Genomic DNA, 83844 nt, shown 5'->3' on the forward strand with positions numbered 1-83844 from the left:
TATCAAAGAAGTGGAAGTGTATGATGCAAGTGGAAGACTTGTGGTAAAACTTTCATCTGATGATAAAGAAGTTAGAATCCAGTCACATGTATTGGTAAATGGTATGTACGTTATAAAAACAAAACTTTCCGGTGATGTAGTTGTTACCAAGAAAGTAAGAAAATAATTGATCATTTATTAATAAAAAAAGAGGGGGACATTTTAAAATGTTCCTCTTTTTTATTTGCAGTTTAATGGATGTTATTATTGATTTGCTATAATTGTGGATAACTAAATATTTTTATAGTTTAAAGAATATAATCCCAATACAAATAATGAATTTTGCTTAGATGGGATAAGAAATATAAGTGTTAATAAATCTTGACATTAGGATTAATGAAAAAATTGTAATTTTACCATCTAAAAATTGCAGAAAAAAAATGGAAAAAAATTTATATTCAAAATATATGAAAAATTGCCTTCAGAAATATGCAATAGTATTTGTTTTATTGATAAGCATAAGTGTCTTTGGGCAGGTCAGTATTGCTAGTTTACCATACAGTAAATCGGATAATTTTGATACTTATAATCCTACTAATGCAACTACTGCTGTATCCAGTTTACCTTCTGGTTGGAGTTTAATAGTTCCAAGTTCTCCAGCATACAATGGAAAGGGAACGGGAACAGGTAATTCTAACGGTTTTTGGGGCTTCGATCCTGGCGGAACAGTAGGGACAGATTCTTCTTTGGGAACAATTTGTGGAGGGAAAGTTTATGGTTACTCTGTAAGTTTTACAAATAATAGTGGTTCTACAATAACGTCTTTAACTTTTTCTTGGAATTATGAACAATGGAGATATGTCAATGCTGCTGGATGGAATTGTACAGGAACAGGTCAACTAGCAAGCAACACAACTTTAAATTCTAAAGATTTTACGGCAGCAAGTTCAGGAACTAATGGCTCGGGAACTACTACGGCAGTAACTACTTTTACATTGACAGGATTGTCAATTGCTAACGGTCAATCTTTTGGGATAAAATGGGAAGCTGTAGATGCTTCTGGTGCTGATAGTGGGATTTCTATTGATGATTTTTCAATAACTGCAACTGCAACTGCGTCTACTTATACAGTAACTTATAACGGAAATGGAAACACTGGTGGAACTGCTCCAACAGATTCTAGCAGTCCATATACTTCTGGTTCTACAGTCACTGTCTTGGGTAATACAGGAAGTTTGGTGAAAACTGGATATAGTTTCCTTGGTTGGAATACTGCTGCTGATGGATCAGGAACTGATTATACTCCGAGTAGTACTTTTACAATTTCTAATAATACCACTTTATATGCAAAATGGGGTACTTCATACTCAGGAGTAACTTCGGGAGCAGGAACAGAGCCGACAACAATTTCATCTTTAGTTAATACTCAAGGAGCTTCTTCTTTGAATTTTGATTTTACCGTTACGGATGATGCTAATATATCAAGTGGTAATGATGCACTACCAACATTAATTAGCCAAATTGTAATTCCACAAGGAACAGGAAATGATATTTCAAACTGGACTCAGGCAATTGCAGGAGCGGAACTTTCTGATGGCACCAATTCAATTACGGGAACAGTAAATTCCGCTAATATCACATTCAGCGGAATTAATACCGCAACATTAGGAAATGTTTCGGATGGAGGTACTAAAACATATACTCTTAAAGTCTGGCTAAATACAACTTTAGGAGGAACTTTACCAACGACAGTTGATGGATTGAATTTAGCATTCAAAATAGACAGGACTAATTTTACAACTGCTGCTGTAGGAACATCCACACAATTTGAAAGCGGAGCTGGAACGGCTGTAGAATCTGGTTCTACCAATAATGCAGTGAGCGTTGTTGCTACCAAGCTATCTTATGTACAACAGCCTTCTAATACTGCAGTCAATACAAGTATGACACCTGCAGTCACTATTTCTGCAAATGATGCAAACGGAAATAGGGATTTAAATTATACATCTTCAGTATCTGTGATATCTACAGGTACTTTATCGGGCTCACCAGTAAGTGTTGCAGCTTCTTCAGGATTGGCAACTTTTTCTACTCTTACACATACAGCAGCAGGAACTGGGCTTAAACTTACCGCTAGTGCAACCTCTTTTGCAAATGTAGATTCTAATACTTTTGATATTATAATTGTTACATCAGCAACTGATTATTTTAGAAGTAATACTACTAGCGGCACTTGGTCTACTGCTTCTAACTGGCAATCTTCTTCCGATAATACCAATTGGATTACCGCAACCAGCGCACCAACTTCTTCTGCTACAGGAATTACTATTAGAAATAACAGTACGATTACAATCAGTTCCACAGCGACTGCAAAAAATTTGACAATTGATTCAGGTAGTACATTAACAGTAAACGCAAGTTTAACTTTAGTGGGAACAACAAATGTAAACGGAACTTGGAATCAATCAACAGGTACTGCAATCAGCAATAGCGGAACAATTAACTTTAATGCTAATAGTATTTACAATCATAATCCAAATGGTGGTACAATTCCAACGGCGAATTGGAATAGTACAAGTACATGTAATATAAAAGGAATGACAACTACAGCGCCAAGTGGTTTGGGACAAACTTTTGGTATTGTAAACTGGAATTGTACAGGTCAAACTACATTTGCAATTATGGGTGCTTCAGGAGCATTTAATCCTAAAGGTTTATTCACTGTAGTATCAACAGGTACTGATGTAATTGAACTAGAGAGTGCTGGTAGTGGAGCAACTTATAATTTTGATGGGGGACTGACTGTTTCAGGTGGAACTTTTGTGCCAAATTATGATAATACTGGAGCTGTAAATGAAGTTACCCTTAATGTTAATGGGGATCTAAATATATCTGGAACAGGGGTATTGGATATGCATCAAGGAAATGGTAATAGTACCACTAGTGGATATGGTTCTACTATATATTTGACAGGAAATTTAAACATTTCATCGTCTTCAAGTTATGCCTTAACAGCTACAGGAAATAATAATGCGGGCTTTATGTTTTTTGTTGGTTCTAGTCCACAAAGTTATACAACTTCGGTTAGCACACCTTCAAGATATGTTGATTTTGAGGTTTATGGATCAAGTACTTTAAATTTATTATCTGATGTGCCAATTTTTTCAAGTTCTGCATCTTTATATGATGAATTTTTTGTGTCAGGAATATTGAATATGGGTACTTATGCCATTAAGCAATCATCTGGGACTAATGCAAGATTTACAACAGTCTCCGGATCAATAGTGACCACAAGTAACACAGGAGGTTTGGTATCTGCAATCACAGTAGGTGGAACAAAAACCTTTGTAGCAGGAACTAATTATACTTTTAATGCAAGTACGACTACACCTTTTCCTACAGGAACTTTTGGAAATCCTGCAAGTCTTACATTTAACAATTCGAACGTTACATCCAATAGATCAGGTAATTTGATAGTTACAGGAGCAGTAAACATTAATGGAACATCCAAATTTTCTTTGAATCCTTCAGCTACTAATAATCTTGACCTTGGCGGAGTGATGACTATCGCTACTAATGCATCTTTTGATAATAACGGAGAAAATCAGATCACTCAGGCTTCCGGTTATACTCCTTCAATTGTAGTGAACGGTACTTTCATTACGAAAGATACAGAAGGATTTACAGGAACTGGCGCAGCAATTCCGGGAATTACAAACATTACTTTGAATTCGGGATCTACGGTACATTTTGCGAAAGGAGGAAATCAAACTATAAATACAAGAAGTGATTATAAAAATCTTTTATTTACAGGAAGCGGTACCAAATCTTCAACAGGCAGCATTACACCAATTACTGGTACAGTTACTATTGCAGATGCTAATACGATAGTAGATGTATCTAACAATACTTTTGGTGATTCTAATACCAATCTTACGATGACTGCAGGTTTATTCCGTTTAGCGGGTTCTGGTGTAAAACCAGACATCAGCGGAACTTATAATTTGTCATCAGGAACTACTATAGAATTTACCGGATCTTCAGCTACACAAATACGTTTAGCTCCTTCTTATGCGAATGTAGTGGTATCAGGAACTAATGTTGTTGCAGGTACTACAACTAACGGTGGATTAACCTTCCAAAGTGGTGGAAACTTCACAGTGAAAAATGGAGCAAAATTTAAGGTAAATAATGATAATGGATTTAGTGGTGGTACAACTACAGCCATTAAAAATACCAATACTCCTACCATTACTTTAGAGACTAACTCTACTATTGATTACACAGGAACCAACCAAACAATTACTGTTGCTGTACCTTATGAAAATTTAAATGTTTCTGCTACTGGTACAAAATCTCCAGCAACAAACCTTACAGTGAATAATCTTACCACAGTAAGTGCTGGTACTTTAAAAATTCTTGAAACCACAGATGCTGCAACCCCAAATGTGTTCTATGCAAAAAAAGGGATCAGTAATACAGGAGGTACAGTAATTTTCGAAAATAATGCTAATTTAATTCAGGACACAGATGCAGTAAACAGCGGAAATATCCAATCCAATAGAAAAGCTAAACTTCCTAAAATGGGTTATAACTATTGGAGTTCTCCGGTAAGTGGACAAAATCTGTACGCTTTTTCAGACGGTGGAACAGCTACTGGAACTCCTAAAAATAGATTCTTTGTTTATGATGAAGCAACCGATTTGTTTAAAAATACTGGTGCATTCTTATTAAATGATGCTACAGTTTTTGAGACAGGAAGAGGATATGCAATTCGTGGACAAAATCAGTTTACAACAACAATGCCTACAACTTCTCATGAGTTTAGCTTTACAGGAACTCCTCGCAACGGAAATGTTTCATTTACTCCTTTGAAGTGGACTAACTCAAGCCGTGGGTATAATATGGTAGGAAATCCATATCCGTCTAATATTGATTTTGATTTATTATATGCTGCAAACAGTACAAAAATTTATGGAACAGCTTATTTCTGGACCAATAATGATATGAGCATCACTACTCAGCAAGGTTCAGGGTATTCAGGAAATAATTATGCTATTTATAATCTTACGGGTGGTACTCCTGCTACAGATTTGGATCCTAATCAGCCGACTTCTAATAATAGTGTTACTCCAACTAATATTATAAAAGTAGGTCAAGGTTTTATTATCCGAACCAGAAACAGTTCGGCAAATAATGCCACATTAGATTTCACAAATAGTATGCGTGTGACAAGTTCAGCACCATTCTTTAATAATAAATTGATGAATAAAGATCGTTTCTGGCTGAATTTAACATCACCAACAAAAGTCCTTAACAAAATATTGATTGGATATGTGAATGGAGCGTCCAATGATTTTGAAATTGACTATGATGCCGAGCTTCTTACTATTCCTTCAGACGCTTTTTATTCAAAATTATCAGGACTTAAATTAGCAATACAAGGAAGAGCGTATCCTTTGCAAGTTTCGGATAGAATAAATTTAGGTACTAAATATTTTAGCAGTGGAACATATAAAATCTCGTTAGGAAATGTGGAAGGGGTTTTTGCGGAATCTCAGAATATCTATTTAAAAGATAATTTATTGGGAATTGTTACTAACCTTAAAGAAACAGATTATAGTTTTACAGCAAATGCCGGAACAGATGAAAACCGTTTTGAAATTATTTATAAAAATGAAAGTACTTTAGCTGTCAATGATAGTTCTAAGAATCAAATTCAAGTATATCGAATTGGAGAGAACTTTATCGTTAAATCTTTAATTAAGAAAATTGATGAAGTAGAAGTATATGATATGTCAGGTAGATTATATCAAAAAATAAATGGTAATGCGAATGAAATAACTATAGATGGGACATTATTTTCTTCTGAAATGTATATTCTGAAAATTAGAAGAGGAGAAGAAGTATTGAGTAAGAAAATAATAAAATAAATAAACGATAAAATGTTTCGTTTTATAAAAAAGCCTTTATTGCTTAGATTTTGAAAAAAATATTTTATACTAATTGAATGAAAAGCTATTTTAGTCAGAATTATATTAAAGATATTTCATTTTTATTGTATAATTAGAAAAAGAAGGTATATTTGTATCCTCAAATATAATTTAAGTGATGATTGTTTTTGACAATCAATAAAAAATAATTAATAAAATAATACTATACATGAAAAGACTTTTTATAGTTGTTTTGATAAATCTTTTCGCGTTCACATATGCACAGGGTGGAGACAATCGTTTTGCAGAATCTGAACAAGCTCAACAACAAACAACAGTTCCTGATGGTGGAGAACAGGAAGAGGGACCTGGAAATCCGGGAGATCCACTGCCAATAGATAACTATATTCCATTTTTGTTTCTTATAGGAATTGGTATAGCCACTTTTCAGGTTTACAGCAATAGAAAAAAAGCATATTAATTTTTGTATGAAGAATAGCTTCTTGCATATATTTTATTAATAATATTATATGAAGAAGAAAAGCTTTAATTTCTTTGTGTTTTAGAGTTTTAGTGACTTGATTGTAACTCTTATCTTCATACTGAATTTAGATTAAAAATTAGTATCTGTGTACATTTAATTAAGAATGGCAACATATCTAATTAGGATTTTTTAAATAGATATGAAAACATGAGTATAGCCTTATAAAAAATGTATTTTCCAAAATTAATATCATAAACATAAAAAAGTAATACAGTTTAATAATTTCTGATTTATAATACTAAACTTTAATTTAAAATTTCGGTTTTTTTTACCAGAATTAAAGTATTTTGAATAAAAAAATATTATGAATAGAAATTTATAATTTTTCTACATTTGCTAACCGCGAAATTGGAAATTTTTTATCCATATTTATTATATGTATTTAAAGATCTTTAAACCCTTATTTGATATTACTTTATCTGCAGTTATATTATTGATCCTATCTCCTTTATTTCTGTTGATTACTATTTTATTATTTTTATCCAATCAAGGAAAGCCATTCTTTTTTCAGAAGAGACCAGGTAAAAATGGTAAAATCTTTACTATAATTAAATTTAAAACCATGAATGATAGAAAGGATAAAAATGGTAAATTGCTACCAGACTATCATAGATTGACATGGTTTGGGAAAATAGTTCGGAAAACTTCATTAGATGAAATTCCACAACTAATTAATGTGTTAAAAGGAGATATGAGCTTGATTGGGCCAAGACCTCTTCTTCCGGAATATTTATCCCTTTACAATGATTTCCAGAGACGCCGACATGAAGTAAAACCCGGAATTACAGGATGGGCTCAAGTTAATGGAAGAAATGCATTGTCTTGGGAAGAAAAATTTGTATATGATGTAGAATATGTAGAAAATATGTCTGTCACCTTGGATTTGAAAATTATTGGGATAACTGTAGATAAAGTGATTCGACGACATGGTGTGAATGCCAACAATTATATGACTATGGAGGCTTTTAAAGGGAACAGTCTATGATTTTGTACGGAGCAAGAGGACAGGCAAAGGTAATTTATGATCTGATTCTTTCTAATAATCAGCTGTTGGAATACTTGGTAGATGATAATCCACCTCAAAGTTTTCCACACCACCTCGAAATTTATAAACCCGAGGAAAAATTATTGAAAGGGAAAAAGGTAATTATTGCAATAGGCAATAATCAAGTTAGAGAACAAATAGCAAACAAAATAAAATCTACTTGCGATTTTGAAATAATGATTCATAGAAGTGCCTACATTTCACGTTTCACGGATATTGGAGAAGGTACAGTAATTATGCCCAAAGTATGTATCAATGCAGAAGTAAAAATTGGAAAGCATTGTATTATTAACACTGGAGCCATTATTGAGCATGAGTGTGAGATTGATGATTTTGTACATATCTCTCCAAATGCTTCACTTGCAGGAAATATTAAAATAAAAAAAGGAGCACATATAGGGTTGGGATCACAGATTATCCAAGGAGTAACGATAGGAAAATATGCTGTGATTGGAGTGGGAGCTGTCGTTTTGAAGGATGTTCCGGATTATGCAGTTATGGTAGGTAATCCTGCAAGAATTTTAAAATATAACAACCAAGAAAGGGATGAATAAAAAAATATGGCTTTCTTCTCCACACATGGGAGGTGGAGAAATGAGATATATTCAGGAAGCGTTTGAGGAAAACTGGGTTGCTCCTTTGGGTCCTAACGTAAATGGCTTGGAAGAGGATTTAGAGACTTTTCTTGGAGGAAATATACATGTAGCAGCAGTAAGCTCAGGATCGGCTGCTTTGCATCTTGCTCTTATTCTTTTAGGAGTAAAATCGGGAGACGAAGTTCTTTGTCAATCTCTTACATTTTCTGCATCTGCAAATTGTATTATGTATTTGGGAGCAAAGCCAGTATTTATAGATAGTGAAGAAGAAACATGGAATCTTTCACCTGAAGTATTAGAATTGGCAATTCAGGATAGAATAAAATATGGCAAAAAGCCTAAAGCTATTATTACTGTTTGCTTGTATGGTATGCCTTATAAAGTAGATGAAATTACTGCAATTTCACAAAAATATGATATTCCAGTAATTGAAGATAGTGCTGAAGCTTTGGGAAGTTCATATAAAGGAAAAAGAATGGGAACCTTTGGTGATATTTCTGTGATCAGTTTTAATGGAAACAAAATTATTACTACTTCAGGAGGTGGTGCATTAATCGTTAAAGATTTTAATTTTAAAAAGAAAGCCATTTATCTTTCTACACAAGCTAAAGATGATGCTGTTCATTATGAACATACGACCTTAGGCTACAATTATAGGATGAGTAATATATGTGCAGGTATTGGAAGAGGCCAAATGGAAGTACTTGAAGAAAGAATCCTACAAAGAAGACAGAATCATCAGTTTTATTCTGAAATTTTCAAAAATATTGAAGGGGTTACTGTTTTTAGTGAGCCATCTGAAGATTTTTATTCTAATCACTGGCTTACTGCCGTTCTTTTAGATTCAGAAAAACTTGATGGAATAGATCGTGAAGTTTTAAGAAAGTTATTCTTAAAAGATAATATAGAATCTAGACCTTTATGGAAACCTATGCATTTGCAACCGGTATTCAAGAAAGAAGCTCATTATGGAAATGGAATTTCAGATTCTCTTTTTGAGAGAGGTCTATGTTTACCTTCGGGCTCTAATTTGTCGAATGAAGATAAAGATAGAATATATAAAGTGATTCGAACTTTATTTCTTTAATAAAAAAGATATTTATTAGCATAGGTTTTAGAAATTTTATTGAAAGATTAATTAAATAATACGTAATTTTAACGTTTGGACTGAAAGTTGCTATTGAGTGAATTTGTTTTCAAAATTTATTGAGTTTGATGGGCTATATTAACAATCTTAAAAAAAGAATTTATGAAGGGGATAATCTGGTGAATATTACCGATATTCGGTATTTGCCTCGCTGGGTAATCTTGATGATTGATGTCCTGATACTGATATTTTCTATTTTTTTATCTTTTATTATTTATAAAAAAATTGTAATTAATGGGCAGTACCATTTTACAATCTATGAAATTGCAGCTTTGATTATTGTTGTAAATATTCTATATATGTTTGCCTTTCGCACTTATGCAGGAATTATAAGGCATTCTACTTTTATCGACTTGTTCAAGCTTTTATTAGCAAGTATTTGTACGATTCTCACCGTTTTTTCGATTAATATTCTGGTGCTTTGGACTACAGGATATAAGCTATTACCATCAGTACTTTTAATAGTCTTTTTTACCATCTCTTTTATGTTAATGTTTGTTTTCAGATTTTTAGTAAAAGAGTTTTTTCATGTTTTAAGAGAGTTTAGAAGAAGTACACTGAAAAAGAGAATTTTAGTTTTAGGAATTGATGAGCAAGCAGTAGCTATTGCAAGAGTTATACTTGACAATCCTAACTTACCGTATCATGTGGTAGGCTTTATTACTCAGAGAAAAGACTCCAAGAGAGCTAAAATTTTAGGCAAATCTATCTACTACAAAGAAAAACTCGAAGAAAATACAAAAGAAGCTTTGGCACTTGATGGCGTTATTATTAACAAAGACACTTTGACACGAGAAGAAATGGACTACTGGGTGAATCTTTTTCTAGAAAAAGACTTACAAATATATAAGACACCTTCTGTTCAAAAACTTAGAAATTCTGATATAGGTACAAATATAAAATCTCTTCAGATAGAAGATTTGCTGAATCGTAAGCCAATTAAAATTGAAAATGAAGAAGTAAGAAAAAGACATTTTGGAAAAAATATTTTGGTTACAGGAGGAGCTGGTTCTATTGGAAGTGAGATCGTACGTCAGATAGCTAAACTCAACCCTTCATTGATTGTAGTTCTTGATCAGGCAGAAACACCATTATATGAAGTAGAGCTTGAAATGAAGGAAAAGTATTCTAATATCAATTTTAAATTTGTAATGATTGATATTTCAAACTCTGACAGATTGGAGCAAATTTTTGAAAAATATAACTTCTCAATGGTGTACCATGCTGCTGCCTATAAGCATGTACCTTTGGTAGAGGAAAACCCCCATGAAGCTATTCATACTAATGTTATAGGAAGTAAGAATTTAGCTCTTCTTTCAAGTAAATATAAAGTGAACCGTTTTGTAATGATTTCTACAGATAAGGCGGTAAATCCTACCAATGTAATGGGAGCCACCAAAAGAACGGCAGAATTATATGTACAATCATTACAAAATCTTGAAGACAACACAACAAAATTTATTACAACTCGTTTTGGAAATGTATTAGGCTCTAATGGATCAGTTATTCCTCTTTTTAAAAGGCAAATTGAAAGCGGGGGTCCTCTTACGATTACACATCCAGATATTGTACGCTATTTTATGACTATTCAAGAAGCTTGTGAATTGGTTTTGCAAGCAGGAACAATGGGAGTTGGAGGAGAAGTGTTTGTTTTTGATATGGGAGAACCAGTGAAGATACTTGATTTGGCAAAAAGAATGATTAAACTTTCAGGTTTTGAACCAGAGACAGACATCAAAATTATATTTTCCGGATTGCGTCCTGGTGAAAAATTATATGAAGAATTGCTTACTGATAATGCTAAAAACCTACCCACTCATAGTGAAAAAATTATGATTTCGAAAGATCGAGCTATGCAGTATGAAGATATAAATCAACTTGTAGATGAGTTGATTGGAACTCTTTCTGAAAATGAAAAATTTGAAGTAGTGAAAGTTCTCAAAAAAATAGTTCCTGAATTCAAAAGCAATAATTCAGTATATCAAATGCTGGATTGAATTATGGCGAGAATATTTATTTACCTTATGTTATATTGAAATATGTATACTTTCTTATAAGAAATTTATAAATTGTATATTTGCAAAAATTTGATTTTATTATGAATTTTAGACCCTTTTTAATTCTCATAGTTATAATTTTTATAACATCTTGTAATTCAAGAAAAAAAGTTAATGATAGTGATTTGAATTTTATGCAAAACATCCAACAGGTTGCAACAGAAACTTCGATTAAAAATTCTAATTCTACACTTCAACCAAGTGATCGTTTAGAAATTTTTATTACTGCAAAAGATATGGATGTGGTGAAACCATTCAATCAAAATTATTCCTCTTCCCAATATATTAATTCTTCTGCTGGAAATGTTTCTAACAATAGTAGTAGTACTGCAAATCCATCAACTTATGTAATAGATGCTAATGGAAATATTAATTTTCCGATTCTTGGAAGTTTGAATACTACAGGTAAGACATTAATGGAATTTAAAGAAGAAATGAAAAATATGTTAAAAAAATATATACATGATCCTTTTGTTAATATAAAACTTCTTAATTTTAAAGTGACTGTTTTGGGTGAAGTCAACAGACAAGGAGACTATGTTCTTCCAAATGGTGAAGGTACAATTATAAATGCCCTTGGAATGGCAGGGGATCTTACTATGTATGGAAAAAGAGATGATGTTTTAATTGTAAGAACGGAAGATGGTAAAGTTACTCATGGAACAATTAACCTTATGGATGCAAATTTTATTAATTCCCCATTTTATAACTTAAAACAAGGTGATGCTATTATTGTAAATTCAAATAAAAATAAAGATAGGATATCAAGACAGAACCCTAACACTGGTTTAGTTTTATCAGCTGTTTCAATTTCTGTGACAGCTATAGCCGTAATAGTTAGTTTGATAAAATAACTTATTAATGAAAAAAATGCAGCAGATCATTTCGTCAGAATCTAATCAGAAAAATGAAAATTTAAACATTCAAGAAATTTTGCAACCTTATACAAAAAAATGGTGGTGGTTTATACTCGGTGCTATATTTTTTACTTTTTTGGCCTACTTATTAATAAAATTTACTAATCCTGTATATAAAGTTCAGACTACTGTTCTTATTAAAGATGCTAAAAATTCTTCGGGTGGTTCTGATATAGGTGGTGTCCTTCAAGAATTGTCTGGGTTTGGTGGTTTGAAAACTAGTAGTGTTGATAATGAACTGGAAATATTTCAATCCAAAAAATTAATGAAGGATGTAGTTAAGACATTAAATCTTCAAGTGGATATTTATGCTAAGGATAAGTTTAAAAATGTTGAGCTTTACAAAATATCTTCTCCAATTATTGTAAATGTTATAACAGAGAAATCTTTTCAAAAACAACCGAAAAAACCTTTAATACTAGAAATCAAAAATAATATTCTTACTCTCTCTTCTGACGAATTAAAAAAAGATATTAAAAGTGAATTTGGAAAAACTATTAATTTACCATATGCTAATATTATAATTACAAAAAACCCTAATTATAATTACCTTACTACTAAAGATATTAATGTAAATAATTTAAAACTTTATATTTCTTCTCTGGATGGAAAGGTCTCTGCATTACAAAAAGCGTTGAATGCAGATCTTGCTAATAAGGATGTTACTGTTATTAAACTAGATATGGATTATCCACAGATTGACAAAGCTAAAGACATACTAAATAGCCTTGTTCAAGCTTATAATAATGATGCAATAGTGGATAAAAATACAGAATCTCAGAAAACTTTAGAGTTTATTGATGGAAGAATTAATAAAATCTCTGTTGAATTAGGAGATGTAGAAAATAAAAAAGAAGCATTTAAAACTAAAAATAAAATCACAGATATTTACACAGAAGCTAAAATAAATCTTGAAACATCCGCTTCAGCCAAGGAAAAAGAATTGGAACTTAACTCTCAATTAGAAATTACAAACTCTTTACTAAATTATGTTTCTAAACAAGGAAATTATCAATTGCTTCCTATAAATGTTGGTTTGAGTAATGGTGAAGCTTCTAATAATATACAATTATATAATCAACTTATATTACAAAGAAGTCGTTTATTAGAATCTGGGACTTCTGAAAACCCAACAATAATAGATGTTACTAATCAAATTAATTCTTTACGATCTACTATAGTTCAAAGTCTTGTAAAGAGTAAACAAGGTATAGAGTTGGCGAAAAATGAATATACTGGTGCACAAGATGAAATTTCTGGTAAAATATCGCAAGTTCCCTCTTTAGAAAAAATATATAGGGATATAGAAAGACAACAAAATCTTAAAGAGGGTCTTTATTTATTATTACTCAAGAAAAGAGAAGAAACAGCAATATCACAGTCTATTACAGTTCCCAAGGCAAGGATTATAGATATGGCATACGCATCTGATCGTCCTGTTGCACCCAAAAAGCTCTTTATATTAGCTGGTGGTTTGTTTTTAGGATTCCTATTTCCTTTCTCTTATATATATTTGAAAGAATTATTGAATAATAAGTTTAGAACAAAACAGGAACTTGAGGAATATGTACAAGGACCAGTAATTGCAGAAATACCAAGTGTAACCAAGAATCAAATAGATATAATTCAACATAATGATCTTACTCCAATGGCAGAAACTTTTAGAATACTTATAACTAATCTAAAGTTTATGCTTCCTAAGAAAAGTGGTGCAAAAGTTATTTTTGTCACTTCTACCGTAAAAGGTGAAGGAAAGACTTTTATCTCCATGAATCTTGCTCTTACTATGGCGGCTTCAAATAGTAAAGTGATTCTTATTGGTTCTGATATTAGAAATCCTCAACTTCAGCGATATGATACTACTAAAAAAGGAAAAAAAGGATTGTCTGAATTTTTACATGATAACAGTACTGATATTAATGAAATTATTTATAAAAATCAGTTTAATTCTACGTGTGATATCATTTATTCAGGATCCATCCCACCAAATCCAGTAGAGCTTTTGTCCAATGGAAGATATGGAGAACTTCTTGACAATTTGAAGAATAATTATGATTATATTATTTTAGATACTGCACCATTGCTTTTAGTAACCGATACACTTTTAATCTCACATCTTGCAGATGGATTTGTATATGTTGTACGTTCAAGATATACAGAAAAGTCTCTAATAGATTTTGCAAATAGCAATATTGAAAACAAAAAAATTAATAATGTGGTCTTTGTTCTTAATGATGTAAGAAAAGATTCTTTCGGATATGGAAACAAATATGGATATGGTTATGATAATAGAAGCAAATCATTACTTCAGAAATTTAAGGATTTATTCTAATTAATATTATCTTAGTTGATATTAAAATGATTTCATACATAAGTAGTAAAATAATAAATAATGAAAATTAGGAGTGTAAAGACAAATTATATTCTAAACATGATAAGAGCAATCTCCTATGCTTTGATAACTATTATTACAATGCCTTATGTAAATAAAATATTAGGTCCAGTAAATATTGGTAAAGTAGAATATGTAAATACTATCATTAACTATTTTGTACTTTTTTCTGGCCTTGGTATTCCTATTTACGGAATTAGAGAAATAGCTAAAGTAAGAGATACAAAATATGAAAAAGATAAAACAATTATTGAACTTCTTCTAATTCTAATTTGTACATCTTTAATTTCTTATATAATTCTTTTTGGAATTTTTTATCATCTTAATTTTTTTCGCAATTACAAACAGCTTATTTTATTAATGAGTGTTATGATAATTCTTACTAATATAGGGGCAGAATGGTATTTTCAAGGAATGGAAGATCAAATGTACATTACTGTTCGTTATGTTGGAGTTAGAATTGTAGCAGCACTGATGATTTTTCTGATGATCAATTCACATGATGATTATTATATTTATGCTATTACATTGGTTCTAACCGTTTGTGGTTCTAATATTTTCAATTTATATTTTCTTGCTAAAGAAATTGATATAAAAGATATATATTTTAGTGATTTGAACTTGAAAAAACACTTTAAACCACTGACTACGATTTTTATAGCTTCTATATCTATCAACATTTACCTACAATTGGACAATTTTTTAATCAGTTCCATATGTGGTGATCGTTATCTTGGATATTATACTGTTTCCAATAAACTTATCCGATTTTTAATAACATTTATTACAATCATTGGAATGGTATTGTTACCGCGTTTATCACATCTTTATAATGACAATAAAGAGGAATATTATAATTATCTGAGAAAAGCATTTTATTTTATTTTATTGATGGCAGTCCCTTCAAGTATTGTATTTATGGTATTTTCAAAAATTATTACATTATTGTTTGCCGGCTCGGAATTTCTTCCCTCTGTGATTACAATGAAAATTTTATCTCCATTGTGTATAATTGTAGGGATTGCATATTTTTTAGGATATTTAGTGTTATATACACAAGGAGACGAAAAAATATATACAAGAGCTGTAATTATTTCTGCGCTTTTTAGTCTTGTTGTTAATATTTTTTCAATCCGGTTTTATCAACAAAATGGAGCAGCAGTAGTAGCAGTACTTGCAGAACTTTTTGCAATTTTAATCATGATATATTATACCAAAGATAAATTAAAAAAGCTAGGGTTGATTAATAAAAATTTATATAAAATTTTTATTATAGGAGTTGTTGTTTCTTTTTTGTCTGCTATAATCTATTTTATATTTAGCTCGAATAATATTTATTTTAATATACTTATAATAATATTTCCCTATGCATTATTTTATCTTTTATCTTTTATTTTTAGAGAAGAGATTAGTATGGAAGTGATGAGTGCTATTAAACAAAAAATAAAAAGATAGCATGATTGAAGTAATATGTCTCGTATTTTGCATTGTATTACTTTTTGTTGTTTTTCCGACTCGGATAAAGGCTATAAATAATTTTTTTTTAATTTTTATTAGCGTAATATTAATACTGCTTGCTGCTTTCAGAGTACCGGGGAGTGATAGAGATTATTTTATTTATAAAAAATATTATTGGGGAGATTCACATTTTTATGCAGTAGAATATTCTTTTATTTTATTAAGAACTTTCTTAAAAGACTATTTAAATTTTTCCATTCTCTCCTTATTTATCGTTTATGCATTTTTAGGAGTTATTTTGAAGATGAAAGCTATCCAACTTTTGTCTTCAACTGTTCTACTTTCTATATTGGTTTATATAAGCAATTTTTATTTATTACATGAACTTACTCAGATAAGAGCTGGGGTTGCAATTGGCCTTTTTCTCATATCAATTAAATATATTTATAATAAAAATGCGAAGAAATTTCTGTTATTAACAATTTTAGCAGGTTTTTTTCATTATTCCGCATTTATGGCATTACCTTTATGGTTTATTAATCCTACAGAAAAACGAATTAAAAATTATTCTATATTCATTTTTATCGGTTTTGTTTTACTTTTACTAAATATAGATATAATAGCAAATATACCTATTCCATATGTTCAAAATAGAATACATGATTATACTATTCTCTCAAAAATTGCTTCAGATGAAGAAGAAATACAACTAATTAATCCGCGTTTTTTGTTAAAACTTGGAATTTTTATTATACTTATATTATTTCGCAAGAAAATTGCTATACATAATAAGTACTTTTATGTTTTACTCAAGATTTATGCAATATCTCTTTTTGCTTTTATGGCCTTATCCAAAATACCTGCATTTTCATACAGAATGCAATCTTTATATGGAATTGTTGATATTATTCTAATTCCTTTAATGATCTATATATTCAATAATAAAATTGTAGGCTATATTTTTGTTATATTGATAGCAATTAGCTTCTTAGCGTATAATTTATTTGTTGGGAAGCTTATTATTAATCCTTAATTTTTTTTTCATATAAAAAATATAAGAAAGTACTTATTATAAATATTATTATAAGATTCTCAATCATTTTTTTTTTTTTATATATACAATTTTCATATTTTATATTTTGAGAATCTTTTGTAAAACAAAATTCACTTTTTAAATGATAATTAATAAATTTACAATTCTCAAACCAAATATTTTTTCCCTTGTTATCGCAAATAGGATAACCAAAAGGATCACTATTATTGAATTCAATATTACTGTAATTGATATTATAAGCTTGTCTAAAATCTACAAATCTTTTGAAATTAAAAATTTTGGAATTTTTAAAAACAACATTCTTTTCAATATCTGGTTGTTTTATATAAGTATCATTTCCAATTACAGCAAGGGCAGTGCGTATATTTTTGAAATCACAATTTTCAATAATATATCCGTAACTGTGTTTTAATGAGATTTCATTGCTCGGTTTCATTAAAAAAAGTACAATAGCGCCTACTCCTCCTATATTCTCAAATGAACAGTTTCTGATTTTACCATTTCTAGAAACTTGCCAATTATCCATAGGTTCTACATCAATTGCTCCTGGCATATCATCTCGTGTTGTATTTTTAAAAGTGCAGTTTTCTACAATAAACCCATCACAATAATAGAAACTGATGCCTTGTCGATTCTCTTTTGTTACTCCATCAAATTTACAATTAGTAATGCTTACATTTTTATTATAAGCACCATAATTTTTTCTAAAATCCGTTCCTGCATTGATAGATATTCCATCACCAAGAAATCCTGTAAAAGAACAGTTGTTTATTTTAAATCCTGAAATACCGTGGGCAGAAATTTGATGTGAAAGTTCATCGAAGCCATATTTTTTATTGTCGGTCCAAAAATTAAGATCGGAAATGCTAATGTTTTTTAAGCTTTGAGAATCATCAAATTGTTTTGACACTTGGGCATCAAAAATGAAGCATCCATCCGCAGCATTTCTCATAGAATAGGTATTCCATCTTTCGATTACATGTCTTTGAGTTGTAAAAATCTGCTCAATAATGGAGTTGTTACCGGAAATGGTAATATTATTATATCTCTTTCCAAAAAAAGTAACATGGGAAATATGGTATCTTCCAAAAGGAATGACCATTTCACCTCCTCCCAGACTTATAAGTTTATCAACACATTTTTGAAAAGCTGTACTGTCTTCTTTTCCATCATCAGGAATGGCCCCAAAATCTTTTACATTTAAATTGACATTAGCGTTCATGATTGAGAAAAACATTAACAACAAAAAACTTACATTTTTTTTCATATCTTTTTTAATTGGCTTGCACTAAATTTATAATTATATTTGCAAAAATCAAATTTGAACAGAAATTTTCTGATAAAAATGACAAAAAGTATCTGTATTGCAACATACAATGGAAATAAATATATAAAAAAGCAGCTTCAGTCCATACTTGCTCAGCTTAATTCTGATGATGAGATAATTATAATAGATGATGCATCAAAAGATAATACTATTGAGATTATAAAAGAGTTTAATGATGACCGAATAAAAATTTTAAAAAATAAGAATAACCTCAAGCATGTAAAGACCTTTGAAAAAGCGATAGAACTTGCCCAAAACGATATCATATTTTTATCCGACCAAGATGATATATGGATTGAAGGAAGATGTAACATTTTTCTGAAAAAGTTCTATGAAAACCCTCAAGTATCCGTTATAACAAGTAATTGTTTTTGTATTGATGAAAATGATGTTAAAATAATAAACAGTTTGAGAAAAGTAGATGGAAATGATTCTGAAAAATATAAAAAAAATATTTCTCAAATAATAAAAGGAAATATAGGATATTATGGATGTGTTATGGCTTTTCGTAAAAATCTTAAAGAAGTTGTTCTTCCAATCCCTAATTATATTGAAGCCCATGATTTATGGATTGCAATGGCAGGAAATTTAGCAAAAAGCAATTTGCATATTGAACAAGAAACTTTGTATCATAGAATTCATAATAATAATGCTAGTAATCTTAATAGAAGTTTATTCAAAAAAATAATGGCGAGAATCAATTTTTTGAAATCAATTTTTGAATTAAAAAATAGATTAAGAAAAGTTAACAAATAATTCGAACAAGAATTTTGAAATTAAAAAAAATATATATTGCAGGACATAGTGGAATGGTCGGAAGTGCCATACATAGAACTCTTTTGAAAAGTGGCTACCAAAATATTATTACAAAAACAAGTAGTGAGTTGGATCTTAGGAATCAAGAAAATGTTAGGGATTTTTTTCTTACCGAAAAACCTGAAGTTGTGATAGATGCAGCAGCCAGAGTAGGTGGTATTCTTGCGAATACCAATTTTCCATATCAATTCTTGATGGAGAATCTTCAGATTCAGAATAATCTTATTGATGAGGCACATAAAAACAATGTGGAGAAATTTATTTTTTTAGGAAGCTCGTGTATATATCCGAAAATGGCTCCTCAACCTTTAAAGGAAGAATATCTATTGACGGATACATTAGAGCCAACTAATGAATGGTATGCAATAGCAAAAATTACAGGAGTTAAAGCTTGTGAAGCAATTCATAAACAGTTTGGTAAGGATTTTGTAAGCCTGATGCCGACTAATCTTTATGGTTCCTTTGATAATTTTGATTTAGATACTTCTCATGTTCTTCCTGCGATGATTCGTAAATTTGAAAATGCTAAAAATAATGGAAATACACCTGTTACTTTGTGGGGAAGTGGAGCACCAATGAGAGAATTTCTTTTTGTGGATGATATGGCTGATGCTGTAAAATTTGCCTTAGAAAATGTTTTGGAAGAAAATCTTTATAATGTTGGGACTGGGAGAGATTTAACCATAAAAGAACTGGCCGGAGTTATACAGAGAATTACTGGGCATACTGGAGAAATTATTTGGGATTCTTCAAAACCGGATGGTACTCCAAGAAAGTTAATGGATATTTCTAAATTAAAAAATAAGGGGTGGTCATATTCAACAGATTTAGAAGAAGGAATAAGAAAAACATATGATTGGTTTATTAAAAATAAAAATAATTATAGAGAAGTAATCATCTCTTAATAAAATCTATAGAATATATTTACTAAAAAATAAAATTTAAAAATAATGAAAAAAGTTATCGTACTTGGAGGAGGAGGTTTCATTGGAGGGCATCTTGCAAAAAGATTAAAAAATGAAGGATGTCATGTAAGAATTTGTGATATCAAAAAACATGAATATTTTGATCAAGATGAAATCTGTCACGAATTTATATTAGGAGATCTTACAGATCCAAAAGTTGTTGATTTAGTAATTGAAGAAGGAATAGATGAAGTTTATCAATTGGCTGCTGATATGGGAGGAGCTCTATATATTTTCACTGGAGAAAACGATGCAAACCTTATGCATAATTCAGCGATGATAAATTTAAACGTGTCAAGAGAATGTGTTAAGAAAAGCGTAAAGAAGGTATTTTATTCTTCGTCTGCGTGTATGTACCCGGAACACAATCAGTTGGATCCTAACAATCCGAATTGCGAAGAATCTTCTGCATATCCTGCAAATCCGGATTCTGAATATGGATGGGAAAAATTATTTTCTGAAAGAGTATTTTTGGCATATCATAGAAATTATAATCTAAATGTAAGAATAGCCCGTTTTCATAATATATTTGGCCCTCAAGGAACTTGGAAAGGAGGTCGTGAAAAATCTCCAGCGGCTATGTGCCGTAAAGTATCTGAAAGTCAAAATGGTGATAAAATTGAAGTTTGGGGAAATGGTCAACAAACACGATCATTTCTTTATGTTGACGAATGCGTAGAAGCGGTTTTAAGACTCATGAATTCTGATTTTACTGGTCCTGTAAATATTGGAAGTGAAGAAATGGTAACAATTAATCAGCTTGCAGAGATGGCAATTCAAATTTCAGGTAAAGATTTGAGTGTATACAATATTGAAGGAGAAGAATTTTTTAATAAATATGGATTTAAATGTCCATTAGGAGTAAAAGGAAGGAACTCTGATAATAGATTATATAGAGAAAAAGTAGGTTGGGAAGTAAATATGCCGTTAGTTGAAGGAATGAAGAAAACCTTTACATGGATTGATGAGCAGAACCATAAAAAATCTGTAGTCTCTTAAAATATTATTAAAAAAAAATAAAAATGGATTCTTCTCATAACTGAAGAATCCTCTATTTTGTAAAATGAAATACAAATTAATTATTTCGTGTGTGTTTCCACCAGAAACAACGGTTTCGGGACATATAGTTTCCGACCTTGCGACATATTTGGTCAAAGATCATAATGTAGTTGTGGTGACACCCAAACCTACTCGTCCGCTCAATTTCGATTTTGATAGTATTGAAAAAGTAAAAGAACCTTTCAAGCATATTATTACTAATTCTTATACTCATCCAGAAATGGGAGTAATAGGAAGGTATAAAGAAAATAAAAGTTTTGGGAAATGGTGTAAAAAATATATAATAGAAAATCATACTAATATAGAATCAATCTATCTTAATGCTTGGCCTCTTTTTTCACAATATGCAATTGTAAAAACAGCAAAAAAATACAATATTCCATGTATTACACATATACAAGATATTTACCCGGATTCTTTAGTAAATAAGTTGCCTATTGGAAAGGGTCTATTAAAGAGCCTTTTGCTTCCTATGGACAAATTTGTTCTGAAAAATTCTAAAAAAGTAATTTGTATTTCGGATAATATGAAGAATATTCTATCCAAAACAAGAAATATAAATCCATCTCATTTTGAGGTAGTTGTAAATTGGCAAAATGAAGAAAATTTTATTAAATACAGAGAGGAATCTAATAAAGAATCTGAAATAGAAAAACCATTTACTTTTATGTATTTGGGAAATAATGGGCCTGTTGCCGGTGTGGAATTTTTAATAGAATCTTTTGTGAAAGCAAATATAGATAATTCAAAACTTGTTATAGCAGGAGGTGGATCTAAAACGGAAGATTGTAAAAGTCTTGCAAAAAAACTTAATGCAAATAATGTTGAATTTATACCGGTTCCGGAAGGTAAAGTTCCTCATACTCAAGATTTGGCGGATGTTATGTTGTTACCGGTTAAGAAATACGGTGCTTATAGCTCTATTCCATCTAAATTACCAGCATATATGTTTTCTGAAAAAGCAATATTAGGAAGTCTGGACATAGATAGTGATACTGCAAAAGCCATAATAGATGCGGATGCAGGATTGGTGGTTGAACCTGAAGATGAAGAGAAATTGATTGCAGCTATGAAAGCTATGGCTTCATGGAGTAAGGAAAGATTAAATGAGAAGGGAAGAAATGCATTTGATTATTCAATGAAGAATTTTTCTAAAAAGCATAATTTAAAAAAGATAGCAGATATTATTTTGAATGTCAAATAGTTAAAAATTAAAATGATATCTGTAAGAAAAGCTCAAAAAAAGGACATTTCTAAAGTAGTAGATGTCCATATACAAAGATTTTCCTCGTTTTTTCTTACTAGTTTAGGGAAAAGTTTTTTATGTACATTTTATAAAGGATTTCTTAAATATCCTGGCATTTTATTAGTTTTAGAGGATGAAGGAAATATTCAAGGCTTTGCTGCAGGAAACTATGAAAATAAAGGCTTTTTTAAAAACCTTTTGAGGAATAATTTGTTTGGTTTTATAATCTCTGGGATAAAAATCTTTTTTACAAATCCTTTAGCTTTGAAAAGAATGGCAACGAATGTTGGTAAATCTGAAAAAAATAATCTTATTTTTGCAGAGCTTTTAAGCATTTCAACTTTGAGAAATAAAAAAGGATATGGAAAAATCCTTTTAAATGAGTTTGAAAAAGAAATTGAAAAAAAGAATAATAACGGCTTTCCTATTTCGCTGACAACAGATTTTGAAAATAATGAAAAAGCAGTACAATTTTATAAAGATTGTGGATACGAAGTATTAGAGATTTTTGAAAGCTATCAAGGAAGAAAAATGTACCGTTTTATTAAAAGAAAAATTAATTAATCATGAAAATACCATTTTCACCTCCTTATATTGACGAAGATATTATAAATGAAATAACGGATACTTTACAATCAGGCTGGATTACTACTGGCCCGAGAGTGAAAGCTTTAGAGCAGGAGGTTGCAAAACTTGCCAAAGTTCCTAATGTTCTTTGTGTAAATTCGTGGACTTCAGGAGCTATTTTAGTTATGAAATGGTTCGGAATAGGAGAGGGTGATGAGGTTATAATACCTGCTTATACATATAGTGCGACTGCTCTTGCGGTTTTGCATTGTGGAGCAACACCTGTTATGGTAGATGTTAAGGAAGATTTTACTATTGATCCTGAAAAAATAAAAGCTGCTATTACAGATAAAACTAAGATAATTATGCCTGTTGATTTTGCAGGTCTTACTTGTGATTATGATGCTGTTAATGATTTGGTAGCAGATACAGAAATAAGAAAACTTTTTAAACCGAATTCCGAAAATCAAAAAAAACTAGAAAGAATTTTGGTGATTTCTGATGCTGCACATTCAATAGGTGCAGAATATAAAGGTAAGCAAGCGGGTAATTTGACAGACGTTACAATATTTTCTTTTCATGCAGTAAAGAATATAACTACTGGTGAAGGGGGTTCTATTTGTATTAATCTTCCAAAACCTTTTGATAATGCTGAAGAATATAAAACTATGCGTTTGTGGACATTAAATGGACAAACAAAAGATGCGTTTACTAAATCTCAAGGTGGAGGAAATAGTTGGAAATATGATATAGTTTTCCAAGGTTTAAAAGTTAATATGCCTGATGTATGTGCTGCAATTGGGTTGGCTCAAATGAGAAAATATTCTGATTTGCTCAAAGAAAGACAAAGAGTAGCGGAAAAATACCATCAATTTTTTGAAAATAAAGATTGGGCTCAGGTTCCTGTAATTTATGATAATGAAAGAACCTCTTGTTTTCATTTATACGCTTTAAGAATCAAAAATATTTCTGAGGAACAGCGTGATATGATAATGGAAGAGATCGCAACTCAGGAAGTGTCTGTTAATGTTCATTTTATTCCAATGCCAATGTTAACTTTATTTAAAAATCTTGGATATAGGATAGAAAACTATCCTATTACTTATGATAATTATTCAAGAGAAATTTCTTTGCCTATTTATCCACAACTTACAGATGAACAGGTACAAATAATTTGTAATGCGATAGAAAATTCATATAATAAGATAATTGGATAAATATAGTGAAGAGACTTTTTGATATATTTTTCTCCTTAGCAGGAATACTTATTTTATTACCTGTTTATATTATTATTTCAATTCTTGTTGTCTTAGACAGTAAAGGAGGAGTATTGTATAAACAAGAGCGCGTTGGAAAAAACGGAAAAATTTTTAGAGTATTAAAGTTTCGTACCATGCGTCCTGATGCATTCTCTAAAGGAGCACTTACAGTAGGAAGTAGAGATCCGAGAATTACTAATATAGGGTATTATTTAAGGAAATACAAGTTGGATGAACTTCCACAGCTATTTAATGTACTTTTTGGAGAAATGTCGTTTGTAGGACCAAGACCGGAAGTAAAAAAATATACAGATATGTATAATTCAGAGCAAAAAGAAATACTTTCTGTAAAGCCGGGAATTACGGATTACGCATCCATTAAATACAGAAATGAAAACGATTTGTTGTCTGTAAGTGATAATCCGGAACAATTGTACATAGACGAAATCATGCCCGATAAAATAAAACTTAATATGATCTATATCAATGATAAGAATGTTTTTAAGGACGTGAAAATCATACTTCAAACATTTCAAGCCATTATCAATCATTAAAAAATAAGAAAGGATTATAATGAAAATTACCGAAACTCCTTTGAAAGACTGTTACATCATTGAGCCCACTATTTTCAATGATGAAAGGGGATATTTTTATGAAAAATATAATGAAAAAAAATTTGAAGAACTTACTGGCTTAAAAGGTCATTTTGTTCAGGATAATATTTCCAAATCTTCTTATGGAGTTTTAAGGGGGATTCATTTTCAAAAAGGAGAACATGCACAAGCTAAACTAGTCTCCTGTTTAGAAGGGAAAGTTTTTGATGTAGCTGTTGATTTGCGTCCAAATTCTCCAACTTTTGGAAAATGGTATGGTTTGGAACTTAGTGATGAAAACAAACTGCAATTTTATATTCCACGTGGTTTCGGGCACGGTTTTTCCGTATTGAGTGAAACAGCAGTTTTTGCATATAAATGTGACAATTTTTATAATAAGGAATCCGAAGGTGGTATTTTTTGGAATGATCCCCAACTAAATATAGACTGGAGATTACCTTTAGAAGATAGTATACTATCTGAAAAAGATAAAATTCTTCCTTTTTTTTCGAAAGAAAATTTTTAAAAGAAAATATAAGAAACTGAAAATCTTCAGTTTCTTTTTTTATTCTTAAATTTGCACCCGCAAAAATATTTAACTATCATTTAGATGCGTACAAAGTCCACCGGAAAAAAGAAAATTAATATTGTCACACTTGGATGTTCTAAGAATGTTTATGATTCAGAAGTTTTAATGGGACAATTGGAAGCTAATGGAAAGCACGTAGTTCATGAAGAACGTGGTGATATTGTGGTAATTAACACTTGTGGATTTATTGATAATGCTAAAGAAGAATCCATCAATACTATTTTGGACTTTGTTGAAGCTAAAAATAGAGGAGAGGTAGAAAAAGTTTTTGTTACAGGTTGTCTTTCAGAAAGGTATAAACCAGATTTAATAAAAGAAATTCCGGATGTAGATCAATATTTTGGAACACGCGATTTGCCCATTTTGCTGAAACATTTAGGAGCTGATTACAAGCATGAATTGGTAGGAGAACGTTTGACAACCACTCCGAAGCATTATGCATATCTTAAAATTTCTGAAGGTTGCGATCGTCCTTGTTCTTTTTGTGCTATTCCATTAATGAGAGGAGGTCATGTTTCTACACCTATTGAAAAATTAGTTTTAGAAACACAGAAATTGGCTAAAAAAGGAACAAAGGAACTGATTCTTATTGCTCAGGATTTAACATATTATGGTCTTGATATTTACAAAAAACGTGCACTTGCAGATCTTTTGAAAGAACTTATAAAAGTAGAAGGGATAGAATGGATTCGTTTGCATTATGCATTTCCAACCGGTTTTCCTGAGGATGTTCTTGATATAATCAAAAGCGAACCAAAAGTTTGTAATTATATTGATATTCCTCTTCAGCATATAAACACGGAACTTTTAAAATCCATGCGTCGAGGAACAACATACGAAAAAACTAATGCACTTTTAGATAAGTTCCGTGAGAAAATTCCTGATATGGCTATCAGAACAACTTTAATTGTTGGCTACCCTGGTGAAACAGAAGAGAAATTTCAGGAATTAAAAGAATGGGTAAAAGAGAAGAAATTTGACAGACTGGGCTGTTTTACGTATTCACATGAAGAAAATACTCATGCTTACAATCTTACGGACGATGTTCCACAAGAAGTAAAAGAAGCTCGTGTGGAAGAAATTATGGAACTTCAATCTCAGATTTCTTGGGAAAAGAATCAGGAAAAGATTGGGAAAGTATTCAAATGTATTTTTGATAGAAAAGAAGGGAATTATTTTGTGGGCAGAACAGAGTATGATTCCCCTGATGTAGATAACACAGTATTGGTGTCCGCAGAAAATACATATATTTCAATTGGAGAATTTGCGAATGTAAAAATTACTTCAGCTGAGGATTTTGATTTATATGGAGAGTTAGTAGTGTAAAATACGTTATATTGCTAGTCATGATGTTAAAAATGTTGTATTTTATTATTTTTATTTCATTGATTATCAATCTATTTTGTTTTTTTTGAATGTTAATTTTAACTTTTTTTTGTGAAAATATAATAATAATAAAAAATTAAATCTTAAATTTGCAGGATAAATAGTCTTTCTTTAATTTTAATTTATTTAGCTTTGTCAATTAAAGTTAGAAACCAATAGTAATGTTTTTATCCAAAAAAGCACAGGTTGGTATGAGTCTCCAATAGATTTATTAACAAGTATAAGCTTTAAAAATAAAGCGTAGCTTGGGATGTGTATTTTGACAAATTAAAATAAATTATTGATGAAACTGTAATTAAAAATATTTAAAAACCTATGAAAAAAAATTTATTAATGGCGGTATTGCTTGTAGGTCTTTCAACAATGTCTAAAGCTCAACAGGGAAGAGTTGGTATCAATACTACTACTCCTGCTGCTACTTTGGATATTGTGGCTACTACTACAGACAATTCAAGGCCAGATGCGGTTTTAGTGCCGAGAATGTCACTTAGTCAGTTGCAAGCAAAAGATGCTGCTTATGTTGCTGCTCAAAATGGAGCTTTAATTTTTGTAACAGACACAACAGGTACACCAGCAGGGAAAACTGTAAATGTTACAGCTGTTGGGTTTTATTACTATGATAGTACAGCCAGCCAATGGAAGACATTAGGAAGTGGAGGTGGATCTTCTACAGATACCAGCATTTACAACGGTGATGGTACGCTTACCAGTGTAAGAACTGTAGAACAAAACAATCAGAATTTGACTTTCAACACTGGAACTGCTCAATTTATTGTTAATGGAACGAATAACATTACTGGCGCTCAGTATATGGCTGTAAGAGTAGAGCCTGCAACGAATTTTGCGGTAACTTCTACTGATTATATGATTCATTGGACAGCTTCATCAGCTGGAGTTGTTACATTACCTACAGCCGCCTCATCCAAAGGTAGAGAACTTTGTTTCTTTGCAGAAAACAATGTGTTAAGCACGGGTGCATTAGGTAATGGAGGGAATGTAAATCCGGGATTCGGAACATGCATTATTTCTACAGGTACACAATGGATAACTAAAAACTCATACTAAATAGTTTTATGATGAAAAATTTAATTATTATAGCTTCGTTGTTGGGTAGTATTGCAATTACTGCTCAATTGAGAAATAATACCACTCCGTCAAATGGATCTATTAATACAACTACCGCATTTTTGGATGCTTCATCTTCTACGGTATGGAATGGATCGAATAATAATGGTAAGGGATTAGTTTTTCCAAGAACAGACTTAGTTGCAATGACTACTTTATCTGCTCCTGTTAATGGTATTCCTAACTCATTTCCAACACGTTTGGATGGTATGATTGTGTATAATACTGCAACCGGAACCGCTGGAACTGGAACCGCAGGTGTATCCGTAAAACCAGGGTTCTACTATTATGACAATAAATCAGGAACATTAAATGGTGGTACATGGAAACCTCTTGATACAGATACGGTTACAGATCCTAAGTATACTATTCCTACTGCGGCAACAGGTGTTGCTACAAATGCTGTTGTTGTTACGTATGACAACGTTAATAATGTCTATGTTGATAAGCCAGTTTATGCTATAAAAGGACAATTTACAGCAGATGGTACTACTACTGGTGTAACTATAACTCCTCCTACTGGTATCACAACAATGTATGGTATTACCATCTATAAAACAGGTACAAATATGGTATTCGATAGACAATTATATTCCTACAACATATCAACTGGAGCTGCTGTTACAGGTTCTCCATTAATATCTGTTGTTTATCCTTCAGGTACTTATGACTATGTATTAGAATATCTTAAATAGAATTTATATTTTTTTTAAATATATGATTTATAAAACCAGTAAATTTTACTGGTTTTTTTGTTTTTGAATATTTTAGGTTTTATTGGCTAAAATAATCAGATTTATTAATTGTTTTGAAGTTTTTTACTTAACTAAAATTATCGTTATTAAAGCTTTTTAATCTTTTGCCCATATTTCTTTTAATCAATTTTTTTAGCCTCTTATCATATTAATTGTTTAAAATTAACTGAATAATCAAAATGTTTATTTTATTGAATTCCAATTATTTATGTTTTTATTTGTTTGCATAGTATTATTACAAGAGTTAATTCTTTTAACTTTCTTGAGTTTTTTTTAACTTTTTTTAACAATACGTTTTAAAGCTTTTATTAATAGGCATTGACAACGATTATTAACATTTTTTTTTAATTTAATTAACACTTATTAACGATTATAAAAAGAGGATTTTAATTTTCCTGATACTTTTGCTCTGTCAAAACCCATAAAAATTCAAAGTGATGAAGAGATTAATTCTTGTAATCATAATGATGATTTCAACTCTTGGTATTTTTTCTTTTAAGAATAATACCACAGATGCTAAAACAAGTTTTGCATCGTATTACCACGATAAATTTAATGGTAAGAAAACAGCAAGCGGAGAAGTTTTTGATAATAGCAAATTCACCGCTGCAAACATGAAGCTTCCCTTTGGAACCAAAGTTAAGATTACAAATCTTAGAAATGGTGAAAGTGTAGTAGTTCGGATAAACGACAGAGGTCCTTTTCACTCTACACGAGCTTTCGATATTTCCAAAGCAGCTTTCGATCAGATTGGCGATTTAAACACAGGTACTTTGCCAATTGAATATGAAATTGTCGATTAAGATTGATTATTATTACAAGCCAACTTGCGAGTTGGCTTTATTTTTTAACATCAAAATCAATTTCAAGTAAAATAGGACAATGATCTGAATGGAAAACATCTTTTAATATCACAGATCTTTGCAAAAATTCCTTCATAGGATACGTCACAAAATGATAATCCAATCTCCACCCTTTATTTTTCATGCGAGAATTTTGTCTGTAGCTCCACCAAGTGTAATGATCCGGCTGATTATTAAAAAATCGAAAAGAATCAATTAATGTACATTCATTGATGAAATTGCTCATCCATTCTCTTTCAATAGGTAGAAAGCCAGAAACATGTTGAAGTCTTATCGGATCATGTATGTCAATGGCTTCATGACAAATATTAAAATCTCCGGAAATAACAAGGTTAGGAATTTCTTTTTTTAAATTTTGTATATATTCTAAAAAATCGTAGCAAAACTGCATTTTATAGCTTACACGATCCATATTAGCTCCACTCGGAACATACACAGATAAAACTGAAAACCCATCAAAATCCGCCCGTATAATTCTTCCTTCATTATCAAACTCTTCAATACCACATCCATAAATTACCTGATTGGGCTTTATTTTAGAGGCAATTCCCACTCCACTGTATCCTTTTCTTTGTGCAGAATGCCAAAAACTATGATAACCGGCTTTTTCAAAACTTTCCACATCTATTTGATCATTTCCGGCTTTACTTTCCTGAATGCAAATAATATCCGGATCAGCTAATTTCAGCCAGCCCAAAAAATCTTTAGTAAAAGCAGCGCGGATTCCGTTCACATTATAACTGATGATTTTCATTTAGTTTCGGAGATTTATTTAGTTATGATAAAATTTTCAGAAAGATATATCTTTTGAATGACTTTTCTTCAAAAAAATTCCCCAAAAATAAATAAAAACGGGCGGAAAAAATCAACGATTTTTTCCGCCCTTCCCAAACTAAATAAACTATGAAAAAAACTATTTGGGTTCTAAAATACTAATCGGAATGATGCATTCTTCAAGAGAAATTCCACCATGCTGATACGTTTCTTTGTAATAATTTACAAAATGATTATAATTTTTTGGATAGGCTAAAAATGTATTGTTTTTGGCAAAAATATATTTGGAACTTAGATTTCCTTTTGGCAAAAATATTTTTTCAGGATTGGAAACGGCCCAAACTTCCTTGTCATCATAAGTCAAACTTCTTCCGGTTTTATATCGGATATTGGTTGATGTTTCTCTGTCGCCTACAACTTGGCTTGGTTTTTTTACATAAATAGTTCCATGATCGGTAGTGATGGCCAATTTAAATCCATTCTCTGAAGCAGTTTTGATAATTTTCATTAGTGAAGAATTTTCAAACCAGTTCAAGGTAAGTGAGCGAAATGTTTTATCATCACGAATTAGTTGGTCGATAATGTGATTATCAGTTTTTGCGTGAGAAAGAATGTCAATAAAATTATAGACGATTACCAACAAATCATTACTTCTATGTTGATTAAAATCTTCAAAAATTTTGCGTTCAAAATCAGCGTTTAAAATTTTCAGATATTTCATGGATTTTGATGAAAGACCGAGACGTTTCATTTGATCTTCCAAAAATTCACGTTCATGCTCGTTTTTATTTCCTTCTTCATTATCGTTAAACCATTTATCAGGAAAACGCTTTTCAATTTCTGAAGGCATCAATCCTGCAAAAAAAGAATTTCTTGCATACTGAGTAGCTGTTGGCAATATACTGAAGTAGTAATCTTCAGAAACTTTGTTGTAAAATTTCGTAAATAAAGGTTCAATTACTTTCCATTGATCGTAGCGCAAATTATCAATCATTAAAAGCAAAACCTTATTATTCTCGATTTCAGGTTTAATTTTATCTTTAAACAAAGTGTGGCTCATCATTGGTTTTTCTGATGAATGCAGCCAGTGCTCATAATTTTTTTCGATAAATTTTGCAAACTGGATATTGGCTTCTTCCTTTTGAGATTGAAGAAGATTGGCAAACTCATTATCAAAAACTTTGTCAAATTTTATTTCCCAGTTGAGAATTTTCTTATAATACTCTGCCCAATCCTGATATGTTCTCAAGTAAGACAATTCCATGGAAAGGTTTCTGAATTCTTGCTGATACTCCTGAATAGTTTTTTGCTCAACAAGATTTTCTTCCTGAAGGTTTTTTTTCAATGAAAGTAAAACTTGGTTCGGATTTACAGGTTTTAAGATGTAATCCGAAATTTGAGAACCGATAGCCTGCTCCATGATATGCTCTTCTTCACTTTTGGTCACCATTACGATTTTCATGGAAGTATCTTTGTCTTTCAGCATAGGAATTGCTTCTAAGCCTGAAATTCCGGGCATATTTTCATCCAACAAAGCAAGCTGGAATTTTTCATTATCAATGATTTCCAATGCTTCATTCACATTATTTACCGGAGTTACGGTATACCCTTTATTTTCCAGAAAAACGATATGAGGTTTGAGTAAATCTACTTCATCATCGATCCAAAGTATTTTTGACATTATATTTTTTATTTGATTAAAGAAATTTTCTTTTTTTATTACCATCAAAAATACGACCAAATCCTCTTAAATATTGCCTAAAAAATAAATTTAAACCGTTAAAGTTCGTTAAAAAGAAATCTCAAATTTTTCTATTTTTGTAAGCGATCACCATTTTATTACTCATCAATTACAAAACGTGCAGAACAAACTTAAAATCATTAACGATCCTGTTCACGGATTTATCAAAATTCCTTACGAAATTCTTTTTGATGTTATTGAGCATCCTTATTTTCAGAGATTAAGGAGAATTTCGCAAACAGGACTTCTCAATACCATTTTTCCGGGTGCAACACATACCAGATTTCATCATGCAATCGGGGCAATGCATTTGATGTTTACAGCTTTAGAAACTTTGAAATTGAAAGGTGTTGAAATTTCAAGAGAAGAAGAAAAATCGGCAATGTTGGCAATTCTGATGCATGATATTGGACACGGCCCGTTTTCTCATGCTTTGGAAAATATGCTGATGGATGATTGGCATCATGAAAAACTTTCTCTTTTACTGATGAACGATCTGAATAGGGAATTTGATGGAGAACTTTCCACAGCAATAGAAATGTTTCAGGGAAAATACCACAGAAAATTTTTTAATCAGCTGATTTCTTCACAATTGGATGTTGATCGTTTGGATTATTTGAAAAGAGATAGCTTCTATACCGGAGTTTCGGAAGGAAATATCAATGCACAAAGAATTATTTCTATGATGAACGTTTCTGATGAAAAATTGGTGATAGATGCAAAGGGAATTTATTCCATAGAAAATTTTCTTACGGCAAGAATGTTTATGTATTGGCAGGTCTATTATCATAAAACTGCGGCTTTGGCAGAGCATATTCTTATCAAAATTCTGGATCGGGCAAAAACTCTGACTTCTGAAGGAAAAGAACTGAAAGCCTCAGACAATCTTCGCTATTTTCTTGAAAAAAATAAATTTGCAAAAGCCACGAAAGAAGACATCCAAAGATTCACAGAATTGGATGATAATGACGTGATTCAGGCAATGAAATTTTGGCAAAATTGTGATGATTTTGTACTGTCTTATTTTTGCAAAAGTGTTATTCAGAGGAAATTCCCGAAAACAATTATTTCTTCCCAAAAATTTTCAGACGAGGAAAAAGAGGCTAAAATCAATAAAACCAATTCTTTTTTTAAGATTGATGATGGAAGATTTTTAGTAGACGAAATCTCCAGAAGTTTACTTCCGTATAACTCCGAAAAACAAAAAATCTATCTTTTACAGAAAGATGAACAAAAAGTAGAGCTGCACGAATCTGAAAATCAAATTTTATCTTCGTCTATTACTACGGTCAATACAAAATATATTCTTGCCTTTCCAAGAGAAATATAACATAATATTTTTAGCAAAATATTGGGCTTATTAGGGAAATTCTTATCTTTGCACGATATGGAATTTACGGCTTCGCAAATTGCAGGATTTATTAACGGCAAAATTATAGGAGATGAAAACGCCCTGATTAAAGGAGTTTCCCCTATTGAACAAGGTGAAGAAGGGCATCTTTCTTTCATCGGACAAAGTCGGTTTGCACATTTTCTTGATACTTCAAAATGTGCAGTACTTATTGTTTCCGAAAAATTACTTACAAAAGATACATATACTCCAACTATTATTGCAGTAGAAGATGCATATCTTTCTTTTCAGGTTTTGATGAATCTTTATCAGGAAATGCAAGGAAGAAAATCAGGAATAGAACAAGGTTCTTTCTTTCATGAAACGGCGAAAGTAGGAGAAAATGTTTACATAGGAGCTTTTACCTATATTTCTGAAAAAGCTGTAATTGCTGATGGAACACAAATTTTCCCACAAGTATATATTGGGAAAGGAGTAAAAATTGGTAAAAACTGTAAAATTGACAGTGGAGCAAGAATCTATGATTACTGTATTATTGGAGATAATTGTGTTATCCATTCTAATACGGTGATCGGTGGAGACGGCTTTGGTTTTCAACCCACTTCCGAAGGTTTTAAAAAAATTCCTCAGCTCGGAAATGTAATTATTGAAGATGATGTTGAAATTGGTTCAAACTGTTCCATCGACAGAGCAACTATTGGCTCTACCATTATTGGAAAAGGAACTAAAATAGATAATCTTATTCAGATTGCCCATAATGTGAAAATTGGGCAGAATAATGTGATTGCAGCACAAGCCGGAATTGCCGGTTCTACTGTAATCGGAGATTGGAATCAAATTGGTGGACAAGTAGGAATTGTTGGCCACATCAAAATTGGTAATCAGGTGAAAATTCAGGCACAAAGTGGCGTGAATTCTAATACTAAAGATGGAGAAATTCTATATGGTTCGCCTGCAATCGGTTATAGTGATTTCAGAAGGAATTATGTACATTTCAGAAATTTTACAGAAATTGTAAATCGTATCAATACACTCGAAAATAAATCAAAAGATAACTCGAATGAGTGATAAACAAAAAACTCTTAAACAGGAAATTACATTATCTGGAATCGGGCTTCATACCGGAAAAGAAGTAACTCTTACTATGAAACCGGCAAAAGAAAATACAGGTTTTGTTTTTGTAAGAACTGATTTGGAAGGGAATCCGCAAGTTGAAGCTGATGTTAATTATGTAACAACTACGGAAAGAGGCACAACTCTGGAAAAATTGGGTGTAAGAATTCATACTTGTGAGCATCTTTTGGCTGCATTGGTAGGATGTGATATTGATAATGCTATTCTTGAAATGGATAGTGCAGAACCACCTATTTTGGATGGTTCTTCCAAATATTTTGTAGAAGCTATCGAAAATGCAGGAATAGAAGAACAGTCCATGCCAAGAGAATATTTGGTTGTGAAAGAAGTAATGAGCTATGTAGATCCGTCTACTGGTTCTGAAATCACTATTATTCCTTCCGAGACCTACGAAATCACTACTATGGTGGATTTCGGAACAAAAGTTTTAGGAACACAAAATGCTACATTAAAAGATATTTCAGAATTTAAAGAAGAGATATCTTCTGCAAGAACATTCAGCTTTTTGCACGAATTGGAAATGCTTTTGGATGCCGGTTTGATAAAAGGTGGAGATATTTCCAATGCTATTGTCTATGTAGACAAAGAACTTACTCCTGAAACGGCTGAAAAACTGAAAAAAGCTTTTGGAAAAGATGATGTTTCTATTCGTCCAAACGGAATTTTGGATAATCTCACATTAAACTATCCAAACGAAGCTGCTCGTCACAAACTTTTAGATGTGATTGGAGATTTAGCTTTAGTTGGTGTAAAAATAAAAGGTAAAGTAATCGCTAATAAGCCGGGACATTTTGTAAATACCCAATTTGCAAAAAAATTGAACCGCCAATGGAAATTACACAAAAAGAAAAATGTTCCTGATTTCGATTTATCAAAACCACCTGTTTTTGATATTAATGGAATAATGAGATTATTGCCACACAGACCACCGTTTTTACTTTTGGATAAAGTATTGGAACTTTCAGATTCACATGTTGTTGGTCTGAAAAACGTTACGATGAATGAGCCTTTCTTTGTAGGGCATTTTCCGAAAGAACCCGTTTTACCGGGAGTTTTGCAGGTGGAAGCAATGGCGCAAACAGGAGGAATTCTTGTTTTGGCAAACGTTCCTGATCCAGAAAACTATTCTACCTACTTTGTGAAAATTGATAATGTGAAATTTAAGAGAAAAGTAGTTCCCGGAGATACACTTATTTTTAAAATAGAATTAATAGAGCCTATCAGAAGAGGTATTGTACACATGCAAGGATATGGGTATGTTGGAGATTCTGTAGCAATAGAAGCAGAACTGATGGCACAAGTTGCAAAAAATAAAACGGAATAAATGATCCATCAGTTAGCAGCCGTAGACAAACGAGCCAAAATTGGCAAAAATGTAGTGGTAGAACCTTTTACTACTATTGCAGCAGATGTAAAAATTGGTGACGGAACATGGATTGGCTCTAATGTTACCATTATGGATGGAGCCAGAATTGGCAAAAATTGCAGAATCTTTCCCGGAACTGTTATTTCTGCAATTCCTCAGGATTTGAAATTTGATGGAGAAGATACTCAGGTAATTATTGGAGACGGAACAACTATCCGTGAAAGCGTTACTATAAACCGTGGAACTAAAGCTCTCGGATTTACAAAAATTGGAAATGATTGCCTCATTATGGCGACCTCTCATATTGCACATGACTGTGTAATAGGAAACAATGTGATTATTGTAAACGGATGCGGAATTGCTGGACACGTGGAAATTGGAGATTTCACAGTAATGGGTGGTCTAAGTGCTGTTCATCAGTTTGGGAAAATCGGAAAGCATGTGATGATTTCCGGAGGGACTCTGGTAAGAAAAGATATCCCGCCTTATGTGAAAGTAGCACGTGAACCGATGAGTTATGCAGGTATCAATTCTGTCGGATTAAGAAGAAGAGGTTTTTCTAATGAAAAAATTTTCGAGATTCAGAAAATTTACAGATATCTTTTTCAGAGTAAAATGAATGTTTCTCAAGCAATGAGCCATATTGAAAAAGATATGCTTCCTACTGCTGAACGCGATGAAATTTTAGAATTCATTAAAAACTCTCCTCGTGGTATCGTAAAAGGATATGGTACTGGAAAAGAATAGAAATCAAATGTTTTGTAGAGACGCGATTTATCGCGTGTCAATTTTTATAATTAAGAATAAATAGAATAAAATAAAATAAATGGCAACAAGTAACGATATCAAAAAAGGAATGTGCATTGAGTACAGCAATGATATTTACAAAGTTATCGAGTTTCTTCATGTAAAGCCGGGAAAAGGACCTGCTTTTGTGAGAACCAAATTAAAATCCGTAACCAATGGAAAAGTAATTGACAATACCTTTTCTGCAGGTCACAAAATTGATGAAGTAAAGGTAATTACAAGAAAATTCCAATATTTGTATGATGATGACAATGGTTTTCATTTTATGAACAATGATGATTTTTCTCAAATCTATATCAATAAAGATATGATTGAAAATGCTCAGTTCATGAAGGCTGGAGAAGAAGTTACCATTATTTTGAAAGAAGCAGATGAAACCCCGCTTTCGGCCGAAATTCCGCCAACTGTTTATCTTGATGTAGTTGAAGCAGATCCGGGAGTGAAAGGAAATACAGCCACAAACGCACTTAAAAATGCAATTGTAGAAACAGGAGCGAGAGTGATGGTTCCTCTTTTTATTGAACCGGGTGATAAAATCAAAGTGAACACAGAAGACGGTTCATATATTGAAAGAGTAAAATAATATCAGAAATGTGAAGTTGGAAGCTGAAAGTTTTCAACTTCTGTTTTTTGATGATACCAATTTATAAAATTCAACATCCAGCTTCAATCATATAACAATAAATAAAAATATGACTTTCCATCAGCCACAAACTCTGAAAACCATTGCGGAAATTATTGACGCAAAATATATTGGAGATGCAGATTTTCAGGTTTTAGGAACCAATGAAATCCACATGGTTCGTCCCGGAGATATTGTATTTGTAAATCATCCAAAATATTATGATAAAGCATTAAATTCTGCTGCAACCATTATTCTTATCGATAAAGAAGTAGAATGCCCGGAAGGAAAAGCTCTTTTGGTTTCTGATGATCCTTTCAGAGATTTTAATAAAATTAATACACATTTTACTAAAATATATAATTTCAAAGAGCAATTGCATGATGTGGAAATAGGAGAAAATACCTTTATCCATTCCAGTGCTGTTATTGGGAATAATGTAAGGATTGGAAAAAATTGTCATATTTTTCCGAATGTAGTCATTGGTGACCGAACAGAAATCGGGGATAATGTGATTATTCAGTCTAATACGGTTTTAGGTGGTGATGCATTTTATTACAGAAAACTTAACGGAAATTTTGACCGTCTAATTTCTGTGGGAAATGTGGTGATTGAAAATAATGTAGAAATCGGAAATGGATGCACCATTGATAGGGGAGTTACAGCATCAACAGTTATTGGAGAAGGTTCGGTTTTGGATAATCAGATTCAGATTGGACATGATACGATAATTGGAAAAAAAGTTCTTATTGCTTCTCAAACCGGAATTGCAGGTTGTTGTATTATTGAAGATGAAGTAACTATTTGGGGACAAGTAGGAATGGCTTCGGGTGTTCGTATCGAAAAAGGAACGGTTCTTCTTGCAAAATGTGGCGTAAACAGGGATTTGAAAAAAGGAACTTATTTTGGTTCGATTGCTGAAGAATTCAGAGAATATTTGAGAAAGGAAGTGAAGCTGAAAAATTTAAAATAAGTACCTTCAGAAAACCTGATTTTTATCTTTTTAATTAAAAAAATAAACATTTTTTTTAACACTGAATTATCAGTAAATTTGCAACCATCAGTATTTTAAATAACTAAAATTTTATATTAAACAATGTCAGTATTAGTAAACAAAGATTCTAAAGTAATTGTACAAGGATTTACCGGAAATGAAGGTACTTTCCATGCTCAGCAAATGATCGAATACGGAACCAATGTAGTAGGTGGTGTTACTCCGGGAAAAGGAGGATCTGAACACTTGGGAAAGCCGGTATTCAATACCGTTGCAGATGCAGTAGAAAAAGCAGGAGCTAATGTAAGTATTATTTTCGTTCCGCCTGCATTTGCTGCAGATGCAATTATGGAAGCTGCAGATGCAGGAATCAAAGTTATTGTAGCAATTACAGAAGGAATTCCTGTTGCTGATATGGTGAAAGTAAAATCCTATATTGCTGACAGAGATTGCCGTTTAATTGGCCCAAATTGTCCTGGTATTATTACTTCTGATGAAGCAAAAATCGGAATTATGCCAGGTTTCGTTTTCAAAAAAGGAAAAGTAGGAATTGTTTCAAAGTCAGGAACTTTGACGTATGAAGCGGCCGATCAGGTAGTAAGAGCTGGTTATGGAGTTTCTACAGCGATTGGAATTGGTGGAGATCCAATTATTGGGACAACGACAAAGGAGGCTTTAGAACTTTTCATCAACGATCCTGAAACGGAAGCAGTAGTAATGATTGGAGAAATTGGAGGATCTTTGGAAGCTGAGGCAGCAAGATGGTATAAAGCAAGCGGTTCTACAAAACCTGTAGTTGGTTTTATTGCCGGACAAACTGCTCCGAAAGGAAGAACAATGGGACATGCCGGTGCAATTGTAGGCGGTGCAGAAGATACAGCTCAGGCTAAAATGGCCATTATGAGAGAAAATGGAATCCATGTGGTTGATTCTCCAGCTGATATCGGTTCTACTGTAGCCGAAATTCTTGGATAAAACATAAACACATACCAATATGAAAAAAATTTTTTTAAGCTTTGCTTTATCTACAGCAGCTTTTTTATCAGCTCAGATTGATTTTAGCTCTACAAGATTTGGACTTACGGTTGGCGGAAATTATTCCAGAGTGAGCAATGCTCATAATCCTTCCGGACCACGATTTACAATGCAAGCCGGAGTTTTGGCTTTGATTCCGATTGATAGTAGTGATCAATTTTATATTCAGCCGGAAATAGTATATTACGGAGCCGGAGAAACGGGTAAAGATAAAAATGCAAAAGGAAGAACGGGATATAATGCTGTATATGGTAATGATTATATCAGCGTTCCACTATATTTTAAAGGCTATTTTTCCGAAGCTGAGTCAGAGTTTTTTGGAATAATAGGTCCAAGATTTAATTTTCTTGTAAACCAAAAAGTAAAAGATCCGGCCAAAGATTATTATGCAGCTGATTCCTATGGAAAAGCGAAAGGATTTAATTTTGCTTTAGGTGCAGGTATAGGTTATAGTTATAAAAGACAGCTTGAACTTACTGTAAAATATGATTTTGGATTATCGGATACATATCCGGATTTAAAATATTCTCCTGATAATCTCACTAATGATCCTACCGTTGAGAAGAAAAAATCTCAACAAGTTCTAAGTCTAGGTTTAAGTTATATTTTTGAATAAAAAGTAATCCCGGGTTTCCGGGATTTTTTGTGTCTCCTGGAAATAGAAGATGAAATTTAACATTTTTTTAATAGTTCTTTAGAAAATTATTAACGTCAATCTCTCGTTTTATCATAAAAACATAGCCAATGATAAGAATTATTTTTCTGCATTTAATATCCTTTTTTATTTTATCATTTAGTATTCAGAAAAAGCGCATTATTATTGACGCAGGTCATGGTGGAAATGATAGTGGCGCAAAAGTGGAAAATATTCATGAAGCTAAAATTGTTCAATCTATTGCGGAAAAAATTAAATCTTTGAATACCAATTCCGATGTGGAAATTATTCTCACAAGAAATGGGAATACTTCACCATCACTTAGAAAAAGAATAAGTTTCATCAACACGCAAAAACCGGATTTGGTCATTTCTCTACATGCTAATTACAATCCTAAAGATAAGGATAAGAAAGGTTTCCAAATATATTCTCAGAATTCGGAAATTTCAAAAAAATTAGCTCAAAAACTGTCTTCTAAACTTGATGATTGTACTGTATTAGAACAGAATTTATATATTTTGAAAAATTCTGAATCTCCTGCTTTGCTTGTAGAAACAGGATATCTTTCTAATGATAAAGAACGTGAGTATCTTTCCAGTGACAGTGGACAAGAGGAAATAGCCAAAAAAATATTAACTTTCGTATACGAAAATTAAGACTTGCCCCTTTTGCAAGATAAAGCCCGATAAACGACTGCGATTGCGGTTATTTATCGGGTTTGCCAATTATTAAACAAAAAAACATCCGTACTACCGAATGTTTTTTATCATTTTTAGCTATTTCTGATCCATTTCCATAGCTCTTTTACTGTTGCTTTATTTCCATACATCAATATTCCGACTTTATACACTTTTGCGGCAATATAAACCATAAGTAAAGTAGATGCAATTAATAATGAAATTGATAAAACAATTTGCCAGATAGGAACACCAAAAGGTATTCTTGCAACCATTGCAACTGGCGATGTAAAAGGAATGATAGAAAGCCAAAAACCAAGTGGACCTTCCGGATTATTCATAATGGTGAAACTTCCGTACATTCCCAGCATTAGCGGAATTATTGCAAAAAGAGTAAATTGTTGAGTTTCGGTTTCATTATCCACAGCAGAACCTATTGCTGCATACATGGAGCTATAAAAAATATAACCCACTAAAAAGAAGACAATAAAAACAAAAATGATTAAACCGTAATTTAAACTTAGCAAATTATGAAAAATCAAAGTAATAATATCCTGAATATTACCTATTTTGTTTAAAGGATTTTCTGCATTTGCCATCAAATTTGGATTGTAATTTCTATTGAATAAGGTAGCAGTGATTACAGACATCGTGATCCAGATGATAAATTGTGTAAGGGCAATTAAAGTCACTCCAAAAATTTTCCCCATCATCAGTTCAAAAGGCTTTACAGATGAAATAATGATTTCCACAACACGATTATTTTTTTCTTCCAAAACACTTCTCATCACGCGAACTCCATAGATAAGAATGAACATAAAAGTAACATAGATCAAAACCATTGCAAGTCCCGATTTCACACCAAAAGCCAAATCACTGTCAGGTTTGTCACTTTCTACAATATTTTGAGTAGAAATGGTGAAACCTTTATCCAGATCCATAATCTGACTTTCAGAAAGACCTAATCGGTTTATTTTTTCTTTTCTTAGAATTTCCGTGAGATTGGAAGATATGTTCATCTTTGTGTCCATTCCAATTTTTTTATTGGTAAGCAATCTTGTATTGCTCTCCAAATAATTAAAATTTGCATTTTTCAGCTCAGGAATTATAAGTAAACCATCTATTCCTTTTGCATCTTTTAATGAATTTTCCAGAGCTTTTTCTGTAGAAACAGGAACGAAAGTATAGGTAATATCCTTCGTTGATTTCAGTTGTTTACTAAAAATTCCGCTTTTATCCACAACATTGAAATGATATTGTGATTCATTGGCTTTGAACATAAATGCAACCAATGCTCCGAAACCGGCAAGCAAAAGCGGAGCTAAAAGCGTAAGTATGATAAAAGATTTTTTCTTTACCTGAGTAAGATATTCCCGTTTGGTGATTAAAAATATATTTTTCATGTCTATTCTTTATTGGTTTTGACTTACAGCATTGATAAAAACTTCGTTCATACTCGGAATTTTTTCATCGAATGAACGTATTTTTCCGGTTTTCATGAGCTCGGAAATTAAGATATTTTGGTCATTTTCATTTTGAAGTTCAAAGCTCAATAATCCGTTTTCTACTTTTTCTCCACTTACAGAAAAGCGATTTTTGAATGCTGAAAATGTTTCGGAATTCACCTCTGCTAAAGTAACTCCGAAAATATTTTTCTTAAATTGCTCCCTTACATCAAAAACTTTTCCATCCAAAATTTTTCTCGAATTATTGATAAGTGCTACAAAATCACACATTTCTTCCACGCTTTCCATCCGGTGTGTAGAAAGGATAATAGTCGTTCCCTGATTTTTTAAATTGATAATTTGATCTTTGATTAAATTGGCATTTACAGGGTCAAAACCGGAAAACGGTTCATCAAGAATGAGAAGTTTTGGTTTGTGCAAAACCGTTACCACAAACTGAATTTTTTGAGCCATCCCTTTGGAAAGTTCGGAAAGTTTTTTCTTCCACCATTGGTCGATATTCAGCTGCTCGAACCAGTATTTTGCCTGATTCAGGGCTTCATTTTTCGTCATTCCTTTCAGTTCTCCGAAATACAAAAGCTGGTCTCCGACAGTCATATTTTTGTAAAGACCGCGTTCTTCAGGCATATAACCAATTTCTTTGATGTGATTGGGATTTAACTTTTCATCATTAATCCAAACTTCACCTTCGTCTGCTTGTGTAATTTGGTTAATAATTCGGATAAAAGAAGTTTTTCCGGCACCGTTTGGACCAAGAAGTCCGTAGACACTTCCTGTTGGTACTTCAATACTGAAATCCTGTAACGCGATTTTTTTTCCTGCATTATAGGTTTTCTTTACGTGTTCAGCTTTTAACATCTTGAAACTTTAATTTTCTTATTTAGTTAAAAAATAATAGAAATGTTACAAATTTTTTCTGAACACGAAGATACAATGAATCCAAATAGAATTCACTTTAAATAAGAATGATTTTTATCGTAAAGTTTTATGAAATCAGGAAATTTCTGAATAATAGTCTGAATAAAATTCTTTCGCTTCATCAATAATAGCGTCCATTTCTTCAAGCGTGAAAATTTCCAGAAATTTTTTACGGAATTCTTTGAAATGCGGAATCCCTCGAAAATAATTGGTGTAATGCTGACGCATTTCTATTAAACCGAGACGTTCTCCTTTCCATTCAGCGCTCCATTCTGCATGATTTCTCACAGCAAGAAGGCGGTCTTCAATGGTTGGCTCCGGGAGATGTTCTCCTGTTTTGAAAAAATGTTTGATTTCATTGAAAATCCATGGATAACCAATTGCTCCACGACCAATCATAATTCCGTCGCAATCGTATTTTTGTTTATATTCCAGAGCTTTTTCGGGAGAATCTACATCACCATTTCCAAAAATCGGAATTTCGATGTTCGGATTATTTTTAATTCTTGAAATATGTTCCCAGTCTGCTTCACCTTTGTACATTTGAGAACGTGTTCTTGCATGAATGGTTAATGCTTTTATTCCTGCATCTTGCAAACGTTCTGCAACTTCGTCTATATTAATGGAATTGGTATCCCAACCCAATCTTGTTTTTACGGTAACAGGCAAGTGTGTAGAATTTACAACCGCTTTTGTCAGGCGTACCATAAGATCTACATCTTTTAAAACTCCGGCTCCGGCTCCTTTGCAAACCACTTTTTTTACAGGACATCCGAAATTGATATCTACTAAATCAGGATTTACGGTTTCTACAATTCTTGCAGACATGGCCATTGCTTCTTCGTCTCCGCCGAAAATCTGAATTCCAACCGGACGTTCATAATCGAAAATATCCAGTTTTTTTCTGCTTTTTATGGCATCACGAATCAATCCCTCAGAAGAAATAAATTCCGAATACATCAGATCAGCTCCATGCATTTTACATAATCTTCTGAAAGGAGGATCGCTTACATCTTCCATTGGAGCTAGTAAAAGTGGAAATTCCGGCAGCTCTATATTCCCGATTTTTATCATGGTGCAAAGATAAACATTTGTAAAAGAAATGTTTTTAAGAAAAATGAAGATTTAAATTTTAAAATATGAAAGAAACATAGTTCTAATGTGTTGTAAATATTGTAATAAGTTTCAGAGCAGCTGGAATTTATTACAAAATGTTCAGCGTATGGAAATCAAATTAAATTCTCTAGTTCTCTGATCACATTTTGAGTTTCATATTTTAAATCTTCCAGATTTGTATTATTGAATATGATATAATCGGCCAATTTGCATTTTTCTTTTTCGGGCATTTGCTTAAGCATTATGGTTTCTACTTCGCGATAGGTTTTCCCATCTCTATCCATTACCCGTTTCATTCTTAGTTTATCATCGGCAGTTACTAAAATTGATTTGAAGCAGCTTTCATTCAATTTTAATTCAAATAAAAGAGCAGTTTCTTTAAAAATAAATTTTTTGGATTGTTTATTTATCCAGTTTTCAAAATCAAATTTTACAGCAGGATGGATAATACCATTAAGCTGCTGAAGAAGCTCATCATTGTTAAAAACTTTTTCAGAAACATATTTTCTGTTATAATCTCCATTTTCACTATAAGAATTTTTTCCTAATAACTCTTGAATTCTATTTTTTAAAATTTGATCTTCATTCACAATTTCTTTAGCTCTTATATCAGAATAGTAGACAGGATATTCTGCTTCTTCTATAAATTTTGCTACCGTCGTTTTTCCGGATCCAATTCCGCCGGTTAATCCTATAATCTTGGGTTCGGGTTCTTGTTGTTCGGATTCGTGTTCTATATTATTTTCCATAAGTGTTTTTTTAATATCCAAAAACTTCATTGAAGCTATAGGTTTGATCTAGTTTTATTCCTTTTTCGGTCATTTTTAGACTTGCCAGTTCATGATGAGCGTCATGTTCAAAAAACAATAAATATTCGTTGTCAATACATTGTTTTAAAAATTTTCCTTTTTCTTCCATCGTAAGTAAAGGTCTTGTATCATATCCCATAATATACACTTGCGGAATATGTCCTGCTGTCGGAATCAAATCTGCGGCAAAAACAATAGTTTTTTCCTGATATTGTATCACAGGAAGCATTTGCTTTTCGGTGTGTCCGTCTACAAAAATTATATCCATTTTCAGGTCGGGAGCAAAACCATAATTTCCGGTTTTGGGAAGCGGAAGAAAATTGAGCTGCCCACTTTCTTGTAGAGGTAAAATGTTTTCTTTCAAAAAACTGGCTTTTTCTCTGGGATTTGGATTTGTAGCCCAGTTCCAATGATTTTCATTAGTCCAAAATTGTGCATTTTTGAACGCCGGTCTAAAACCAGTTTTATCATTGTTCCATTCAACAGCACCACCACAATGGTCGAAATGAAGATGCGTCAAAAAAACATCCGTAATATCATCTCTTACAAAACCATATTTCTTAAGATTTTTATCCAAAGAATCATCTCCTGAAAGAAAATAATGACTGAAAAATTTCTCATCTTGTTTATCACCAATTCCACAATCGATCAAAACTAATTTTTTCCCGTCTTCAATAAGTAATGCACGCATACCAAGATCTATCAAATTTCTTTCATCTGAAGGATTGGTTTTTTCCCAAAGAGTTTTGGGAACGACTCCGAACATTGCACCACCATCTAATTTAAATTTTCCACATTGTATAGGATAAAGCTTCATAAAATAATATATTTTGAAGTATGGAATTTATGAAAATAAAACTATTTTTCACAATCTTTGTGTAAAAAAAGCGCAAGATCCAATTATTATACTCTTCAAGGTAAAAGACAAAGACAGCAAACTCTCGAAAAAAATGACAAAAAGCATCAAAAATTATCAATTTAAAGCCGGGCTTCCACAAGAATTCGAGATTTTGGATATTGCAGAATTATACCAAAACCGTAAAGAAACGATTACTGCAATCCATAGAACCAATTTCTACCATATTATTTGGTTTCGTAAAGGAAATCCAACTCATTTGACGGACTTCAATCCCATAAAAATCCAGCCCGAAACTTTGCTTTTTCTTAATAAAGATACCGTTCAGCGTTTTGATGAAAAAGAACCCTCTGAAGGAAAGGTTATTGTGTTTACGGATAATTTTTTCTGTAAAACTGAAAATGATACTAAATTTTTGCATAACAGCATTTTGTTTAATGACTTGTTTTCTATTTCACAAATCAAAATAGAGGAACAATCGGGCAACAATTCATCAAAATTATACGATGATTTTTTGCGGTTAATGATGAATGAACTTAGAATACCTAAGGACAATTACCAAGCAGATATTTTACACAATTTACTACATAACTTTCTTTTGCTTTCCGAAAGGGAAAAACGCAAACAAAATTTTGTTGAAATAAAAAAAGGAGCCAATCTGGATGAGGTAATGAAGTTTAAAAACCTTTTGGAAAAAGAATACAAACAACAAAAGCAAGTAAATTATTATGCCCAAAAAATGGCGACTACCGAAAAACGCCTAAACCAAGCCACCACGAAGATTTTGGGCAAATCTCCCAAAGAAATTATAGACGAAAGGGTATTGTTAGAAGCCAAGAGAATTTTGGCTCACACCTACGAAAGCGTGAAAGAAATTGGGTTTTCACTCGGTTTTGAAGAACCCACCAATTTCATCAAATATTTTAAAAAACATACCCAACTTACTCCTACTGAATTTAGAGAAAAATTTGCTTCAGCTTAAAAGTATCATTGAAAGACATGTTTTTACCTTTGCTTAATTTTATGATTAATGCAATTTTGCATTGCAAAACAGTATTCGATAAAAAATTTTAAAAATAAAAATGGAAAATTTAAAAACGTTAGCAACAGATGGAATGAACGCCTTTTTCAGAGATTATAACGAAGAAGGAATCCGTAAAAATTTCTCAGCAGATTACATCCAGCACAATCCACACGTACCAACTGGGATAGAGCCGGTTGTTGGTTTTTTACCGGTACTTCAAAAAGCAGGAACTACCTTTAAAACCCATCGTATGATTCAGGATGGAGAATTTGTAGTGCTTCATAATACGTATGATAATGCTGATGCTTTTGGTGCTAACAAAGTGGTTGCTTTTGATGTTTGGAGAGTAGAAAACGGAAAATTGGCAGAACATTGGGATGCTATTGCCCCGATTGTAGAAGAAACGGCAAGTGGGAGAAGTCAGTTTGATGGATCAACCGAAATTACCGATGTAGAAAAAACAGAAGCCAATAAAACTTTGGTAAAGAATTTTATTGATGATGTATTGTTTGGTAAAAATCCACAAAAAGTTACCGACTACATCAGTACAGAAACTTACCATCAACACAACACTGCCATTAAAGACGGTTTAAGCGGGTTAGGTGAAGCGTTGGAATATTTAGGCTCTATTAATGATATGTTTAAGTATAACAAAGTACACAAAGTTTTGGGCGAAGGAAATTTTGTACTCACAATGAGTGAAGGAGAATGGCACGGAAAAGGACATACATTTTATGATTTGTTCAGAATAGAAAACGACAAAATTGTGGAGCATTGGGATATTATTCAAGAAATTCCTGCTGAACAAGCCCACAATAACGGAATGTTTTAATCCGTTGTTATAACAGATAAAAAAGCCGTTTGCATTGATATGCAAATGGCTATTATTTTTTAAATTTATGGATAAACATTTATCTCAAATGAGGAGGAATATTTTTGTTTTTGTTTTTCAGTTTTTCAAAATCAGCCAAATTTACGGGTTTTAGGTAAGGTTCTGTTTTTACAGGATTTTTCTGCAAAGTATAGCTTGGCCTGGTTGGTCTTTTCTCGAAACCGCCTCCACAATTGGGACAAACATTTTCTAAAATATTGTCTACACAATCCTTGCAAAAAGTGCATTCAAAAGTACAAATCATTGCTTCTGTGCTTTCATTAGGAAGAGCTTTTCCACAATTTTCGCAAACGGGTCTTATTTCTAACATAGTTTTATTTATTAACTCTTTAATTTAAAAAAGCTCTCCAGGATTTTTCGGTCTGGAAATTCCCAAATGTTTGTAGGCTTTTTCAGTAACTTCTCGTCCTCTCGGAGTTCTTATGATAAACCCTTCTTGTATTAAAAAAGGTTCGTACACTTCCTCCAAAGTTTCAGGATTTTCACCGATAGAAGTTGCCAAAGCAGAAATTCCTACAGGTTTCCCACGGAAATTTTCGATCATTACCCGCATAATTTTGTTGTCCATATCATCAAGTCCATATTCATCGACATTTAAAGAATTAAGAGCAAATTTTGTAATGTTGATTTCTATTTCACCATTTCCTTTTATTTCGGCAAAATCCCGAACACGTCGCAACAAGGCGTTTGCAATTCTGGGAGTTCCTCTACTTCTTCGGGCAATTTCCAAGGCAGCATTTTCATAAATTGGGACGCCTAAAACTCTTGCACTTCTTTCGGTAATCATTCCCAAAAGTTCTACTGTGTAGTATTCTAATCGGCTTTGTATTCCAAATCTTGCAAGCATTGGTTTGGTAAGCATTCCGCTTCTTGTGGTTGCACCAACTAAAGTAAAGGGATTCAGTCCAATTTGAACACTTCTTGCATTTGGGCCGGTTTCCAGCATAATGTCGATTTTATAATCTTCCATTGCGGAATACAGATATTCTTCTACTACCGGAGAAAGTCTGTGAATTTCGTCTATAAAAAGAACATCATTTTCCTCAAGATTTGTCAGTAATCCGGCTAAACTTCCGGGTTTATCCAAAACAGGTCCTGAAGTAATTTTGCAATTTACACCCAGTTCGTTGGCAATAATATGAGCAAGTGTGGTTTTTCCTAAACCGGGAGGTCCATGAAGAAGAACATGATCCAAAGCGCCACCACGATTTTTCGCAGCGGCAACAAAAACTTCCAGATTATCCAAAGTTTTTCTCTGTCCGGCAAAATCTTTAAAACTTTGTGGACGGATTTTTTCTTCAAGAATTAGATCTTCTCGGGAAAAATTTTCTTTATCAGGATGAAGGAAATCGGGCATTTAAAATTATTTATATTCAAAAATACTGTTTTTTCTCAATATTTATCCTTCATTTTTTCTATGATGAAATTTGATTAAATTTACAAAAATCCTTTTTAATGAAATTGATCGGACCTTTTAAACAAATACTTACCTTAAATAATTTGCCTTTACGCGGAAAACTTTCAGATGAACAGCTTGATGTTGTGGAAGATGGAGGAATCTTAATTGAAAATCATGAAATAAGCTCTGTCGGAAATTTTGAAAACCTTAAGAAGGAATATCCTGATGCAGAAATTGAAAAAATAGAAGGAACAAAAATTGCTCTTCCAGCTTTTATAGATTCTCACACCCATATTTGTTTTGGAGGAAACCGAGCCAATGATTTTGCAATGAGAAATGCAGGAAAATCCTATCTTGAAATTGCAGAAAGTGGAGGCGGAATCTGGAGTTCTGTTCAGCATACACGAAATGCTTCCGAAGAAGAACTTTTGAAGAATCTGCTTGAAAGAATTGATTTTTTAATTTCTTTAGGAATTACAACTATTGAAATAAAAAGCGGTTACGGACTTGATCTGGAAAATGAACTGAAAATGTTGCGGATCATAAAACAAGCTCAAGGAAAAACTCCCGCAACTTTAGTTCCAACCTGTCTTTCTGCACATCTGAAACCCAGAGATTTTGATGGAAATAATGAAAAGTATCTCCATTATATTCTTCAAGAAATTTTACCCAAAGTAAAAGAAGAAGATTTGGCAAAACGAGTGGATATTTTTATTGAAAAATCCGCTTTTCAGCCGGAAGAAAGCAAAAATTTTTTATTGAAAGCCAAAGAAATGGGTTTTGAAATTACGGTTCATGCGGATCAGTTTACGCCCGGAAGTTCTAGAATTGCAGCGGAAGTGGGAGCTGTTTCTGCCGATCATTTGGAAGCGACTTCTGATGAAGATATTGAATTTTTAGCAAAATCCGAAACAGTAGCAACTGCACTTCCCGGTGCAAGTTTAGGATTGGGAGAACCATTTTCACCGGCAAGAAAATTATTGGATGCAGGAGCTATTTTTTCGATTGCAAGCGATTGGAATCCGGGTTCTGCACCAATGGGAAATTTAATTACTCAGGCAAGTATTTTGGCGACGTATCAAAAATTGACAACAGCAGAAGTTTTAGCAGGGATTACATTTCGGGCAGCAAAAGCATTAAACTTAAATGATCGTGGAATTTTGAAAAAAGGAATGAAAGCGGATTTTGTAGTTTTTGAAACGGATAATTTTCAGAATATATTGTATCAGCAAGGAAGTTTGAAACCTGATTCTGCTTACATTGATGGAAATAAATTTGAACCTTAATAATTCAAAAAATTGACTCTTCGCCAAAAAGTATGGAAATTAAATTATTATCCATTGGGTGTATCTCGACACAGGAAACGGAGGCGTTAAAAAATTTTGAAGAATTTCCGTTAAAAAATCTCCACTGTTTGAGTGGCGTCACTACTCTTTTTATGAAAGACAAGCCTTGCTTCCGCCCGAGTTTTGGAGATTTTAGGAAATGCTTCAAAATTTTAGCCGAGTTTTCAAGTCTTGAACTTTTGGTCAATCTGAGCGGAGTCGAAGATTTGTTTCAAGACAAAAGAACAGAGCATTGAAGATCATGAAAAACATTTGAAACTCAATTCCAAAGTTTTTAGCGAAGAACCAAAAAATTCATATCTTAACAACTCGAAAAAAAAGTAAAAAATGAGCAATCTTGATATGTGGGAAGTTTTTATCCAGACAAAACCCGGACTTTCCCATAAACATGCAGGAACTGTACAAGCTGCTACTGCTGAAATGGCACTTCAAAATGCAAGAGATGTCTATACAAGAAGAAAAGAAGGAACATCAATCTGGGTAGTTCCGAGCAAATATATTGTAACTTCAGAAGGAATGGATCAGGAAGCCTTTTTTGATCCTGCCGATGATAAACTGTACCGTCATCCTACATTTTACCAAATTCCTAATGATGTAAAAAATATGTAATTTTCTGTAAAATGTCGGTTGTAAAAAGTACTTTGTACATCGGACATTTTACATCTTACAAAAAAATAGAAAATGAACCCATTATACAATTATTTATTAAAACTTGCAGACGATACTTTGATTATGGGTCAAAGATTAGCAGAATGGTGCGGAAAAGGACCTTATTTGGAAGAAGATATTGCGCTTACGAATATTGCTTTGGATTATCTTGGTCAATCTTCGCTTTTTTACAAGTATGCAATGCAATTTTATCCGGGAAAATCAGAAGATGATTTGGCTTTTTTGCGTTACGAACATGAATATCTGAATGCACAACTTACGGAATTTCCCAATGGAGATTATGCACAAACCATTTTGAAGGTTTATTTCTTCTGTGTTTATCAGAAATTGCTTTATGAAAATTTGATAAAAAGTTTGGACAAACAATTATCTGCAATTGCGGAAAAATCTCTGAAAGAAGTAAAATACCATTATACTCACACCAAAACTTGGCTGAATGTTTTTGGAAATGGAACGGAAGAAAGCAAAACAAGAGTAAAAGCCGCTTTGGAAAATCTTTGGGAATATACAGGTGGATTGTTTGATGAAACGGAAGATGAAGAAAATTTGATAAAACTGGAAATTGTACCCGATTCTAAAAAATTGCGAGAAGACTGGTTAGAAAAAATTTCGGAAGATTTTAAAGAATTCGGATTAGAAGTTCCTGAAAATCCTTTTATGCAAAAAGGAAGCAGAAAAGGAATTCATACAGAATATTTCGGATACATTCTTTGCGAACTCCAGTACATGCAAAGAGCTTATCCCGGTTGTGAATGGTAGATTAATATAACAATGTAAAAATATAACGATGTACCAATTTTTGTTGCTGAGGTTCACAAAGCATTTTTAACTGGTACATTGATACATCGGTAAATTGGTGAATTTATTAAAGATATTAGAAAAAGTTCCCGATCCAGAAATTCCGGTCATCAATATTGTGGAATTAGGCATTGTTCGGGAAGCAAAATGGATTTCTGAAAACGAAGCGGAAATTACCATTACTCCTACATATACAGCTTGTCCTGCAATGTTTACTATTGAGGAAGATATTCAGAAATTATTCAAAGAAAAAGGAATTTCGGTAAAAATAAAAACACAAATTTCTCCGGCTTGGACAACGGATTGGATTACAGATGAAGCTCGGGAAAAACTTCGCAAATACGGAATTGCTCCACCAGAAAAAGGTTTGGGAGAAACACATCTTGTAATTCCTGTAAAATGTCCGAAATGCGGTTCGGAAAATACGAAACAGATCAGCAGATTTGGTTCCACATTATGCAAGGCAAGTTATCAGTGTTTAGATTGTTTAGAGCCTTTTGATTATTTTAAATGCCATTAAAATTAATATTAAAATGAATTTATTCACCGATTTAGCAGTCATTTCTGTATTCAGAAATTATTGGTAAATTGCTACATTACTAAATTGCTAAACTGTATGTATACACAACTCGATATTGAAACCCATTTCGATGGAAAGCTGAAAATTGCTTTTCTGAATCAACCAGAATCCTATAATTCTTTAAACAGTAAGATGCTGAAAGAATTGTATGAATTTGTACAAGAATGTAATAACGACGAAAATGTTCGTTGCATTGCTTTTTCAGGAAGAGGAAAAGCATTTTGTTCCGGACAAAATCTGAAAGAAGCGTTGAGTTTAGAGAAAGATTCGGAAGATTCTCGTGTTGTCGAGAAAATGGTACTTGAATATTACAATCCACTTGTTGCCGCAATTACAAATTCAAAAAAACCGTTGATTGCTTTAGTAAATGGTCCTGCTGTTGGAGCGGGAGCAATGTTGGCATTGATTTGTGATTTTGCTTTGGCAACGGAGAGTTCTTATTTTTCTCAGGCTTTTTCCAATATCGGATTGATTCCTGATACAGGTGGAACGTATTTTTTACCGAAACTTTTGGGTAAACAAACGGCAACATATTTAGCATTCACCGGGAAAAAACTTTCTGCTTCGGAAGCGAAACAATTAGGATTGATTGCTGAAGTTTTTGCAGATGAAAATTTTGCAGAAAAATCTATGGAAATTCTCGGTCAGGTTTCCAATATGCCGACAAAAGCATTGTATTTAACTAAAAAAGCGTTCAATGAATCCTATACAAATTCGTTGGAAGCGCAACTGGAAATAGAAGGAATGTATCAGCAAGAAGCCTCCGAATCCTATGATTTTATGGAAGGAGTTTCTGCATTTTTAGAAAAAAGAAAACCGAATTATAAAGGAAGATAATTAATTTGAGAATGAATTAATTTGAAAATTTGAAAATGAGGAATGACAAAGAAAATATTATTGTAAATAAGACTTTTGTTTTTGCATTAGATATTATTGATTTCACTGAAAATTTATATGAATCTAAAAAATTTCCATTAGCAAATCAGATTTTCAAATCTGGAACTTCGATTGGAGCAAATGTCAGAGAGGCTCAAAATGCAGAAAGCAAGGCAGATTTTATTCACAAAATAAAAATTGCTGCCAAGGAAGCTGATGAAACAGAATATTGGCTTTTGTTATGTCTAAAATCTCCACATTTGAACTCCCCAAACGAAAAATTAATTTCAGATTTAAAAGAAATTGGATTAATTCTGTCTAAAATTATTTCAAGTTCTAACTCAAATAATTTTCAAATTAACTCATTCTCAAATTTTCAAATTAATATATGAATATTGGAATCATCGGCTCCGGAACAATGGGAATAGGAATTGCGCAAGTTGCGGCAACATCCAAATGCAATGTATTTCTGTATGATGCAAATGCAGATCAAACAGAAAAATCTCTGCAAAATCTTGAAAATACATTACAAAATCTGACTCAAAAAGGAAAAATTACCTTTGAAGAAGCAGAAAATATTTTCAACCGGATAAAATTCTGTACAGAATTGAATGAGCTGAAAGATTGCGAATTGGTGATCGAAGCCATTATTGAAAACAAGGAAATCAAACAAAAAGTTTTTGCAGAACTGGAAAATGTAGTTTCAGAAAATTGTATTGTGAGTTCCAATACATCATCCATTTCCATCACTTCGCTTTCCGCAGATTTGAAAAAGCCGGAACGTTTTATTGGGATACATTTTTTCAATCCGGCTCCATTGATGCCTTTGGTAGAAATTATTCCCGGACTTTTAACGGAAAAATCATTGCCGAAAAATGTAGTGGAGTTGATGAAATCTTGGGGTAAATCTCCAGTAATTGCTAAAGATATTCCCGGATTTATTGTCAATAGAATTGCACGTCCGTTTTACGGAGAAGCATTGAGAATGGTTGAAGAAAATCTTGCAACTCCAGAACAAGTGGATGATGCAATGCGAACTTTAGGAAATTTTAAAATGGGACCTTTTGAACTGATGGATCTAATTGGAATTGACGTCAATTTTGCAGTTACAACTACCGTTTACAAAGACTATTTCTACGATCCGAAATACAAACCGAGCCTTCTTCAGCAAAGAATGAGCGAAGCTAAATTGTGGGGGAGAAAAACAGGAAAAGGCTTTTACGATTATTCCGAAGAAAAGAATCAACAACCAACAACTGACAACCAACAACAGATAATCGACAACCAAATCATTTTTATGAGAATTATTTCGATGTTGATTAATGAAGCTGTGGAAGCCAAAAGATTGAAAATTGCTTCCGATGAAGATATAGAAATGGCGATGCAAAAAGGCGTAAATTATCCGAAAGGATTATTAGCTTGGGGAAAAGAAATCGGCTACGATAAAATTTCCGAAACCCTGCAAAACCTTTACGAAGAATATCAGGAAGAACGATACAGACAAAGTCCGTTACTTCGTAAAATGAATTAGACAATGAGAGAATGTGGTAATTTGAAAATCAAGTTATCTATTATCATTTTCAAATTCTCACATTTTCAAATTAACAAATTGAAAAAAATGACACCAAAAGAAATCGCCAAATATATGCTCAATCAAGATTATTTTTCCCGGTGGATGAATATTTCTTTGGTTGAGGTTAAAGAAAATTACTGCCTTATCGAAATGCCCATAAAAAAGGAAATGATTAACGGATTGAAAACCGTTCATGGTGGAATTACCTTTGCTTTTGCAGATTCTGCACTTGCTTTTTCTTCCAACAATACCAATGAAGCAGCAGTTGCGTTGAATTGTGTCATTAATTTTACAAAAGCAGTAAGGGAAAACGATATCCTTTTCGCTGAAAGTATTTTGGTTGCAGATACGAGAAAAACAGCCGTTTACGATATTAAAATTACGAATCAGGATAAAGAAATTGTTGCTTCTTTTCGAGGGACGGTTTATAAAATCGGGAAAAAAGTAACAGATTTATGATAAACTGTAGAGACGCGATTTATCGCGTGTCAATACAATCATTAAATATCTAAAAAGTATTAAATATGGAAAAACTAAAAAACTATATTTACGGTCAATGGATAGAAGGAAACGGAAACGAAATTCCGCTTTATAACGCAGTAAACGGAGAATTAGTGGCTATTTCCGATACCTCAGGAATTAATTTCGAAGAAGCACTTCATTACGGAAGAACGATAGGTTATAAAAATCTTTCTTCAATGACGTTCTACGATCGTGGCGAAATGCTGAAAAAAGTAGCACTTTATCTCCTCGAACGAAAGAAAAAATATTACGAACTTTCCTACAAAACCGGTGCAACCCACATAGATTCTTGGGTAGATATTGAAGGTGGTTTCGGTACGTTTTTCACGTATTCCGGATTGGCAAAAAGAATGCTTCCGAATACGCCGTTTTGGGTAGATGGAGATACGCAAAAAATTTCAGCTAACGGAACACATCTCGGAACGCATATTCTCACACCCAGTGAAGGCGTTTCGGTGCAAATTAATGCCTATAATTTTCCGGTTTGGGGAATGTTAGAGAAATTATCCACTTCGTTATTAGCGGGAGTTCCTTCCATTGTAAAACCGTCTCCTTTTGGTTCTTATTTAACGAATGCCGTTTTTCAGGATATGATTGAAAGCGGACTGCTTCCGGAAGGTGCCGTTCAATTGGTTTGCGGAGAGCCCGGAAATATTTTAGACTATGTGAAAGACGGAGATTCGGTTCTTTTTACAGGTTCTGCAACCACAGGAAGAAAATTAAAATCTTTGCCTTCAATCGCCGGAAATGCAGTGCGTTTCAATATGGAAGCCGATTCTTTAAACTGTTCCATCCTTGGTTTAGATGCAAAAGTGGGAACTCCGGAATTTGATTTGTTTATCAAAGAAGTGCAAAGAGAAATAACCACCAAAGCAGGTCAAAAATGTACTGCCATCCGAAGAATTATCGTTCCCGAAAATTTAATAGGAGACGTTCAGAATGCTTTATCAAAGGCTTTAGATAAAACCAAAATAGGAAATCCATTGAATAGAGAAACCAGAATGGGCTCTTTAGTAGGAAAAGAACAAATGGAGGTGGTGAAAAGCAAAATAGAGTTGCTAAAATCCGAAACGGAGCTTATTTACGATGGAAAACACGAATTGGTAGATGCAGATTACGAAAAAGGAGCATTTATAAGTCCGAAATTATTCTTAAATGATAAACCTTTCGAAAAAAATATCTCTCACAATGTAGAAGCATTTGGACCTGTTTCCACGATAATGCCTTACAAAGATGCAGAAGAAGCGGCTGCTTTGGCAAAAAGAGGAAAAGGAAGTTTGGTAGGTTCTATCGTTTCTCACGACGATCAATTTGTTGCCGAAACTTCTTGGAAAATGGCTTCCACACACGGTAGAATTTTTGTGCTGAACAGAGATAACGCCAAAGAAAGTACAGGACACGGTTCTCCACTTCCAACTTTAATGCACGGAGGTCCTGGAAGAGCAGGAGGTGGCGAAGAAATGGGCGGATTGAATGGGCTTCATTTTTTCTTGCAAAAAACGGCGATACAAGGTTCTCCGGATGTTTTAACGGCGATTACTAAAGTTTATACGCAAGGTGCAGAGAAAAAATTCAGTGACAAACATCCTTTCAGAAAATATTTTGAAGAAGTAGAAGTGGGAGATTCTCTGGAAACAGCAGGAAGAACCGTTACCGAAGCCGATATTGTCAATTTTTCCAATGTTTCTTGGGATCATTTTTATGCTCATACCGATTCTACTTCTTTAAACGGAACAATCTTCGATAAAACCGTTGCTCACGGATATTTTATCCTTTCCGCAGCGGCAGGATTATTTGTTTCTGGGAAAAAAGGACCCGTAATTGCAAACTACGGACTGGAAAATTGTTCGTTCTTTAAACCGGTTTATGCAGGTGATACCATCACCGTTTATTTAACAGCAAAAGAAAAAATCAACAGAGGCGTAAAAGGTAGAAATATTCCGAGTGGAGTAGTAAAATGGTTGGTTGAGGTGATAAACCAAAGAGAAGAAGTGGTTTGCGTAGCGACGATTTTAACGTTGGTTGCCAAAAAATCGCCTTTTATTGAGCTGAATTATAAAAATATTGAAAAAATTCTGAAAAATCTTACTGAAAATTCGGAGAGAAAATTCGGAAATATGTCTCCACAATTGATGGTTGAACATTTGGGAGAAGTCCTCAGAAATGGTTTTGGAAAACTTAAAGCAGAAGATTTTCCTGAAATTCCGGGCGAAAAACTTGAGAAACTTCAAGATTGGTTGTATACAGATAATGAAATTCGTTTAGGGGCAAAATATCCATTACTAAAAGAAGGAGAAGAATTGACATTACGATTTAAAAATCTTGATGAAGCCAAAGAAAAATTATTGGAGGCTTTAAAAGAATTTTTAATTTATTACAGAGAAAATCCCGAAGCAGAACATTATCATCCAAGATTTGGAATGTTGAATAAAGAAATGATGGAGCTCTTCCAAAGAAAACATTTTACTCATCATTTTAAACAGTTTGGGTTGATATGAAAAATATTAATTAGTATATGAAACTTACAGTTATTATCTCTACACTATTTCTATTGTTTTCATTAAAAATGAAAGCCCAGAAAATATATTCGGTAAATTATGAAAATCAAGCTGATGTAAAAGTATATGTTGTAAAATATGAAAATCAAGCCGATTTGAAAGTATATAAAGTGAAGTATGAAAATCAGGCAAAGGGAAAAGATGGTTTATGGTATTTTGTAAAGTACGGGAATCAGGCAGATAAGAAAATATATTTTGTAGATTATGAAAACCAAGCAGATCTCAAAATTTATTTTGTAGACTATGAAAATCAAGCTGGATGGAGAAATAGTGAGAAAAAGCATTTAATATATTGATTAAAAGAAATGGAACCATTCGTAACCTCAGAAATTAAAAATAGCATTGCCGAAATTACGTTCGGAACCCCAAAAAGCAATTCCCTTCCGGGAGAAATTTTAGAAAAATTAGCCCAAACTATTTTAGACGAAGGCGCAAAAGAAGAAGTAAAAGCTATTCTCCTAAAATCCGAAGGAGAAAAAGCTTTTTGTGCAGGAGCAAGTTTCGATGAATTACTAGAAATTAACGAAATAGAAACTTCTAAAAAATTCTTCGGAGGTTTTGCCAAAGTGCTGAATGCAATGCGAACTTGCGGAAAAATAGTAGTGGTAAGAGTTCAGGGAAAAACCACAGGAGGTGGAGTAGGGATTGCTTGTGGAGCCGATTATTGCTTTGCCACAAAAGATGCAGAATTGGCTTTAACGGAAATTAACCTCGGAATAGGTCCGTTTGTAATAGGACCTTATGTAGAAAGAAAAATTGGAAAATCTCAATTTTCTGCAATGGCGATTGATTCAGATTTTCGTTCGGCGAAATGGGCAAAACAACACAATATTTATCATTCTGTATCCAAAGATATTGCCGAAATGGATTCCACATTGGAGGAATTTTTACAGAAATTATCTTCCAGAAGCAAAGACGCTTTGGCTTTAATCAAAAAAGTTTCTTGGGAAGGAACGGAACATTTTAACGAACTGATGCCGGAAAGAATTTTTATGAGTGCAAGTCTCATTCTGGAAGATTCGGCCAAAAAAAATATTGAATTGATTAAAGAAAAGTTAAGAGCTAAATAAACGTTAGCTCTTAATTTTTAGATATTTTTTGCATTTATAATATGGGCTAAATGATGGTTGCAATGCCAAGCGTAGAGTCCGATTGCTGTTTTCAGGGAAATAAGTTCATTGTTTTCAGGATGGTTAAATTGTTTTTCCAATTCTTTTTCTGTCAAATTTTCCAAGAGATGTGTCCATCTTTCATGGATACCTTCCAATATTTTTAACGAACTCTGAATTGGAAATTTTTTGGAATCCGGCAATTCTGCCCATAAGTTTTCTGCATAAGGTTTTATGGTGGGAGTATCTTCCGTTAGAGCGAGTTTGAATCGTATCAAACTATTCATATGGCTGTCTGCGCAATGATTTACAACTTGTCTTATCGTCCATCCATTTGGACGGTATTCTTTTTCAAGTTCGTTTTCGCTTAGATTTTCAACTTCTTGTTTTAGTTTTTTTGGAAAATGCTTAATAATCTGAATCCAATTTTCAATTTGTTCTTTGGTTATAATTTCAGGAGATTGAAATTTTCCGATGGGATATTTCAGTTTTTCGATTTCCATAATTTTTTTGTATCTTTTAGAATATTCACTTAAGCTCTAGGACAATTATTTTAGTAATTCATAAAATAGTTGATTTTGCGCAATTTTTTTAAATTCATTTTTATATTTTTTTTTGGGTATTTCTTTTCCGTTTTTATCAAGAAATGAAATGTCTGATTTTACAAAACTGAATGTATAATCTAATTCCTTTAAATAAACAGAATAAGTTTCTTCATAATTCTCATTCTCAATTTTTGATATTTCATTTACATTCTCGAAAGAGTTTTTCACTTTTTCTTTTCCAAATTTTAAAAATAGTGTTGTTATTTTTAATGAATCTCTTTTCATGCAATCTGCACCATAACTACAACCCTTTATTGACTCCAAAATAGCTACTGATTCATCGTACTTCTTTTCTTTGTTTAAAATTTGAGATTCAATTAATTTAATCTTTGAATTTGCTTCTGCCCAAGCATTTCCGCAAAATCCATAATTAGTATCTTTTGCTTTTTCAATTAATTTTTTTGCTTTTTCTATATTATTTTTGTCAACTTGCTTTTGAGCTTTCTTTATAAAATAATATCCTTCTTTAGAGGAATATTTATAAGTGTTTTGTCCAAAAAAATAAATTGGAACAATTAATAAAATAAGTGTTATTCTTTTTAGCATAATTTGACTAAATTCAATTGTTTTTTTTAATCATACTTTCAGTAAATTAATAGAAACAGTTGCCAATTCAGAATAGGGGAATTTTCTGAAAAGCTCTTTGTTTACACTAAGACCAAGTTCTTTACAAACTTTTTGGAAAACTTCAATTTCCAAAATATACTGGTCAGAAAAACCATGTGTTGCATCATAAGCTGTAGCTGCGGTTTCGCCTAAATGTTTTGCAGTGAGTTCCGGAGCAATGGTATGAAGCTCGATTACCAATAATCCGTTTTTTCTGATATAAGGAAGCCATTTTTCAAGATGTTCTTTTAGGCTTTGTTCCACATCATTATTGGAAAGTCTTTCTCCCCGAAAAGCAAAAGCTCCGGTTGAAGTACTGATTCTGTTTTCATCTTTTTTAGGCGCTTCCCAGATTCTGTTGTGATCAAGAAATGTCCGGATATTCAATAGATCTGAAAGATTAATGTTATAATCATTTTTCAGATCTTCGGCAAGTTGGTCGGGATTTCCGATGTCGCCCCAAATTACTTTTGCCCAAATATCATTATTGATTAAATTGGCTCGGGTTACATTCAGAGCTGCTTTGTTATAATCTGCACCTACAAGAAATAAAGGATGCTCTTCCAGCATTTTTCCGCGAAGAGTATGTCTTTCAATAGTTTCAAAAATATGCTGAATAAATGCTCCGTTTCCACATCCCATATCCAAAACGCCTTTCGGTTGTTCTGAGATGGGTTTGTTGAAAATAGAAATAATAAAATCGGTAACTACTTTAAAATAGGTGGAATGTGCACCGCCACTTCCCCAAACATTCATTTTTCTGTCTACATGAGCTTCATCTTCGTTCTCACTAATATTTCTTAGCTGATTTGGATTTCCATATAGCAAATCGTTCAATTTGCAAAACATGGGAAGATAAGAAACCGTTACTCCGTAAGAAGTGGCTCTTCTTGCAAAATAGACACCGGTTTCGGTGAATTTGTAGTTGTTGTTATTCTTTGTAAACCAGCCTAAATCGGTAAGAAAGTCCAATATTTTTTCAAAATTTTCAGGATTTTTATGGAATTCTCCCGCTTGGAAAGAAGTTTCCATAAAATATTTATGAAACATTCCGCGCATTCCGAGTTGTACTATGATTGGACCGGCTATGCAACCTTCAATATGTTTTAAGACTTGATTTAAAATATCATTATTTTGGACTTCTTCATTAGTGTATCCAAAATTGGTTTTGAATTCATCCAATAAATAGGAATAATCTGAAAATGAGGATAGCTCAAAATTCTGAAATTGAGAAGAAGTAGTTTCTTTCAGAAAAGGAATAATTTTTTGATAAAGAGGAATAAAAGGTAAAATCTGTGCTGTTTTTTCATTTGCAGAAATAGACACTTCATTTTCTGCATTGTCAATTTTGTAATCTAAAAAACCTTGTGAAGCAAGCGTTCTTAAAGCCACATTCATGTATCCTTTATTGCATGGAATTTTTAGGCAAATTTGTGTTAGAGTTATCTTTTTTTCATTATTGATGAGGTCAAGAACATTTTTTCTCTGCAAAATATCTGCAACAGGAGCGGTTACAATTCCGTCAAGATGCCTGAAAATGGTACTTCTGAGGTTTTTTTTATCCATGAAAATTTGGTTTCAATCATGCTCAAGATAGTAATTTTTTAAAAATTTCTCTTATTTTAAATAAAAAATATTTTGAAGATTAAAAATTAATTTTAACTTTGTATTTCAAAGTTCTTTATATGGAAACGAAAAACTATCACGAAGACCTATCGCACATCCGTTCTATGATGGAGCGTTCTTCCAGATTTATTTCTCTAAGTGGTTTGTCCGGAGTTTTTGCAGGTTTGACGGCTTTATTAGGAGCAGGATATGTATATTTTGTTTTTCAAAGAGAAGGAATTGATTATTTTGAAGGAGATAAAAATGTATTCAGTAAAGATTTGGTCTGCGAACTTTTTATAATTGGTCTGGTTATTTTGGTTTTGGCGATTTCTTTCGGTTATTTTTTTACTGCTAAAAAAAGCAAAAACAAGAATCTTCCAATGTGGGATGCTACCAGTAAAAAACTTTTGCTGGATTTTTCAGTTCCATTATTTACAGGCGGTATGTTTTGTATTGCACTTTTGTATTATAATTTATTTGTATTTATTGCACCGGCCACACTTGTTTTTTACGGATTGGCTTTGGTAAGTGCAGAAAGATATACCTTTTCCGATGTTCGATATTTGGGATATTGCGAAATTTTTCTGGGATTACTTTCCCTTTTCTTTTTAGGTTGGGGTTTAGTTTTTTGGGCTATTGGTTTTGGAATATTGCATATTGTGTACGGATTGATTATGCATAAGAAGTATAAATAAACTAAAATTTTTCTGTCTTAATAAAAATATAGGATCTCTGTAATAATGATAAAAATAAATCAACTTAACAAAGAATTTGAAAGTCGTGTAAGATTGGGCATTATGTCTGTTCTTATGGTAAACGATTGGGTTGATTTCTCTGAAATGAAAAATTTGCTTGAAATTACAGACGGTAATTTGGCGAGCCACAGTAATGCTTTGGAAAAAGTAGGATATATAGAAGTAAAAAAAGAGTTTGTAGGAAAAAAGCCTAAAACTTCTTATAGAGTAACAAAAAATGGGAGAGATGCTTTTGCAGAACATTTAAACTCTTTGGAAAAATTATTGGGAAAATAGTGTATATTTTTTTGTATTTAAACTTTGAAATACAAAGTACTTTATAAAAAATTAAATAATATGATTTTACAAAAACAAAAAACAACGATCGTCTTTGCGGTTTCGGTTTTGATATTGGCAACTGCATTTTTCGGAAACCTTTTTGTAGAAGGCTGGAACTGACTCTCCTTAAAAAATTAATTAGCAAAGTTTTTTATGAAAAATATTTTAATTATCAATCCACCACACAAATCTATTGGAAGCAGATTAGCAAATGAACATCTTCCTCCTTTAGGTTTATTGTCAATAGCGGGACCACTCATTGATAACGGTTTTAAGGTAGAATTATTAGATGCCGATTTTTACAACTGTACTCTGGACGAAATTTTAAAACTAATTGAAAACAAACCGCCTGATTTTATTTTGATGGGACATTCCGGTTCTACTTCGGCTCAACCCATCATTAATAAATTATCAAAACTAATTAAAGATAAAATTGAAACGACAATAATTGTTGGCGGAGTTTTCCCAACCTATCATTGGAAAGAAATTTTAGAAGAAAATCCAACCATAGATTATATAGTTTGTGGTGAAGGGGAAGAAACTTGCCTAAACTTGATGAAAACATTGGTTTTTGCTCCTTCGGAAATCTCTCAAGTAAAAGGAATTGCGTACAGAAAAAACGAAATTGCGCATAAAAATGCACCGGCTTCTTTAATAAAAGATTTAGACCAGTTCAGAATTGCTTGGGAACTTATGAAGGGATACAATTATACCTATTGGGGAAAGAAAAAAGCAGTGGTTTTGCAATTTTCCAGAGGTTGTCCGTATCCGTGTGCTTACTGTGGTCAAAATCTTTTTTGGCAAAAATTCAGATATAGAAATCCACAAAAATTGGCAGACGAAATAGAAATGCTTCATACAAAATACGGTATTGAAGTCATCAATTTCGCAGACGAAAACCCATCTTCTAATCCGAAAATGTGGAAGGAGTTTTTGCAGGCTTTAGTAGCAAAAAATCTTGATTTGATATTGGTTGGTTCCATCCGTGCAGATAATATTGTGAGGGATAAAGATTTTCTTCACCTGTACAAAAAAGCAGGATTTGAGAGGTTTTTACTGGGAATTGAAAATTATGATGAGGAAGTTTTAGAAAAAATTAAAAAAGCGGGTACTATTTCTAAAGACAAAGAAGCCATCCAACTTTTGAGACAGCACAAAATTTTGTCTATGGCAACGTATGTAGTAGGATTTGAGGATGAAAAACCTAAAGATTTTTACAATAGTCTCAGACAATTATTAGAATACGACCCGGATCAAATTCAACTGCTGTATCTAACGCCGCACAAATGGACTCCTTATTTTTCGGAAGTTGAAGAAAGAGAAATTATAATAGAAGACCAAGCATTTTGGGATTACAAGCATCAGATTTTGAAGACCAAATTTTTAAAATCTTGGCAAGTGATTTTACTGGTGAAATTGGTAGAACTGATTTTGCAAATTCGTCCGAAAGCAATCTACAGAACCTATTTTCAAAAAGATAAAAGGCTGAGAAAAGCAATGCAATGGTATGTTAATATCGGACGCAGGGTTTGGTTTTGGGAACTATACCAGTACTTTTTTGTAGTTCCGAAAAGCCGTAACAAAATGCTATTGAAAAATTATTGGAAATCTTAAATCATCATAAATGGAAAATAAAAACATTTTAAACATAGGCAAATTTCTATTTGGGGTATCATTTTTATTAGGAAATATCTGTCTTATCGGTTATTTAATTACAAGAAACGAAGGCTTTATGGCAGGAGGATTCATGCTTCTTTTATTTGGCTCGTTTCTCAATTTATTAGTAGCCTGCTGCTTGCTTTTCTACGGATTATTTAGTAAAACTCAGCTTATAGTTTGTTTAAAATCTATCGCCATTCTTTTAATTAATATTCCTATCGCTATTCTTTATGCTTTTATAGGACTCAACGTTTAAAAAATAAATTATAGAACAACCAAATAATATAAAGGATGGTTCTGAAAGAATTATAAAAAAATAAATATTTGAATATGAAAAAACTACGCGTGAAATTTTTAGTTTTCATGTATGAAATCTCACAAAAGCACTACCGCAGATTCTTCAAAAGAAAGAAAAGGAAATGGCAATTCAATGAAAAACAGCTTCTTGCCTTTCAGGAAGATTCTCTTGGAAGGAGATTAGGAGAATTTTATGAAAAACATGGTTTTCGTATGATTCCGCAAATGGAAAACCATGATGTCTATCATCTTATTACAGAATGCGGAACTAATGTAGCGGACGAAATTGCAATGCAGTATCTGCTTTTCGGGAACGGAAAGAGAAGTGCATATCTCTTAGGCGTGTTATTTCTGGGAACTTTAATATTTCCGGAGCATTTTAAAACATATTTAAAGGCTTATAGAAAAGGAAAAAATATGAAAGCCTTCCATCATTGGGATTTTGAAGCTCTGCTTTGGCAAGATTTTCAGCATCTGAAAGATTTTATTCAGCAGAAAAATCCAACAGTTCTTTATTAACTAAATTTTTTAATTTTTTAAATCTCAAAAAAATGAAAATCCACCACTTAATCATCCTCACAACAGCACTTTTCATAGTACTTTTTTATGATGAAAATCTTGGACTTAATCTCGGAATTCTTGGTATTGTGTATGCATTGTTCACACTATACAAAACTCCCGAAAAAAATAAGACAAAAGTTTTCTTTGTTTTATTTACCACTTCTGTTTTATCGAGTTTTGCCTTTGCTTGGTACGGAGATTTTCCGTCCTTTTTGGCGGTATCAGCTTCGCTTATCTTATTGGCATTTAAATCCAAAACCAGAAAGCTGAAAACATTCTTTATTATTCCTGTTTTTATTGTGAATTGTGTCACTTTCATTTTCCGGTTTTTAAGTTTTGAAAAGTGGCTTCCAAAACGCAATACTTCGGGAATGCTGCAAAAACTAATAGCATTTGTACTGATTCCTTCTGTTTTTTTGATTGCATTTTTCTGCATCTATACTTATGGAAGCGATCATTTTGCTAATCTGTTCGTCGATTTTGAATTGGATCTTAATTTTGGGCAATTATTTGCAATTTCTGCACTCGGTTTTTTCATAGCCTTCAATTTCTGGAATTTTGCCATTGAAAGATTGATTTATAAGCAGAACCATTATTTGGAAAATAATTTTCTGAATCAAGAAAAAATAGCAAAACCTACTTTTGGTTTTATGACATTGGATTTGGAAAGAGCGAGTGGGGTTATTACATTCATGTTGCTGAATGTCATGCTTTTGTTTTTTATTTTCACCTATAATTATGAACAGTTTTACGAAATTCCGAAAACACCATCTCAGTTATCAGAAGAGACACATGAAAGAGTAGCTGCTGTTATTTTCAGTATTGTGATGGCAGTTGTGGTGATTTTGTTTTACTTCAAATCCGGTTTCAATTTTGATAAAAACGCAGGTTTGCTGAAAATTTCTGCAAAGATTTGGATTATCTTGAATGTCGTATTGGTATTTTCAGCAATGGCAAAAAATACGGAATATGTTGTCAATCTTGGACTTACCTATAAAAGATTGGGAGTATATGCGTTTTTGATTTTAAGTGTAATTGGGCTCTTTTTTACTTTCATTAAAATTCAGAAACAGAAAACCAATGCGTATTTGTTCAATCAAATGATTTGGTATTTCTATGGAACAATTTTGGTTTGCAGTTATATCAATTGGGGAGGAATTTTGAGCAATTATAACCTTCAAAAAGAAAATTTTGATATCAATTATCTAATTACAGATGTCGATTATAATGAAAGAATTCTTTTGAATCATATAAAAGATAAAAGCATAAAAAAACGTATTATTGAGAAAGTAGCTACAAAATATAATTCTGATGATAGACAAACTTTCCTTTCCAAAATAATGTACTATGAAACAGTAAAATAATGATACTATGAAAAAGATACTTTTTTTGATTCCCCTCGTTATTTTATCCTGCAAAAAAGATGTTCCTATTACAGAAACTTCGGTAAAAGATTCTGTAAAAACAACAGAAGAAATTGCAAAGAGCAAAGCGGATTCTATTGCGATAAGAGATTCAATTATCAATAATTCTCCAAGGGTAAAAAAAGTTTTAAAAGAAGGTATCATGCGACAAAATGAAGGAGATGAGATCATTCGTGAGACAGATGCATCACAACTTCCATTTAGTATAGGTGATGAATTTGTTTCTGAAAATCAAAAACTTATTCTGAAAATCAAAAATTTTGAAAAGCCAGAAATTTCCGCAACTGTTGCTACTAAAAATAGGAACATGAATATCCGCATCAACCAGATTAGACTTCCGGATGGAAGCTATGATGGACCATTTAACCAGAGTATAAAAAATTATGCTGTTTCAAAAAATGGTGAGATATGGCTCATTGTAGGAAAAAGCAATATGGTTTCAGGAGAGGCAAAAGGAAGTTTTACAATAAGTGTAGAATAGCTTTGGTACAATTTCTGTAAAATCCTGAATATCCAAATATAATAATATGAAAAATATTTTTTTAACGGCAGTTATTGGTTCATCAGTTTTTGTTAGTTGTGGTACGGTTCAATCTATTGTTCAGAACACATTTCCTTATACTGCAAATGTTTTGATTTCTACAGGAGTTCCTGCCAATCAAGAAGTATCTTCTACTTCCACAGCTTCAAATGTCCAGACATGGATAGGAGGGAATAACAATGCAAATATTAAAAACATTAGAATTTCTGAAGCTAAAATAAATGTAGTATCACCTTCCAACGGAAGTTTGAGTGATTTGAAATCTATAAAAGTTTATATATCATCATCCGGAGCAGGAGAAAAGTTGGTAGCTTCAAGAAGTGATATCAATACAAATGCGAAAAGCCTTACTTTGGATCTGAATGAATCCGGATATTTGGATACTATTGTGAAAAGTTCCGGACTTACGGTGAGAACGGTCTATATTCTAAAAAATCAGACATCTTCTGACATGAATATCAGAGTTGCACTAAATTTTTCAAGTGTTCCTGCTAATTAGTTTTATCAATAAAAAATCCGTCTGAAAATATTTTCGGACGGATTTTTATTTTTTATTTAAAATCTACGAGTTCTACATCAAAAATAATAGTAGCTCCTGGAGGAATTACACCACCTGCTCCTTCATCTCCATAAGCCAAATCAGAAGGAATGTAAAATTTGTATTTAGCTCCTTTGTTCATTAGTTGGATACCTTCTGTCCAACCTTTTATTACATTCGAAAGATTGAGTTCAATTGGTTTTCCACCATTTTTATCAGTAGAATCGAAAACCGTTCCGTCCATCAGTTTTCCTGTATAGGTTACATTTGCAGTACTTGTAGCAGTAGGTTTTGCAGTTCCTTCACCTTCCTTCAAAACTTCGTATTGTAAACCGCTTGCTGTTGTTTTTATTTTTGGGTTTTGCTTGTTTTTTGCAGAAAATTCAGCACCTTTCTTTTTATTTTCTTCAGCCTTCAATTTCATTTGGGCAAGCATTTTTTCATTTTGCTTCTGCATAAAACCTTGTAAAAAAGTATCCTTTTCCTCTAAAGGAAATAATTTTGGTTTTCCGGAAAACTCTTCTTTCATTGCCTGAGCCAAAAGATCAGCATCCACAGAAAATCCTTGTCTTTTCATGTTTTGTGCTATATCAAGACCTATATAATACGATGCTTTTTGGTCTTCTGTATATGTTTTTTGGGCGAAAGAAAAACCAAATCCGGTTAAAAGAACCAGAGTAGTTAATGTTTTTTTCATTTTTTTGAATATAAATTATTAAGTTGTTGCAAATTTACAATTTTGTAGCAGAATCCATAACAATAGTTACAGGTCCGTCATTGAGTAAAGAAACTTTCATATCGGCGCCGAAAATCCCACTTTCGGTTTTCAATCCGGATTTTGCAATTTCTTCTTTGAAATAATCAAAAAGTGGAATTGCCTTTTCAGGTTTTGCAGCTTTTATAAAAGAAGGTCTGTTCCCTTTTTTATAATCGGCGATTAAAGTAAACTGACTGATACAAAGAATCTCTCCTTTGATGTCCATCACAGAAAGATTCATCTTGCCTTCATTATCGCTAAAAATTCTCAGATTTAAAATTTTCTGAACAAGCCAATCCGCATCTTCTTTACCATCATCTTCATGAACTCCTATCAGTAATAATAAACCCATAGAAATATTTCCAACAATTTCTCCTCCTACTTTTACACTTGCTTCAGAGACTCTTTGTATAACTGCCTTCATTTAAAACCTAAATCAATTGTAAACCGTTAAAGTATTGCTGAAAGAATCATAATTATAAAGATAAGTTTTTGGAGGAATGTTGGCAACCGAAGTAGGCTGACCTGTGATAAGAATCCATTCTGCTCCATCTTTTGGACATACGATTTTGATATTATTTACAACATTTAGGGTTGTTGTATCTTCCGGACAGATATGGGGAGCATTTCTATCATAAATTTTAAAACCGTTAGAAGTTCGTACAACTATTAATCCACGAGTTCCGGAGCTTTGCTCATCTACATAAATCCAACCTCCAACCGTTTGCAAATCAAAATAGGCAGGAAGATTAAGATTAAGAACAACATTGATATTAGTACTCGGAAAGCAATTGACTGTATCTTCACGATTGCCACATGATTCAATTGGAGATAAAAAGCTGAAAATCAAAAGGATTAATGAAAAAGCATGCAAAAATTTATTTTTCATTTCAAAAATAATTCTTATATTTGTAGAACGAAATTTTAACGATAACATTGTCCGGCAAATGTCGGATTATTTTTTTATACTAACGCTAAATTTAGAAAAATATGGCAACTTATGTTACAAAAGAAGGACTTGATAAAATGAAAGCGGAGCTGGAGCACCTTGAAACTGTTGAAAGGCCAAAAATTACTCAGCAGATTGCTGAAGCTCGCGATAAAGGAGATCTTTCTGAAAATGCAGAATATGATGCCGCAAAAGAGGCTCAGGGAATGCTGGAAATGAAAATTTCTAAATTGAAAGATACTATTGCCAACTCTAAAGTAATTGACGAATCTCAGTTGGATACTTCTAAAGTGTCTATTCTGATGACTGTTCGCCTAAAAAACCTAATTACAAAACAAGAACAAAAATTCAAATTAGTACCTGATAATGAGAGTGATCTGAAATCAGGAAAAATTTCTGTGAATACACCTATAGCTAAAGGTCTTCTTGGTAAAGCAGTAGGAGAGACAGCAGATATTGTGCTGCCAAACGGTAATAAACTTTCTTTTGAAGTTTTGGAAATTTCTCTATAAAAGTTGTAAAATAATGAGAACGCAAAAAATGTAACTTGCATTTGAAAATTTACACATTATAAAACAAAGAAAACATGAGTAGTATATTCACCAAAATAGTCGATGGACACATTCCTTGTTATAAAATAGCTGAAGATAATGATCATTTGGCGTTTTTAGATGCAATGCCTTTAGTAGAAGGACATACTTTGGTGATTCCCAAAAAAGAAATAGACCTGATTTTTGATCTTGAAAATGAAGAGTTTAAAAATCTTTGGAATTTTGCTCAGGGAATAGCCAAACAATTAGGGAAGGCATATCCTGATAAAAGAGTTGCTGTTGCTGTTGTTGGGCTGGAAGTTCCACATGCCCATATTCATCTTGTTCCCATTACTAAAATGGAAGATATGAATTTTAGAAATGTGAGATTGAAGTTCAGTCCAGAAGAATATCAAAAAATTCAAGAAAAATTAATCAATAATTGATTATTATTAAAAAAAAATTATTATCTTTATTATATCTTAAATAATTTATGAACCCTAACCAATGTTCATTTTGCGGAAGAAAAAGAAATGAAGTACAAATGCTGATTTCCGGACAAAATGGATTTATTTGTGAAAATTGTATAGAGCAGGCTCATACAATTGTTAAAAGTAATGTTTCAGAAAATGGCTTTTCTCCTGCGGAAAATATGGGGGAGCTTAAAAAGCCTAAAGAAATTAAAGAATTTTTAGATCAATATGTAATAGGACAAGAACAGGCAAAAAAACAACTTTCTATAGCAGTCTATAATCATTATAAGAGGCTTCTTCATGCCAAAGTTGAAAATCGTGAAGTAGAAATAGAAAAATCCAATATTATAATGATTGGAGAGACGGGAACAGGAAAGACTTTATTGGCGAAAACAATTGCTCGTGAATTGAATGTGCCGTTTTGTATTGTAGATGCTACGATTCTTACTGAAGCCGGATATGTGGGAGAAGATGTGGAAAGTATTCTTTCAAGGTTATTGATGGTTGCAGATTATGATGTAGAAAAAGCGGAAAAAGGGATCGTTTTTATTGATGAGATTGATAAAATTGCAAGAAAATCAGATAATCCAAGTATAACAAGAGATGTTTCCGGAGAAGGTGTTCAGCAAGGATTACTGAAATTATTAGAAGGGAGTATTGTGAATGTACCTCCGCAAGGTGGGAGAAAACATCCTGATCAAAAATATATTCAGGTGAATACTCAGAATATTCTTTTCATTGCTGGTGGAGCATTTGATGGAATCAAACAGATTATTGAAAGAAGACTAAATAAACAAGCAATTGGATTTAGTTCTGAAAAAATAAATAAGGTGGATGAAGAAGATGATGTTTTGTCTCAAATTAATGCAACAGATTTGAGAAGTTTTGGACTCATCCCGGAACTTTTAGGAAGGTTTCCAATTATTACTTATTTGGACAAACTTACAAAAGAAACTATGGTTCGCATAATGAAAGAACCAAAAAACTCAATTATTAACCAGTTCACCGAGCTTTTCAAGATGGATGAGGTGGAATTGGTGTTTACAGATGAAGCAATTGAAAAAATTGTAGATGAAACTATTGAAAAAGGTCTTGGAGCAAGAGGATTGCGCGGAACTACGGAGAAAGTTTTGGAGGATTATATGTTTCATATAGGAGAAGAAAAAAGGCTGATACTGAATAAAGAAAACGTATTAATTTAATATAATATTGGTATTTAAAAAATTATTTTTAAATTTGCACGAGAAATAGTAACAAAAACACACCAATAGAATTATGAGAAAAGATTTATTAATTTTAGGAAGCTTAGTGTTCGCTGCACATTTTGTGAATGCTCAAGTGTTGACTTTTGTTGGGGACAATGCTGCTGTTACCGTTAAAGATGGTGCTCTGGTTTATTCCGGAGGTGGTTGGCAGAATACAGGTAGTGGTAAAGTTGATAACGAAGGTGATATTATGGTTGTAGGTACTCCTGGTACAGACGTTTTTAATATTGCATCTGGAGCAGATTTTAGATTAAAATATACTAATAGCTCTACCTACGGACAACTTTATATTACTGGCGTTTCCCAAGGTAGCATTAGTGGAAAAGTGAATAAGGAATATAAGGCTGATAATAATAGCTCAGATCAGTTAGGTTCTCTTGGTAGACAGCAAATTTCTTTGCCTTTCTATAATTTCACTATTCAGGATATAAAGAATGCTATTGAGCCGGGTAATGTAAATGCATCATGGTTAAACACTACTACTACTACATTGAACTATACAGGTAGATTTAATGTAGCATCTATTTTTAAGTGGAACAACGCAAGAGCTAGGTATGACCAAATCACAGGTGCTAATACAACTGTAGTCGGAAAACCTACCGATTATTATATCCTTCCAAGAAGAAGTCAAAATGCACTCGGCACTGCTTTTAATGAGGAGTGGGATGCTGTGAACAATCTTAAAACGTTTTCCGGTACTCCTGCATCTGACGAAGATGCTAATGTAAAGTTTAGTCTAACCGGAGCTGCAGCCGGAATCAATTTCGGAATCAACGGAAATACTAAAAACTTTTATGCAGAAAGATATAACTCCTATATTACTGATCCATTTCGCTCAGGAGGAGGAACTTCTGGAACTCCAGCTTGGGAAGCTGATTATGGAAAAAATCTATATCAACTTGCAAATCCTTTTTTAATGAATATTGACCTTAAGTATATAGGTCATAATGAAGGAGCTTCAGGAGATGGTATTGAAATCAAAGGACTTTATGGTGTTGCTACTTTTGGAGCGAATGGAGTTACTTGGCAAAATGGAGAGGGTTCCACATATTCAACTACAGGTATCAATTTTGCAACAACTTCAGGTGGAGTTTTACAAGGTGGAGATGTTACTTCTGTTGTAAAACCTATGGGTGAATTTTATATTAAAATGGATAAAGACTATGTGTCTCCAAGTACAGATTTCAGTATGCAAAATACAAGAAGATTTTCTCAAACCCGTAGAACTTCTAATACATATAATGTTGCCGGTAAGGGCGCTTCTTCAATCCCTTCTGATAAAATTGTAAAACAAGTTGCTGTTATTTTGAAAGATTCTTCTGGAAATGAAATGGGAAGAACTTACTATGCTGTTACACCTTCTGCTCAAACAGGTTTTTCTGATAGCAGAGAACTTCAGGCTTATGTATTGAAATATCCAATATATACAAAAGAAGAATTAGCATCTGGTGGGGAAGATGTAGCTCAAAAAGGTATGCTTTATATTAATTCGGCTAATGAATTTAATTTTGCTAAAAAAGAAATCCCTTTAAAAATTGAAAGTACCAATGGAGCAACTTTAAGTTTTGAAGTTTATGAAGGAGGTGATAGATTGCAAAATGGTGAACAACTTTCTTCAGGAAAATCATTTTATATTAAAGTAAATAATGAGGTAACTCAAATAGTTGATGGTGCAAGTATTGCACTTACTAATGGAAACTATGGACTATATTATGATACTCCGGAAAGTTTCTTAGCAAGTTCTGACGCAGTACTTTCTCAAACTATAGTTGCTAAAAAAGACACTGATTGGGTTATACGTTTTGCTAAAAACTGGAAGTCTGCTGATGTTGAAGTATATTCAGCGGCGGGGCAACTTATCCATTCAAAAAAGAATGTTTCTACATCACAAGACTATATTATTCCTATAGACATAAAAGCCAACGGATTATATATAGTAAGAACAACTTCTAATAATGGAGAAGTGGTCACCAAAAAAATTGTTAAATAGTAAAACCAAAACCACGAAGAATGAAAAATAATATATTTTATAGAAATTTAACCTTAGTTTTCCTTTTAATATTCGGATTTTTAGCAAACGCTCAAACTCCGCCTCCACCTCCTCCAGGAGAAGAAGGGGATATAGGTGCAATTTCTCAGCCTATTGATGGATATGTAATTTGGTTATTAATTGTCGGAATAGTTTTTATTGTTCTCACTTTAAGTAGAAAGTCAAAGCTGATTAAAAATATCTAAAACAATATAAAACTCACTATTTTTAGTGAGTTTTTTTTTATTTTTGTGTATGAAAAAATTTATAACACTTTTGGTATTGGGTTCTTTTTTCAATGCTCAATCTCAGTTTAAAGTTACTATTGAAGTTCCCTCAGAATTTAGTTCTAAAGAAGCATACATTTATACTTTGGACGGATCGAAGGATATACTGAAAACCAAAGAGAATCGTAGTGGGAATAGTTGGAATATCAGTATTTCTAAACCGTATGTCGGTATGATGAAAGTTTTTTTTCCTGAAACAAATACGTCTCTGAATTTTATTTCTGAAAATAAAGATGTCAAATTAAAAGTATTGACAAATAATAACAAAATTTCTAAAGTAGATTTTTTGGATGAGGCTAACTCTTTAATGGCTTCTATTCAAGATGTTCAGCAGAAAAGGGAATATATACTTCCAGCTTTGTATCAAATCAAAGAGTACTACCAGAAAAGTTCAGATTTTGGAGGTGCATTGGATAGAGAGATTGACAGACTTTCAGAGGCCACTCCAGATGCTTCTAAATTTCCATTTATTAGTTATTACAGTTCTAATTATAATAAGTTTATTCTAAAGGATGCGACAAAGCAACCTGCTACTGAAAAAGATATTCGTGAATTTTTGGTAAAATCAAATGATTTGCTTGAGACATCTTCTTTAATGAGACCCATATTAGTTTCATATTTGAATTTGGCGTCGGGTTCAAGTTCCAGTACAACAAATGTCTCAGGCGCTATTGATGATCTTTTGAATGCTGTTAATATTGAAACACCAAGAGGTCAGACTGTACTTTCCGAATTAATAGATGTTTTTGATCTATATGGAATGAATGATTTAAAAACTAAGTATCTTGCCGAAGCTAAAGGTTTAAAGTGTACCATAAATGATCGACTGACTTCTACTATTAAAAGTAATGTGAATACCGAAATAGGTGCAAAATTTCCAAATTATAAATTTGTGAATGTTGTAAACACAACTGCTAAAAGCATTCATGATATAAAAGCCGGAAAGAAGATCATTGTATTTTGGTCATCCACCTGTTCACATTGTGAAAAGGAACTTCCAGAGATTTTAGAGAAGTATTTGGAGCTTAAAAAGCAAAACGTGGAAGTTATAGGACTATCTCTTGACTCAGATAAAGATTCTTATGTAGCTAAGATAAAAAGTTTCCCTTGGATCAATGATTCTGAATTGAAGGGATGGTATTGTTCATATACAGAAACATATAATGTACATGCTACTCCTTCCTATTTTATATTAGATTCTGATAATAAAATAGTTGCAAAACCAGATCATGTAAAAGATGTAATTAGTTACTTCAATTTAAAATAATACTTGTGTAAAAAGCAAATTATTTATATATTTGCGCCACCAAAAAGGCGAGGTAGCTCAGGTGGTTAGAGCGTTGGATTCATAACCCAAAGGTCACGGGTTCAAATCCCGTCTTCGCTACAAAAAATCTCAATGTAAATTGAGATTTTTTTATTTTCCATTCATATTTATTTAATGTTGCGTTATTTTTAAGTATAAATATTTATCATTATTACTTATTTAATAATTTTTGTTTTTCAATGAATATTTTTTATATTTATTTTTTTATAATCATAAATTAGTAAAAAAAAATCAAAAAATATTTGGCGTTTTCTAAAATTAATGTATCTTTACGACGCTTTGATAGAGCATTTTTTGTTACTAAAAAGTAATAAATTTTTTTTCATCATTTGTGTTTTTGGAATCGCGTTGAGAAACGCGATTCTTTTTTATCTTAATCCCTTTCATACCGTACTAATAAATCAATAAAATAAGAATATGTGATGCTTCCTTCCTGTTGATTTGATTTTAAGAAAAGGTTATTAGTCATTTCAAAAAAATTATCAAGAGGGCCTTCGTGCTGTAGAATGAAGAGTTTTTCATTAAGGCGATCTCTTTTCATTCCTGAAGAATATTTTTTTAAAACTTGTCTTACAAATTCCGGATTTTCTTCAACTAATGAATTTAAAAGGCTTTTCAACACAAAATAATTGGTGCTGTATTTTAAATCTGCATTTTCAGAATCTTTGCCAATGAGAAAGCCGATAAAATTTGCCTCTTGTTCACGAGCAAAACCTAATTGATGGGAGCTTTCATGTGCTAATGTAAATGGAATATAAGAAGATGGTAATTCCGGATTATACTGAGCTTCCGCTGTAAACGGGTTATAGTATCCTAAAATTCCGGTATAATTCATAATACCTCTGAAAATACTTGTTTTGAAAGAATGTACTTCAGTTCCTTTCTTATGGGTGATCCATTGAGGGATTTTGTTTTGGCTCTTCAAAATTTCATATTCTAATTCTTTCTGATCAGTAATTTTGAAAACTCCTTTTTGATCTTCCTTTACTAATTCGCGGGAATTTTTGCAGCGTTCTAAATATTTCCAAACCAAAGCCTTTGTTTCGTTCAGGTTGGGTTCTTCTTTTGAAAGTTTTTTAATCAAAGGTTCCTGAAAATAGAGTAGCCCCCAAAAGAATTGATAAATAAAGTAAATACAATTGAGAGTAATCAACAATTTTGTCACAGACTCCTTTCTGCTTTTCTTTTTTAAAATTTTAATGAAATAATAAATGAATAAAATAGTCAGTAAAATATATAAGATATCTCCTAACGAAAAAGGAATCCAAGAAAAAAAGTTTTGATGAATCTTTTTTTGAATTTCAAAAAAGGATTCGTTTAAGGAAATGACAAAATTTATTTTAGATAGTACATAAAACAAAAGAAATTGGGCAAGTAAAATCCCTGCCCAAAATCTGTTTTTATAATATGAGTTTTTTTTGTTAGTGTCCACCCTCACTTTTTATTTTATCAAGATCTATTCCCTGGGATTTTAAAATTCCGCTTACTCTTATTGCATAAAAGGCAAGATAAGCGAAGCAAATGATACCTACAATATAACTTGTGTGTATGCTGGTCATATCGGCAAGTTTTCCTTGTGTCCAGCTTACAATTCCGCCTCCCATAATCATCATAATAAGAAATCCTGAACCTTCATTGGTGTGCTTTCCTAAACCATTAATAGCTAAAGCGAAAATACAAGGCCATAAAGTTGAACAAAATAAACCAACACTTGTAAATGCATAAACTGAAGTCATTCCTGTAGTAAGCATTCCGACTAATAAAGCTGCAATTCCTGCAACGGAAAATATAAGCAACATTCTTGCAGGATTTCCTTTACTCATAATATCACAAGCAATCATTACAAGAATTATTAAACCATATACGTAAAAATGGGAAAGATCATGCTTCGCAATAGCGTTTACTAATAAGAAAACTCCGAAAGCAAGATAAGGAGCTAAAAAGCGTAATATTTTTTTGAAACCAGCACTTACATCAAACGCGTCTACTGCACCAGTCCAACGTCCGATCATTAGAGATGCCCAGTATAAAGAAACGTAAGGGGCAGTATCCTTAGTCGCAAATCCTAAAGATTTTTCCATATATGCAGGCAAATTACTTGCTGTGGAAACTTCAACACCTACATATACAAAAATAGCAATCATTCCTAAAACTAATTGTGGATACTGAAATGCAGAACTTCGGTGTTCACCTTTTACATTATCATCTGTATCTTCTAAATTTGTTGGTGTTACTGTAGGAAGAGAAGAGAACTTCAGCATAATAGCAACAAGAATAAAAGCAGCACCCAAAACCAAATATGGAATTTTTACCGATTCAATACTTGCATCTGTATTAGCAGCAGTAGCGGATCCAAAAATTGCAAAAGCTACAATAAGTGGTCCGATGGTAGTACCAAAATTATTAACACCTCCAGCCATAGTCAAACGTTGTGAGCCGGTTTCTTTTGGGCCAACTTCTATTGCTAAAGGATTAGCTACAATTTGTTGCAAAGAAAATCCTAGACCTACAATAAAAAGTCCAGAAATCATTAGTGGAAATGAGCCTAAATTTGCAGCCGGATAAAATAATAATGTTCCTGCCGCAGAAATCAGAAGTCCAAGAATCAATCCGTTTTTGTAACCGATTTTATTGATTAGATCCTGTTTTATTCCTTTTGAAATAAACATATAAATTAGCGAGCCCACTGTATAAGCAACATAAAAAGCTACTGAAACCAATTGGCTCTGGCTTTGTGAAAGATTAAAGGCTTTTTTGAAAACTGGGATCAGAATATCATTGCTCGCTGCTACAAATCCCCAGAAAAAAAATACGGAAACCAATGAAGCGAATTGCCCCCAATTGGTTTGTTTAGAATAGTTATTGGACATACTTGTTAAAAATTTCTTAATAACAAATATATTTATTTTTTTGAAAAGTAATGCGATTCCAATGTTTTTTTTATCTCATTTTGAGAAATTAATTTTTGTTCTGCGGAAGTAAGTTCCGGTTCTAGTATGTCATTGAAATAGATTTTTACAACTCCGGGATGTCCTTTTCCATTATCGAAAGGAAACATTTCTTTTAATCCTGCAAACGTAAAAACGGCTAAAGAAAAATGGTGTTTTGTAGAAAGGATAAAAGCACCATCTTTAAAATTATCCAGTAGAACATTGGTATCATCCGGAACTCCACCTTCAGGAAAAATGACAATGCTATCACCTTCTTCCATTCTTTCAGCACACCTTCTATATACATCAGCACGACTCCTTGCAGAAGATCGATCAACCATTACACAGATTCTTTTATAGATAGTACCGAAAATAGGAATTTTTACCAGTTCTTTCTTTCCTACAAAGCAAATCGGATGATGAGGAAAAAGAATACATGGAAGCATCACATCTATGATAGAGGTGTGATTGGCAATAATAACATATTGTTTGTTTTTATCAATTTTCTTATCGGTAAGGTTTTTTAATGTGTATCGGAAGCCCATTCCATAGAACATTCCATAACACCAAAGTCTTACAAAAAAATAGGCATATTTATAATGTTCTTTTCTAAAGGAAAGAATATAAACCGGAACAAAAAATAGGATAGTAAGAATGGCGCCCAGAATTACCAGCCACCCTCTCCATAAATAATTTAATACTTTTATCATTTAAATTTCCAAAAATAGTGATCTATCCATTGAAAATCAATCTTTTTTTTACAGAATAGTTTAGTATGGATACAAGTACGATAGCAAAAATTTTACTTAATATCTCAGGACTGAAAACGAAAAATCCCATATCGATGTTGTCTACAAAAACAAACCTGAAAAAGATTTGGAAAAAAGCAAGACTTAATATTGTAGAAAAAACAGAAACAGCCATAAAATAGGCAAACTCTCTTTTTTTGGAATGCTTTCCTCTTTCGAATACGAACCAGATACTGAAAAAATAATTGGAAATAATTCCGCAAGCGGTAGAAAAAATATTACTCAACGGAAAATGTATTCCATGAAAATCTATTTCCTGAGGAAGGATTTTAGGGATATACACACTAAAGATTTTGAATGAACCAATTTCCAAAATAGCACTTAGTCCACCAGCAATAACAAAAAACAAAACCTGTTTCTGTTTGAGTAAAAGATGTTTCATCCGAATTATTATGCTGCAAATTTAAACATAATGTTAATTCATCAAAATTCATTCAAAAAAAATTTTTTAGTTGGGAAAATATTTTTAAATTTAATTTATCAGTTTACGAAATATTACCTGATAATATATGCGTATTTAAATATTAACAGAAATGCATTTTTTATCTTGAGGCACGTGCTTTTATAATCCTTATTTATCTAACAGATTAAAAATAACCGCCTTGAAAACCAATCAACCGTTTAGGAAATTTACACCCCAGCAAAAAAAAATTGAAGAGCTTGAAAAATCCAATTTACGATTTAAACGTATTTATTCAGAATACGAATTGATGTCACAAGAACTTTGGAATCTTGAAAATTCTGACGGACCGGCAGTTCCTGATGATTTTATTAATGCGATTAAACTGCAAACGACTTTTTTAGAAGATGAAATCAATGATTGGCTTATTGATTACAGGAAAGAACAAGATGATTAATCTATCAGATCATTTTAACATTTAATTTCATATTTTAGCAAACCTAAATTTTGCTAAAATATGATAATTATTGTTGATGGTGGTTCTACAAAATGCGATTGGGTTGTTCTGGATAATCAGGGCAATTTTCAATTTAAGACCAATACCACTGGTTTTAATCCTAATATTATAGACGTAAATAAGATACCTGTAGAACTTCAGAGCAATCAGGAACTTTCTAATGTAAAACATGAAGTGGATCATGTGTTTTTCTACGGCTCAGGTTGTGGAGTGGTAGAAAACTGTGTCAAGGTGGAAAATGCATTGAAACAATTTTTCACCAATTCTAAATTTGTAATTAAGGAAGATTTGACTGCAGCAGCTTATTCTGCATATAATGGGAAACCGGCAATTGTTTGCATTTTGGGAACCGGCTCCAATTCCTGTTATTTTGATGGAACAATGGTGAAAAGAGAACTTCCTTCTCTTGGATTTCTCATTGGTGATGATGGGAGTGGCTGTGCATTGGGAAAGCTTCTTGTAAAAAATTATTTTATGAAGAAACTTCCACCCGATCTTCATCAGCAATTTTCAGAGACGTATAATCTGGAAATTGAAGATCTTATAAAAAATATGTATCATAATTCCAGAGCTAATGCATATTTGGCAGATTTTAGCAAATTTATTGTCGATCGGAAAGAGCATCCGTTTTTGCAGCATTTGGTTTTCGAGGAACTTAAAAATTATTTTGATTATCAGGTTCTTCCTTACGAAGAAAGCAAAAACTGTGAAGTCAATTTTATAGGTTCTATAGCTTATTACTATGAAGATATCTTGAGAGCAGCTGCAGCAGAATTTCATTTAAATATTGGTGTAATTGTTCAGAAGCCTATTGAGAAACTGGTAGAATATCATAAAACTTACATTATTCCTCAATTATAATTTCCAAAAAAATCATAATTTTTCAATTCCTAAAATATACTTATGTCAGCCAATAATAGAGACGAAAAAAATTTTAATAAAGCAGCATTAGACTATCACAAGGCAGAACCGAAAGGTAAAATAGAAGTCATACCATCAAAGCCACATTCTTCGCAAAGAGATTTGTCTCTTGCATATTCTCCGGGAGTTGCAGTTCCGTGTTTAGAAATAGAAAAAGATCCGAAAACCATTTATGATTATACAGGTAAAGGAAATCTGGTTGCTGTTATTTCCAATGGTACTGCGGTTTTAGGTTTGGGAGATATTGGTGCGGAAGCCTCTAAACCTGTGATGGAAGGAAAAGGTCTTCTATTTAAAATCTTTGCAGATATTAATGTATTTGATATTGAAATCAATGAAAAAGATCCGGATAAATTTATAGAAATTGTAAAAGGAATTGCTCCAACTTTCGGAGGGATCAACCTCGAAGATATTAAAGCTCCAGAAGCCTTCTATATCGAACAAAAACTAAAGGAAGAACTCGATATTCCTTTAATGCATGATGATCAGCACGGAACTGCGATTATTTCTGCGGCTGCATTAATCAATGCTTTGGAAATTGCCAACAAAAAAATAGAAGAAGTAAAACTGGTGGTAAACGGAGCCGGAGCTGCTGCTATTGCCTGTACAAAATTATATATTGAACTTGGTCTAAGGAAAGAAAATATATTGATGTGCGACAGTAAAGGCGTTATCAATAAGAATAGAGAAAACCTGACTCCTGAAAAATTGGATTTTGTAGCACAAACTGATATTTCATCTTTGGAAGATGCAGTGAAAAATGCAGATGTTTTTATTGGTCTTTCCAAAGGTGACGTTATGACTCCGGAAATGTTGCTTTCAATGGCTGAAAATCCTATCGTTTTCGGATTGGCAAATCCCGATCCTGAAATTAATTATAATCTTGCCATGTCTACCCGCAAAGATGTAATCATGGCAACCGGAAGAAGCGATTATCCTAATCAGGTGAATAACGTTCTCGGATTTCCGTATATTTTTCGTGGAGCTTTGGATGTTCAGGCAACAGGAATTAATGAAAAAATGAAACTTGCGGCTGTAAGAGCTATTGCAGATTTGGCTAAAGAGCCAGTTCCGGAAGCAGTGATTTTAGCGTACAATTTGAAAAATCTGAGTTTTGGTAGGGAATATTTCATTCCAAAGCCTTTTGATAATCGTTTGATTACGAAAGTTTCCATTGCTGTTGCCAAAGCAGCTATGGAAAGCGGAATTGCAGGAAAACCAATTGAAAATTTTGAAGATTATGAAAACCATCTTCTCGACAGAATGGGGCGTGATGAAAAGCTCATCCGAATGATGCAGAACAGAGCCCGTTCTAACCCGAAACGTGTTACTCTTGGAAATGCTGAAGAATACAATGTACTGAAAGCCGCCCAAATTTTATATGAAGAAGGAATTGCACATCCGATTCTTTTGGGTGATAAAAAATATATCAAATCTCAGATGAAGGAATTCGGGATCGAACTGGATGTTCCCATTGTAGATCCGAGTGATGACGAACAAAAAGCAAAAAGAAAGGAATATCGTGAAACGCTTTGGAAACTTCGCCAAAGAAAAGGTATGAACGAGTATAAAGCCAAAAGATTTGTCCGTCAAAGAGATTATTTTGGCCCATTGATGCTAAGACACGGAGATACTGATGCATTAATTGTAGGATTTTCCAAAAATTATACCTCCGTTTTACGACCTGTTTTAGAAGTGATAGAAAAAGAAAAAGGTGTAGATAAAATTGCCGGAATGATGATGATCTTGTCCGAAAAAAAACCAATTTTCTTTGCAGATACTTCTGTGAACCAAAATCCTTCAGTAGAAGATCTGGTAAATATTGCAAAAATGTCTGAAATGACGGTGAAATCTTTTGCTATTGAGCCAAGAATCGCAATGCTTGCATTTGAAAATTTTGCAGCTATATCGGAAACTTCGAAAAAAGTAGCCAAAGCAGTACAAATTCTCCATGAAAAATATCCGAAAATGGTTGTAGATGGAGAGATTCAGCCGGATTTTGCGATGGATAGCGATCATTTAAGTGATTATCCTTTTTCAAAATTAGGAACAGATCCTGCTAATGTATTTGTGTTTCCGAATCTTGAAAGTGCTAATCTTTCTTATAAAATTATTCGCGGGATGAAAGTAGCTCAGGTTGTAGGGCCGATTTTGATGGGATTGAAACAGCCTGTTCACGTTCTGCAAATGAGATCCAGTGTAGATGAAATTGTGAATCTGGCTACAATAGCTGTGTTGGATGCACAAAGAAGAGATGAAAAATAATTTGTATGAAAGAACACAAAAGTATGGGTAATACATTATAATCAATTCTTTTATTTTCAGAACTAAAAAATATCCCTTTTCAGGGTTTAAAGCTTGAAAAGGGATTCCGATACTGCAATACTTTCTCTTCTCAA

At 32.5% G+C, this 83844-nt stretch carries 83 protein-coding genes and 1 tRNA gene; 64 read left to right on the forward strand and 20 right to left on the reverse strand.

The window, feature by feature from the left end:
• The first annotated feature begins 16 nt into the window (after positions 1-16).
• The 11 genes from AC2A1C_RS06840 (at position 17) to AC2A1C_RS06890 (ending at position 17101) form a co-directional block, all read left to right on the forward strand.
• Positions 17-166, forward strand: coding sequence for a T9SS type A sorting domain-containing protein (locus AC2A1C_RS06840; protein WP_484024803.1), 150 nt, complete (start codon positions 17-19; stop codon positions 164-166).
• 253 nt (positions 167-419) lie between these two features.
• Positions 420-5912, forward strand: coding sequence for an InlB B-repeat-containing protein (locus tag AC2A1C_RS06845; RefSeq protein ID WP_484024652.1), 5493 nt, complete (start codon positions 420-422; stop codon positions 5910-5912).
• Between the two features lie 229 nt (positions 5913-6141).
• Complete coding sequence (locus tag AC2A1C_RS06850) at positions 6142-6393, forward strand: hypothetical protein (RefSeq protein ID WP_484024654.1); 252 nt, start codon at positions 6142-6144, stop codon at positions 6391-6393.
• A gap of 439 nt (positions 6394-6832) precedes the next feature.
• Positions 6833-7441: a sugar transferase gene (locus AC2A1C_RS06855; RefSeq protein WP_484024656.1), complete on the forward strand. Its 609-nt coding sequence runs from the start codon at positions 6833-6835 to the stop codon at positions 7439-7441.
• Positions 7438-8055, forward strand: coding sequence for an acetyltransferase (locus AC2A1C_RS06860; protein ID WP_484024658.1), 618 nt, complete (start codon positions 7438-7440; stop codon positions 8053-8055). Before AC2A1C_RS06855 ends, AC2A1C_RS06860 begins: the two co-directional genes overlap by 4 nt.
• Positions 8048-9184: a DegT/DnrJ/EryC1/StrS family aminotransferase gene (locus tag AC2A1C_RS06865; protein ID WP_484024660.1), complete on the forward strand. Its 1137-nt coding sequence runs from the start codon at positions 8048-8050 to the stop codon at positions 9182-9184. Before AC2A1C_RS06860 ends, AC2A1C_RS06865 begins: the two co-directional genes overlap by 8 nt.
• A gap of 128 nt (positions 9185-9312) precedes the next feature.
• On the forward strand, positions 9313-11241 hold the full coding sequence (locus AC2A1C_RS06870) for a polysaccharide biosynthesis protein (RefSeq protein ID WP_484024662.1): 1929 nt from the start codon (positions 9313-9315) through the stop codon (positions 11239-11241).
• Between the two features lie 101 nt (positions 11242-11342).
• Positions 11343-12155: a polysaccharide biosynthesis/export family protein gene (locus AC2A1C_RS06875; protein WP_484024664.1), complete on the forward strand. Its 813-nt coding sequence runs from the start codon at positions 11343-11345 to the stop codon at positions 12153-12155.
• 16 nt (positions 12156-12171) lie between these two features.
• Positions 12172-14550: a GumC family protein gene (locus tag AC2A1C_RS06880; protein ID WP_484024666.1), complete on the forward strand. Its 2379-nt coding sequence runs from the start codon at positions 12172-12174 to the stop codon at positions 14548-14550.
• 60 nt (positions 14551-14610) lie between these two features.
• The gene (locus tag AC2A1C_RS06885) at positions 14611-16065 is read left to right on the forward strand and encodes a flippase (protein ID WP_484024668.1); all 1455 of its coding nucleotides are present in this window, start codon (positions 14611-14613) and stop codon (positions 16063-16065) included.
• A gap of 1 nt (position 16066) precedes the next feature.
• Positions 16067-17101, forward strand: a complete 1035-nt coding sequence (locus tag AC2A1C_RS06890; protein WP_484024670.1) for an EpsG family protein — start codon at positions 16067-16069, stop codon at positions 17099-17101.
• Here the strand turns inward: AC2A1C_RS06890 and AC2A1C_RS06895 are convergent.
• Positions 17091-18344: a glycoside hydrolase family protein gene (locus tag AC2A1C_RS06895; protein ID WP_484024672.1), complete on the reverse strand. Its 1254-nt coding sequence runs from the start codon at positions 18342-18344 to the stop codon at positions 17091-17093. The two genes, AC2A1C_RS06890 and AC2A1C_RS06895, sit on opposite strands and share 11 nt — an antisense overlap.
• Before the next feature lie 123 nt (positions 18345-18467).
• On the opposite strand from AC2A1C_RS06895, the gene AC2A1C_RS06900 reads away from it, so the two are divergent.
• The 12 genes from AC2A1C_RS06900 (at position 18468) to AC2A1C_RS06955 (ending at position 29612) form a co-directional block, all read left to right on the forward strand.
• Positions 18468-19205 carry a glycosyltransferase gene (locus AC2A1C_RS06900; RefSeq protein WP_484024674.1) on the forward strand — a complete coding sequence of 246 codons (738 nt, stop codon included), beginning with the start codon at positions 18468-18470 and terminating at the stop codon, positions 19203-19205.
• 11 nt (positions 19206-19216) lie between these two features.
• Complete coding sequence (locus AC2A1C_RS06905; RefSeq protein ID WP_484024805.1) at positions 19217-20170, forward strand: GDP-L-fucose synthase family protein; 954 nt, start codon at positions 19217-19219, stop codon at positions 20168-20170.
• Positions 20171-20215: 45 nt separating this feature from the next.
• On the forward strand, positions 20216-21229 hold the full coding sequence (locus AC2A1C_RS06910; RefSeq protein ID WP_484024676.1) for an NAD-dependent epimerase/dehydratase family protein: 1014 nt from the start codon (positions 20216-20218) through the stop codon (positions 21227-21229).
• Between the two features lie 64 nt (positions 21230-21293).
• Positions 21294-22493, forward strand: a complete 1200-nt coding sequence (locus AC2A1C_RS06915) for a glycosyltransferase family 4 protein (protein ID WP_484024678.1) — start codon at positions 21294-21296, stop codon at positions 22491-22493.
• Positions 22494-22505: 12 nt separating this feature from the next.
• Positions 22506-23099 (forward strand): GNAT family N-acetyltransferase, encoded by a 594-nt coding sequence (locus AC2A1C_RS06920; protein ID WP_484024680.1) that lies wholly within the window; start codon positions 22506-22508, stop codon positions 23097-23099.
• A 2-nt stretch (positions 23100-23101) separates the two neighbouring features.
• Entirely contained in the window at positions 23102-24319 is a 1218-nt protein-coding gene (locus tag AC2A1C_RS06925; protein ID WP_484024682.1) for a DegT/DnrJ/EryC1/StrS family aminotransferase, read from the forward strand.
• Positions 24320-24324: 5 nt separating this feature from the next.
• Positions 24325-24915 carry a sugar transferase gene (locus AC2A1C_RS06930; RefSeq protein ID WP_484024684.1) on the forward strand — a complete coding sequence of 197 codons (591 nt, stop codon included), beginning with the start codon at positions 24325-24327 and terminating at the stop codon, positions 24913-24915.
• Between the two features lie 19 nt (positions 24916-24934).
• The gene (gene rfbC / locus AC2A1C_RS06935; protein WP_484024686.1) at positions 24935-25480 is read left to right on the forward strand and encodes a dTDP-4-dehydrorhamnose 3,5-epimerase; all 546 of its coding nucleotides are present in this window, start codon (positions 24935-24937) and stop codon (positions 25478-25480) included.
• A gap of 84 nt (positions 25481-25564) precedes the next feature.
• The gene (rimO, locus tag AC2A1C_RS06940) at positions 25565-26869 is read left to right on the forward strand and encodes a 30S ribosomal protein S12 methylthiotransferase RimO (protein WP_484024688.1); all 1305 of its coding nucleotides are present in this window, start codon (positions 25565-25567) and stop codon (positions 26867-26869) included.
• Positions 26870-27244: 375 nt separating this feature from the next.
• Positions 27245-27994: a hypothetical protein gene (locus AC2A1C_RS06945; RefSeq protein ID WP_484024689.1), complete on the forward strand. Its 750-nt coding sequence runs from the start codon at positions 27245-27247 to the stop codon at positions 27992-27994.
• An 11-nt stretch (positions 27995-28005) separates the two neighbouring features.
• Positions 28006-28749, forward strand: a complete 744-nt coding sequence (locus AC2A1C_RS06950; protein ID WP_484024691.1) for a hypothetical protein — start codon at positions 28006-28008, stop codon at positions 28747-28749.
• Positions 28750-29243: 494 nt separating this feature from the next.
• The gene (locus tag AC2A1C_RS06955) at positions 29244-29612 is read left to right on the forward strand and encodes a septal ring lytic transglycosylase RlpA family protein (RefSeq protein WP_484024693.1); all 369 of its coding nucleotides are present in this window, start codon (positions 29244-29246) and stop codon (positions 29610-29612) included.
• Between the two features lie 37 nt (positions 29613-29649).
• On the opposite strand, the gene AC2A1C_RS06960 is transcribed toward AC2A1C_RS06955, so the two are convergent.
• Together AC2A1C_RS06960 and porX are read right to left on the reverse strand one after the other, a co-directional pair.
• Positions 29650-30426 carry an exodeoxyribonuclease III gene (locus AC2A1C_RS06960; protein WP_484024695.1) on the reverse strand — a complete coding sequence of 259 codons (777 nt, stop codon included), beginning with the start codon at positions 30424-30426 and terminating at the stop codon, positions 29650-29652.
• A 159-nt stretch (positions 30427-30585) separates the two neighbouring features.
• On the reverse strand, positions 30586-32130 hold the full coding sequence (gene porX / locus AC2A1C_RS06965; RefSeq protein WP_484024807.1) for a T9SS response regulator signal transducer PorX: 1545 nt from the start codon (positions 32128-32130) through the stop codon (positions 30586-30588).
• Between the two features lie 175 nt (positions 32131-32305).
• Between porX and AC2A1C_RS06970 the strand changes: the two genes are divergently transcribed.
• From AC2A1C_RS06970 to AC2A1C_RS07010, 9 genes are all read left to right on the forward strand, one after another.
• Entirely contained in the window at positions 32306-33517 is a 1212-nt protein-coding gene (locus tag AC2A1C_RS06970; RefSeq protein WP_484024697.1) for an HD domain-containing protein, read from the forward strand.
• 57 nt (positions 33518-33574) lie between these two features.
• Positions 33575-34606: a UDP-3-O-(3-hydroxymyristoyl)glucosamine N-acyltransferase gene (gene lpxD, locus AC2A1C_RS06975; RefSeq protein ID WP_484024809.1), complete on the forward strand. Its 1032-nt coding sequence runs from the start codon at positions 33575-33577 to the stop codon at positions 34604-34606.
• Positions 34599-35996 (forward strand): bifunctional UDP-3-O-[3-hydroxymyristoyl] N-acetylglucosamine deacetylase/3-hydroxyacyl-ACP dehydratase, encoded by a 1398-nt coding sequence (locus AC2A1C_RS06980; protein WP_484024699.1) that lies wholly within the window; start codon positions 34599-34601, stop codon positions 35994-35996. Before lpxD ends, AC2A1C_RS06980 begins: the two co-directional genes overlap by 8 nt.
• Complete coding sequence (gene lpxA, locus AC2A1C_RS06985; RefSeq protein ID WP_484024701.1) at positions 35997-36785, forward strand: acyl-ACP--UDP-N-acetylglucosamine O-acyltransferase; 789 nt, start codon at positions 35997-35999, stop codon at positions 36783-36785.
• A gap of 79 nt (positions 36786-36864) precedes the next feature.
• Complete coding sequence (efp, locus tag AC2A1C_RS06990; RefSeq protein ID WP_484024703.1) at positions 36865-37428, forward strand: elongation factor P; 564 nt, start codon at positions 36865-36867, stop codon at positions 37426-37428.
• 109 nt (positions 37429-37537) lie between these two features.
• On the forward strand, positions 37538-38440 hold the full coding sequence (locus AC2A1C_RS06995; protein WP_484024705.1) for a UDP-3-O-(3-hydroxymyristoyl)glucosamine N-acyltransferase: 903 nt from the start codon (positions 37538-37540) through the stop codon (positions 38438-38440).
• 123 nt (positions 38441-38563) lie between these two features.
• Positions 38564-39436, forward strand: a complete 873-nt coding sequence (gene sucD / locus AC2A1C_RS07000) for a succinate--CoA ligase subunit alpha (protein WP_484024707.1) — start codon at positions 38564-38566, stop codon at positions 39434-39436.
• 19 nt (positions 39437-39455) lie between these two features.
• Positions 39456-40112 (forward strand): porin family protein, encoded by a 657-nt coding sequence (locus AC2A1C_RS07005; RefSeq protein ID WP_484024709.1) that lies wholly within the window; start codon positions 39456-39458, stop codon positions 40110-40112.
• 128 nt (positions 40113-40240) lie between these two features.
• The gene (locus AC2A1C_RS07010; protein ID WP_484024711.1) at positions 40241-40807 is read left to right on the forward strand and encodes an N-acetylmuramoyl-L-alanine amidase family protein; all 567 of its coding nucleotides are present in this window, start codon (positions 40241-40243) and stop codon (positions 40805-40807) included.
• A 116-nt stretch (positions 40808-40923) separates the two neighbouring features.
• Here the strand turns inward: AC2A1C_RS07010 and AC2A1C_RS07015 are convergent, their stop codons facing one another.
• The 5 genes from AC2A1C_RS07015 to AC2A1C_RS07035 form a co-directional block, all read right to left on the reverse strand.
• On the reverse strand, positions 40924-42231 hold the full coding sequence (locus tag AC2A1C_RS07015) for an ABC transporter permease (RefSeq protein WP_484024713.1): 1308 nt from the start codon (positions 42229-42231) through the stop codon (positions 40924-40926).
• Positions 42232-42240: 9 nt separating this feature from the next.
• Complete coding sequence (locus tag AC2A1C_RS07020; protein ID WP_484024715.1) at positions 42241-43152, reverse strand: ABC transporter ATP-binding protein; 912 nt, start codon at positions 43150-43152, stop codon at positions 42241-42243.
• Between the two features lie 135 nt (positions 43153-43287).
• Complete coding sequence (gene dusB, locus AC2A1C_RS07025; protein ID WP_484024717.1) at positions 43288-44286, reverse strand: tRNA dihydrouridine synthase DusB; 999 nt, start codon at positions 44284-44286, stop codon at positions 43288-43290.
• Between the two features lie 155 nt (positions 44287-44441).
• Entirely contained in the window at positions 44442-45077 is a 636-nt protein-coding gene (gene coaE / locus AC2A1C_RS07030; RefSeq protein ID WP_484024719.1) for a dephospho-CoA kinase, read from the reverse strand.
• Between the two features lie 10 nt (positions 45078-45087).
• The gene (locus AC2A1C_RS07035; protein WP_484024721.1) at positions 45088-45954 is read right to left on the reverse strand and encodes an MBL fold metallo-hydrolase; all 867 of its coding nucleotides are present in this window, start codon (positions 45952-45954) and stop codon (positions 45088-45090) included.
• A gap of 13 nt (positions 45955-45967) precedes the next feature.
• On the opposite strand from AC2A1C_RS07035, the gene AC2A1C_RS07040 reads away from it, so the two are divergent.
• Positions 45968-46975, forward strand: a complete 1008-nt coding sequence (locus tag AC2A1C_RS07040) for a helix-turn-helix domain-containing protein (RefSeq protein WP_484024723.1) — start codon at positions 45968-45970, stop codon at positions 46973-46975.
• 100 nt (positions 46976-47075) lie between these two features.
• Complete coding sequence (locus AC2A1C_RS07045; protein ID WP_484024725.1) at positions 47076-47849, forward strand: nuclear transport factor 2 family protein; 774 nt, start codon at positions 47076-47078, stop codon at positions 47847-47849.
• A gap of 79 nt (positions 47850-47928) precedes the next feature.
• On the opposite strand, the gene AC2A1C_RS07050 is transcribed toward AC2A1C_RS07045, so the two are convergent.
• Both AC2A1C_RS07050 and ruvB read right to left on the reverse strand, forming a co-directional pair.
• Positions 47929-48219 carry a DUF1272 domain-containing protein gene (locus AC2A1C_RS07050; RefSeq protein WP_484024727.1) on the reverse strand — a complete coding sequence of 97 codons (291 nt, stop codon included), beginning with the start codon at positions 48217-48219 and terminating at the stop codon, positions 47929-47931.
• A gap of 24 nt (positions 48220-48243) precedes the next feature.
• Complete coding sequence (ruvB, locus tag AC2A1C_RS07055) at positions 48244-49266, reverse strand: Holliday junction branch migration DNA helicase RuvB (protein WP_484024729.1); 1023 nt, start codon at positions 49264-49266, stop codon at positions 48244-48246.
• Positions 49267-49364: 98 nt separating this feature from the next.
• Here ruvB and hutI point away from each other — a divergent pair, with 98 nt between their 5' ends.
• The 12 genes from hutI (at position 49365) to AC2A1C_RS07115 (ending at position 59300) form a co-directional block, all read left to right on the forward strand.
• Positions 49365-50594, forward strand: coding sequence for an imidazolonepropionase (gene hutI, locus AC2A1C_RS07060; RefSeq protein WP_484024731.1), 1230 nt, complete (start codon positions 49365-49367; stop codon positions 50592-50594).
• A gap of 32 nt (positions 50595-50626) precedes the next feature.
• Positions 50627-50890, forward strand: coding sequence for a hypothetical protein (locus tag AC2A1C_RS07065; protein ID WP_484024733.1), 264 nt, complete (start codon positions 50627-50629; stop codon positions 50888-50890).
• Between the two features lie 91 nt (positions 50891-50981).
• Positions 50982-51263: a 1,2-phenylacetyl-CoA epoxidase subunit PaaB gene (paaB, locus tag AC2A1C_RS07070; RefSeq protein ID WP_484024735.1), complete on the forward strand. Its 282-nt coding sequence runs from the start codon at positions 50982-50984 to the stop codon at positions 51261-51263.
• A gap of 72 nt (positions 51264-51335) precedes the next feature.
• The gene (paaC, locus tag AC2A1C_RS07075; RefSeq protein ID WP_484024737.1) at positions 51336-52082 is read left to right on the forward strand and encodes a 1,2-phenylacetyl-CoA epoxidase subunit PaaC; all 747 of its coding nucleotides are present in this window, start codon (positions 51336-51338) and stop codon (positions 52080-52082) included.
• A gap of 94 nt (positions 52083-52176) precedes the next feature.
• A complete protein-coding gene (gene paaD / locus AC2A1C_RS07080; RefSeq protein ID WP_484024739.1) occupies positions 52177-52641 on the forward strand; it encodes a 1,2-phenylacetyl-CoA epoxidase subunit PaaD in 465 nt (154 codons plus the stop codon).
• Between the two features lie 96 nt (positions 52642-52737).
• On the forward strand, positions 52738-53538 hold the full coding sequence (locus AC2A1C_RS07085) for an enoyl-CoA hydratase/isomerase family protein (RefSeq protein WP_484024741.1): 801 nt from the start codon (positions 52738-52740) through the stop codon (positions 53536-53538).
• 35 nt (positions 53539-53573) lie between these two features.
• A complete protein-coding gene (locus AC2A1C_RS07090) occupies positions 53574-53969 on the forward strand; it encodes a four helix bundle protein (RefSeq protein ID WP_484024743.1) in 396 nt (131 codons plus the stop codon).
• Entirely contained in the window at positions 53966-55108 is a 1143-nt protein-coding gene (locus tag AC2A1C_RS07095; protein ID WP_484024745.1) for a 3-hydroxyacyl-CoA dehydrogenase NAD-binding domain-containing protein, read from the forward strand. The genes AC2A1C_RS07090 and AC2A1C_RS07095 overlap by 4 nt, the downstream gene beginning before the upstream one ends.
• Positions 55109-55195: 87 nt before the next feature.
• Positions 55196-55609 (forward strand): PaaI family thioesterase, encoded by a 414-nt coding sequence (locus AC2A1C_RS07100; protein WP_484024747.1) that lies wholly within the window; start codon positions 55196-55198, stop codon positions 55607-55609.
• Between the two features lie 65 nt (positions 55610-55674).
• Complete coding sequence (gene paaZ, locus AC2A1C_RS07105; RefSeq protein WP_484024749.1) at positions 55675-58170, forward strand: phenylacetic acid degradation bifunctional protein PaaZ; 2496 nt, start codon at positions 55675-55677, stop codon at positions 58168-58170.
• Positions 58171-58187: 17 nt separating this feature from the next.
• Positions 58188-58526 carry a 7(1) septoil knot domain-containing protein gene (locus AC2A1C_RS07110; protein ID WP_484024751.1) on the forward strand — a complete coding sequence of 113 codons (339 nt, stop codon included), beginning with the start codon at positions 58188-58190 and terminating at the stop codon, positions 58524-58526.
• 9 nt (positions 58527-58535) lie between these two features.
• A complete protein-coding gene (locus AC2A1C_RS07115) occupies positions 58536-59300 on the forward strand; it encodes an enoyl-CoA hydratase/isomerase family protein (RefSeq protein ID WP_484024753.1) in 765 nt (254 codons plus the stop codon).
• 17 nt (positions 59301-59317) lie between these two features.
• Here the strand turns inward: AC2A1C_RS07115 and AC2A1C_RS07120 are convergent, their stop codons facing one another.
• The 3 genes from AC2A1C_RS07120 to AC2A1C_RS07130 are packed head-to-tail and all read right to left on the reverse strand — an operon-like array spanning position 59318 to position 62116.
• Entirely contained in the window at positions 59318-59842 is a 525-nt protein-coding gene (locus tag AC2A1C_RS07120) for a YfiT family bacillithiol transferase (protein WP_484024755.1), read from the reverse strand.
• A gap of 45 nt (positions 59843-59887) precedes the next feature.
• Positions 59888-60490, reverse strand: a complete 603-nt coding sequence (locus AC2A1C_RS07125) for a hypothetical protein (protein WP_484024757.1) — start codon at positions 60488-60490, stop codon at positions 59888-59890.
• A 30-nt stretch (positions 60491-60520) separates the two neighbouring features.
• The gene (locus AC2A1C_RS07130; protein WP_484024758.1) at positions 60521-62116 is read right to left on the reverse strand and encodes a class I SAM-dependent methyltransferase; all 1596 of its coding nucleotides are present in this window, start codon (positions 62114-62116) and stop codon (positions 60521-60523) included.
• 119 nt (positions 62117-62235) lie between these two features.
• On the opposite strand from AC2A1C_RS07130, the gene AC2A1C_RS07135 reads away from it, so the two are divergent.
• The 8 genes from AC2A1C_RS07135 to AC2A1C_RS07170 all read left to right on the forward strand — a co-directional run bounded on the left by AC2A1C_RS07135 (position 62236) and on the right by AC2A1C_RS07170 (position 68212).
• Positions 62236-62853 (forward strand): hypothetical protein, encoded by a 618-nt coding sequence (locus AC2A1C_RS07135; RefSeq protein ID WP_484024760.1) that lies wholly within the window; start codon positions 62236-62238, stop codon positions 62851-62853.
• 45 nt (positions 62854-62898) lie between these two features.
• The gene (locus AC2A1C_RS07140; protein ID WP_484024762.1) at positions 62899-63189 is read left to right on the forward strand and encodes a winged helix-turn-helix domain-containing protein; all 291 of its coding nucleotides are present in this window, start codon (positions 62899-62901) and stop codon (positions 63187-63189) included.
• A gap of 195 nt (positions 63190-63384) precedes the next feature.
• Positions 63385-64845: a magnesium-protoporphyrin IX monomethyl ester anaerobic oxidative cyclase gene (gene bchE / locus AC2A1C_RS07145; protein WP_484024764.1), complete on the forward strand. Its 1461-nt coding sequence runs from the start codon at positions 63385-63387 to the stop codon at positions 64843-64845.
• Between the two features lie 10 nt (positions 64846-64855).
• Positions 64856-65146 (forward strand): hypothetical protein, encoded by a 291-nt coding sequence (locus AC2A1C_RS07150; RefSeq protein ID WP_484024766.1) that lies wholly within the window; start codon positions 64856-64858, stop codon positions 65144-65146.
• Positions 65147-65220: 74 nt separating this feature from the next.
• Positions 65221-65706, forward strand: a complete 486-nt coding sequence (locus AC2A1C_RS07155) for a Coq4 family protein (RefSeq protein ID WP_484024767.1) — start codon at positions 65221-65223, stop codon at positions 65704-65706.
• 32 nt (positions 65707-65738) lie between these two features.
• The gene (locus tag AC2A1C_RS07160) at positions 65739-67112 is read left to right on the forward strand and encodes a DUF4153 domain-containing protein (RefSeq protein ID WP_484024768.1); all 1374 of its coding nucleotides are present in this window, start codon (positions 65739-65741) and stop codon (positions 67110-67112) included.
• A 7-nt stretch (positions 67113-67119) separates the two neighbouring features.
• Positions 67120-67653 (forward strand): hypothetical protein, encoded by a 534-nt coding sequence (locus tag AC2A1C_RS07165; protein WP_484024770.1) that lies wholly within the window; start codon positions 67120-67122, stop codon positions 67651-67653.
• 46 nt (positions 67654-67699) lie between these two features.
• Entirely contained in the window at positions 67700-68212 is a 513-nt protein-coding gene (locus AC2A1C_RS07170) for a hypothetical protein (RefSeq protein ID WP_484024772.1), read from the forward strand.
• Between the two features lie 52 nt (positions 68213-68264).
• Here the strand turns inward: AC2A1C_RS07170 and bamJ are convergent, their stop codons facing one another.
• Genes bamJ through AC2A1C_RS07185 form a run of 3 tightly spaced genes read right to left on the reverse strand, consistent with a single transcriptional unit; the run spans position 68265 to position 69897 of the window.
• Complete coding sequence (gene bamJ, locus AC2A1C_RS07175; RefSeq protein ID WP_484024774.1) at positions 68265-68948, reverse strand: BamJ family beta-barrel-assembly machinery protein; 684 nt, start codon at positions 68946-68948, stop codon at positions 68265-68267.
• Positions 68949-68982: 34 nt separating this feature from the next.
• Entirely contained in the window at positions 68983-69432 is a 450-nt protein-coding gene (gene dtd / locus AC2A1C_RS07180) for a D-aminoacyl-tRNA deacylase (RefSeq protein ID WP_484024776.1), read from the reverse strand.
• Between the two features lie 12 nt (positions 69433-69444).
• Positions 69445-69897, reverse strand: coding sequence for a hypothetical protein (locus AC2A1C_RS07185; RefSeq protein WP_484024778.1), 453 nt, complete (start codon positions 69895-69897; stop codon positions 69445-69447).
• A gap of 101 nt (positions 69898-69998) precedes the next feature.
• Here AC2A1C_RS07185 and greA point away from each other — a divergent pair, with 101 nt between their 5' ends.
• From greA to AC2A1C_RS07220, 7 genes are all read left to right on the forward strand, one after another.
• Positions 69999-70469 (forward strand): transcription elongation factor GreA, encoded by a 471-nt coding sequence (greA, locus tag AC2A1C_RS07190; protein ID WP_484024780.1) that lies wholly within the window; start codon positions 69999-70001, stop codon positions 70467-70469.
• 74 nt (positions 70470-70543) lie between these two features.
• The gene (locus AC2A1C_RS07195; RefSeq protein ID WP_484024782.1) at positions 70544-70933 is read left to right on the forward strand and encodes an HIT family protein; all 390 of its coding nucleotides are present in this window, start codon (positions 70544-70546) and stop codon (positions 70931-70933) included.
• A gap of 47 nt (positions 70934-70980) precedes the next feature.
• Positions 70981-72162, forward strand: a complete 1182-nt coding sequence (gene clpX / locus AC2A1C_RS07200) for an ATP-dependent Clp protease ATP-binding subunit ClpX (protein WP_484024784.1) — start codon at positions 70981-70983, stop codon at positions 72160-72162.
• A gap of 73 nt (positions 72163-72235) precedes the next feature.
• Positions 72236-74215: a T9SS type A sorting domain-containing protein gene (locus AC2A1C_RS07205; protein ID WP_484024785.1), complete on the forward strand. Its 1980-nt coding sequence runs from the start codon at positions 72236-72238 to the stop codon at positions 74213-74215.
• Positions 74216-74235: 20 nt separating this feature from the next.
• Positions 74236-74460 carry a hypothetical protein gene (locus AC2A1C_RS07210; RefSeq protein ID WP_484024787.1) on the forward strand — a complete coding sequence of 75 codons (225 nt, stop codon included), beginning with the start codon at positions 74236-74238 and terminating at the stop codon, positions 74458-74460.
• 49 nt (positions 74461-74509) lie between these two features.
• Complete coding sequence (locus AC2A1C_RS07215) at positions 74510-75808, forward strand: peroxiredoxin family protein (protein ID WP_484024789.1); 1299 nt, start codon at positions 74510-74512, stop codon at positions 75806-75808.
• A gap of 46 nt (positions 75809-75854) precedes the next feature.
• Positions 75855-75928, forward strand: a tRNA-Met gene (locus AC2A1C_RS07220).
• A 313-nt stretch (positions 75929-76241) separates the two neighbouring features.
• On the opposite strand, the gene AC2A1C_RS07225 is transcribed toward AC2A1C_RS07220, so the two are convergent.
• From AC2A1C_RS07225 to AC2A1C_RS07240, 4 genes are all read right to left on the reverse strand, one after another.
• On the reverse strand, positions 76242-77228 hold the full coding sequence (locus tag AC2A1C_RS07225; RefSeq protein WP_484024811.1) for a DUF3810 domain-containing protein: 987 nt from the start codon (positions 77226-77228) through the stop codon (positions 76242-76244).
• 61 nt (positions 77229-77289) lie between these two features.
• Positions 77290-78738, reverse strand: a complete 1449-nt coding sequence (locus AC2A1C_RS07230; RefSeq protein ID WP_484024791.1) for an MFS transporter — start codon at positions 78736-78738, stop codon at positions 77290-77292.
• A 32-nt stretch (positions 78739-78770) separates the two neighbouring features.
• The gene (locus AC2A1C_RS07235) at positions 78771-79508 is read right to left on the reverse strand and encodes a lysophospholipid acyltransferase family protein (RefSeq protein ID WP_484024793.1); all 738 of its coding nucleotides are present in this window, start codon (positions 79506-79508) and stop codon (positions 78771-78773) included.
• Positions 79509-79530: 22 nt separating this feature from the next.
• Positions 79531-79989 (reverse strand): GtrA family protein, encoded by a 459-nt coding sequence (locus tag AC2A1C_RS07240; RefSeq protein ID WP_484024795.1) that lies wholly within the window; start codon positions 79987-79989, stop codon positions 79531-79533.
• A 220-nt stretch (positions 79990-80209) separates the two neighbouring features.
• On the opposite strand from AC2A1C_RS07240, the gene AC2A1C_RS07245 reads away from it, so the two are divergent.
• The 3 genes from AC2A1C_RS07245 to AC2A1C_RS07255 are packed head-to-tail and all read left to right on the forward strand — an operon-like array spanning position 80210 to position 83710.
• A complete protein-coding gene (locus tag AC2A1C_RS07245; protein ID WP_484024797.1) occupies positions 80210-80464 on the forward strand; it encodes a hypothetical protein in 255 nt (84 codons plus the stop codon).
• A 60-nt stretch (positions 80465-80524) separates the two neighbouring features.
• Complete coding sequence (locus tag AC2A1C_RS07250; RefSeq protein WP_484024799.1) at positions 80525-81385, forward strand: ATPase; 861 nt, start codon at positions 80525-80527, stop codon at positions 81383-81385.
• A gap of 42 nt (positions 81386-81427) precedes the next feature.
• Positions 81428-83710, forward strand: coding sequence for an NADP-dependent malic enzyme (locus tag AC2A1C_RS07255; protein ID WP_484024801.1), 2283 nt, complete (start codon positions 81428-81430; stop codon positions 83708-83710).
• The last annotated feature ends 134 nt before the right edge of the window (positions 83711-83844 follow it).

It is taken from the genome of Chryseobacterium sp. HNCC26DJ241, from assembly GCF_057180505.1.

Excerpts from the sequence above, each read along its gene's own strand:
- AC2A1C_RS06845 (WP_484024652.1), top strand. The coding sequence starts at position 420 with ATGGAAAAAAATTTATATTCAAAATATATGAAAAATTGCCTTCAGAAA.
- AC2A1C_RS06850 (WP_484024654.1), top strand. The coding sequence starts at position 6,142 with ATGAAAAGACTTTTTATAGTTGTTTTGATAAATCTTTTCGCGTTCACA.
- AC2A1C_RS06855 (WP_484024656.1), top strand. The coding sequence starts at position 6,833 with ATGTATTTAAAGATCTTTAAACCCTTATTTGATATTACTTTATCTGCA.
- AC2A1C_RS06860 (WP_484024658.1), top strand. The coding sequence starts at position 7,438 with ATGATTTTGTACGGAGCAAGAGGACAGGCAAAGGTAATTTATGATCTG.
- AC2A1C_RS06865 (WP_484024660.1), top strand. The coding sequence starts at position 8,048 with ATGAATAAAAAAATATGGCTTTCTTCTCCACACATGGGAGGTGGAGAA.
- AC2A1C_RS06870 (WP_484024662.1), top strand. The coding sequence starts at position 9,313 with ATGGGCTATATTAACAATCTTAAAAAAAGAATTTATGAAGGGGATAAT.
- AC2A1C_RS06875 (WP_484024664.1), top strand. The coding sequence starts at position 11,343 with ATGAATTTTAGACCCTTTTTAATTCTCATAGTTATAATTTTTATAACA.
- AC2A1C_RS06880 (WP_484024666.1), top strand. The coding sequence starts at position 12,172 with ATGCAGCAGATCATTTCGTCAGAATCTAATCAGAAAAATGAAAATTTA.
- AC2A1C_RS06885 (WP_484024668.1), top strand. The coding sequence starts at position 14,611 with ATGAAAATTAGGAGTGTAAAGACAAATTATATTCTAAACATGATAAGA.
- AC2A1C_RS06890 (WP_484024670.1), top strand. The coding sequence starts at position 16,067 with ATGATTGAAGTAATATGTCTCGTATTTTGCATTGTATTACTTTTTGTT.
- AC2A1C_RS06895 (WP_484024672.1), bottom strand. The coding sequence starts at position 18,344 with ATGAACGCTAATGTCAATTTAAATGTAAAAGATTTTGGGGCCATTCCT.
- AC2A1C_RS06900 (WP_484024674.1), top strand. The coding sequence starts at position 18,468 with ATGACAAAAAGTATCTGTATTGCAACATACAATGGAAATAAATATATA.
- AC2A1C_RS06910 (WP_484024676.1), top strand. The coding sequence starts at position 20,216 with ATGAAAAAAGTTATCGTACTTGGAGGAGGAGGTTTCATTGGAGGGCAT.
- AC2A1C_RS06915 (WP_484024678.1), top strand. The coding sequence starts at position 21,294 with ATGAAATACAAATTAATTATTTCGTGTGTGTTTCCACCAGAAACAACG.
- AC2A1C_RS06920 (WP_484024680.1), top strand. The coding sequence starts at position 22,506 with ATGATATCTGTAAGAAAAGCTCAAAAAAAGGACATTTCTAAAGTAGTA.
- AC2A1C_RS06925 (WP_484024682.1), top strand. The coding sequence starts at position 23,102 with ATGAAAATACCATTTTCACCTCCTTATATTGACGAAGATATTATAAAT.
- rfbC (WP_484024686.1), top strand. The coding sequence starts at position 24,935 with ATGAAAATTACCGAAACTCCTTTGAAAGACTGTTACATCATTGAGCCC.
- rimO (WP_484024688.1), top strand. The coding sequence starts at position 25,565 with ATGCGTACAAAGTCCACCGGAAAAAAGAAAATTAATATTGTCACACTT.
- AC2A1C_RS06945 (WP_484024689.1), top strand. The coding sequence starts at position 27,245 with ATGAAAAAAAATTTATTAATGGCGGTATTGCTTGTAGGTCTTTCAACA.
- AC2A1C_RS06950 (WP_484024691.1), top strand. The coding sequence starts at position 28,006 with ATGAAAAATTTAATTATTATAGCTTCGTTGTTGGGTAGTATTGCAATT.
- AC2A1C_RS06960 (WP_484024695.1), bottom strand. The coding sequence starts at position 30,426 with ATGAAAATCATCAGTTATAATGTGAACGGAATCCGCGCTGCTTTTACT.
- lpxD (WP_484024809.1), top strand. The coding sequence starts at position 33,575 with ATGGAATTTACGGCTTCGCAAATTGCAGGATTTATTAACGGCAAAATT.
- AC2A1C_RS06980 (WP_484024699.1), top strand. The coding sequence starts at position 34,599 with ATGAGTGATAAACAAAAAACTCTTAAACAGGAAATTACATTATCTGGA.
- lpxA (WP_484024701.1), top strand. The coding sequence starts at position 35,997 with ATGATCCATCAGTTAGCAGCCGTAGACAAACGAGCCAAAATTGGCAAA.
- efp (WP_484024703.1), top strand. The coding sequence starts at position 36,865 with ATGGCAACAAGTAACGATATCAAAAAAGGAATGTGCATTGAGTACAGC.
- AC2A1C_RS06995 (WP_484024705.1), top strand. The coding sequence starts at position 37,538 with ATGACTTTCCATCAGCCACAAACTCTGAAAACCATTGCGGAAATTATT.
- sucD (WP_484024707.1), top strand. The coding sequence starts at position 38,564 with ATGTCAGTATTAGTAAACAAAGATTCTAAAGTAATTGTACAAGGATTT.
- AC2A1C_RS07005 (WP_484024709.1), top strand. The coding sequence starts at position 39,456 with ATGAAAAAAATTTTTTTAAGCTTTGCTTTATCTACAGCAGCTTTTTTA.
- AC2A1C_RS07010 (WP_484024711.1), top strand. The coding sequence starts at position 40,241 with ATGATAAGAATTATTTTTCTGCATTTAATATCCTTTTTTATTTTATCA.
- AC2A1C_RS07015 (WP_484024713.1), bottom strand. The coding sequence starts at position 42,231 with ATGAAAAATATATTTTTAATCACCAAACGGGAATATCTTACTCAGGTA.
- AC2A1C_RS07020 (WP_484024715.1), bottom strand. The coding sequence starts at position 43,152 with ATGTTAAAAGCTGAACACGTAAAGAAAACCTATAATGCAGGAAAAAAA.
- dusB (WP_484024717.1), bottom strand. The coding sequence starts at position 44,286 with ATGATAAAAATCGGGAATATAGAGCTGCCGGAATTTCCACTTTTACTA.
- coaE (WP_484024719.1), bottom strand. The coding sequence starts at position 45,077 with ATGGAAAATAATATAGAACACGAATCCGAACAACAAGAACCCGAACCC.
- AC2A1C_RS07035 (WP_484024721.1), bottom strand. The coding sequence starts at position 45,954 with ATGAAGCTTTATCCTATACAATGTGGAAAATTTAAATTAGATGGTGGT.
- AC2A1C_RS07045 (WP_484024725.1), top strand. The coding sequence starts at position 47,076 with ATGGAAAATTTAAAAACGTTAGCAACAGATGGAATGAACGCCTTTTTC.
- AC2A1C_RS07050 (WP_484024727.1), bottom strand. The coding sequence starts at position 48,219 with ATGTTAGAAATAAGACCCGTTTGCGAAAATTGTGGAAAAGCTCTTCCT.
- ruvB (WP_484024729.1), bottom strand. The coding sequence starts at position 49,266 with ATGCCCGATTTCCTTCATCCTGATAAAGAAAATTTTTCCCGAGAAGAT.
- hutI (WP_484024731.1), top strand. The coding sequence starts at position 49,365 with ATGAAATTGATCGGACCTTTTAAACAAATACTTACCTTAAATAATTTG.
- AC2A1C_RS07065 (WP_484024733.1), top strand. The coding sequence starts at position 50,627 with ATGGAAATTAAATTATTATCCATTGGGTGTATCTCGACACAGGAAACG.
- paaB (WP_484024735.1), top strand. The coding sequence starts at position 50,982 with ATGAGCAATCTTGATATGTGGGAAGTTTTTATCCAGACAAAACCCGGA.
- paaC (WP_484024737.1), top strand. The coding sequence starts at position 51,336 with ATGAACCCATTATACAATTATTTATTAAAACTTGCAGACGATACTTTG.
- AC2A1C_RS07085 (WP_484024741.1), top strand. The coding sequence starts at position 52,738 with ATGTATACACAACTCGATATTGAAACCCATTTCGATGGAAAGCTGAAA.
- AC2A1C_RS07090 (WP_484024743.1), top strand. The coding sequence starts at position 53,574 with ATGAGGAATGACAAAGAAAATATTATTGTAAATAAGACTTTTGTTTTT.
- AC2A1C_RS07095 (WP_484024745.1), top strand. The coding sequence starts at position 53,966 with ATGAATATTGGAATCATCGGCTCCGGAACAATGGGAATAGGAATTGCG.
- AC2A1C_RS07100 (WP_484024747.1), top strand. The coding sequence starts at position 55,196 with ATGACACCAAAAGAAATCGCCAAATATATGCTCAATCAAGATTATTTT.
- paaZ (WP_484024749.1), top strand. The coding sequence starts at position 55,675 with ATGGAAAAACTAAAAAACTATATTTACGGTCAATGGATAGAAGGAAAC.
- AC2A1C_RS07110 (WP_484024751.1), top strand. The coding sequence starts at position 58,188 with ATGAAACTTACAGTTATTATCTCTACACTATTTCTATTGTTTTCATTA.
- AC2A1C_RS07115 (WP_484024753.1), top strand. The coding sequence starts at position 58,536 with ATGGAACCATTCGTAACCTCAGAAATTAAAAATAGCATTGCCGAAATT.
- AC2A1C_RS07120 (WP_484024755.1), bottom strand. The coding sequence starts at position 59,842 with ATGGAAATCGAAAAACTGAAATATCCCATCGGAAAATTTCAATCTCCT.
- AC2A1C_RS07125 (WP_484024757.1), bottom strand. The coding sequence starts at position 60,490 with ATGCTAAAAAGAATAACACTTATTTTATTAATTGTTCCAATTTATTTT.
- AC2A1C_RS07130 (WP_484024758.1), bottom strand. The coding sequence starts at position 62,116 with ATGGATAAAAAAAACCTCAGAAGTACCATTTTCAGGCATCTTGACGGA.
- AC2A1C_RS07135 (WP_484024760.1), top strand. The coding sequence starts at position 62,236 with ATGGAAACGAAAAACTATCACGAAGACCTATCGCACATCCGTTCTATG.
- AC2A1C_RS07140 (WP_484024762.1), top strand. The coding sequence starts at position 62,899 with ATGATAAAAATAAATCAACTTAACAAAGAATTTGAAAGTCGTGTAAGA.
- bchE (WP_484024764.1), top strand. The coding sequence starts at position 63,385 with ATGAAAAATATTTTAATTATCAATCCACCACACAAATCTATTGGAAGC.
- AC2A1C_RS07150 (WP_484024766.1), top strand. The coding sequence starts at position 64,856 with ATGGAAAATAAAAACATTTTAAACATAGGCAAATTTCTATTTGGGGTA.
- AC2A1C_RS07155 (WP_484024767.1), top strand. The coding sequence starts at position 65,221 with ATGAAAAAACTACGCGTGAAATTTTTAGTTTTCATGTATGAAATCTCA.
- AC2A1C_RS07160 (WP_484024768.1), top strand. The coding sequence starts at position 65,739 with ATGAAAATCCACCACTTAATCATCCTCACAACAGCACTTTTCATAGTA.
- AC2A1C_RS07165 (WP_484024770.1), top strand. The coding sequence starts at position 67,120 with ATGAAAAAGATACTTTTTTTGATTCCCCTCGTTATTTTATCCTGCAAA.
- AC2A1C_RS07170 (WP_484024772.1), top strand. The coding sequence starts at position 67,700 with ATGAAAAATATTTTTTTAACGGCAGTTATTGGTTCATCAGTTTTTGTT.
- bamJ (WP_484024774.1), bottom strand. The coding sequence starts at position 68,948 with ATGAAAAAAACATTAACTACTCTGGTTCTTTTAACCGGATTTGGTTTT.
- dtd (WP_484024776.1), bottom strand. The coding sequence starts at position 69,432 with ATGAAGGCAGTTATACAAAGAGTCTCTGAAGCAAGTGTAAAAGTAGGA.
- AC2A1C_RS07185 (WP_484024778.1), bottom strand. The coding sequence starts at position 69,897 with ATGAAAAATAAATTTTTGCATGCTTTTTCATTAATCCTTTTGATTTTC.
- greA (WP_484024780.1), top strand. The coding sequence starts at position 69,999 with ATGGCAACTTATGTTACAAAAGAAGGACTTGATAAAATGAAAGCGGAG.
- AC2A1C_RS07195 (WP_484024782.1), top strand. The coding sequence starts at position 70,544 with ATGAGTAGTATATTCACCAAAATAGTCGATGGACACATTCCTTGTTAT.
- clpX (WP_484024784.1), top strand. The coding sequence starts at position 70,981 with ATGAACCCTAACCAATGTTCATTTTGCGGAAGAAAAAGAAATGAAGTA.
- AC2A1C_RS07205 (WP_484024785.1), top strand. The coding sequence starts at position 72,236 with ATGAGAAAAGATTTATTAATTTTAGGAAGCTTAGTGTTCGCTGCACAT.
- AC2A1C_RS07210 (WP_484024787.1), top strand. The coding sequence starts at position 74,236 with ATGAAAAATAATATATTTTATAGAAATTTAACCTTAGTTTTCCTTTTA.
- AC2A1C_RS07215 (WP_484024789.1), top strand. The coding sequence starts at position 74,510 with ATGAAAAAATTTATAACACTTTTGGTATTGGGTTCTTTTTTCAATGCT.
- AC2A1C_RS07230 (WP_484024791.1), bottom strand. The coding sequence starts at position 78,738 with ATGTCCAATAACTATTCTAAACAAACCAATTGGGGGCAATTCGCTTCA.
- AC2A1C_RS07235 (WP_484024793.1), bottom strand. The coding sequence starts at position 79,508 with ATGATAAAAGTATTAAATTATTTATGGAGAGGGTGGCTGGTAATTCTG.
- AC2A1C_RS07240 (WP_484024795.1), bottom strand. The coding sequence starts at position 79,989 with ATGAAACATCTTTTACTCAAACAGAAACAGGTTTTGTTTTTTGTTATT.
- AC2A1C_RS07250 (WP_484024799.1), top strand. The coding sequence starts at position 80,525 with ATGATAATTATTGTTGATGGTGGTTCTACAAAATGCGATTGGGTTGTT.
- AC2A1C_RS07255 (WP_484024801.1), top strand. The coding sequence starts at position 81,428 with ATGTCAGCCAATAATAGAGACGAAAAAAATTTTAATAAAGCAGCATTA.